The following is a 110,577-nucleotide window of genomic DNA, read 5'->3' on the forward strand; positions in this document are numbered from 1 at the left end:
ATGAGGCCGAGATTGGTGCCGACTTCGCGCCGTGCGGCCATGAAGCCGGCAACAAGCCGGTCGCGCTTGACCACCGCGGCGAGCGCAATGAAGATCAGCGCTGCCGGAACGAGCTCAACCACGGTGGTGCGCAGGGCTTCGAGAACAGCGGCGATCATGCGCGCGGCATAGCGCCCAGGTCGCGAAGAAAGCGTTAAGCCTCAGCGGAAGCCAACGTCGAGGAAGGACGGGCGCGGGCCGTTCCATTCGCCGGCGGGCACCGGCTCGTCGTCCTCGGGATAACGGCGGGGCGACTTGCGATCGTCGCTCGCGGTCACACGGTCGGTCCGCGGGGTGGATTTGTCGCCGCGCGGACGCTCCTCGCGCGGCGCAGGCTCCTCGCTGTCCTTGCGCGCCCGGCGGGGCTTGCGCGCGGTCTCGCGCTCGGGCCGCTCCTCGCCTTGCTCGCGCGGGGCCTTTGCCTTGGCGGCTTGGGCACGGGCGATGACTTCGCCGAGATCGACGCGCACATCTTCCTTGCCGAACACCTTGATCACACTGCCGGTGAGCTTCTCGATATTGGCGATCGCCTCGGCGTCCTCTTCGGTGACGAAGGTGAAGGCGCGGCCCTTTGCCCCGGCGCGGCCCGTGCGGCCAATGCGGTGGACATAATCGTCCGGGTGCCACGGAGTGTCGAAGTTGAAAACGTGGCTTACGCCCTTGATATCGAGCCCGCGCGCAGCGACGTCGGAGGCCACGAGGATGTTGACCTCGCCCGCCTTGAACCGTTCGAGCTCCTTGAGACGCGAGGTCTGATCCATATCGCCGTGGATCTCGCCCGACTTGAAGCCGTGGCGCTTGAGGCTCTGGTTGAGCTCGCGCACCGTGGTCTTCCTGTTGGCGAAGATGATCGCGGTTTCAACCAGGTCGTTTTCGAGCAACCAGCGCAGTGTCTCGCGCTTGGAACGCGATGTCACCGGCACCTTAAAGGCGGTGATATCAGCATTGGTCGAAGCCGCACGGCTGACTTCGATGCGCTTGGGATTGTTCAGAAACTTCTTTGCCAGCTTTTCGATCGGCGCCGGCATCGTTGCCGAAAAGAGCATGGTCTGGCGGGTTTCGGGGAGCTTGGAGCAGATGAACTCGATGTCGGGGATGAACCCCATGTCGAGCATTCGGTCGGCCTCATCGATCACCAGCAGCTCGCAGCCGTTCAAAAGGATCTTGCCGCGTTCGAACAGGTCCATCAGCCGGCCCGGGGTGGCGATCAGCACGTCAACGCCATCGGATAGGGCCTTCAATTGATCGCCCATCTGCACGCCGCCGATCAGCAGCGCCATCTTGAGATCGTGGTTCTTCCCGTATTTCTCGAAGTTCTCGGCAACCTGTACGGCCAGTTCGCGGGTCGGCTCGAGGATCAGCGAGCGCGGCATCAGCGCACGGCGACGCCCGGCAGCCATCACGTCGATCATCGGCAAGACGAAGCTGGCCGTTTTGCCGGTGCCGGTCTGGGCGATGCCTATCAGATCCTTCATCATCAGCACGGCCGGGATTGCCTGTGCCTGGATCGCGGTCGGCGTGGTGTAGCCTGCGTCCTCCACGGCTTTGAGCAATTCGGGCGAAAGGCCGAGATCGGCGAAGGTCATGCGCTGTGTGGTGTCCGAGAATAGCGGGCAGGGTTGCTGCCGGGATTGCTGGCCGGCACACGTTGCAGACGCAGAGCAGGCCCCGCCGGCCTCTCTCTCAATCGGGGGCAAAAGTCAAGGAACCGCGGCGCTGGTGCGCTTGTTCAGTCACGCACCTCGACCAGCCGACGCATCGATTCCACCTCGCAGCGCACGCCGGTGCGCGACTGGAGCTTGTCGCGCTCGACACACAGCCGGCCATCCTCGTTGCGCTCGACATAGAAGCCCGAATAAAAGTCGCGGGCGCGGCACGATTTTTCGAGGTTCACCGAAAGCATCCGGCGATCCCGCAAGAACAGCACCAGCCGGTTGCCGCTGCCAGTCTGCACGCCGGCGATCCCTTCGAGCGGCACGCATTTCTCCTTGCGCGCTTCCTCGAAGCGCGGCGGCATCGCGCGCTGGGGCAGTTCGGCCATCAGGCTTTGCCGCGTCAGGGGCGAGGTCGGGACGATCCGCACCACCACGCGCTGTTCGATCCGCACTTGCTGCAAACTGAGCTGGCCTTGCAAGGCGGCAAGCGGGTTGATCTGCGCCAGATCATCAAGCGCGGCCAGATCGCCTTGCCGGGCCGCGGCCGAAGCCATGCTCGGCACCCTGTCGTCTGGCGCAGGCACGCCAGCCCCCGCCGCCATCGGCAGCAGCGCCGCGAACGGCACGGTCAGGGCGAAGAGGTGGCGCATGACGAAAGGGGCCTTCTCCTTGGCGAGGCGAGCGAACAAACAGCGCAGGGCGTGAATTATCATGCCTAAGGCCGGCAATTGAACCCCTGCTTAACTCGCGCAGGGATGGCGCAAAAGCACTGGCACATTCGATGCAGACTGTGGCATGGCCGCAACAATGATGTCTCACCCCTCGCCCGCCGCATTTCTCGATCAAGCCGCCGCGCTGCTCGGACCGCGCGGACTGACAACCGATCCGGAACGCATGGCCGCCTGGCTGACCGACTGGCGCGGACGTTATACCGGACGCGCGCTGGCGCTGGCCTCGCCGGCCTCGACCGATGAGGTCGCCGCGCTGGTCAAGCTGTGCGCCGCACACCGGGTTCCGATCGTGCCACAGGGTGGCAACAGCGGCATGGCGGGCGGCGCGACCCCGGACGATACCGGCACCGCGATCATCCTCTCATTGCGCCGGATGGACGCGATCCGCAGCCTCGATGCCACCGCCGGAATGGCGGTGTGCGAGGCAGGCGTGATCCTCCAGACCCTGCACGAGGCGGCGGAGGCTGCGGGCACACGCTTCCCGCTCACGCTCGGCGGCAAGGGCTCGGCCACCATCGGCGGGCTGGTGTCGACCAACGCCGGGGGCACACAGGTGCTGCGCCACGGCACGATGCGCGCGCAAGTGCTGGGGCTGGAGGCGGTGCTGGCCGACGGCTCGGTGTTCGATGCGCTCACCCCGCTCAAGAAGGACAATCGCGGGTTCGATCTCAAGCAGTTGCTGATCGGCTCGGAAGGCACGCTCGGGATCGTCACCGCGGCGACGCTGCGGCTGCTGCCCGCGCCGGTCGGACGGGTGACGGCATGGGTCGGGCTCGGCGGGATCGTGGACGCCCGCAGCCTGCTGCGCCGGGTCGAACGTGACATGGGCGAGGCGCTCGAAGGCTTCGAGGTGGTGCCGGCGCACTGTCTCGACGCCGTGCTCGCTCACCTGCCGGCGGCCCGCGCGCCGCTGCAAGCGGCGCACGCATGGAACGCACTGATCGAGTGCGTCTCGGCCAGCGCCGACAGCGCAGCCTTGCGCGACAGGCTCGAAACCAGCCTCGCCGCTGCGCTGGCGGAGGGGCTGATCGAGGATGCCGTGATCGCCGCCAATGACAGGCAGGCCGAGGCTTTCTGGACCTTGCGCGATTCCATCTCCGCAGCCGAACGCGCGATCGGCCCGGCGATGCAGCACGACATCTCGGTCCCGGTCGAGAAGATGCCCGAATTCATCCTTGCCGCCAGCCCGGCGATCGAATCCGCCTTCCCCGGCACGCAGGCAGTCGCCTTTGGGCACCTGGGCGATGGCAATGTGCATTTTCACGTTCTCGCTCCACCGGGCGCAGTGCGCGGCGAATGGGAGGAATCGCACGGCAAGGCGATCAGCGCGCAGGTTCATGATCTGGTCACGCAATGGGGCGGCTCGATCAGCGCGGAACACGGGATCGGACAGATGAAGGTGGCGGAGCTGGCCCGGCTGCACGATCCGGTGGCGCTGGGGCTGATGCACGCGGTGAAGCGCGCACTCGATCCGCTCGGCCTGCTCAACCCCGGCAAGCTGGTGACGGTGCCCCCTGCGGCTTGCACCTAGGGCCGCAAACGCCTACAGGCCGCCCGTCCGGCGGGCGAGCCCTGCCACAGGGATCGAACACAACCGCAAATTTTCGGAGACCAATTCATGGCCAGCGCGCCGCAACCGCAACTTCCGCTGTTCTACAAGGATCTGATGCCGCTCAACAGCCGCGACCATGGGGACTGGAAGGTGACGACGATGGAGGACGCCTCGTTCCTTGCCCAGACCCATGCCGTGCCGCTGACCAGCGACGAGTTCATCGATGCGCAGCGCCACTTCCCGATCGTTTTCACTGCCGGTGACAATCCCCTGCCGATCGCGCTGTTCGGCCTTAATGAAGGGGTCAACACTTTCATGGGTGACGACAACAAGCTGAACACGCTTGTCTATGTCCCGGCCTATGCGCGCCGCTATCCCTTCATGCTCGCGAAGCTGCGTCCGGACACGGATGAATTGTCGCTGTGCTTCGATCCGACCTGCGGCGTGATCGGCAAGTTCGACGAAGGCCAGGCGCTGTTCGATGGTGAAGCCAAGCCGACCGAATACACCCAGGGCGTGCTCGAATTTTGCCGCCGTTTTGAGGAGGCCGGCCAGCGCACCAAGCAGTTCATGGAAGAGCTCAAGAAGCTCGACATCCTGATGGATGGCGAGATCGCGATCACCCGCAACGATCAGCCGGACAAGCCCTTCATCTATCGCGGCTTCCAGATGGTCAACGAGGAAAAGCTGCGCAATCTGCCGATCGAAACGCTCGATACGCTGAACAAGAACGGAATGCTGATCCTGATCCACGCGCATCTGTTCTCGCTCAACCTGATGCGAACCCTGTTCGAGCGTCAGGTTATGCAAGGCAAGATGCCGGCGGTGCCTGCGGCGACCAACTGATCGTTTCGGCCCTTCGGCGGGACGCCTTGTCCAGCACAAAGCGACGGGCGGTCTCGCTTCATGGGGCCGCCCGTTTCCGGTTGTGCCGGGCGACTACTCGGCGGCTTGCAGGATCGGTTCGCCGCCGCTGCCCATCAGTGCGGTTTCGGCGCCCATCACCCGCACCAGACCGGCAAGAATCCCTGCCATGGCCGCCATCCCTTCGCCCGGCTCGGCGAGGCACCGGTCGAGATAGGCCGCGCGACACACCTCGACCTGCATCGCGTGGATACCCTTGTCCGGGGCGCCGTGGCGATCGAGCACGTAGCCGCCCGAATAGGGCCGGTTCTGCGTGGCGGCGCAGCCTTGCGCAGCAAGGTGCCGCAGCGCGGTGCCGACCAGGCCGTGGTGGCACGATACGCCGAACCGGTCGCCCAGCACGATCCGCGGGGCATCGTCCTCGCCCTCGGCCGGACGCAAGGGCGGCATCGAATGCAGATCGATCAGCAGCGCCGCGCCCCAGGCCTTGCGCATCCGCGCCAGTTCCTCGCCGAGAAAGGCATGATAGGCACGGTGGATACCGGCAATCCGCGCCCAGAGTTCGGCGCGCGGCAGACGCCCGCGCCAGATCTCGCCGGTGCCCGGCAAGCGGCGCGGCACCAGACCCAGCCCGCTGCGCGCACGCCGGTTGCTGCCCTGCCCGCCCGAGAGCCGCATCGGTGCGATGTCTTCCGGCCGCCCACCCTCGACCATGTCCCAATCGATGTCGTCTTCGGCGCGGTTGAGATCAAGCAGCGCGCGCGGCGCGTGGGCCACCAGCAGCCCCGCCCCGGTCGCCTGCGCGATCATCCGGCCGAGCCGGTCCACCAGCCGATCTTCCAGCCGCAATTGCGCCCCTCGCGGGTCGCGCATCCGCTCCAGCACCTCCGGCGGATAGGCACGGCCGGCGTGCGGCACCGCGATCAGCACCGGCAGGCGCGTCTGCCTGGGGGCAACGAAGGTGAAGGCAGACATGCCCTCCAGCCCCGGCACACGCCCGCCGTTGATACGCCTCAGACCGCCGTCTGAGGCGCTGGCAGGATTGCGGGAGCCGGAGGAAGCGGGAAACATCGGCTGCCTTGCTGCCGCCTTTGCAGCCCTCTGTCAAAGCCTGATCGTCAGCCGCAGGCGACTTACGCCGGCAAACGGCGCGCCGGAAAAAGATTTCTTAAACCGATAGTGCTAGAACCCTGCCCCATGACTTCGACCAAGACCCCGCACATCCTGCTCGCCGAAGACGAAGAGGCGATGCGCACCTATCTCGAACGCGCGCTGACCAATGCGGGTTACCGCGTGAGCGCGGTCGACCGCGGCACCGACGCAATCCCCCTGCTCGAGACCGGCGATTTCGATCTCCTGCTGTCGGACATCGTCATGCCGGAAATGGACGGTATCGAACTCGCGCAGCGTTGTGCCGAAATTTCCCCGCGCACCAAGGTGATGTTCATCACCGGCTTTGCCGCGGTCAGCTTGCGCGCCAGCCGCGAACAGCCGGCGGCCAGGGTGCTGTCCAAGCCCTTCCACCTGCGCGATCTGGTGCTGGAAGTGGAACGGGTGTTCGAGGAGGCGAGCTAGCCAAGCCGAATCGCTTGCACCTTGGCGAGTGCTGCGATAAATGGCCGCTCCGCGTTCGAGAGGACGCGGTGCGATGGTGCGGGCGTATAGCTCAGTGGTAGAGCACTATGTTGACATCGTAGGGGTCGCAAGTTCAATCCTTGCTACGCCCACCATCTCAGAAAAGCCTCGCAACTCCAAGGGGTTCGCGAGGTTTTTCTTTGTCTGCGACCGGGCGCGCCGGTTGCTCGCCACAACACTGGAAAACTCTGCCGCCCGCCTTTGCGGCGCGTGGCTGCCTGCCTAAGCCTGAAGGCGTGAGCGCACAAATCGACATCGGCCGCGATGCCAGCGGGCAGAGCATCTTCATCGATCTCGAGGAGCTGCTGGCCACGCGCCTGCTGGTGCAGGGCAATTCGGGCTCGGGCAAATCGCACCTGCTGCGTCGCCTGCTGGAGGAGTGCGCCGGGCTGGTGCAGCAGGTGGTGATCGACCCGGAGGGCGATTTCGTGACCCTTGCCGATCACTTCGGCCATGTCGTTATCGACGCCGCGGCCTATTCCCCACGTGAAGTCGAAACCCTCGCCGCGCGTGTGCGCCAGCACCGCGCGTCGGTCGTGCTGTCGCTGGAGGAGCTTGAGGTCGAAGCGCAGCTCCGCTGCGCCGCGCTGTTCCTCGCCGCGCTGTTCGATGCCCCGCGCGAGCACTGGTATCCTGCACTGGTGGTGGTCGATGAGGCACAGATGTTCGCGCCGGCGGCCGCGGGCGAGATCAATGACGAGACCCGCCGGCTGACGCTCGCGGCGATGACCAACTTGATGTGCCGCGGGCGCAAACGCGGGCTTGCCGGAATCGTCGCCACCCAACGCCTCGCCAAGCTGGCCAAGAATGTTGCCGCCGAAGCCTCGAACTTCCTGATGGGGCGCACCTTCCTCGATATCGACATGCAGCGCGCCGCCGACCTGCTGGGCATGGATCGGCGGCAGGCCGAGCGCATCCGCGATCTCCAGCGCGGTCAGTTTCTGGGACTCGGTCCGGCGATTTCCCGGCGGCCGGTCGCGGTCAATGTCGGTTCGGTGCAGACCGGCACCAAGGCGGCCGGGCAAGGCCTGATCCCGCTGCCCGACGCGCCGGGCGAGACGATGCAAGCCCTGCTGACCGACAGGCTTGCCGATGCCGCCCGCGAGCCCGCGCCGCGCGCCCCTGCTCCGCCTGCGCGCCCGGCCCGCGAGATCGAGCATGCGCTGTCATCAGCCCCGGCCCTGCCCCCGATGCCGCCCGCCCCACCCGTGCTGCGTGCGGTGGATCAGGATCCGCCCGTACCTGTCCCGCCCGGGCCGGCCAGCACGGCGATGCCGGCCCTAGCCGAAGACGGGATCGCCGCGGTGGTAGGCGAACTCGCCGCCAGCGAGGGCGCGACCTTCCGTTCCGCAACCGCCCTGTTCCGGGATTTCGCGATCCGCTGCCGTCAGCGCGGCATTCCCAGCGCCCATGTCGATCTCGCCGCCTTCCGCCGCCTGTTCGCCTTCGCGCTGGCCGGGGTCGAACGGCTGGAGCCACCTATGCGCAGTCTGGTGGTGGAACTGGCGGCGCAGGTCGAAGAGGATGTGCTTGCCCCCTATCTTGCGCTGGTGATCGCGGCAGCAACCGGCGATCCCATGCCGCACGAGGAGGATCTCGCGCGGCTCTATGGCAGCGCCAGCCCGAGCCGGGTTCGCCGCCTGTTGGACCACCTCGAACGGGTGGGCCTGATCGTGGTGCGCGAGGGCTTCGGCGGAGAGCGCAGCATCACCGTGCCGGGCGTCGAAAAATGGCGCGCCGAGCAGAGCCGCATCGTCCTTGCCTCCTGACTCGGCGCCGTTCGACCGCTTCGACCGGCTGTTGCAGTGTTTGCAAATCAATTGCGGTTCCTCCGGCAGGCCGCCCGCTTGCAACCACGCCCTCCTCTGCTAAAGCCCGCGCGGGATCTTTCACGACATCCTGTTCACTCACAGGCCGCCCGCGGACGGGCGATGAGAATGGGGCATTACAAGAATGCAGAAAATCAAGGTGGTAAACCCGGTCGTCGAGCTTGACGGCGACGAGATGACCCGGATCATCTGGCAGTGGATCCGCGAGCGTCTGATCCTGCCCTACCTCGACATCGACCTCAAATATTACGACCTCTCGATCGAGAACCGCGATGCGACCGACGATCAGGTGACGGTCGATTCCGCCAATGCGATCAAGCAGTACGGTGTCGGGGTGAAGTGCGCCACCATCACCCCCGACGAGCAGCGCGTCGAGGAATTCGGCCTGAAGAAGATGTGGAAGAGCCCCAACGGCACGATCCGCAACATTCTGGGCGGCGTGGTGTTCCGCGAGCCGATCGTGATCGACAATGTCCCGCGCCTGGTGCCAGGCTGGACCGATCCGATCGTGGTGGGCCGCCATGCCTTCGGCGACCAGTACCGCGCCACCGACACCCGCATCCCTGGCCCGGGCAAGCTGCGGCTGGTGTTCGACGGCGAGGACGGCACCAAGATCGATCTCGACGTCTTCGACTTCCCCAGCGCCGGTGTGGCGATGGCGATGTACAACCTCGACGATTCGATCCGCGACTTCGCCCGCGCCAGCTTCAACTACGGTCTCGCGCTGGGCTGGCCGGTCTATCTCTCCACCAAGAACACCATCATGAAGGCCTATGACGGGCGCTTCAAAGACCTGTACCAGGAAGTGTTCGACACCGAAGGCTTTGCCGAAAAGTTCAAGGAAAAGGGCATGGTCTACGAACATCGCCTGATCGACGACATGGTCGCCAGCGCCCTCAAGTGGAGCGGCAAATTCGTCTGGGCCTGCAAGAACTACGACGGCGACGTGCAGTCGGACACCGTGGCGCAGGGCTTCGGCTCGCTCGGCCTGATGACCTCGGTGCTGATGACCCCGGACGGCAAGACCGTCGAGGCCGAGGCGGCGCACGGCACTGTCACCCGCCATTACCGCCAGCACCAGCAGGGCAAGGCGACCTCGACCAATCCGATTGCCTCGATCTTCGCCTGGACCCGCGGGCTGATGTACCGCGGCAAGTTCGACGGCACCCCCGATGTGGTGCGTTTCGCCGAGACGCTAGAGAAGGTCTGCATCACCACGGTCGAGAGCGGCAACATGACCAAGGATCTCGCGCTGTTGATCGGCCCCAACCAGGCATGGCAGACCACCGAGCAGTTTTTCGAGACGATCGTCCACAACCTCGAACAGCAAATGGCTGGCTGGGCCTGATACCCCTGCCGCCAAAGGAAAGCCGGGCGGATGCAAGCCCGCCCGGCAGTTTAATGGCTCGGCGCTGGTGACAGCCCTGCCGCGCTCCGTTAAGCCTTGGGCATGGCTGGCGAACTGACCCTTTCTCCCGTCCTTTCGGACGCGCTCGTGATTCTCGGGGCGGCTGGCATTGTCATCCCGGTCTTCGCCCGCTTCCGCATCACCCCGATCATCGGTTTCATCCTCATCGGGGTGCTGGTCGGCCCCTATGGGCTAGGCTCGCTGGTCGAACGGATGGCGTGGCTCGAATACATCACAATTACCAGGCCGGATAGGCTGACGCCCTTTGCCGATTTCGGCATCGTCCTGCTTTTGTTCGCGATCGGACTGGAACTGTCGTTCAACCGCCTGTGGCAGCTGCGCAAGCTGGTGTTCGGTCTCGGCGCGCTGGAGCTGATCATCATAGGTTTCTCGCTTGCCGCCTTTCTCGGCCTGAGCGGCATGCTCGGCTGGAAAGCGGCACTGGCGCTGGGCTTTGCGCTCGCCTTTTCCTCGACCGCGATCGTGCTGCCGATCTCAGGCACCCGCACGCCGGTGGGGCGCGCGGCACTGTCGATGCTGCTGTTCGAGGACATCATGATCGTCCCGATCATCTTCATCCTTGGCGCGCTGGCCCCCAATGCCAGGAGCGAAGGCTGGGAAGGCCTGATCGACACGCTTTGGCAAGGCGGGCTGGTGATCGCGCTGCTGCTGGTCGCAGGGCGCTTTGTCCTGCCCCATTTGTTTGCGCAGGCCGCGCGCACCAAGAACCCGGAGCTGTTTCTCGCGGCCTCGCTGCTGGTGGTGATCGGCGCGAGCCTATCCACCGCGCTTGTCGGGCTCTCGCCGATCGTTGGCGCACTGATCGCGGGCCTGCTGATCGCCGAGACCGAATATCACACCGAAGTCGAACTGATCATGGAGCCATTCAAAGGCCTTGCGCTCGGGGTGTTCCTGATCACCGTCGGCATGAGCATCAATCTGGTCGAGATCGGAGCGCAGATCGGCGCGCTGACCCTGGCGGTGGTGGGGGTCCTGACCTTCAAGGCGCTGGTCACCGGCATCCTGCTGCGGCTGATGGGCGCGCGGCGCAGCACCGCGGCCGAAACCGGAATGATGATGGCATCTCCGAGCGAGACCAGCCTGATCGTGCTTTCGGCGGCCACGGCGGCGCTGGTGATCGACGGTGAGACGGCACAATTCTGGCAGACCGTCACTGCCATCGGCCTTACCATCACCCCGCTGCTGGCCAAGCTGGGCCAGGTGATCGCCCGCAGGGTCGAGCCGGTCGCGGCGACACCTGCCGACGAGGACAACACCGAGGGGCGCACCATCATCGTCGGCGGCGGACGGGTCGGGCGGCTGGTCGCGGACATGATGCAGACCCACGGCCAGCCCTATGTGATGATCGATTCGAACCCCGATCTGATCGACCGGGCCAAGCGCGATGGCTATCGTGCGGTCTTTGGCGACGCCGGGCGGCGCGGCACGCTGACCCGCATGGGCGCTGCGAACGCGCCAGCGGTGGTGCTGACGATGGATGAACCGGTGCTGGCCCAGCGGCTGGTGGCCAAGCTGCGCCAGGCCTATCCCGACCTGCTGATCGTCGCTCGTGCGCGCGATACGGATCATGCCGCTGCGCTCTACCGCGCCGGCGCCAGCCATGCCGTGCCGGAAACGCTCGAAAGCTCGCTTCAGCTGTCAGAGGCGGTGCTGGTCGACATCGGCATCCCGATGGGCCCGGTGATCGCCTCGATCCACGCCAAGCGCGATGAATTTCGCGAACAGCTCGAACGCGAGGGGGGACTGAGCGAGAGGCCCAAGCTCAAAAGCGCGGGCCTGCACGAGCGGACGAGCTAGGCGGCCATCGCCGCCTTGACCGCCGCCAGCGCCTCGTCTGCCTTGTCGCCATTGGGCCCACCGCCCTGCGCCATGTCGGGCCGACCGCCGCCGCCCTTGCCGCCCAGTGCCTCAACCCCGGCGCGCACCAGATCGACCGCACTGAAACGCCCGGTCAGATCGTCGGTCACCGCCGCGGCGATGCTCGCCTTGCCATCATTGACCGCGATCACTGCCGCGACCCCGCTGCCCAAGCGCCGCTTGGCCGCATCGAGCAGAGGGCGAAGTTCCTTGGGATCGAGTCCTTCGAGCACCTGCCCGCTGAAGGTCACACCCGCGATTGTCTCGTCAGCGCTCGCAGCGCCTCCGCCCCGATTCCCGCCGCTCAGCGCCAGCGCCTTCTTGGCCTCGGCCAGCTCCTTTTCCAGCCGCTTGCGCTCGTCCATCAGCGCGGCGAGGCGGCTCGGGACTTCCTCAGGGGTCGAACGGATCACCCCAGCCGCCGCCTTCAAGGCCTCCTCACGAGCGACCAGCCACTGCCGCGCGACCTCGCCGGTCAGAGCCTCGATCCGGCGCACGCCCGAGGCAACGGCACTTTCCGACACGATGCGGAAGATGCCGATATCGCCGGTGGCGCGGACATGCGTGCCGCCGCACAGCTCGACCGAGTAGCTGCGGCCATCCTTGCCGACGCGGCCCATCGCCAGCACGCGCACTTCATCGCCATACTTCTCGCCGAACAGGGCCAGCGCACCCGCCGCGACGGCATCTTCGGGAGTCATCAGGCGGGTCGACACGGTCACGTTTGCTCGGATTTCCGCGTTCACTTCGGCCTCAATCGCGGCAATGTCCTCAGGCGTGAGCGCAACCGGGTGCGAGAAATCAAAGCGCAGGCGGTCTTCCGCGACCATGCTGCCCTTCTGGGTCACGTGTCCGCCGAGGCGGTTACGCAGCGCCGCGTGAACGAGGTGGGTGGCCGAGTGGTTGGCGCGGATGCGATCGCGCCGGGCGACGTCGACGTCAAGCTGGACGCTGTCCCCCACCGCCACCGATCCGGCGTCGATGCGCACATGATGCGCGTGGAGCCGGCCGAGCGGCTTGGCAGTATCGGTGACAGTGGCCTTGAGACCTGCGAGGCTTGCCATGGTGCCGGCATCGCCGGTCTGGCCGCCGCTTTCCCCGTAAAACGGGGTCTGGTTGGTGAGAATGATGACCTCATCACCTGCCGATGCGCTGGCGACTTCAACTCCGCCCTTGACGATCGCGACCACCCGGCCCTCGCCGCTGGTGGCGGTGTACCCGGTGAACTCGGTCGCGCCCTCGCGCTCGGCGATGTCGAACCACACCTCTCCCGAAGCGGCCTCGCCCGATCCTTTCCAGGCGGCGCGGGCGGCGGCCTTCTGGCGCGCCATTGCGGCGTCGAATCCGGCCTTGTCCACACCGATCCCGCGATTGCGCAACGCGTCCTCGGTGAGATCGTAGGGAAAGCCGTAAGTGTCATAGAGGCGGAACGCCACTTCGCCATCCAGCTCGCCGCCCTCGCCCAGACCACTGGTCGCCTCGTCAAGCAGCCTCAGACCCTTGTCGAGCGTGCGGCGGAACTGGGTTTCCTCGCGTTCGAGCACTTCCTCGATCAGCGCCTGGCCGCGTGCGAGTTCGGGATAGGCCGAACCCATCTCGGCAATCAGCGCGGGAACGAGGCGATGCATGAGCGGCTCCGAGGCGCCAAGCAGGTGCGCATGGCGCATGGCGCGGCGCATGATCCGGCGCAGCACATAGCCGCGCCCCTCGTTCGAAGGCAGCACGCCGTCAGCCATCAGAAAGCTGGTGGATCGCAGGTGATCGGCAATCACGCGGTGCGAGGCGGCGGAATCGCCCTTTGCGGCCACGCCGGTGAGCTGTTCGCTCGCGGCGATCAGCGCCTTGAAGGTGTCGGAGTCATAATTGTCGTGCACGCCCTGCAGCACAGCGGCGATACGCTCGATGCCCATGCCGGTGTCGATCGAGGGCTTGGGCAGATCGATCCGCTTGCCGCCCGGCTGCTGCTCGTATTGCATGAACACGAGGTTCCAGATCTCGACGAAGCGGTCTCCGTCCTCGTCCGGGCTGCCCGGAGGGCCGCCGAAGATATGATCGCCGTGATCGTAGAAGATCTCCGAGCATGGACCGCACGGCCCGGTGTCACCCATCGACCAGAAATTGTCCGAGCTGGCGATGCGGATGATCCGCTCATCGGGCAGACCGGCGATGCGCTTCCACAGGCCGGCGGCTTCATCGTCGGTGTGAAAGACGGTGACGGTGAGCCTGTCCTTGGGCAGGCCCCATTCGCGCGTCAGCAGCGTCCAGGCATGCTCAATCGCCTGCTCCTTGAAGTAATCCCCGAAAGAGAAGTTGCCGAGCATCTCGAAGAAGGTGTGATGCCGCGCCGTGTAGCCGACATTGTCGAGATCATTATGCTTGCCCCCGGCGCGCACGCATTTCTGCGCGGAAGCCGCGCGCGGGCTCGCCGCGGTCTCAAGGCCGGTGAACACGTTCTTGAAGGGCACCATTCCGGCGTTGACGAACATCAACGTCGGATCATTGTACGGCACGAGCGGTGCGCTCGGGGTGACGGTGTGACCGGCCTTGCCGAAATAATCGAGGAAGGAACGGCGGATTTCGTTGGTCGAGCTCATGGGCGTGCAGTTAGGCAATGCGGAAGGCGATGGCAATGGAGCGCGCACAGGCCACGCTTCACCGCAGGCTTCGGGTGTGGCGCGTGCTCCACAAGCGCAGGTGCATCCGGCTCGCAATCGGCGCCAAACGATCTGCCAGGCTTGATCGAAAAGCCGGCGCGAGGCTCTGACAAGAGGCCTTGCGCCGGCTTTCCGGTTCTCCGGGCGCCCTTGGGACGGGCGGGGAGCAGGACGATCCCCGGCAATGCGCCCGTTTGGGGATCAGTCTTCGAGGTCCGCGTCCGGCCCTGTCATCATCTCCCCGGCAACCGCATCGGTCCGGCTGCGGATTGCAGCTTCCAGGCGATCGCAAACTTCCGGGTTCTCCTTGAGATAGGTCTTGGCGTTCTCGCGGCCCTGGCCGATGCGGATCGAATCGTAGGAGAACCAGCTCCCCGACTTCTCGATCAGACCGGCCTTCACGCCGAGATCGAGGATTTCGCCGATCTTGGAAATGCCCTCGCCATACATGATGTCGAATTCGACCTGCTTGAACGGCGGAGCGACCTTGTTCTTCACCACCTTCACGCGGGTGGTGTTGCCGATGATCTCGTCACGGTCCTTGATCTGGCCGGTGCGGCGGATGTCGAGACGCACGCTGGCGTAGAACTTCAGCGCGTTGCCGCCGGTGGTGGTTTCCGGATTGCCGTACATCACCCCAATCTTCATGCGCAGCTGGTTGATGAAGATCACCATGCATTTAGAGCGATTGATCGAGCCGGTCAGCTTGCGCAGCGACTGGCTCATCAGGCGGGCCTGAAGGCCCACGTGCGAATCGCCCATCTCGCCCTCGATTTCGGCGCGCGGAACCAATGCTGCGACCGAATCAACCACCAGCACGTCGATCGCGTTCGAGCGCACCAGCGTGTCGGTTATCTCCAATGCCTGTTCGCCGGTATCGGGCTGCGAGACGATCAGTTCATCGATATTGACGCCAAGCTTCTTGGCATAGACCGGATCGAGCGCGTGTTCGGCATCGACAAAGGCCGCGGTGCCGCCCGCCTTCTGCGCTTCGGCGATCACGTGCAGCGCCAGCGTCGTCTTGCCTGAACTTTCCGGGCCGAAGACTTCGATCACACGCCCCTTGGGCAAGCCGCCGACGCCGAGCGCAATGTCGAGCCCGAGCGAGCCGGTCGAGATCGCTTCGACCTGCATGGTTTCCTTCTGGCCCAGCCTCATCGCCGAACCCTTGCCGAAGGCACGATCAATCTGAGCGAGTGCGGCCTCGAGAGCCTTCTGACGATCCACGGCTTTCCTGTCCTCTTCAACCAGCTTCAATTGGGTAGCCATCGCACGCGCTCCTTCGCTTGCCTAGAGACGATCGCCAGTTTTCGACGACCGATCGCGAACGCCGATGTATCGCATTTGTTCTCTTGGAACAAGAGGGGAACGGAAAATAATTTCCTACCGGCACAGCAAAGGCTTGCCCGAGGTCACGTCCGCATCGCGTCGGCCTCGGCCTGCTCGGCGCGCGACTGCCGCAGAACGGCTGCGACCTTGTCCCCGATTGCGGCTACGCTGAACGGCTTGGCAATGAAGTGCATGTCGGGAATGTCGATGTCGCGGCGCAGCTGCTCCTCGGCATAGCCGGACATGAACAGCACCGGGATTTTCGGACAACTGGCGCGGATCGCGCGAACCATCGTGGGGCCGTCCATACCCGGCATCATAACATCGCTGACGACGATGTCGAAAGCTGCGCCCGCGTCGGCGATGGCGGCGAGACCCTCTTCGCCGCCTGCGCAGGCCTTCACCTCGTAGCCGGCGCGCACCAGCGCCCGTTCGGCGACCGCGCGGACCATGTCCTCGTCTTCCACCAGCAACACCTTGCCGCCAGTCGACCATTCCGACGAGACAAGCGGCGCCTTCAGCTCGCGTTTTTTCGGCACCTCGCCGCGGTGCACGGGGAGATAGACGGTGAAACGGGCACCCATGGGCTGACCGTTCTTGTCGGTGATGTTGTCGGCAAAGATGAAGCCGCCCGACTGCTTGACGATCCCGTAGGCGGTCGAAAGGCCAAGGCCCGTGCCCTTGCCTTGTTCCTTGGTGGTGAAGAACGGCTCGAACAGCTTGGGCAGGACATGCGGCGGGATGCCCCCGCCATTGTCCTGCACGATCAGCACGGTGTAATCAGCTGCGGGCAGCACTTCGGATCCCAGTTGCACCACCTCGGTCGCATGCAGGCTGCGGGTGAACAGCGAGATCCGGCCGCGCCCGTCCCCGCGCGACTGGATCGCGTCGCGGGCGTTGACCGCGAGGTTCATGATCACCTGTTCGAGCTGCTGCGGATCGGCCCGCACCGCGCCGAGGTTGCGATCATGCTGCACGTAAAAGGTAATCTTATCGCCGAGCAGGCGCTTGATCAGCGGGCTTACCTCACTCACGACGTCCGGCAGCTGGATTATCTCGGGCCGCAAGGTCTGCTGGCGCGAGAAGGCGAGCAGCTGGCGGGTCAGCGCCGCCGCGCGGCTGGAATTGGCGCGGATCTGCTGGATGTCGTCATAGTCGCTGTCGCCGGGCATATGGCGCAGCAGCATCAGATCGCAGGTGCCTATGATCGCGGTCAGTACGTTATTGAAGTCGTGCGCGACCCCGCCGGCGAGCTGGCCCACGGCCTGCATCTTGGTTGCCTGCGCAACCTGGCGGCGCAACTGGTTCTCCTGGCTGGAATCCGCAAGGCTGAGCAGCACCGCCGCCTCGCCCAGCCCGCGCACGCCGGCCAGCCCGAGCGAAACCGGCTCTTCCGGGCTGGCGACGAGCCGCACCGCGACATCGCCGCTGGTGGCAGGCCCGCGCCCGTGGCGACGCACGGCATCCGACAAGGCCGCCTTGTCCTCGCGCACCACCAGATCGGTCGGGAAGGCGGGCAGCCCCCGTCCCTCGCGGCCGACCGCGCGCAGGAAGGCGTCGTTGCCGAACAGGAAGCGCCCGTCACGGTCGGTCATGGCGAGGCCGAGCGGCAACTGGCCAAGCAGCGCGTCGAGCTGCGCCAAGCCGGCCTGCGCCGCGCCATCAAAGCCCGAACCTATGCCGACACCGCTATCGATCAGCAACATCAGCGAGGTCGCCTCGTCCGGCCCGACCGGCTGGTTCTGCATCTCGGGGTCAATCAGCGGCACATCGACCAGCGTCTGCGGAGTGCCGCCGCGCCCCTCGCGGGCGAAGAATATCCGGTCACGCTCGTCGATCCGCAGGTAGCTGACAAAGTCCTGCCCGGTCAGCGTGGCGCGCTGGTCGCCTGCGGCACGTTCGGCAAAGCCGGCGCTGACCGCGCGGATCACGCCGTCGGCGGTGGTGATTGCTGTCTCGATCCCGGCGCGGCTCAGCATCTTGCCGAAAGGCCCGGCCAAATCGAGTGCGCCAAGGCCGGTGGTCACGGTCCGCACCAGCGGACGCAGCCGCCAGACCAGATGATCATCGCCGCGACCAGCTCGTCTTGCGGAAATCTGCCAGTCGGTCTCACCGTCAGGCGCGGCCAGCGAATCCAGCGACCCCGCTCCGTCGCGCCAGGCATCGCGTGCGAGCCGGGCGAGCGCCTCCACCCCCTCACGCCCGAACGGCAGGGCGGGCGGCGCAGCAGCGGCCCCGAAGCGTTCGAGGAACAGGCTGTTGGCGCACACCAGGCGGTTGGCGCGATCGGTGATGGCGATCGCCTCGCCGCTGTGCTCGATCGCCGCGACCGTTACGGTCCAGTCCGGCGAAGCGGGTTCGTCATGCGCGGGCGGCGCGCCGAGCCGATCCAGCAGCAGGCCAGCCCCGAGCAACACCGCGACGCCGAGGACAAAGGCGAGCGCCACCAACCAGCTCGACGTGGCAAAGAACAGCACCGCCGCGCTCGCCGCCAGCCCGCCGCCCAGCACCAGCAGCAGGCTCGAAGAAGGGGCCGGAGCGCGTACGGCCGACGGCTCGTCGACGATCGCGGCAACGCGGTTCAGACCTCGGCGGATGGGCTCGGACAAGCGGCGTGTTCCCGTCGTGTGATCAAAGCGCCGGACTCCCTGCGAGCCGGTGCGAGGGGCCCTCCTAATCCGAGCCGAGGCGCTGGTCGAGACGCGCTTCCATTACCCTCAACCGCCGGGCGCGTTTACGCGCCACCACGGCGCGCCACACCCATCCGGAAATGACCCAGCCGAGCAGCGGTGCGACCAAGGCCAGCACCGCGCCGCCCAGCAAAGTCGCCGCGCCCAGCTCGTAGATGGTGGTCAGCATGTCCCACGAGCCATCTGTGGCAGAGGTAGCCGGAAGACTGACGCCCGCCACGTTGAATTGCAACAGGAATTCGCCGATACGATTGGCCACCACCAGCCAGAAGGGCAGCGTGAAGGGATTTGTGACGAAGGTCAGCAAGGCGGCCAGCGGCACATTGGCACGCATCGGCAGGGCAAGAAAAGCCGAGAGAAAAATCTGCCCAACCGGAATGATGAAAGCGGCAAACAGGCCGAGCGCGACCCCGCGCGGAACCGAACGGCGGGTAAACCGCCACAATTCCGGGGAGAGGAAGCGATGCGCGATCGGTGCGAGATACTTGTTATTCGCCATTTCCTCGCGCGTGGGCGTGTTCTTGCGGATGATGTCCATCGCCCAGGTCTTCGAGCGTTTCGAGAGACTTGGGCGTGACGAGGCAGGCCAGATCATGGACGAACTCCGACACCGCGCACCAGCGCCGGATCAAGCAGGGAAGGGAAACGTGGAATCATCGCAGCCACCATGCGTTTCATATGGGTAGCATCCGGTTTCTGACCAGTAGGTGAATCGGTCGCAATCCGGGTCTTTTGCGCTCCCCTATCCCCTTTCGCGCATCAACCGCGCCTTGTCGCGCTTCCAGTCGCGTTCCTTGATGCTGGCACGCTTGTCATGGGTCTGCTTGCCCTTGGCAAGCGCGAGTTCGACTTTGGCGCGCCCCGTACGGTTGAAGTAGATCGACAGCGGCACCAGCGTCATGCCCTTGCGTTCGACCGCGCCGAGCAGCTTGTTGATCTCGCGTTCGTGCAGCAGCAGCTTGCGCGGGCGGCGCGGTTCATGGTTGAGCCGGTTGCCGTGGCTGTATTCGGGGATATTGGCATTGATCAGCCATACCTGCCCGTCCTTCACCTCGGCATAGCTTTCGGCGATGCTCGCCTCGCCTGCACGCAGCGCCTTCACCTCGGTGCCCTGCAAGACAAGGCCAGCCTCGAAGGTGTCCTCGATCGTGTAATCGAACCGCGCACGGCGGTTCTCGGCGACGATTTTCAGCTTGTCGAAGGTTACGGGTTTGGGGCGTGCCATAAGGCGGCGCGATGTAGGCCCGCGGGGACGAAAAAGCGAGGGGGGAAAACGGCCCGCCTTCTTTGCGCTTTGCCTGCGCCCGGCCTAGGGTTGGGCGTGGGGCATCAGGGAAAGCGGGCGCATGCAGCAGGCCGAACCATTCACCATCGCAGGCGAGCTGCTGGCACCCGGCACGATGCGCGACGTTGCCTTCACCATCACCACCATGGCGACCGGCACCGCCTCCTCGCTGACGGTGCGGGTGCTGCATGGCGCGAAGCCGGGCCCCGCGGTCTTCGTCAGCGCCGCGATCCACGGCGACGAGATTGTCGGCACTGCAGTGGTTCAGCGGCTCGCGCAGAGCATCGATCCGATCGCGCTCGCCGGCACGCTGCTGCTGGTGCCGGTGGCCAATATCTTCGGCTTCATGAACCACTCGCGCTACCTGCCCGACCGGCGCGATCTCAATCGGTCTTTCCCGGGCAGCGCGGGCGGCTCGCTCGCGGGCCAGCTGGCGCATGTCTTCTACCGCGAAGTGGTGGAGCGCTGCACGCTTGGCATCGACATCCACTCTGCCGCGCTCCATCGTTACAACCTGCCGCAAATCCGCATCGCATCAGGCAACAAGCGGCTAGTCGAGCTGGCGATGGCCTTCGGCGCGCCGGTGATCATCGAAAGCCCGCTGCGCGACGGCAGCTTGCGCGATCTCGCCCAGAAGAACGGGATCGACATGCTGCTGATGGAGGGGGGTGAAGCGCTGCGGTTCGACCGGCTGTCGATCGAGACCGGGGTGGCAGGCGTGAGCCGCGTGCTCGCGCATCTCGGGATGATCGAGGCCGATGATGGCCTGACCGAAGTCGGCATTCCCGCGCGCGCGAACAAATCCTTGTGGGTAAGGGCACCCCGCGGGGGCCTGACCCACCGCGTGCGCAAGAGCGGGGATCCGGTGCGCAAGGGCGATCTGCTCGCCCGCGTGGCCGGCCTGTTCGGCGAGGATCCGCTCGATCTGGTCAGCCCGATCGACGGAATCATCATCGGCCATGCCACCCTGCCGGTGGTGCACCAGGGCGACGCGCTTTTCCACATCGCCGCGATTGCCAACCCCGAACGGGTCGGTGCGCGGATCGACAGCATCACTGATGCGATTCTGGCAAGCGAACCCGAAGGCCCGGCCGAACGCCTGCTCGACGAAGACGAGGTGGTCTAGGCCGGCAGCACCCCTGCCAGCACCAGCGCCTCGTCCACCGCTTTCTTCGCTTCGGGCGAACATTCGACCAGCGGCAGGCGCACTTCCGGCTCGATCCAGTCGTGAACGCGGCTCAAGGCATACTTCACCGGTGCGGGCGAAGCGTCGGAGAACATCGCGTAGTGCAGTGGGAACAGCCGGTCGTTCAGCTGGCGCGCCTTCTCCAGATCGTTCGCCGCGATCGCCTCGTGGAATTCGGCGCACAGCTTGGGGGCGACATTCGCCGTCACCGAGATGCACCCGCGCCCGCCGGCCGCAGCGTGTGGCAACCACAGCTCGTCATTGCCCGAAAGCTGGCAGAATTCACGCCCGATACCCATGCGGTGATCGGCCACGCGCGACAGGTCTCCCGAAGCATCCTTGATGGCGATGATCCGGTCGGGATACTTGTTGACCAGCGCCACCACCGTCTCGTCTTCCAGATCGGTCACGGTGCGGCTGGGGACATTGTATAGCACGATGGGCAGGTCGCTATTCTCGGCCAGAAAGCTGAAATGGGCGATCAGCCCGCGCTGGCTCGGGCGGTTGTAATAGGGCGCAACGCACAGGCCCGCCGCCGCCCCTGCCTTGCGCGAGAAATTCATGTGGAGAAGCGCATTGCGCGTGTCGTTCGAGCCGCAGCCCGCAATCACCGGCACGCGCCCTGCCGCCTGCTCGATGCACACCTCGATCACACGATGATGTTCGGCATTGGAGAGCGTCGAGGCCTCGCCGGTCGTGCCGCAGGGCACCAGCGCAGCACTGCCGTTTTCGATTTGCCAATCGACCAGGCGCCGAAAGGCCGCCTCGTCAAACGTCCCGCCGCGAAAAGGAGTCACCAGAGCGGGTATCGAACCGCTGAACATTGCTTTCGTCCTGCCTTCATCGTTAAGCTGCCTGCGGGAAAGGCGCTTGCCCCGCTTGCTTGTTCAGCGCCTACTAAGGAGCCGATCGGCACAATGTCCAGCATGGTCGACACGCTGTTGCCAAAGACCCGCCGTTTCGCGCTGACCGCGGCGATGCTGGCGTTGGCGGCAAGCGCCGGGACCTTGGCCGCGCAGAGCTGGGGACAGGGGGCCGATACGGGCAATCTTGTCGCTCGCCAGCCGGGCGCAATGGGCGCCGCGCTGGCGCGCTGGGAAACCTTGCAGGCAAGCCGCGAGATGCGCTTTGTCGACTATGCCAGCTTCGTGCTCGCCTATCCCGATTTCCCGCGCACGGACATCCTGCGCCTGCGGGCGGAGAAGGCGCTTGAGCGCGATGCGCCTTCGCAGACCGAAGTGCTCGCCTATTTCGACAGCCAGCCGCCGCTGACCAATCCGGCACGGGCGCGCTATGCGCTCGCGCTGGCTGCGGCGCAGCGGCCCGAGGCCTTCGAGCAAGCCCGCAAGGCCTGGCGCGGCGGGTCGATGGAAGATGCGGTCGAGCTTTATCTCTCGGAGCTTTACCGCGCTCGGTTCACGCCCGCCGATCACGCCGCGCGGATCGATGCGCTGCTGTGGCAGGAGCAGGCCGACGCCGCCTCGCGCCAGCTGATCAATCTGGCCGAGGCTGATCGCCCGCTTGCTCTGGCCCGCCTCGCGCTGCTGCGCGGCAGCCACCCGACCGCCGCCGGGATCACCCCGCCGGCCAGCGCGATGTCCGATCCAGGCTTCGTGTTCAATCTCGTCAATTACCTGCGCGCCACCGGCCAGTCCGGCGAGGCGATCAGGGTGCTGACCACCGGCCCCCGGTTCGATCGTCCGGCGCTCGACCCCGAAGAATTCATCGGCGATATGCTGGCCCTCGCCAAGGCAGGCAGTGCCCGCGATGCGGTGCAGATCGCCAGCCGGGTCGATGACCTGTTCGCGCCGGGCAGCGATATCTCCCAGGGCAGTTTCGCCCTGCGCGACCGTTACACCGATCTGATGTGGATCGGCGGCACCAACGCGCTGTGGCGACTGCGCGACGGCGCTCTGGCCGCTCCGCTGTTCCAGCGTTATGGCGATGCCGCGCGGACCCCGCTGACCAAGGCCAAGGGCTATTACTGGGCCGGTCGCGCGATGCGGCAGGCCGGGAACGAAGCGGCCGCGCGAGCCTATTTCGAGAGCGCAGCGGCCTATCCGCACTACTATTACGGTCAGCTGGCGATTGCTGCGCTGGGGCGTGACATGCCAGCCTTCGAGCCGCTGCCCGAGGTCTCCATCAGCGCCGCTGAGCGCGCCGCCTTCGAGGGCAGCGCGCTGGTGCAGGCGATCCGCGCCATCGCGCGCGAACGGCGCGACTGGCGCACCGAGCGACGCTTCTTCGAGGCGCTGGGCGATCAGGCCGACACACCGCAGGAGCTTACCATGGCCGCCCAGCTCGCTGCCGAAACCGGGCTCGACGAGATGGCGGTGGTGATCGGGATGAAGGCGGGCGAGCACGGGCTTACCCGCTTCGAGCGGATCGGTTTTCCGACGATCGCCACGCCGGTGGTCAACGACTGGACGATGGTGCATGCGATCAGCCGGCAGGAAAGCGAGTTCGATCGCACCCGCGTCAGCCACGCCGGCGCGCGCGGCGTGATGCAGCTGATGCCGGGCACCGCGCGCGAGCAGGCCGGCAAGCTCGGGATGCAGTATCTCTCGGCAGATCTCACGGGTTCGCCAAGCTACAACATTCGGCTGGGCGATGCCTATTTCGCGCGCATGATGAACTACTACGGCGGCGCCTATCCCCTCGCCGTGGGCGCCTACAACGCCGGGCCTGGCCGCGTGAACGAGTGGTTGCGGCTGAACGGCGATCCGCGCAAGGGCGAAATCGACTGGGTGACCTGGGTCGAGAAGATCCCGTCCAATTTCGAGACGCGCTATTACATCATGCGGGTAATCGGCAACGCCGTGACCTATTCCCACCTCTATCCTCAGCAAGCCGGATTACCGCGCCCGATCAACACCTTCCTGCGGTGATTTCCCAGCCATGACGACCAAGTCCGGTCCGCCGATCACGCCTGCGGGCTATGCTGCGCTCAAGGCGCGCTATGATCACCTGCTGTCGACCGAACGCCCGGCGATCGTCGAGATCGTCAGCTGGGCGGCCGGCAATGGCGACCGTTCGGAGAACGGCGACTACCTTTATGGCCGCAAGAAGATGCGCGAAATTGACCGCGAACTGGCCCATCTTGCGCGCCGCATGAAGGTGCTGCGCGTGATCGATCCGGCCACTCAGGTGGACCGCAGCCGCGTGTTCTTCGGTGCGCGGGTGACCATCGCCGACGAGAATGACAATCGCCAGACCATCCAGTTGGTCGGCGACGATGAACAGGATGCCGCCAAAGGACGCATCGGCTGGAGCGCCCCCTTGGCGCGCGCGCTGCGCGGTGCGAGCGTGGGCGATGTCAGAATTGTGAGCCTTCCCTCAGGCTCGCGCGCGTGGGAAGTCATGGCGATCGACTATGACTAGGTTTCTCCCCCTCGCCCTGCTGCTCGCTGCCGCGCCGCTCGCCGCGCGCGAGAGCCTTGGCGTCTATGATAATTGGGCGGCGTTCAAGGATGCTTCGCCCGCACGCTGCTATGCGATCGCCAAGGCGCAGGGGAAGCTGCGTGCGCCAGCCTATGCCACGGTTTCCACCTGGCCCGGCAAGGGCGTGCGCGGGGCGGTGCATATCGTCCTCAGCCGCGAGGTTCCGGCCAAGGCCGCCGTCCGCCTCGCGGTAGGCGACAGGCGCTTCACCCTCGTCACCAAGGGCCGCAACGCCTGGGCCGCCGACGCGCGGGAAGATGCCGCAATCATCGCCGCGATCCGCTCGGCCGCCCGCATGAGCGTATCGGGCGGCGGCTTCACCGACCGCTACACCCTAGCCGGAGCCGCAACCGCCATCGATGCGGCCCTGGTGGGGTGCGCCCGGCGCAGCTGACTGGTCAAATGTCCAAAGCGCGACTATACGCCCCCCACCCATGGCCGATACCGCACTCATGACCATTCCGGGCCTCGTCGACCCGGTTCCCACTGCGCGCGAGATCACGCCGCGCGCGGATGGCCGCATCGACCTCGTCGGCCTGCCGCGCCAGCGCATCCGTGAGCTGTTCGAGCAAGCCGGGCTCGAGACGAGAGCCGCCAAGCTGCGCGCCAAGCAGGTGTTCCACTGGATCTACCATCGCGGCCTGACCGATTTCGCGGCGATGACCGACATCGCCAAGCCGATGCGCCCGTGGCTGGCGGAGCGTTTCGTGATCGGGCGACCGGAGGTGGTTGAGGCCCAGCACTCGGTCGACGGCACCCGCAAGTGGCTGCTGCGCACCGCCGACGGGCACGATTTCGAGATGGTCTTCATTCCTGACGAGACGCGCGGCACGCTGTGCGTATCCTCGCAGGTCGGCTGCACCCTCACCTGTTCCTTCTGCCACACCGGCACGATGAAACTGGTCCGCAACCTAACACCCGGCGAGATTGTCGGTCAGGTGATGCTCGCGCGCGATGCGCTGGGCGAATGGCCGCGCGGCAGCATGGCGAGTGACGCCGACCTGATCGACGAGGATGACGAGGCGGGCCACTACACCGCCGATGGCCGCCTGCTCACCAACATCGTGATGATGGGCATGGGCGAGCCGCTTTATAACTTCGAACACGTGCGCGATGCGCTGAAGCTGGTGATGGACGGCGATGGTCTCGCCCTCTCCAAGCGCCGCATCACGCTTTCCACCAGCGGCGTTATCCCGATGATGCAGCGTTGCGGCGAGGAGATCGGGGTCAACCTTGCGGTATCGCTCCATGGCGTGCGCAAGGAGGTGCGCGACGAGCTTGTCCCGCTCAACAAGAAGTATGGCATCGAGCAGCTGCTTGAGGCCTGTGCCGAATATCCCGGTGCAAGCAACGCCCGGCGCATCACCTTCGAATATGTGATGATCAAGGACAAGAACGACAGCGACGACGACGCGCGCGAGCTGGTCCGCCTGCTCAGGGCATACAAGCTGCCGGCCAAGGTCAACCTCATCCCCTTCAACCCCTGGCCAGGCACAGCCTACGAGACCTCGACACCCGAACGTATCCGCCGCTTTTCGGAAATCGTGTTCGAAGGCGGCTTTTCCGCCCCGGTTCGCACCCCGCGCGGGCGTGATATCGACGCTGCCTGCGGCCAACTGAAAACGGCCGCCGAAAGGAAGTCGCGTGCCCAGCGCGACCGCGAGGCAGCGGCAGCGGCTGCGGCGCTCGATTGACGCATTTGCGCGCCGGGCGTAACCTGCCTCCACCTGCAATCGGAGGAAGAGCGTGGCCTTTTCGGTGTCCAGGGCAGCCATGATCACCGGTGCGCTTGCCTTCGCAACCCTCTCGCTTCCGGCGCAGGCACAGCTTGGCGGCCTGTTCGACAGCACCCGGCGCGGCGCGGAAAAGGCCGACAATTGCGGCAAGGGCAAGAAGGGGGATCGCGGGCGCGGCGCGCTGGGTGGATTGCTCGGCGGCGCGGTTGGCGAATTGGCGCGCCGGGCGGGGATATCCTCGTGGGTGCCGGTTCCCGAGTTTTCCGACCAGCTGACCGAGAGCATTGCCTGCCGCCTCGATCCCGAAGAGCAGAGGCAGGCGGCCGAAGCCACGCTGGAGGCCACCCGCACCGATGGCGAGGGCGCCGTCCCCGCAGTCGGCGCAAGCGCGGCCTGGACTTCGCGCACGCGCGAGAATGTCAGCGGCACCTCGACTGTCACCTCGCGCGATGCCGCGCGCGGCGATCTCGACTGCATCACCGTCACCGATGTCATCATCATCGAGGGCGAGGAAACCCGCGCCGAGAAGCGCATGTGCCGTGCGCCGGGTTCGGCGCGTTATTCCATCATCGCGTGATGCGCGCGGTGCGCTCAATCGCGGTGCTGGCCGCGCTCGCCCTGCTAAGCGGGGCAACGAGGATGGACCCCGAAAACCCGACCTGTCCGGCCGAGCCCGATTTCGGCCCTGCCAGTGCGATGAGACTGACCCCGGCCGACAAGCACGGCAAGCGCGTGTTGCTGGCCGAGGGCAATATCGATGCCACCCTCCCCGCCCGGCTCAAGGCTGCCATCGAGGCGGATGATCGGATCGAGGAGATCTGGCTGCGATCGCGCGGGGGGAATGCCCGGGCCGGCAACGAGGCGGGCCGAATCATCCGCTCCTATCGCGGAATGCTCACCCGCATCCCTGCCGGCTGGGCGTGCTTTTCGGCCTGCAACTTCGTGTTCATGGGCGGCGACCGCCGGGTGGTGGAGGAGGGCGGGGTGTTCATGGTGCACATGTTCACCCACACCAACGACCGCGCCTTGATCGACGAGGTGGTGAGCGAAGGCAGCAAGGCCACGGCCGAACTGATCGGCAGCATCGAGCAGTCCTCGGCGCTGCTCGCGAGCGAGGACAATGATTTTCTGATCCGCATGGGGATCAGCCGCAAGCTGCTGACCGACATCATGTACAAGCAGCAGGCGGTCAAGAGCGAGGGCAATCCTTCCACCCGCTATTGCCTGAGCCAGGCCGAAGTGCGCGAATACAACGTCATGCCGGTCGAGAAGCCGGTGCGCTGAAAATGGTCAGCATCGATCCGCAGACGCTCGCCTTCTATCAGCAACGCGCGCCGCATTGGGTGTTCCATTCGGGCGAGCGGCACAGCCACCAGCTCGATGCCTTTCTCGATCGCTTGCCGCCCGGCGCGGCGGTGCTGGAACTGGGCTGCGGCGGCGGGCGCGATGCGGCCGAAATGCGCGCCCGCGGCTTTGTCGTCGATGCGACCGATGCCGTCCCTGCCCTCGTCGCGCGCGCCAACCAGGCCTTCGCGCTGGGGGCGCGGGTGATGGCGTTCCACGAGCTGGATGCCGAGGCCGCATATGTCGGCGTCTGGGCCCATGCCAGCCTGCTCCACTGCCCGCGCGCGGCCATGCCCGATGTCCTCGCGCGCATCCACCGCGCGCTGATGCCCGGCGGATGGCATTTCGCCAGCTTCAAGCTGGGCGAGGCGGAGGGCCGCGATTTGCTCGGGCGATGGCACAATTTCCCTTCGGCCGAATGGCTTGTCGCCGCCTACGAGGCGGCGGGATTCACCATTGCGAGACTGGCGACCTATCCCAGCAAGGGCAGCGATGGCACCGAGCGCGACTGGATCGATCTCACCGTGAGGAAAGCGTGAAGCACATCGTCACCGCCGTCTGCACCGGCACCGCCCGCCCGTTCAGGGGCGCCGAGCCGAGCGCCATCGCCAAGCGTCCGCGCGCGGGCGCGGTGCAGGTGCTGGCCGAGGGTCTTGCGTCCGACGAGCAGGCCGACCGCCGCGTGCATGGCGGGCCGGAAATGGCGCTGCACCTCTACCCGCTCGATCATCATGCCTGGTGGCGCCGCGAGATTGGCGACCACCCGGCGCTGGACGAACCCGGCGGCTTCGGCTCGAACCTTGCGGTCAGCGGATTGACCGAGGAAATGGTCCATATCGGCGACCGTTTCCGGCTCGGAACCGCGCTGATCGAGGTCAGTCGGCCGCGCCAGCCGTGCTGGAAGATCGAGCATCGCTTCGGCCACACAGGCATGATCGAAAGGATCATCGCAAGCGGGCGGTGCGGCTGGTACTTCCGGGTGATCGAGACCGGCACGGTGCAGGCGGGCGATTCGCTCGAGAAGATCGCTACCGGGGCCGAAGACTGGAGCGTTGCGCGCGTATTCCGGGCTTTGGTCGCCGGAAAAGCGACCCACCGGGAATTGGTCGAGCTAGCCGCTCTTGCCACGCTTTCCCCAAAACTGCGCGCAAGAGCTTCGGCTCGCCTCTGAAAGGCAACGGCCTGTCCCGCCGAGAGAAAAACGGCCAACCTTAACAGTTTCCTGTCGACTTCGTTCATGCAGCGTTCGCGATAGATGAACGAAAAGACTCGTGCTCCATCGGGAGCCGCCACAAGGAAACGAGCCATGAAACATCTTGCCCTGATCGCTGCCGCCGGGTCGCTGGCGGCTATTGCAGCCCCCGCCCAGGCCGCCGAGTTGCCCGCCGCGCCTTCGTCCGTCTTCGCGGGCTTTCACGAGAGCGCCGCGCCCTTCACCTCGGCTGCGGCCTACCACGACGATTGGCGCGACCGGCGTGACCGCCGTCGCTGGCGTGAGCGCGAGCGCGATTGGTACGATGACCGCCACTTCCGTGGCCGCGACCGCTATTGGCAGGGCCGCGATGGCCGCTGGCGCTGCCGCAGGGACGACGGAACCGTGGGCCTGCTGGTGGGCGCAGGGGTCGGCGCGCTGCTCGGCCGCGAGATCGACCGCCGCGGTGATCGCGCGCTGGGCACAGTGCTCGGTGCGGTCGGTGGGGGTCTGCTCGGCCGCGAGATCGACCGCGGCAGTGTCCGCTGCCGCTGATCCGCGGCATTGAAATGCCCGCAAATGTCGCCGGCCACGCTGCCGGCGGCGTTTTCGCTTTGGCTTGCCCGAGCCTGTGTGCGGCCTCGCTTCCAGCGCTATCCCCGATTGACGCGCATGGCTGCGGCTGGTAACCCCTTTGTCATGCACGACCGGATACCGTTCACCGCATGACCCGCCCCGCCGTTCTCGTGACCGGCGGGGCGACCCGAATCGGCGGTGCGATCACCCGCGCCTTTGCCGCGGCCGGCTGGCACGTGGTGATCCATTACAAGTCCTCCGCGGCGCAGGCCGAGGCGCTTGCCTCCGCGATCCCGTCTGCCGAGACGGTCGGCTTCGATCTGGCGGATGATGACGCGGCGGTGGCCGCCATCCTCGCGCTGGCCAACCGCCTGGCCGACTGGCGCTGCTTGGTGAATTCGGCCTCGGTCTTTCAATACGACGCGGCAATAGCGCTCGATCCGGCCACGTTCAGGCAAGCAATGCAGGTCAACGCGCTCGCCCCGGCCCGGATCAGCCAGACCTACCTTGCCCATGCGACGAGCGCGGCGACGCGCACGGTGATCCAGATTACCGACATGAAGATCGCCAACACCAACCCCGATTTCTTCAGCTACACCATGTCCAAGCACGCGCTCGCCGCAAGCATCGGGATGCTGGCCAAGGGCGCGCGCCAAGCGCAAGACCGCATCTACGGCATCGCCCCCGGCGCAATCCTTGCCAGCCACGATCAGAGCGAGGAGGAAACCGAACTCTCGCACCGCATGAACCTGCTTTGCCGCAAGACCGGTGCGGACGAGATCGCCGATGCCGCGCTGTTCTTGGCGAGCGGCGTTCTGGCGAGCGGGCAGACCCTGTTCATCGACAGCGGCCAGCACCTGCTCGATCAGCCGCGCGACGTGATCTGGCTGGCGCGCGAGCTTGCCGCGGCCGAACGGGCCGCCTGACGCGCATGGCAAAGCACGCCCTCTCCACGCGCCTGTGGCACTGGATCAATGCGGCGGCGATCATCGTGCTGTTCATGTCGGGACTGAACATTTCCAATGCCCACCGCCATCTTTACTGGGGTGACTATGGTTTCGACCCCAAGGAAGCATGGCTGAGCGTGATCCGCTTCCCCGGCTGGGCAACCCTGCCGCAGCACTACAACCTTGCCTTAGCGCGCGACTGGCACATCCTTGCGGCATGGCCTTTCGGCGTGGGGCTGGCGTTCATCTGGATCGCCATGCTGGCCAACGGCCATTTCCGCCGCGATCTCGCCACCCGGCCCTCCGACTGGACTCCGGCAGGCGTGATCGCCTCGCTGCGCGCCCATTCGGCGGGGGGAGCGGATGCCGCGCATGGCTACAATTCGGTGCAGAAGATCCTTTACGGCATGGTGCTGGGCGGGCTGCTGCCGCTGATGCTGTTCACCGGCCTTGCGATCAGTCCGGGTTTTCAGGCCGCCGCGCCATGGCTGCTCGAGTTGCTCGGCGGCCGGCAGAGCGCCCGCTCGCTGCATTTCCTTGCCGCCTGGGGCATTTTCGGCTTCTTCGTGATCCACCTCGTGCTGGCGCTGGCCAACTGGCGGCTCATCCTCGAAATGATCACCGGCGGACGGCGCGCGGCGCAAGCATCCCCCGCGATCGCAACCGCCCTGCCAGCCGAAGGAGCGCGGGAGCATGGTTGAGATCCCCCGCCGTTCTCTGCTTGCCGCAATCGCCGCTCTGGGGGCCGGGGCCTGTTCGAAGATCGCCGAAAGCGACACCGGGCAAAGCCTGTTCGAGGCCGCGCAAGGGGGGCATCGCGCGCTCCACCGCGCGCTGGCGGGACGACAGGGGCTGGCTCCGGAATACGCCCCCGAAGACCGCTCGCCCAGCTTCAGGGGCAATGGCTCGGTCACGGTCGAGACCCCGTTCTACAAAGATCAACTGGCCAAGGGCTTTCCCGACTGGCGGCTGACCGTGCGCGGACTGGTGGAACGCCCGCTGAGCCTCACCCTCGCCGAAATCCGTGCCTTGCCCCAGCGCACCCAGATCACCCGGCACGATTGTGTCGAGGGCTGGAGCGCGATCGGCGAATGGACCGGGCCGCAGCTCGCGGTGCTGCTCGACGCGGCCAGGGTGCGCGAGGAGGCGAATTTCATCGTCTTGCGCTGTGCCGATACGCTCTACGGCTCCGCCTATTACGAGAGCATCGACATGGTCGAGGCCTATCATCCGCAGACGATCATCGCCCATGCTCTCAATGGCGCACCTCTGCCCGAGAAGAACGGGGCGCCTTTGCGCGCCCGGATCGAACGGCAGCTGGGCTACAAGCACGCCAAATATCTCACCGCCATCGAGGCGGTTGCCAGCCTCGATGGCATCGGCAAGGGCAAGGGCGGGTTCTGGGAAGATCATGCCGGCTACCAGTGGTATGCCGGGATCTAGTCCGGATCGTACCGGCGCATTGCTCCCGGCCAGGGCGGATCATCTCCGCCTGTCAGGCCGGGCGAGAGCTTCGCCTTGCCAGACCCTACGAATCGGCTAACCTGCCGGATCAAAAGCATGATTGGTAAACGATGAGCAAAGCCCTTCTCGATCGCTTTCTTTCGCGGGCTGTCCGGCAGGGGCGGCTGGGCGTGGTCTATGCCGACGGCAGCGCCAGCACTTTCGGCACCCCTGCCCCCGGGTTTCCCGAGATCGTCCTGCGGCTGACCGACAAGCACGTGCCGCGCGACATCCTGCTCGATCCGCGACTCGGCGCGGCAGAGGCCATCATGGACGGCCGCCTGCTGATCGAGGAAGGCGACGTGATGGGTCTCGTCAGCCTGCTGCGCGCCAATGCGCCATGGGACAAGGGCGGCAATCTCGGCCGGCCAAGCGTGCTGAAGCGGTTGCTGGGCCGCGCGGGTTTCGCCATCGAGCAGATCAACAACCGCGTCCTCGCCAAGCACAACGTCGCGCATCATTATGACATCGGCAACGATCTTTACGCGCTGATGCTGGATCAAGAGCACTGGCAATATTCCTGCGCCTATTGGGGTAACGGCGTCACCACGCTGGCCGAAGCGCAGGCGGCCAAACTGGCGCATATCGCCAGGAAGCTGGCGCTCGCGCCCGGTCAGGAGGTACTCGACATCGGTTGCGGCTGGGGCGGGATGGCGATCCATTTGGCCAAGCATCACCACGCGCGGGTCACCGGAATCACCCTTTCGGAAGAACAGGCTGCGCTCGCCCGCGAGCGGGTCGCCGCGGCCGGGGTGGCCGACAAGGTCACCATCCTGATCGAGGACTACCGCGACACTGCTGCCTCAGGCCGCCGCTTCGATCGGATCGTCTCGGTCGGGATGTTCGAGCATGTCGGCCGCGCCCAGTTCGAGACCTTCTTCGAGGCCGCTGCGCGGATGCTCGCCGATGACGGGGTGATGCTGCTGCACACCATCGGGCGCATGGGCCGGCCCGGCACCACCGATGCCTTCACCCGCAAATATATCTTCCCCGGCGGTTACATCCCGGCCCTTTCCGAGACGCTGGCCGCGAGCGAGAAATTCCGCCTGATCGCCGCGGATATCGAGACGCTGCGCCTGCATTACGCCAAGACGATCCGCTGTTGGTATGCCAACTGCGTCGCCAACCGCGAAGCGATCATCGCCCTGCACGACGAGCGCTTCTTCAGGATGTGGACCTTCTATCTTGCCGGCGCGGCGACGGTGTTCGAGCATGGGGGCATGTGCAATTACCAAATCCAGTATATCCGCAGCCGCCATGCCTTGCCGATCACGCGCGACTATCTGATCGGCAGTTGAGGCGCACCTGCTTGACAAGCGGCGGGCTGACTGCAACCGCGCCCGCGCCTTCTCACCTTCAGGAACCGAGCCATGGCCCAGCCCCAGAAAGTCGTCCTCGCCTATTCGGGCGGTCTCGATACCAGCGTCATCGCCAAGTGGCTGAGCGTCGAGCGCGGTCTGGAGGTCGTCACCTTCACCGCCGATCTTGGGCAAGGCGAGGAAATCGAACCCGCGCGCGCCAAGGCACGCGCCATGGGCATCCCCGACGATCACATCTTCATCGAGGATCTGCGCGAGGAATTCGTGCGCGATTTCGTCTTCCCGATGATGCGCGCCAATGCCCGCTATGAAGGCGACTACCTGCTCGGCACCTCGATTGCACGGCCGCTGATCTCCAAGCGCCTCGTCGAGATCGCGCACCAGACCGGCGCCGATTTCATCGCCCACGGCGCGACCGGCAAGGGCAATGATCAGGTGCGTTTCGAGCTTTCGGCCTATGCGCTCGATCCCGACATCAAGGTGATCGCCCCGTGGCGCGAATGGGATCTCACCAGCCGCAGCGCGCTGATCGCCTGGGCCGAGGCGCACCAGATCCAGGTGCCCAAGGACAAGCGCGGCGAAAGCCCGTTCTCGACCGATGCGAACCTGCTGCACACCTCGTCGGAAGGCAAGGTGCTGGAGGATCCGTGGCAGGAGACCCCCGACTACGTCTATTCGCGCACGGTCAATCCCGAGGACGCGCCTGACGTGCCGGAATACATCACCATTGACTTCGAAAAGGGCGATGGCGTGGCCTTGAACGGCGAGGCGATGAGCCCGGCCACGCTGCTCGCAGCGCTCAATGATCTGGGCCGCAAGCACGGCATCGGCCGGCTCGATCTGGTCGAGAACCGCTTCGTCGGCATGAAGAGCCGCGGGATGTACGAAACCCCCGGCGGCGAGATCTACGCACGCGCGCATCGCGGGATCGAGCAGATCACCCTCGATCGCGGCGCGGCGCACCTCAAGGACGAGCTGATGCCACGCTATGCCGAGCTGATCTACAACGGCTTCTGGTTCAGCCCCGAGCGCGAGATGCTACAGGCTGCGATCGACCATTCGCAGGACAAGGTGACCGGCACGGTGCGCCTGAAGCTCTACAAGGGGTTGGCGAGCGTCGTCGGCCGCAAGTCGCCTTACTCGCTCTATTCCGAAGCCCACGTGACTTTCGAGGACGATGCCGGGGCCTATGACCAGAAGGACGCAGAGGGCTTCATCAGGCTCAATGGTCTGCGCCTGCGCTTGCTTGCCCGCCGCAACCGGGACGCCTGATTGGCGCATTTCGGCCGAGGAAAACCGAGTCGCGGCGCTCGCTGCGGCCGGATCGCGGCCTTAATGTGACGATCCCGCGGCGGTTTCGTTCCCACTGGCCCATCCGGTTTGCGACAAATGCGACGAAGCGTTGACTTATCCACTCGTGTCCACAAGCCAATCGGCCAGGAGTGGAAAAGTACCGCCAAGCGATGTTGCCAGAACGCCGGTTGAGGCGCACTTTCACACTGTCTTCGGGATCCGGAGCAGACGGAACTCCAAGCCGGAAGGCATTGAAGTTACGAATGTTTCGATCTCAAAGGACGCGGTGATATCTGTCCACGCGCCTGTCGAGAGAAGGCATGCAGGAGGCCTCGGCTAAATGCAAGTCGGCTCGTCCGAGACAGGAGCGACGCGGTGTCGCCGGACAGGCTGGGGATCCGGCCGGAACGGGTGAGGGGAACGGACGCGAGTCCGCAGCCTCGGCAAGCCCGGAACGGTTCAGGAACCTGGCCTCGGCCAAGCGCCTGCCCAATGCGGCGAACAGCGAAGGCTTCGGGCTTCGAGAGGGCGCCGCGAGGCAGGAGCGAAAGCCGGATGCCGGCGCGAGCGCCGGTGACAAATCTCTAGCAGGGTTGGCCGCAAGGCGCGCCCGGCAAGAGGCGAGACATCGGGCGCCAAGCATGCCCTGGCGCGGAAGATGCAGAAGGTTCGCCGGACGCATCACGAGCAAAGGGTGTCCACGCGCTGGTGAGAGTGGGGTCGGCAGCAATGCCGGCCCCATTTGCATTTCCTCTCGTCACGGCTGTCTCCCGCCGGGTGCCGGCGAGTCCGAGTCGCCGCGTGCGACTCCTTCCTCGCGGCATAGTCATCGCTGGCGCTTTGCCGCAAACCGCCGTCGTTTCAGCGCCGAGATGCCCTTAGCCTAAGACAGAGCGTTGCGGCGATTTGCCTAATGCAGGCTTTGCAACCTAGATGCCGCGCCCATGCGAACGGCAAAGCGCACTTTAGCCTTCAAGGCCCGTGGCCTGCGCGCCGGGCTGATCGCTGCGGCGATTGGCCTTGCGCCACTGGCCGCTTCGACCGCGGCCACGCCGGCCGATGGCGCGCTGCCGCTCGAAGCGAGCGCGGTGTCGGTCGAAGTCGTCCCGCGTGTGCCCGCCCCGCTGCCCGAGGAAACCGCCTCGGCGCCCACCGCGCTTCCCCGCGCAACCAGCCTCGGTCGCGGCTCCGCTTCCTATTACGCCAGCAAGTTCCACGGTCGCCGCACCGCCAGCGGCGAGGCCTTCGATAACACCGCGATGACCGCCGCTCACCGCACGCTTCCTTTCGGCAGCCTCGTGCGGGTCACCAATCCGGCGACCGGCGCGAGCGTCATCGTGCGCATCAATGATCGCGGCCCCTTCAGTCGCGGCCGCCTGATCGACGTCAGCCGCGCTGCAGCCGAGGAACTCGGCATGATCGCGCGCGGCCATGCAACGGTCGAACTCGAGCTGATCGAAGGCTAATCCGGCCTCCACCACCGGCACCTGATGATAGGGCAGCCGGGCCAGCACAAGCAATGGACTGCCCCGCCCACGCGTCAGGGCTTGCGCGCTGCGGCGGCGTGGCTAGGACTGCTCCCCGCCCGAATCCGCAGCGGGGGCGCTGCGGCGGGCGGCACAGGGGACCTTTCGCCATCACGCTCGTGCTGATCCTGATCTATGTCTTCGCGCAGGTGCTGCTGGCCGCCTGGGCCGGCCGCGGGGCGAAGTCGGATGCCGATTATCTGGTCGCCGGCCGCAGCCTTGGCCCCTTCGCCGTGGCGATGAGCCTGTTCGCCACCTGGTTTGCCTCGGAAAGCCTCATCGCCACCTCGTCCGAGGTTGCCTCCGACGGACTGGCGGGCGCGCGCACCGAGCCTTTCGCCTATGCCATCGGGATCCTCGCCATCGCGCTGTTCTTCGCCCACCGCCTGCGCAGCGGCGGCTATATCACCATTGCCGACTTCCTGCGCGCCCGCTTCGGCGAGGGCACCGAACTGCTCGCCGCCGGGGTTATCGCGCTCTCTGCCACCACCTGGTCAGCAGCGCAGCTCTATGCCTTCGCGACCGTCATCGACACCGCATCCGCGCTCGACTTTCCTGCCGCACTTGCCGGAGCAACCTTGCTGGTGGTGACCTACACCCTGTTCGGCGGCCTTGCCGGGGACGTTGTGACCGACATCCTCCAGGGCGCGATCATCGTCACCGCGATGCTGGTGCTAGCCTTCCTGATGTTCGATGCCCACGGCGGCATCGCACCAGCGCTGGCCAGCGTTCCGCCGCAGGCCTGGTCCTTCGCGAAGCCGGACGAGAGCTGGATGGCATGGGCCGAGCTGTGGCTGATCCCAATCGCCGGCACAATGGTGAGTCAGGAGGCGCTCGCCCGCACGCTGGGTGCGCGCTCGCCCGAGGTTGCGCGGCGTGGGGCGCTGGCGGGTGCGGCGATCTACCTCATGGTCGGCCTCGTTCCCGTCAGTTTCGGCCTGTTCGGCCCGCCGCTGGCACCTGTGCTGGGGGTGGAACTGGCCAACGACGAGACCTTCCTGCCCAGTCTTGCGCAGGCGCTCTTTCCGTCCTGGCTGCACATCGTCTTTACCGGCGCGCTGCTCTCGGCGATTCTGTCCTCGGTCGATTCCGCGCTGCTCGCGGTCTCGGCGGTGGCGGCGGAGAGCGGGTATCGCCGGTTCGACCCCAAAGCATCGCCGCGCACGATGCTGCGCGCGGCACGCGGGGCGACGGTGATCGCGGCCATCATCGCCGCGCTGGTGGCTGCTTCAGGGGAATCGCTGCGCAATCTGGTGCTCGATGCAGGCGCGATCGCGGCGGTGCTGGCGGTGCCGATCATCATGGGCCTGGCCGGAATCGGGCAAGGCACCCGCGCCGCGCTCGCCGCGATCATCGTCGAGATTGCGGTGCTCGGCATGCTTGACTGGGTGCTGGGGGTCGAGGGCGCCTTCCTGTGGATGATCGCAAGCGGGCTGGCGGTGTTCGCCGGCGTCACCCGGGCGGAGCGGCGGGCGCCGAGTGCGGTGCGGGCCGAAGCAGGGTGAAGCGGCAACAAGGCGGCAATGAAGCGACAATGAGACCGCAATGACTGGGGTCAAAAGGGGGTATGAGAGGGCTCGAAAGCGACCAAAACTGCCCTTGCGAGGGGGTTGGCGGGGAATGTTTCACGCTTAGGGCGTTGAATTTGCTTCCTTTAAAATGTTTCACGCCGCAATGAGTGCCGTGTGTGGTGCCGGAGTGGCCTTCTTTTGCAGTGCCGCCGCAAGGCCCGTCAGGGCCGGGGACAGCCCAGCGGACGGAGGCCCGCGCCGGAGTCTGCGGCGAGCCAACGCGCGCGGGAGGGTATTCTGGGGGTGGGGGTGTAGGAAAGGGAGACGAAGGGGTTGAAATTGAAACGAAGCTCGACAAAAAAGGACGACGACAAGCAGAGCACGCTTACGTGAAGGATCGCGAAATGCCTACCGTCCCCGGTTTGCATAAAAATTTCGATCTCCTAAAATATCCCCCGACCATTCGAAATGCCCTTCGGCGAATATCCGATACTTTCTACGTTACACGCTCCTTCGATCCTGTTCGCGTAGACAATAGTTCATACTACGGCGCACTGATTCGACCAACAGACCATTCTTCTGTTGTCCTCAATACTCAAAGAGAACTTCTTGTTGTATTCGCTGATTACAATACGTTCGAAATTCGAACACTCGAAGCTTATAATGAATTTTTTTCTTTAGTCGAATCTGCAAGAGTTGATCATAGCCTAAGGTTTCTAATAAGCTCTGATGTTAACATCGACCGACATATAAAGTTGTACTTAGACCAGCACCCCGAATACCCTGTTATTGTTCCACTTACTTTTGAATTACTCGAACGCAGAACAGATCCGCTTATATCTGCAGTCCGGCAGAATCATCACATAAGAGATTTGTTCGGCTTCCAGTCTCCATTGCGTGAAGAGCATTTCTTTTTCGGTAGATCTGAAATTGTTTCAACTGTCATAGATTTAGGGAAATCGGGCCAACATTCAAGTATTTTTGGATTAAGAAAAAGTGGGAAGACCTCAACTATCTATGCCATAGAACGACGTTGCAAACCTAGCGAGTTGGCCGTCGTAACAATTGACTGTCAAGACTTACAAATTCATGGCAGGCGCTATGGTGACTTATTGTATTATATTGTCAATAGAGTTCGTGAGAAGAATAGGCTCAAGCAACTGCGTAAGCCCGAGAAATTGGAAGGCCCAGAAATTTCGGAATGGTTTTATGAAAAAATGGGATCGACCCTTGATGCTTTGCGCTCAAATTTGCTGTTAATCTTCGATGAAATAGAAAATATATCGCCAAACACTGCGGCATCAGACCACTGGCGCAATGGAAAAGATCCTGTATATTTTTGGCAGGTTGTGCGCTCTTTTTCACAAACTCGCAAAAATCGTTGCTTGGCTGTCTGTATTGTTGGCACTAGTCCTTACATACTTGAGCAGCAAAAGATCGAAGGTATTGATAACCCTGCCTACTTACTTGCGCAGAAGCGTTTTATTCCAAATCTAAGCTTTGATGAAACGAGAGAAATGGTGAACCGCTTAGGGTTCTTCATGGGGTTAGATTTTGACTCTGCAGCTGTGAATTTGCTTCACCATAGCTATGGTGGCCATCCATTTTTTATTCGTCAAGTCTGTAGTAAAATCCATCAGCTGACCAGCGGACAGCGACCAAAGAGCGTCCCAATGATACGCGTTATGCAAGCGCAGAAGGAATTTGCTGGTCAACTTGAGAGCTACTTATTGGGGATCATTTTGAACTTAAAAGAGTATTACCCTTCAGAATTTGCGGTTTTAAAGAGTATTGTAGCGGGTAACTCATCTGAAGCTAATGAGTACGCAACAGAAGCACCAGATCTAATTGATCATCTTATCGGTTACGGACTTATCAAAATCAACGATGACATCGCTGAACTTGCCTTTGAGGCAGTTAAAAGGGCTATACTTCAAGCAGAACCGAATGAGTCGCTCATTGACCTAGAAGGACGATGGGCGGAGTTGTGCATTCGCCGAAATAATATCGAAACCGCAATTCGCGCAACCCTCCTTTATTGGTCAAAAACTGTTTCTCCACAAAAATTTGAAGACGTTTTTTCGAAGAAAATATCAAAAAAACGTCAATATAACATACCAGATAATAATCCGCGGATTCTGTTTTCCGCTGACAAATCCCCACTTTTCCTAACCGACCTCATCGCGCTTTTGGGGGACGAAGAGGTACTGCCCCACATTCAAGATAAAAGGAACAAGGTCCGCGATTTCTTAAATCAAATAAACAGGTTCAGAGCGGATGCACATGCAAAAAATATAACAGACGAAGACTTTAATATTGCATGCAACTGCTTCGAGTTTCTTGAGGATGTGTTTTTGTAATTCAAGCCGAATCACTACATGCGGCTACAGACGTGCTTGTCAATCGGTCGAACAACAACGGCAGATGTCGCCCCCGACAACCCCGACCCTCCTTCACCACCTGCTCCACCACCCCCTCAGCCATCCATTGACAAGCTCAGGACAGGCGTGGCTGCCTTACCGCTCCAACAACCCCGCCAAATACCGCCCCGTAAACGACCGCTCCACCTTAACCACCTGCTCGGGCGTGCCCTCAGCCACAATCTCCCCGCCGCGCACCCCGCCCTCGGGGCCGAGGTCGATGACCCAGTCGGCAGTCTTGATCACGTCGAGGTTGTGCTCGATCACCACCACCGAATTGCCCTGCTCCACCAGCCGGTGCAGCACCTCCAAAAGCTTCCTCACATCCTCGAAATGCAGGCCGGTGGTCGGCTCGTCGAGGATATAGAGCGTCTGTCCGGTGCTGCGCCGGGCGAGTTCCTTTGCCAGCTTCACCCGCTGCGCCTCGCCGCCCGATAAAGTCGTCGCCTGCTGGCCGACCTTCACATAGCCGAGGCCCACCTCGTTGAGCATCCGCATCTTCTCGCGGATCGCAGGCACGGCCTTGAAGAAGGCCTCGGCGTCCTCGATCGTCATGTCGAGCACGTCGGCGATCGAGTGGCCCTTGAACTTCACCTCGAGCGTTTCGCGGTTGTAGCGCTTGCCGTGGCACTCCTCGCAGGTGACGTAGACATCGGGGAGGAAGTGCATCTCGATCTTGATGAGGCCGTCGCCCTGGCATTTCTCGCAGCGGCCACCCTTGACGTTGAAGGAGAAGCGCCCCGGCTTGTAACCGCGCGCTTGGGCTTCGGGCAGGCCCGCGAACCAGTCGCGGATCTGGGTGAAGGCGCCGGTGTAGGTCGCCGGGTTGGAGCGCGGGGTGCGGCCGATCGGCGACTGGTCGATCTCGATCACCTTGTCGCAATATTCGAGGCCGGTGATCGCATCATGCGCCCCAGCGATCACCCGCGCGCCGTTGAGCACCCGTGCGGCGCCCGCCTGCAAGGTGTCGATGATGAGCGAGGACTTGCCGCTTCCGGATACCCCGGTGATGCAGGTGAAGGTGCCGAGCGGAATGCGTGCGTCCACGCCCTTGAGATTGTTGGCGCGGGCGTTCTTGATCTCGATGAAGTGCCCGTTGCCTTTGCGACGCTGTTTGGGGATTTCGATCCGGCGCTTGCCGGTGAGGTAGTCCGCGGTGAGCGAGCCCTTGGCCTTGACAATCTCCTCGAGGCTTCCCTGCGCCACCACCTCGCCGCCGTGCACCCCTGCGCCTGGGCCGAGATCGACGATGTGATCCGCGGCGCGGATCGCATCCTCGTCGTGCTCGACCACGATCACCGTGTTACCGAGATCGCGCAGGCGCTTCAATGTCGCGAGCAACCGGTCGTTGTCGCGCTGGTGGAGGCCGATGCTGGGTTCATCGAGGACGTAGAGCACGCCTGAAAGCCCGCTGCCGATCTGGCTGGCGAGGCGGATGCGCTGGCTCTCCCCGCCACTGAGGGTGCCGGAGGTCCGGTCGAGGTTGAGGTAATCGAGCCCGACATTGTCGAGAAAGCCCAGCCGTTCGTTGATCTCTTTCAGGATCGCCTTGGCGATCTGCGACTGCTGCGGGGTGAGCTGCGCATCGAGCCCCAGGAACCACGCCTTGGCATCGGCGACGCTCATCCGCACCGGGGTGGCGATGTCGACGCCGGCAACCTTCACGCTCAGCGCCTTCTCGTTCAGCCGCTTGCCGCCGCAGGTCTCGCAGGGCTGCGCGGTCTGATATTTCGCCAGCTCCTCGCGCATCCACGCGCTTTCGGTCTGGAGCATCCGGCGGTTGAGATTGCCGATCACCCCTTCGAACGGCTTGTGGACGGTGTATTCGCGGCGCCCGTCCTTGAAGGTCAGCGGCACCGGCAAGCCGCCCGTGCCGTAGAGAATGATGTGCTTCTGGTCGGTTTCGAGGTCCTTCCAGGGGGTGGCGAGATCAAAGCCGTAGGCCTTGGCGAGGCTGGCGAGCACCTGCATGTAATAGGGCGAAGGCGGGTTGGACTTGGCCCAGGGCACCACCGCGCCCTGTTTCAGGGACAGCGCCTCGTTGGGCACCACCAGCTGCGGATCGAACAGCATCTTCTCGCCGATCCCGTCGCAGGCCGGGCAGGCACCTTGCGGGGCGTTGAAGGAAAACAGGCGCGGTTCGATCTCCTCGATGGTGAAGCCGCTGACCGGGCAGGCGAATTTCTCGGAAAAGACGATGCGGTTGGGGGGCAGGCCTGCCCCTTTCATCGCCCCGCCCTGCGCTTCGGCCTCGCGCCCCGGCACCACGCCGTCGGCGAGATCGACATAGGCCAGCCCCTCGGCGAGCTTCAGCGCGGTCTCGAAGCTTTCGGCAAGGCGGGTCTGGAGCCCGTCCTTCACCGCGAAACGATCGATCACCACCTCGATATCGTGCTTGAACTTCTTGTCGAGCGCCGGGGCCTCCTCGATGGGGTAGATCTCCCCGTCGATCCGCACCCGGGCAAAGCCCTGGCGCTGCCATTCGGCCAGCTCCTTCCTGTATTCGCCCTTGCGCCCGCGCACGACCGGCGCGAGCAGGTAGAGGCGCGTGCCCTCGGGCAGGGCCATCACCCGATCGACCATCTGGCTCACTGTCTGGGCGGTGATCGGCAGGCCCGTTGCGGGCGAATGCGGCACCCCTACCCGCGCCCAGAGCAGGCGCATGTAATCATAGATCTCGGTGACGGTGGCAACCGTCGAGCGCGGGTTGCGGCTGGTGGTCTTCTGCTCGATACTGATCGCCGGGGACAGCCCGTCGATATGCTCGACATCGGGCTTGTGCATCATCTCGAGAAACTGGCGCGCATAGGCCGAAAGGCTCTCGACATAGCGGCGCTGGCCCTCGGCATAGATGGTGTCGAAGGCAAGGCTCGACTTGCCGCTGCCCGAAAGCCCGGTGATGACGATCAGCTTGTCGCGCGGCAGATCGATGTCGATGCCCTTGAGATTGTGCTCGCGCGCACCGCGCACGGAAATGGTGGTGAGGCTCATGAGGGAGGTCTGTTCCGCAAATGTTCGCTGATGTAAAGGGCGACGCGCCAGGGTTATCCGCAGAGGGACGGGATGTGGAAGGGCAACGGACGAACCGCGCCGGGGTTTCCTGACTAAAGCGTCTGCGCCAGCGGGAGGCTCAGCCCTGCCTGCCGCGCGATCATGCCGACCCATTCGCCGACCTTGGCGATCTCGTCCTCGGTCACCCTGCTGCGGGTGGCCTCGGCATCGCGGGCGGCCTTGGCGGCGTAGTCCTCGCCGGTCTTGGCGTCGGCGGCGAATAGCGGCCCGCTGGCGATCGCGGCAATCCGTTCCGGGGCAATGGCCTGTCCGGCGAAGCGATAGACCGCCGCCAGCGTCGCGCCCGGATCGCGTCCGAAGGCATCGCCGTCGAGCACGCGCACCCGTTCCCCGAATTGCTCGACCAGCATGGCGAGGAAACGCTGGTTGAGGAACCATGCAAGAGCGGTCGCCTGAAGATCGGTCATCAGGAACTGCTCGCGGGCGTTCATGCCGAAATCCATGCCCGCATAGGCCATCAATTCGAGATAGAGTTCCCGACCCCAGCGCCGCCCCAACATCCCCTTGCGCACCACCGCCGCGAGAAAGGAGGGAAGCGGATTGCTCATCAGCACCGCGCGGGCCTGCGGCACAGCACGCAGCAACCCGGGCGCCAGCCTGTTGGCGTGGTTGGTGGGCTTGATGAACACCGCCTCGCCCGCGCTCCATGGCCGGGCGAGCAGGGCTGCGACCGACGCCAGAGCGCCCTGCCCCGCCGCTCCTGCCGCGGCAAGACTGGCGATGATCCCCGGCTCCGACAGGCCGGTGCTGATGCCCGGCTGTTCAAGCACGCGCACGAGCAAGGTGGAGCGGCAGAAGGCGGTGTGGAAGATGAACGTAACCGGAGCCGAAGGCGCAGGCACAGCGCTGGCCAGCGCAGCCAGCGGCGCCTCGGCGGTTTCATGGCTGCTCTCGCGCGCGATGTCGGCGAGGAAAGCCGTGGCGGCGAGCCGCGCGCGCGGCAGTTTCACGAAAGTCAGGCTCTGACGCGCGGGATCGAAGCCATGCGGCAGCCAGTGCGGATCGGCGGCAAGAACAGCGGGGGGCACCATGGCGCCGGCTGTAAAGCGCCCCGCGGCCTTTGCCTAGCGGCGGGTGACCGCGCAGGACGCGCAGCCGCCGCTTTCAAAGTCCCGGTCCAGCGTCCAGGGCGCGATGGATGGCAAAAGTATCATCTTTCCTTGTCATGGGCTTGAGCCGGATTTTTCGCTGCCCTACAGAAAATTCGAAGTCGTCAGAAGCGCAAACCTCTGGCACTTTTGCCTTCTTTCTCGTCCGTTTCGGCCGGGTCCCTCGAGGGTCGCAACCTGGCTTCATGACGGAAGAAGACGGATCGGGACGCGCCGTTCTTGCCGGCCGCACGCAAGGCCCCGCGGCGCGCCCCGGTCCACCCCTGCGGTTTTTTGCCGGGCCTATTCACCGAGCTCCAGCGCCCTTGCCCCCGCCTCGCCGAGCCAGCGCGCGCGCACGCCCCAGACCTTGGCGATCACCTCCGGCGCTAGCGCTTGGGCCGGCAGGCCATCGGCCACCAGCCTCCCGGAATCGAGCACGAGCACACGGTGCGCGTGGTTCATCGCGAGGGCAAGATTATGGAGCACCACGACCACCCCTTGCCCGCCTTGTGCGCAGGCCGTGAGATGGGCAATCAGGCCGAACTGGTGCGCCAGATCGAGCGCGGCCAGCGGCTCGTCGGCAAGGATCCAGCGCGGGGTTCCGGCCAGCACCCGGGCGAGCAGCACCCGCGCCCGCTCGCCGCCCGACAGCTGGCTGACGGGGCGGCCGCGCAGCGTTTCCAAATCGAGTGCGGCAAGCGCGGCCTCGACCTCGGCGGTGCCCCGGTCGCGCCAAGGCAGGCGACCGAGCGCGACGAGGCTCTCCACGCTCACGTCCCAGGCGATGTCGGGGCTTTGCGGGAGGTAGCCGATGGCTTGCGCGCGCGCTCGCGGGGTGAGTGCGGCGAGCGCCGCGCCGTCCAGCGTCACCGCGCCGCCCGCAGGCTCCAGCAGCCCCGCCAGCGCAAGCAGCAACGAGGACTTCCCCGCGCCGTTGGGGCCGACGATGGCGGTGATCCGCCCCGGTGCGAGCGCGACGGTGAAGTCATCCACCACCACCTGCCCGCCGCGCGTCACGGTGAGGTTCTCCGCCGCCAGCATTACAGCCGCCCCCGTCGCATCCGCACCAGCAGCCAGCCGAAGAACGGCGCGCCGATCAGCGCGAGCGCGATGCCGAGGCGCAGTTCGGTCACCAGCGGCAGGATCCGCACGATGGTGTCCGCCGCCAGCACCAAACACGCCCCCGCCAGCGCCGATGGCAGGATCAGGTGCGAAGGCAGGCGGTCGGTCAGCGGGCGCACCAGATGCGGGACGACAAGACCGACGAAGCCGATGATCCCGGCCACCGCCACCCCAGCGCCCACCGTCAGCCCGATGCCGATGATCAGCAGCACCAGCAGCCGTGCCGGATCGACCCCGAGCGAGCGCGCCGCCGTCTCGCCCAGCGTCAGCGCATCGAGGCTGCGCGCCGCCACCGCCAGCACCGCGATGCCCGCCGCCACCAGCGGCGCGGCGATCGTCACCTCGCGCCACGATCGATCGGTCAGCGCGCCATTGAGCCACAGCACGATCTCGCTGAGCGCGAAGGGACTGGGCGCGAGCGTGATCGCGAGCGCGGTGAGCGCGCCGGCAAGGCTCGCCAGCATCAGCCCGGCAAGAGTGAACAGGGCGATGCCCGCACCCGCACCGCCGCCCGCGTCGGATGATGTGCGCCCCGCGATCAGCGCCAGAAAAGCCATGCCCAGCCCCGCCCCGGCGAGCGCGGCGAGGGGCAGCGCCCAGCGCGCGCCCAGCCAGAAGCTGGCGACTGCGCCGAGGGCGGCCATCGGGGCGATGCCGAAGAGGCCGGGATCGGCCAGCGGATTGCGCAGATAGCCCTGCATCGCCGCGCCTGCCGCCCCCAGCCCCGCGCCGATCACCACCGCCAGCACCGCACGCGGAGCACGCAATTCGGCAAGGATCAGCGCGGCATTGGCCGGGCCATTGCTGGCAAAGGGATCGATCCACACTCGCCCGGCGAGCAGCGAGAGCGGGAACAGCACCACGAGCAAAGCGGCGAAGATCAGGCTGGCGCGGTTCACCGCCGCAGCTCCGCCCGCAACTGGTCGAGCCGCTTGCCCAGCGCGATCACGGTCGGCCCGCCGCAGAACAGGTAATTGGGCGCCAGCGGCACCACCTGCGTGCGCGCGAGCTGATGCAGCACCGGGTGGCGCTGACCGGCGCTGTCGCCGGCCACCAGCAGCAAGGCGGGCGGGCGGGCAAGCACGGTTTCGAGCGCGACATGATCGCCCTGGCCGAAACCCATGGCCGCCGCATGGCTGACAAAGCCCTTGGCGCGCAGCAGTTCGGCCACCAGCGTCGCCTCGCCGGCGACGATCTCGCCCGGCTGCCAGAGCAGGGTATCGACCGGATCGCCGGGCGCAACCGGCGCGGCGGCACGCGCCATCGCGGCCACCAGCGCCTCGCCCTCATCCACCGCACCCGCCAGCTGCGCCACCTCGCGCACCTGGGCGATGCTCTCGGCAAGGCTGGCAGGGCTGCCAAAGGCCTCAACCCTCAGTCCTGCGCGCTCGAGCGCGGTTCGGGTGGGCTGCGGCAGGAAGCTGGAGGCAAGGACAAGATCGGGCGCGAGGGCGATGATCTCCTCCGCTGTTCCCCCGGTAACGGGATAGCGCGCCGCGACAGCGGGTGGGATCGAACTGCTGCCCGGATCGCGGCTGTAATGCGACAGGGCAAGCACCTGATCGGGCGGTGTCACCGCGACGAGGATCGCATCGAGGCAAGGGTTGAGACTGACGATGCGCGGCCTGTGCGCCGCACCCTCCGATGCCACCGGAGCACAGCCGCCCGCAAGCAGGATGGCCGCCAGCAAGGCCAGCCCGCGACCCATTGCCCCAAGCCTGTTCCGATCGCGCACCATGTCCAGCGCCCGCGATAGGGCCGGCTCTGCCCTCACGCAAGGCAGTCACGCCCGGACTGGTCTGTGTCCCCAATCGGGACGCACGGGCCGGGGGCGCTCGCCGCGGGCGTGCAGGCGCGCTAGGACAATTGCGAGCTCATGTCGCCGTCCCGTCGCCCGCACGCGCTGATCGCCTCGTTCGCCGCCATCTTGCCGGCCCGCTTGGGCTGGTGGCGGCCGCTCGCGGTGCTGGCTGGCGCGCTGGCCGTGCCCGCGCTGGCCGCGCCGGGCAACCTGCTGGCCCTGCCCGGCCCTGCTGCTGAAAGCACCGCCGCGCTCGCCACACGCAAGGCCGCCGAAGCCGCGCTGCCGTTCGAGCGGCCGGGGATGAGCTTTCCCGGTTCGGCCTATTTCTACATGGCAGACCCTGCCGGCACTGCGCTGGTTGCCCTGCCCGAGGCCGATCCGCTCAGCGTGAGCGCGGAGGACGGGCGCGAGCTTGGCGCGTTGATCGATGTCGGCGCACCGGCGCGGCCGTTCTTTTCCGCCAGGGTCGGCCTTGCCCACGCCCGCGCGGCGGAGTGCCTCGCACAGGCAATCTGGTATGAGGCCGCGAGCGAGAGCGAAGCCGGCCAACGCGCGGTGGCGCAGGTGGTGCTCAATCGTGTGACCCACCCCGCGTGGCCCAATTCCGTGTGCGGCGTGGTCTATCAGGGGTCCGAGCGGCGCACCGGCTGCCAGTTCACCTTCACCTGCGACGGCAGCCTTGCGCGGCGGCCAGGCGGCGCCAGCTGGGCGCGGGCGCAGCGGATCGCCAACGAGGCGCTGTCGGGGAGCGTCTATGCCCCCGTCGGCCATGCGACCCATTACCACGCGCTGTGGGTCAATCCCCCCTGGGCGGGCACGCTCGATCACATCGGCACGATCGGTGCGCACCGCTTCTACCGTCTGCGCGGCAGGGCGGGCGATAAGAGCGCCTTTGCCATGGCCTATGCCGGGCTGGAGAAGGGCCCTGCGCTCCCGGTGGTGGCGGCGCCTGCGCTACCGCGCGCCGATGCCGCGGCCCCGCGCCCGCTGATTGCCCATGATCTCGATCCGGCTCCGGCCCTTCCCCGCAACGAGGCCAAGCCCGCTGCGGCCCCGGCTCTACCGGCCGTCCTTGCCAACGAGGCCTATGGCGGCGCAGGCAGGGTAAGGGCCGAATATGCCCGCGCCGGGCAATGGAAGGTCCGCCCCGACACGGCTGCGGCTCCGGGTGAATAGGCCGCTGCGCAACCACCCGAAATCACGGTTAAGCGGCCCGAAACCTTGTTTCGGCACCAAGAGTTCAGGCGCATTCGGCTAACTGGCTGCATCAGCCATAAGCATGCGCCGCCCATTGGCGGACAGCCCGTACCAGCAGGAATGCACCTTCATGTCGATCCGTCTCGCCCCTGCCCATGACCCTGCCCGCATTGCCGGACGGCACGCAGGCGGACGGGGGCTGATGACGCGGGTCAAGGTGATGGCGGCCAACGACAATGCTGGGGCCGGGACTGCCGAGCCAGCAGGTGTCTTCGATCCGGTGCTGATCGCGGCTCTGCAGCACTTCGCGCGCCACGGACTCGATTCGGCACGGATCGCCCATGCCGAAGCGGCGCGCGCAGGGCGCGAGGGCAATGCGCCGCGCGCCGCCGAGTGGATTGCGATCACCGCGATGTTCGACCGCCGCCTTGCCGCTACGGCACGCCGCGAACTGAGCCCGGCCTGATCGCCCGCGCTTGCGCCGGGGCGTGGCCCTGATGCGTTGGCCTGCACGGCTTAATGCAATTGCGAACTGTTTGCAAAGATAGTTGACCAATCCATCCTTTTGGCGGTTGCAAACCCTTGGCGAGAAGCCTACCGCCACGCTTGTAACGGGTGCCCAGCCGCATGGGACGGGAGGCAGGCACCAGCGCCACCTGCCTTTGGGCGCGCCCTCGCAACTTCGTCCCGACGGATCAAGGGAAGGAAGTCCTACAATATGGCCCGCAAGAAGATCGCCCTCGTCGGCGCCGGCAATATCGGCGGCACGCTCGCCCACCTCGCCGCCACCAAGGGTCTTGGCGACATCGTGCTGTTCGACGTGGTCGAAGGCGTGCCGCAGGGCAAGGCGCTGGATCTCAGCCAGTGCGGCCCGATCGAAGGCTTCGATGCTTCGATCTCCGGCTCGAACGACTATGCCGATATCGCCGGCAGCGACGTGGTGATCGTCACCGCGGGCGTGGCGCGCAAGCCCGGCATGAGCCGCGATGACCTGCTCGGCATCAACCTCAAGGTGATGAAGGCGGTCGGCGAAGGCATCAAGAACAACTGCCCCGATGCCTTCGTGATCTGCATCACCAACCCGCTCGACGCGATGGTCTGGGCGCTGCGCGAATTTTCGGGCCTGCCCGCGAACAAGGTCGTCGGGATGGCTGGCGTCTTGGACTCGGCGCGCTTTGCCACCTTCCTCGCTTGGGAGTTCGGCGTTTCGGTGAAGGACGTGAACGCCTTCGTGCTGGGCGGCCACGGCGACACCATGGTGCCGGTGCTGTCTTACTCGACCATCAACGGCATCCCCGTGAAGGATATGGCCAAGATCAAGGGCATTTCCGAAGAGCGCCTTGACGCCATCGTCAAGCGCACCCGTTCGGGCGGTGGCGAGATTGTAGCGCTGCTCGGCACCGGCTCGGCCTATTATGCCCCCGCCACCAGCGCGATCGCGATGGCCGAAGCCTACCTCTACGACCAGAAGCGCATCCTGCCCTGCGCGGTGCAGGTTTCCGGCCAGTACGGCGTCGACGGGCTTTACGTGGGCGTGCCGGTGGTGATCGGCGCGGGCGGCGCGGAAGAGGTGATCGAGATCGACCTTACCGAGGAGGAAAAGGCCAACTTCCAGGTCAGCGTCGATGCGGTCAAGGAACTGCTCGAGGCGTGCAAGGCGCTGGATGGCTCGCTCGCGTGATGCAAGTTCTGGCCTTCGGGCTGCTTGGAGCCTTCTGCCTCTGCCAGATTTTGCCTCTGGTTTTGGCGTTCAAAGGCCATGCAGCCTGGTGGCTTGTCGGGCAGGTCGGGTTCGGCCTGTCGAAGCTGGCGCTGGCGTCGATCGCGTATGACGGACGCGGCAGCTGGGTTTTGTTGGTCGCAACCGGCTTCTCGCTTATGGCGGCCACGGCTTTATCGGTGTTGCTGGCCTTGGCTGGCTTTCATCTTCCTCTGCGCAAGGCGCGTCAGGTTCAATAAAGGGAAAGCTGAATGAGCATCCTCGTAAACAAAGACACCAAGGTCATCACCCAAGGCATGACCGGCAACACCGGCACCTTCCACACCCAGGCCGCGCTCGATTACGGGACGCAGATGGTCGCGGGCGTGACGCCGGGCAAGGGCGGCACCACCCATATCGGCGTCCCCCAGTTCGACACCGTGCGCGAGGCCAAGGCCGCGACCGGCGCGACCGCCTCGTGCATCTACGTTCCCCCGCCCTTCGCTGCCGATGCGATCTGCGAGGCGATCGATGCCGAGATCGAGCTGATCATCTGCATCACCGAGGGCATCCCGGTGCTCGACATGGTCCGCGTCAAGCGTGCGCTTTCGGGTTCCAAGTCGCGCCTCATTGGCCCCAACTGCCCCGGCGTGCTGACACCCAATGAATGCAAGATCGGCATCATGCCGGCCAACATCTTCAAGAAGGGCAGCGTCGGTATCGTCAGCCGCTCGGGCACGCTCACCTATGAAGCCGTGCACCAGACCACCATGGCGGGCCTCGGCCAGTCGACCGCGGTCGGCATCGGCGGCGATCCGGTCAACGGCACCAACTTCATCGACGTGCTCGACCTGTTCCTCGACGATCCGGAAACCGAGTCCATCATCATGATCGGCGAAATCGGGGGCAGTGCGGAAGAAGAAGCCGCCGCCTTCATCAAGGCCGAACGCGCCAAGGGCCGCAGCAAGCCGATGGTCGGCTTCATCGCCGGACGCACCGCCCCTCCGGGCCGCCGCATGGGCCACGCCGGCGCGATCGTCTCGGGCGGTCAGGGCGGCGCGGAAGACAAGATCGCGGCGATGGAAGATGCGGGCATCCGCGTCAGCCCCTCGCCTTCGCTGCTCGGCGAGACGCTGGCCGCGATGCTGAAAGAAGACGCCTGAGTTGACCACGAGCGCCCCGGCGTTCCGAGCGCCGGGGGGTTCATCCTTCCCCCAATTGCTTCCTCCTCCCCAGGAGTTCCCCGATGGGCAACGAACCGACCAACTTCCTCCCCGCCTTCACCGATCAGGAAGGTCCGCAGCCCGGCCCCTCATGGGCCAGGCGCGGCTGGCTCGACACGCTGGCAGACAGCGCCTCCGATCTCGTCGCGGCGATGGATCCCACCGAGATGAAGCTGGCGGTGACCAAGGCGGCCAAGGATGCCGGCAAGGCGGCCGATCCCCAGACGATTGAACGGGCCGCCAGGCTCTCGATCGCGGCGATGACGCTGGTGCGCCTCTACCGCGTCCGCGGACACATGGCGGCCGATCTCGATCCGCTCGGCCTGTCCAACCGCGAAGGCCCGGCAGACCTGACGCTTGAATGGCACGGTCTTGCGGGCAAGGAGAACGAGGAGGTCTATGTCGGCGGCGTGCTCGGCATGGAGTGGACCACGGTGGGCAAGCTCCACCAGCGCCTGCGCGAAGTTTACTGCGGCAAGGTCGGCCTCGAATACATGCACATCGCCGACACGGAGGAACGCCGCTTCCTCCAGGACAAGTTCGAAAAGCCCGGCGAAACGATCCAGTTCACCCCGGAAGGCAAGAAGGCGATCCTCGCCGCAGTGCTGCGCGGCGAGCAATACGAGGAATTTCTCGCCAAGAAATATGTCGGCACCAAGCGTTTCGGCCTGGATGGCGGGGAATCGATGATCCCCGCGCTCGAAGCCGTGATCAAGCACGGCGGCAGCGCGGGTGTGCGTGAAATCATCTACGGCATGGCCCATCGCGGGCGCCTTAATGTGCTCGCCAACGTGATGGGCAAGCCCTACCGCGTGATCTTCCACGAATTCTCTGGCGGCTCGGCCAACCCCGATGATGTCGGCGGATCGGGCGACGTGAAGTATCACCTCGGCACCTCCACCGACCGCGAATTCGACGGCATCTCGGTCCACATGAGCCTCGTGCCCAATCCCTCGCATCTGGAGGCGGTCAACCCCGTGGTGCTCGGCAAGACCCGCGCGCAGCAGGCGATCCGCGACGATCTGAAGACCAAGACGCAGGTGCTTCCCGTGCTGATCCACGGCGACGCCGCCTTCGCCGGCCAAGGCGTGGTGTGGGAAAGCCTCTCGCTTTCGGGCGTGCCGGGCTACGATACCGGCGGCTGCGTCCATTTCATCATCAACAACCAGATCGGCTTTACCACCTCGCCCAAGTTCGCCCGCTCCTCGCCCTATCCATCGGATGTGGCCAAGGGCGTGATGGCCCCGATCCTCCACGTCAACGGGGACGATCCCGAAGCGGTGACCTTCGCCTGCAAGCTCGCGGTCGAATATCGCCAGACCTTCCACCGCGATGTCGTGATCGACATGTGGTGCTACCGCCGCTTCGGCCACAACGAGGGTGACGAGCCGAAGTTCACCCAGCCGCTGATGTATGACAAGATCCGCGAGCACCCCAAGGTCAGCGTCTCTTACGAAGCGCGGCTGGTGCGTGAAGGCGTGGTCGAACCCGGCACCCGCGAGAAGATCGCCGCCGAATTCACCGCCCTGCTCGAAGAGGAATTCGAGGCGGGCAAGAGCTACAAGCCCAACGAGGCCGACTGGTTCGGCGGACGCTGGGCCGGGCTCAACAAGCCCGCCGATCCGGAGACCGCGCGCCGCTCGGTCGAGACAGAGATCGAGCCGAAGATGTTCGACTCGCTGGGTCGGGTGTTGACCGAAGTCCCCGCCGATCTCGAGATCCACAAGACGCTCGAGCGCGTGCTCGCGGCCAAGCGCGAAATGTTCGCCACCGGCGAAGGCTTCGACTGGGCGACCGCCGAGGCGCTCGCTTTCGGCAGCCTGGTGATGCAAGGCTATGGGGTGCGTCTCTCAGGGCAGGACTCCGGACGCGGCACCTTCAGCCAGCGCCATGCGGTGTGGGTCGACCAGAAGACGGAACGCAAATACGTGCCGCTCTCCACCCTGCCCCACGGCAAGTTCGAGGTCCACGATTCCACCCTGTCCGAATATGGCGTGCTCGGCTTCGAATATGGTTTTGCCATGGCCGATCCCAAATGCCTGGTGCTGTGGGAAGGCCAGTTCGGCGACTTCGCCAACGGCGCACAGATCATGATCGACCAGTTCGTCGCCTCGGGCGAGAGCAAGTGGCTGCGCGCCAACGGCCTCGTGATGCTGCTGCCGCACGGCTACGAGGGCCAGGGGCCGGAGCATTCCTCAGCGCGTCTGGAGCGGTTCCTGCAACTGTGCGCCGACGACAACATGTGCGTTTGCAACGTCACCGTGCCGGCCAACTATTTCCACCTGCTGCGCCGCCAGATGCTTCGCAGCTTCCGCAAGCCGCTCATCATCATGAGCCCCAAGTCGCTGCTGCGCCACCCGCTCGCCAAAAGCAGCAAGGCCGATTTCCTCGGTGACCGGCAGTTCCGCCGCATCATGTCCGACACCAAGGACATAGCCGACGAGAAGATCCGCAGTCTCGTGCTGTGCTCGGGCAAGGTTGCTTATGATCTGATCGAGGCGCGCGATGCGGCGGGCATCGAGGACGTATCGATCGTGCGGATCGAGCAGCTCTTCCCCTTTCCCGGCGATCCGCTGACGGTGCGGCTCAAGCGCATGACCGGTCTCAAGGAAGTGGTGTGGTGCCAGGAAGAGCCGCGCAACAATGGTGCATGGTTCTTCGTCAACGAGCGGATCGAGCAGGCGCTTGCTGCCGCCGGACATGCGGGGATGCGTCCGCGCTATGCCGGTCGCGATGCGGCCGCCTCGCCGGCGACCGGTCTGGTCAGCCGCCACAAGGCCCAGCAGGAAGCGCTCATCGCCGAGGCGCTGGGGCTGTAACCTCGCGCCATCCATCACACAGATCCACAGAATTACGCAGGAACCCATTCCCATGGCTACCGAAATCAAAGTTCCCGTCCTCGGCGAGTCCGTCACCGAAGGCACCATCGCCGAATGGTTCAAGCAGCCCGGCGATGCGGTTGCCGCCGACGAGCCGATCTGCAGTCTCGAGACTGACAAGGTCGCGGTTGATGTCCCCTCGCCGGTGGCAGGCGTGATGTCGCAGCACCGCGCTGCGGTGGGCGATACGGTCGAGGTCGGCGCGGTGATCGCGATCATCGAGGCCGGAGCCAGCGCCACCGCCGCGCCCGCGGCTGCGGCTGCGGCTGCGGCTGCCCCTGCGGCCGCCAAGGCCGAAACGTCTGCGGCATTGGCTGCGGAAGAACTGCTCACCCCGGCCCAGACCATGTCGCCGGCGGTGCGCCGCGCGGTGCTCGAACACGGGGTCGATCCCTCGACCATCAAGGGCACCGGCAAGGACGGTCGCCTGACCAAGGAAGACGTGCTGGCAGCGGCCGAAGGCAAGGCCAAGGGGGGCGCGAGTCCGGCGCCTGCTCCCACGGCGTCCGCCCCTGCTGCCCCGGCGGCCGCCGGCGGCGGGCGCGGCACCGAGCGGGTCAAGATGACCCGGATGCGCCAGACCATCGCCAAGCGCCTCAAGGCGGCGCAGGACAATGCGGCGATGCTGACCACCTTCAACGACTGCGACATGAGCGCCGTCATCGCCGCGCGCGACAAGTACAAGGATCTGTTCGCCAAGAAGCACGAAATCCGCCTCGGCTTCATGGGCTTCTTCGTCAAGGCCGCCTGTCTTGCGCTGAAGGATGTCCCCGCGGTCAACGCCTATATCGATGGCGACGAGATCATCTACCACGACTATGTCGACATCTCGGTCGCTGTCTCGGCCCCCAACGGCCTCGTCGTCCCCGTAATCCGCGATGCCGACAAGAAGGGCTTTGCCCAAATCGAGCAGGACATCGCCGATTTCGGCGCGCGCGCGAAGGCGGGCACGCTGACGATGGAGGACATGACCGGCGGCACCTTCACCATCTCGAACGGAGGCGTGTTCGGAAGCCTGATGTCGACCCCGATCATCAACCCGCCGCAGTCGGCGGTGCTTGGCCTCCACCGCATCGAAGAGCGTCCGGTGGTCCGCAACGGCGAAATCGTGATCCGTCCGATGATGTATCTCGCCCTTTCGTATGACCACCGCCTGATCGACGGGCGCGAGGCGGTGACCGCGCTCAAGATCATCAAGGAAGCGATCGAGGATCCCACCCGGATGCTGATCGATCTTTGATCGTTTTTCCGTTCGGGCTTGGCGTGTCACAGCCCTGCCCTTTCTTTTGAGGCAACGGACCCCCGGTTGAGTGCAATCCCCAAGCAAGCCAAGCTGTTGCACGGCAACACGAATGCAGGCTGAACGGAGTTTTTGGAAATGGCTGACCATTCCTACGATTACGACGTTATCTTCATCGGTGCCGGCCCCGGCGGCTATGTCGGCGCAATCCGCGCGGCGCAGCTGGGGCTGAAGACCGCCTGCGTCGAAAGCCGCGAAACGCTTGGCGGCACCTGCCTCAACGTTGGCTGCATCCCTTCCAAGGCGCTGCTGCACGGGTCGGAAAAGTTTGCCGAGGCCGTCAACGGCACGCTCGCGCGCTACGGCGTGAAGCTTGGCAAGGTCGAACTCGATCTCGCCGCACTGCAGGCCGACAAGGCCGATGCGGTCAAGGGTCTGACCGGCGGTATCGAATTCCTGTTCAAGAAAAACAAGGTCACCTGGCTCAAGGGCCATGGCAGCTTCAAGGACGCGCACACCGTCACCGTTGGCGGCCAGGACTACACCGCGAAGGAAGTGGTGATCGCCACGGGATCGCGCGTCACCCCCCTGCCCGGTGTCGAGATCGACAACGACAAGGGCATCATCGTCGACAGCACCGGCGCGCTGGCGCTTGACCGGGTGCCGAAGCATCTCGTGGTGATCGGCGGCGGGGTGATCGGCCTTGAAATGGGCTCGGTCTGGCGGCGCCTGGGGGCCAAGGTCACCGTGGTCGAATTCCTTGACCAGCTGCTACCCGGCATGGACGGCGATGTGCGCAAGGAAGCCGGCCGGATCTTCAAGAAGCAGGGCCTGGAAATCAGGCTCTCCACCAAGGTCACCGGTGCGGTGGTCAAGGGCAAGACGGCCACCCTCACCATCGAACCCGCCCAGGGCGGCGATCCGGAAACGATCGAGGCCGATTGTGTCCTGGTTGCCATTGGTCGTCGGCCCAACACCGAGGGTCTGGGCCTTGAAAATATCGGGCTTGAACTCAACGCGCGCGGGCAGATCGAGACCGGGCCCGACTTTCGCACCAGCGTCGATGGCGTCCGCGCGATCGGTGACGTGATCCCCGGCCCCATGCTCGCCCACAAGGCCGAGGACGAAGGCATCGCCGTGGCGGAATACATTGCCACCGGCACCGGCATTGTGAACCACGAGGTGATCCCCAGCGTGGTCTACACCATGCCCGAATTCGCCGGCGTCGGCCTGACGGAAGAGCAGGCACGCGAACGGGCAGCGGCTTCGGGCAGCGAGATCAAGGTCGGCAAGTTCGCGATGCTGGCCAACAGCCGGGCCAAAACCAATCACGAGCCCGAAGGCTTCGTCAAGGTGATCGCTGACGCCGAAACCGACAGGGTGCTGGGGGTCTGGGCGATTGCCTCGGTGGCCGGCACGATGATTGCCGAGGCCGCGCTGGCGATGGAATTCGGCGCGACCAGCGAAGATATCGCCTATACCTGCCATGCTCACCCGACCCACGCCGAAGCCATGAAGGAAGCGGCGATGGCGGTGCAGGGCAAGCCGATCCATATGTGAATTGCCCCTCGCTTTCGCTTTGCCTAGACCGCAAGGCCGAGGGGAGAATTCACGCATGGCCTATCCGCAACTGACCCGGCAGCCCGGCGCACTCGCCACCAGCACTGCCATCCGCGCCGGCAAGATGAGCGTCGCCGAGGCGGTCGATGCCGCTATCGTGCGGATCGAGCAGCTCGACAGCAGCATCGACGCGCTCGCGGTGCCCAATTTCGAGGCCGCCTATGCCGAGGCCCGCGCGCTCGATGCCGCTGGCCCGCGCCCCGATCAGCCGCTTTTCGGGGTGCCGATGACGATCAAGGAGAGCTTCGATGTTGCCGGGCTGCCCACCACCTGGGGCCACCCGCAATACAAGGACAAGCCCGCCCCAAAGGACGCGCTTTTGGTGCAGCGGCTGAAGGCGGCGGGCGCGGTGATCATCGGCAAAACCAACGTGCCGGTAGACCTCACCGATTGGCAGAGCTTCAACCCGGTCTACGGCCGCACCAACAATCCGCACAACCTCGAACGCTCGCCGGGCGGATCGTCGGGCGGGAGCGCGGCTGGGGTCGCCAGCGGCATGGTGCCCTGCGACTTCGGCACCGACATCGGCGGGTCGGTCCGGGTGCCGGCACATTTCTGCGGTGTGTGGGGGCACAAGACCACCTGGGGCCTGATTCCCAAGCATGGCCATGATTACCCCGCCATGAGCCGCCGCGAGGGCTTTGTCGCGGCCGCCGATGGCCCACTCTCGATCGCCGGGCCGCTCGCGCGCAACGCCGCTGACCTTGCCGCACTGGTCGAAGTGGGCGCGGAATTCCCGCTGCGCCGCCGCGCGAAACCGCTCAAGGACTGCCGCGTGCTGGCGATCACCGAACTGCCCGGCGTATCGCTCGATGCATCGGTGCTGGCGCCGACCGAGGCCGCACTCGAAGCCATCGCCCGCGCCGGCGTCAGGATCGACCGGGCGAGCGAGCTGCTGCCCGACCAGACGCTGCATTACCGCAGCTACCTGAAGATGATGAACATCACCATGTCGGGCGGCGCGCCTGCCCCCGACGGCACCCGCGCGACCGCGTCCGACTGGTTCGCGCTGATGAACGCGCAGGCCACCTGCATCGCGCAATGGGAAGCGTTTTTTGCCGAATACGACTTTGTGCTTGCCCCGCCCGCCCCGGTATTGGCCGTGCCGCACAGCGACAAGGCGGTGTTTCGCGGGACGATCACGATTGACGGCAATGACGAACCGGGCAGCAGCGGGCTGATCTGGTCGGGCATGGCGACCTTCCCCGGCCTGCCCTCCACCATCGTGCCGATCGGCAGCGGCATCTATCTCGGGGCCGAACTGCCCTGCGGAATGCAGGTAATCGGCCCGCGCTGGAGCGATCTCGACTGCATCGCCGCCGCCGAGGCGATCGGACAGGTGTTGCACTCCTAGGCCTTCCTCGCCATGGCCAAGGCATGGCACAACTGACGATGCGCACCCTCGCCAAGTGGCACATCTGGCTCGGCTGGCTGGTCGGGGTGCCGATCGCCATGTGGCTGGCGACCGGGCTGTTCATGGTCGCGCGCCCGATCGAGGAAGTGCGCGGCGAGCATCTGCGACGCGAGGTGCCGCCGCAGGCCCTCGCCATCCCCGGCAGCGCGCTGGCAGGGGCGGAGGCGAACCTCGCCGAAATGCGCGTCACCATGCAGGATGGGCGCGCGGTCGCCATCCTGACGGCGCTGGACGGCAGCGTGCGGCGGGTCGATTTCGCCACCGGGGCGCCTCTGCCCGCGCTCGATGCCGCCGCCGCCCGCGCGCTGGTGGGCGCACGCATCATCGGCGGTGACGAGGTGGAGCGGGTGACGCTGTTCCCCGCCGACAAGACGCCGTTCGATTTCCGCCGCCCGCTGGCGGTGTGGCAGGTCGCGCTCGCAGACGGCACCAATGTCTATGTCGGGCGCGACACCGGCCAGATCGAGGCGGTGCGCACCCGCTGGTGGCGCGCCTTCGATTTCGCCTGGGGCCTGCACATCATGGATCTTGCCGAGAGGGAGGACACCAGCCACCCCGTGCTGATCATCTTCGCCGCGCTGGCGCTCACTGGAGCCTTGATCGGCTGCGTGCTGATGTTCCGCCACCGCAAGGCGCGGGTGGCTGCGCCATCGCCATGACTCCGGCTCTCCTCACCCCGATTCTCGATTGGCTCGATCTTGCCGGCATCGCGCTATTCGCGCTTTCGGGCGCGGTGCTGGCGGCGCGGTTGCGGCAAACCTTCGTCACCATGGCCTTCTTTGCCCTGGTAACGGGTGTGGGGGGCGGGACCTTGCGCGATCTGCTTATCGGCGCACCGGTGTTCTGGATCACCGACGCATGGGTCGCTGCGGTGTGCCTCGGCACGGCGTTGATCGCGTGGTTCACGCCGGTGCGGTGGTGGGAGGGCAAGGGCTTTGCCTATGCCGATGGCGCAGGGCTTGCGGCCTATGCCGTGCTCGGCAGCGCCAAGGCGCTCGCTTACGGCGTACCGCCGGTCCCAGCCGCGCTGATGGGGGTGATCACGGGCTGTGTCGGCGGGATCATCCGCGACGTGCTGGCCGGCCGCCCCTCGATCATCATGAGCCCGGAACTCTACGTGACACCGGCCGCGCTCACCTCGGCCCTGTGCGTCGGCGGGATGCCGACTGCCCGGGCACTGGAGTTACCGGTCGAGGCGGCGTGGGCGCTTGCCTTCGCCTGCGGTTTCTTGCTTCGGGCAGCGGCGATCCGCTGGGAATGGGCCCTGCCGAGCTATGGCGGCCCTAACCCATCGGGTCACTAGCCGCCGATATCGTCGTCGATCCTTTCGGGAATTACCTCGCCGGGAATCGGCCCTCCGGGATAGGCGGGCATCGCCGCGCCGGTCGCAGCGACGGGCGGCACGCGCGCCGCGCTCACCGCCATATCGGGCCGAACCGCGCCGCCCACCGCTGCGCGCGCCGAGGCATAGCGATCGTCGCTCCACTGGCCGTCGGCACGGTCAGCCGCACCGGCAGCTGCGCCCCAGCCACCGCCGAAGCTCCCCTCGAAATCGACGCTTTCGATCCGCCCGTCATTGCCGATCCGGCACTGGAACGGCGCACCGTTGAACAGCGCCCCGCTGACCCGCCAGCCGGCAGCGGTCCGCTCGACATTGTCGACCGTGTCGACCCGCACATCGCGCTCGATCCGGCTCAGGCACTGGTCAACCGCGTTGTCGAGACCCGAAGCCCCATTGCCGCGCCGTTCGCGGCGGCGATCATCGAAGCGGCGGGTGTCATCGCGCCAGCGGCGGTCGCGCTCGACGATAACGACATCGCGCTCGCGCACGCGGCGGTTGTTGGCACTGGCGATCGCGGCAATCCCGCCGATGATCGCCGCACCGATCAGCACATCGCCGGCATCCACGCGGCTGCGCCGCCAGCCATGGTGGCCCCAGCCCCGGCATCGCCATCCCCAGCAGCGCCAGTCCGTGCTTGTGCTGGCGGGATCGAACCGGCTGTGATCGAAGGCCGAGACGGGCGGTCCGAACCCGGCCAGCGCAGCAGGCTCGATCGCCGCCGCAGCCGGGGCCGCAGAAATAGTGGTGCCAGCAAGCGCACCGGCAAGCGCCAGCGCACGGAACGTCAGAGCCATGGATGCTCCCCTCTGATTGCGTTGCAAGCGCCCACCAAACGCCCTGATGCGAGGAAGGCTAAGCCTATCACGCTTGCACGGAGCTGAACGCATCCCCCGATGCGCCGCACCGCCGGCCACCGGCGCGCGGGCATTGCGAGTGCCCGGCAGGCCGAGCAGAGCGGCGCGAACGGGAAGGCAGTCAGCGCAGGCCGCGGATGCCGTCGAAGTCGATCAGCGGCGCCCCGCGTCCATCGAGCCGGCAGGTAAAGCGACCGCGATCATAGCCGCGCCCGCGTCCGCCCCAGCGTCCGCCATCGCTCACTTCGATCCGGCCCTCGATCCGGAAGCCGAAGCGACGGCGATCAACGTCGCGCACGTCGATCACGTCGGCATAGCGGTAGCCGCCGAAGCGCCGGGCCTGGTTCTCGGCCGCCCGAACGCAGCGTTCCACGGCCCCGCGCGCGCCGCCGCCGAAGCCCCAGTGGTCGCCGCGATCCCAGCGGTCGCCGTAGTAGTCGCGGCGGTCCCAGCGGTCGCCATCGAAGGCGCCGGCAAGCGCGGCAATGCCACCAATCACCACCGCCCCGGCGATGATCTCGCCCGCACTGATCCCGTCGCGGTCGCCGTGATCACGCGCCGTTGCAGGGCTGACGGAAGCGGCGGCCAGCGCGCTTGCGGCGACCGCACCGAGCGCGAGCCGGGCCACGTTGCCGGAGGCCAACCGGTTGGTCTTGGTGGTCATCGAAACATTCCTCTTTGCCGGCCCGCTGGCGGAATTGCCGGGGCGTCGCAGTCGTTTTGTGCGATTCGGCGTGAGGCTTGCCTGAATTGTCGCGAAAGGATGCGTTAATCTAGTGCCACGGTTTACTGAACGGGGAGGCGTCGAAGCCTACCCGGGCAGTGCCGCGAGCACGTCGCGGATGAAACCGGCGATATCAAAGCCAGCGCCCGGCGGATCCTCGCCGCGCCGCACGATAACCACCTGCCGCGAGGGGATGATCACCACATATTGCCCGCGGTTGCCGATCGCCGCGAAGGTGTCGGGCGGCACGCCTTCCTCCTTGTTGAGCAGCCAGAACCCTGCCCCGTAGCCGAAGGTGCCAGTAAGAGGCTGCGGGCCGGAAGGCGTGGTGACGTATTTCACCCAGCCTTCGGGCAGCACCCGCTCGCCCGAGCGGAGCTTGCCGTCGTCGAGATAGAGCTGGCCGAACTTCGCCAGATCGCCCGCGGTGGTCCAGATCTGCGAGGACAGGACATATTCGCCGCGAATGTCGGTTTCTGCGACGGTATGCATCATTCCCAGCTTGGCGAAGAATTCGTGCGGCGGGTAATAGGCGAGCCATCCGCCGATCGCCTTCACCGCCAGCAAGGTGTCATTGTTGGCATAGCGAAACACCGTCCCCGGCTTATGGATCAGCGGCCAGGCCAAGGCCGTCTCGTCGACCGTCGAGCCACCGAAATAGAGCGGATCCGTGCGGTTGCCCGGCGTGTCGGAATAGCGTCCTGTCGCCATGCGCAGCGCGTGATCGAGGGTGATGGCATTGCGCGGATCGCTCGCTCCCCCGGCGCGCCAGAAATTGATGCCGATTGGTTCATCGACGCTGGTTTCGCCCTCCAGCACCGCCGCGCCCACCAATGTGGCCGCGATCGACTTGGCGACCGACCAGCTGCGCTGCGGGGTGCTGGCATCGAAACCGGGCGCGTAAGCCTCGGCCACCCTTGTCCCATCAGACTGGATGATGATCGCGCTCGTGCGCGCGCCGGCGCCATAGGCAGACCCGTCGAGCGCCCTTTGCACCGTGAGGGTGAGAGCATCTCCGGCCTTCCCCGCGGGCAAAACGCCCTCGACCTGCTGCGCCAATTGCGGTTCAGCAGCGGGCACCGGCGCTTGCGGATTGCCCGAATCCTCGGGCGCACCAATCGGGAAAGTGGAACAGCCGCTGTCCGGGCCGAAATAGGCGGCGATCCGTGCCGGCATATCCTCGGCCCATTCGACCGCCACGTGCGCGATCTGGCCGCTGGGCCGGCGCACGATTTCAAAAGGCAGTTCGGCCAGGAGCGCATTGTGCGGCGCCTGGATCCCGGTCAGCTCCCACGCCACGACGCTTTCGGGGGTGCGGGTGGTGCCGTTGCGTTCGGCAATCGCGATTGCGCTGCACAGCATCAGCGCCTTGTAGCCCGCGGCCACCGCGCGCGCGTAGCGGGCGTCGAGCGCCTCCTGCGGGTTCTGGGCGATGACAGGGGCAGCAACGAGGAGCAGCGCGGCTCCGGCCAGGGGGGTGCGGATCATGACGGGCACCCTAACCCGCCCCTGGCAAAAGAAAAGGGCCGCCGGATTGCTCCCGTGCGGCCCTGTCCGTGCTTTGGTCGACGCGCAGCTTAGGCGTCTTCGTATTCGTCTTCCGATTGCACCGGGCCGGAATCCTGGCCCTTGGCCGCCTCGTCGCGGTCGACCAACTCGATCACTGCCATCTGCACCGCGTCCGAGGCACGGATTCCGGCGCGCAGCACGCGGGTGTAGCCGCCCTCACGATCCGCGTAACGGGTGGCCAGAACGTCGAAAAGCTTTTTGAGCTGGGCTTCGTCTCCAAGCCGGCTCATCGCCAGACGACGGTTCGACAACCCGCCACGCTTCGCGAGCGTGATCAGCTTTTCGACATAGGGGCGCAGTTCCTTGGCCTTGGGCAAGGTGGTGGTGATCTGCTCGTGCTTGATCAGAGCCGCCGCAAGGTTGCGCAGCAGCGCGTTGCGGTGTCCCGTCTTGCGGCCCAGCTTGCGGCCCGACATACCATGACGCATTTGACTTCATCCTTCGTTCGAAAAGGGGCCGTTTCAGGTACCCCAGTGCTGGTGGCTATCAGGGCCGCCACCTTCGCCCGTCTCTTTGGCCAGCCGTCACGCGAGTAAATCCCGTGGCGTCAGACGAGCTTCGCTCGCTGGCCGGGCAAGCCGCCGTCCTTCGGCAACCTGCGGTTGCCTCAGGCGGCGGCTGCTTGGCTTAACCCAGCAGCTCCTGCTCGAGCTTCTTGGCCATTTCCTCGATGTTCTCCGGCGGCCAGCCGGGGATGTCCATGCCGAGGCGCAGGCCCATGCTCGAAAGCACTTCCTTGATCTCGTTCAAGGACTTGCGGCCGAAGTTCGGCGTGCGCAGCATCTCGGCTTCGGTCTTCTGGACCAGATCGCCGATGTAGATGATGTTGTCGTTCTTGAGGCAGTTGGCCGAACGCACCGACAGTTCCAGTTCGTCGACCTTCTTGAGGAGGTAGCGATTGAGCTGGTTGGCGTCGCTTTCCTCCGGCTGCACGGCATGGCCGATCATCGCGCTCTGCGGCTGCGGAATGCCGTCCTCGAAGTGGACGAACAGAGTGAGCTGGTCCTGCAGGATGCGCGCGGCATAGGCCACAGCGTCTTCGGGGGTGACGGTGCCATCGGTTTCGACAGTGAGCGAGAGCTTGTCGTAATCGAGCTCCTGCCCGACGCGGGCGTTCTCGACCTTGTAGCTCACCTGGCGCACCGGCGAATAGAGCGAGTCGACCGGAATGAGGCCGATCGGCGCGTCCACCGGACGGTTCGCCACAGCCGGCGCATAGCCCTTCCCGGTATCCGCGGTCAGCTCCATGTTGAGCGTTGCACCTTCGTCGAGATGGCAGATCACCAGATCCTTGTTCATCACCTCGATATCGCCGGTGACGGCAATGTCACCCGCGCGCACTTCGCCCGGGCCGGTGGCCGAAAGCTGGAGCCGCTTGGGGCCTTCGCCTTCCATCTTCAGCGCGATCTGCTTCACGTTGAGCACGATATCGGTCACGTCCTCGCGCACCCCGGCAAGCGAGGAGAATTCATGCAGCACGTTCTCGATCCTGATCGAGGTGATCGCGGCGCCCTGAAGGCTGGAGAGCAGCACCCGGCGCAGCGCGTTGCCGAGCGTGAGGCCGAAGCCGCGCTCAAGCGGTTCGGCAACGAAGGTCGCCTTGCGCTGACGATCGCCGCCATCCTTGATTTCGAGGGTGTTGGGTTTCTTGAGTTCCTGCCAGTTCTTCGTATTGACGGACATGGATTTCCCCTAATTCGCCCATGGCGGGCGGTTCAAATTCTGGGCGGGCCGGAAGCTCTGCGAGGCGGCGCAGCGTCTGGCCCCTTCGAGCGGCGGCGGCACGGATTGCCGCCGCCATCTCGGCGGATCAGACGCGGCGACGCTTCGAGGGACGGACCCCGTTGTGCGGGATCGGGGTCACGTCGCGGATCGAGGTGATGTTGAAGCCCACCGCGGCGAGACCGCGCAGCGCGCTTTCCCGACCAGAACCCGGGCCTTTCACCTCCACTTCGAGCGTACGCACTCCGTGCTCGGCCGCCTTCTTGCCGGCATCGTCGGCGGCAACCTGCGCGGCGTAGGGAGTCGATTTGCGGCTGCCCTTGAAGCCCATCATGCCCGCGCTGGACCAGCTGATCGCATTGCCCTGCGCATCGGTGATGGTGATCATGGTGTTGTTGAAACTGGCGTTGATGTGCGCAACGCCGCTGGTGATGTTCTTCTTGTCACGGCGCCGGATACGGCCTGGTTCGCGTGCCATTTTCAATATTCCTCTAGCTCGTCAGAAGGAAAAAGCGTGAGCGGCTTGCGCTGCGCTTACTTCTTCTTGCCTGCGATCGGCTTGGCCTTGCCCTTGCGGGTGCGGGCGTTGGTGTGGGTGCGCTGGCCGCGGACGGGCAGACCACTGCGGTGACGCAGGCCACGATAGGCACGAAGGTCCATCAGCCGCTTGATGTTCATCGCGGTCTGGCGACGCAGATCGCCCTCGACAGTGAATTCGGCGTCAATCGTCTCGCGGATACGCAGGATTTCCTCATCCGAAAGATCCTGCACCCGCGTGCTGTGCGCGATACCCAGCTTGTCGGCGATCTGGACAGCCGTGGTGCGACCGATCCCGTGAATATAGGTGAGTGCGATGATCACGCGCTTGTTGGTGGGGATATTGACCCCGGCAATACGAGCCACTTATTTCTCCATGCTCCACAGGGGTTTGTGGACCTTGATGGCCCGCCCCTATCTCAACGCTCATCCATCCGTCTGCCCTTTTTGCCGGAATCCCTGCCCGGTGGCAGGAACGCAAACGGCAAAAAGTCCGGTTGGCACACGCGGGCGCTGTGCCTGCCGAACTTCTTTCGAGCATGTCGAATGAGCCGCGCGCATAGGCTGATTCGGTCAACCCGTCAACCGCTTGCGATCCCGTGGTGCTGCCGTGCCCGATTCAGGGCTTGTCCTCGTCCGCCAAGTCGCCAAACACGTCGTCTACCTTCGGGATCTTCGGCTTGGGCACGGGTGTCTGATCGGGGGCCGGCTTGGACGGCTTGGCGCCCACCTTGGCCGCCCGCCCACCGGCAGCGCCGGGCGCAGCGGCGCTGGCAGAGGGTGCCTTGGCCGGGGCCGCCCCGGCCTTCTCGTCGGCGGGCACACTTTGGGTTTCGGGCGCAGGCGCGGGTTCCGCCGGCGGCATCTCGACCGGGCCGAGCCCCTTGGCGAGCGACGCGATCTGTACGCCGATCACCCCGTCAACCGCCCGGGCGATTACCGGCACGTCATAGCGCATCGGACCGCCGACATTGTATTCCCACACGATCCGGGTGCCCTGCTCGACCTGACTGATGGCGATGGTGAGAATGGCGTTGACCGGCTCGCTCTGGAGCGGCCCGAGCGCGCCCTGCATCCGCAGCGCGCGTTCGGGATAGGCCTGGATCACGCGCATGTGCTCGACGCTGCCTTCGAGCGTGAAGCGCCCCGGTTCGTCAACTTCGGGAATCTTCTCGCAGAAACACCCACCGGCCTGCGGAGTCAGGGTGAGATTGGCGGCATCGCCCGACCAGGTGTGCTCCCGCGTCCACCAGCCCGCCGGCGAGATCAGCGCCAGCCAAACCTCCTTGGGGCTGGCCTTGACCACCACCTCGTGGCGCGAAACGAAGCTGTCCGTCCCGCGACTGATGACCTCGGCCGCCCCCGGCGCGGGGTAAAGCAGCCAAAGCGCCGCGAGCGCGCAGAACCTTCGGATCTTCGCCATGGCGACAACCTCCCTCATCCCGGCAGATAATTAGGCCAAACCGCCCAGGCGCGAAAGCGCCTGCACACAGTCAGCCGCGCAGAATGGCGTCGATCTGTTCGGCGACCGTGTCAATCGGAGCCATGCCGTCAATCCGCGAGACGATCCCGCGTGCTTCGTAGATGGGCAGGATCGGTGCAGTCTTGGCGCGGTATTCCTGCATCCGAGTGCGCACGGTTTTCTCGTTGTCGTCGGGGCGGCGCTTGAACTCGGTGCCGCCGCAACTGTCGCACACGCCAGGGGTGGCAGGCGGATTGGCGGTATCGTGATAGAGCGCACCGCAATTGGCACAGGAAAAACGACCGGTGATGCGCTCGACCAGCGCGTCTTCGTCAACCTCAAGCTCGATCACGTGATCGAGCACGCGGCCGTTGCGCGCCAGAATCGCGTCGAGCATTTCGGCCTGCGCGGCAGTGCGCGGATAACCATCGAAGATCACCCCCGTTTCCTGACCCATCGCGGCCAGCTCGGCGTCGATCAGGTCCGAGACGATCTCGTCCGAAACCAGCTCGCCCCGATCCATCACTTCCTTGGCCTTAAGCCCGACCGGGGTGCCAGCCTTGACGGCGGCGCGCAACATATCGCCGGTAGAGAGCTGGCGCATCCCGTGCCGTTCGACCAAGCCGGCGCTCTGCGTGCCCTTGCCAGCTCCGGGAGGACCAAGAAGAATGATGTTCACAAACCGTCCCCCGTTATGCTGCCGGTTCAGACCGGCGGCTTGCTTTCCAAATCGCGGGTTCAACTATCATCGGCTTAGCGTCAAGTAGACTTCGGTCTGGCGTCAGCGCATCCGACCCTTGAGCCTGGCCTTCTTGATGAGATCGCCATACTGATGCGCCAGCAAGTGCGACTGGACCTGAGTGATCGTGTCGACGGTGACATTGACGACGATCAGCAGGCTGGTGCCGCCAAGAAACAGCGGAATGCCGGTCTGGGCGATCATATATTCCGGCAGCACGCAAACCAGCGTCAGATAGATCGCGCCGATCACGGTGATGCGGGTCAGGACATATTCGAGATAGTCCGCGGTGCGCTTGCCCGGACGGATGCCGGGGATGAAACCGCCGTTCTTCTTGAGATTGTCCGCCGTCTCCTCAGGATTGAAGACCACCGCGGTGTAGAAGAAACAGAAGAAGATGATGCCGATCGCGTAGAGCGCCATGTAGAGCGGCTGGCCGTGGGCGAGATATTGGTTGAGCGACTGGATGACGGTGTAGAAACCGCTCTCGCTGTCAACCGACTGGCCAGCGAACTGCGAGATTGTCAGCGGCAAGAGCAACAGCGAGCTGGCGAAAATCGGCGGGATCACGCCAGCGGTATTGATCTTCAGCGGCAGGTGCGAACGATCAGCCTGCATCATCCCGTTTTGCGTCGCACGCTTGGGATATTGGATCAGCAGCCGGCGCTGGGCGCGCTCCATGAAGGAAATGAGGAGAATGAGGCCCACCACCATGGCGATGAAGGCAATGATGATGGCCGGCGCGATCGCGCCCGTGCGGCCGCCTTCGAAGAGGTTGGAACCAAAGGTCGGGAACTGGGCAACGATGCCCGCCATGATGATCAGAGAAACGCCGTTGCCAATGCCGCGGCTCGTGATCTGCTCGCCCAGCCAGAGCAGGAACATGGTGCCCCCGACCAGGTTGATGACGGCGACGATGCGGAACAGGTAGCCGGGATCGACCACCGCCTGCAGGCCGCTCTGCGCGCCGAAGCTTTCAAGGCCGACGGCGAGGAAATAGCCCTGGATCGCGCACAGCACCACCGCGCCGTAGCGGGTGTACTGGTTGAGCTTCTGGCGCCCCGCCGCACCTTCCTTCTTGAGCGCAGCCAGCGTCGGGTGCAGCGCCGAAGCCATCTGCACCACGATGGAAGCGGTGATGTAGGGCATCACGCCGAGCGCGATCAGGCTCATGCGCTCAAGGCTGCCACCCGAGAAGGTATTGAACAGATCGAGGATGCCGCCGCGGGTCTGGTCATACAGCTCGCTGAGGATCAGCGGGTTGACGCCGGGCAACGGCACGAAGCTGAGGAAACGGAAGACGATCAGCGCCCCGATCGTGAACCAGATACGCTGGCGAAGCTCGGTGGCCTTGGCGAAATTGCCGAGGTTGAGGTTGCTCGCGATATTGTCGGCGCGTGATGCCATGGGATGAGGTCGATCCTAGCTCTTGATCCGGACCCGCCAGGTCAGCGAAATCACCCTTGGTGGAGGGCCGCTGCGGCGTGCGGGAGCGTAAATAGGGAGCGCGGGGGCCAATGTCGAACCCCCGCGCGCACCATTTCGTCGATTACTTCGCCTTCGCCGCCTTGTTGGCTTCGCGGCGGGCGAGCTTCTTCTCGTGCTCGGGGGTCGGGGTCGGGGCGACTTCGACGCTGCCGCCAGCCTTTTCAACCGCAGCAATCGCGCCCTTGGACGCGCCGGTCACGGCAAAGCTCGCCTTGGTGGTGATTTCGCCCTTGCCGAGCAGACGCACGCCGTCCTTGCCGCCGCGCACGAGGCCCGCAGCACGCAGCGCGTCCTCGGTGATAGTGGCCTTGGAATCGAGCTTGCCCGCGTCGATGAATTTCTGGACCATGCCGACATTCACCTCAGCATAATCCTTGCCGAAAGGGTTGTTGAAGCCGCGCTTCGGCAGGCGCATGTGAAGCGGCATCTGGCCGCCTTCGAAGCCCTTGATCGCAACGCCCGAACGGGCCTTCTGGCCCTTCTGGCCGCGTGCGGCGGTCTTGCCCTTGCCCGAGCCGATACCACGGCCGACACGGACGCGGCCCTTGCGGGCACCGGCATTGTCGCGGATGTCATTCAGTTTCATTTTCTGCACTCGCTTTCGCTTTTGTCGCGCGGGGAGGAAGCAAGGCCCCGACAAGCGGGGCCTTGCCTGATGTTAGTCGACCACCTGCACCAGATGGGGGATCTTGGCGATCGCGCCGCGCACCTCGGGGGTGTCCTGACGCTCGACCACCTTGTGCATCTTGTTGAGGCCCAGACCGATGAGGATCTGGCGCTGGATGGCGGGGCGACGGATGGGCGAACCCACTTGCTTGATCTTGATGGTAGCCATCTGGAATTACTCCACAATCGCAGCAGCTTCGGCCTCGGCCTCGGCTGCACTCACCCCGCCCCGACCCAGCAGGTCGGCAACCTTCTTGCCGCGACGCTGGGCAACCGACTTCGGCGAAGTCTGCTCGGACAGCGCGGCGAAGGTGGCGCGGATCATGTTGTAGGGATTCGAGGTGCCGACCGACTTGGTCACCACGTCGGCAACGCCGAGGCTCTCGAACACGGCGCGCATCGGACCGCCGGCAATGATACCGGTCCCCGGAGGCGCCGAACGGACGGTCACCTTGCCGGCGCCGAAACGTCCGTTGCCGTCGTGGTGCAGCGTGCGGCCTTCCTTGAGCGGCACGCGGATCATCTTCTTGCGGGCCGCAGCGGTCGCCTTGGTGATGGCTTCGGGCACCTCACGGGCCTTGCCGTGGCCAAAACCAACCCGGCCCTGACCGTCACCGACCACGACCAGCGCAGCAAAGCCGAAGCGCTTGCCGCCTTTCACGGTCTTCGAGACGCGGTTGATGTGCACCAGCTTCTCGATGATGCCGTCGTCTTCTTCCTGCTTGCCGCGCCGATCGTCGCGGTTGCCGCGGCCACGACCGCGGCCCTCGCCGCCATCGCGGTTGCCGCCACGCCCACGACCGCGACGGCCCTGGGTCTCGCCCGCTTCGCCGGCGATGTCGCCCGCCACGTCGGCGGCTTCAATGGTGTTTTCATCAGCCATGATCAGAACTCCAGCCCGCCTTCACGGGCGGCATCGGCCAGCGCCTTGACGCGGCCATGGAACAAGAATCCGCCGCGATCGAACACGACACTGGTCACGCCCGCCTTCTTGGCAGCCTCGGCAATCTGCTTGCCGACCTCGGCCGCAGCCGCGACGTTGGCGCCGCTCCCCGTGGTGCTCAGCGACGAGGCGGCGGCAAGCGTCTTGCCGGCAGCATCGTCGATGATCTGCGCATAGATGTGGCGACCAGTCCGGTGCACGGAAAGACGCGGCTTGCCACCGGCCCGCGCACGCAGCGCGGAGCGGACCCGGCGACGGCGACGTTCGAAAAGGGAAAGCTTTGCCATCTTACTTCTTCTTCCCTTCCTTGCGGAAGATGTACTCGCCGCGATAGGCAATGCCCTTGCCCTTGTACGGCTCGGGCTTGCGCCAGCGGCGGATTTCGGCAGCAAACTGGCCCACGGCCTGCTTGTCGATGCCCGAGATTTCGATCGTGGTCTGATCCGGGGTCTTCACTTCGAGACCTTCGGGCACCGGAAGATCGACATCGTGGCTGTAGCCGAGCTGCAACTTGAGGTTGCGGCCCTGCGCGCTGGCACGATAGCCGACCCCCTTGATGTCGAGGATCTTGGTGAAGCCGACGGTGACGCCTTCGACCAGATTCGATACAAGCGTGCGCTGCATGCCCCAGAAGGCACGCGCCTGCTTGCTGTCATTGGCCGGCTTGACCACGATCTCGCCCGCTTCGACTTTGTAGTCGATGAGATCGGACAGACCCATGGTGAGGGTGCCCTTGGGGCCCTTCACGCTCAGCGTGCTGTTTTCGATGGTGGCCGTCACCCCGTCAGGGATCGCCACCGGCTTCTTGCCGATGCGGCTCATCAGAACACCTCCGCCAGCACTTCGCCACCGACGTTATGGGCGCGCGCCTCGGCATCCGAGAGCACGCCCTTGGGCGTCGAGACGATGGTGATGCCAAGGCCGTTGCGGACGCTCGGAAGCTCCTTCGAGCCCGAATAGATCCGGCGGCCGGGCTTCGAGACGCGGGCCACGTGCTTGATCGCGGGCTCGCCTTCGAAATACTTAAGCTCAATCCGCAGCGCCGGGTGCTTGCCCGAATTATCCTCGGAGTAGCCACGGATGTAGCCCTCACGCCGGAGCACTTCGAGAACATTGGCGCGCAGCTTGCTGGCAGGGGTGAGGACCGAGTCCTTCTTCGCCTGCTGGCCGTTGCGGATGCGGGTGAGCATGTCACCCAGGGGATCGGTCATAGCCATGTACTTGGTCCTCACCAGCTCGACTTGGTCAGGCCCGGAATGAGGCCCTTGTTGCCGAGTTCGCGCAGTTCGATACGGTTGATGCCGAACTTGCGGTAATAGCCGCGGGGGCGGCCGGTGGTGGCGCAGCGGTTGCGCACCCGCGTCGGGTTCGCATTGCGCGGGATTTCCGCCATCTTGAGCCGAGCGAGCAGACGCTCGGTCTCGTCAAGCGAGGTGTCGTTTGCGATCGCCTTCAGCTTCTCGTACTTCGCGGCATAGCGCTTGACGAGCTTCTTGCGGCGTTCGTTCTTGTTGATCGAACTCAGTTTCGCCATGGACTTAAGCTCTCTTCTTTCGTGTCTCTACGAGAAAGCGGCTCACGCCGCCTCCTTCTGTTCGCCCTTGGCTTCACCCTGAAAGGGGAAACCGAACAGACGCAGCAGCTCGCGCGCCTCTTCGTCGGTCTTGGCGGTGGTGGTGACGATAATGTCCATCCCGCGCACCTTCTCGATCTTGTCGTAGCTGATCTCGGGGAAGACGATCTGCTCCTTGAGCCCCATCGCATAGTTGCCACGGCCGTCGAACGACCTGGCGTTCAGCCCACGGAAGTCACGGATGCGCGGCATGGCTACGGTCACCAGACGATCGAGAAATTCGTACATCCGGTCACGGCGCAGCGTCACCTTGCAGCCAATCGGCATGCCCTCACGCAGCTTGAACTGCGCGATCGACTTCTTGGCGAGCGTAATCACCGGCTTCTGGCCGGCGATCAGCGCCATTTCCTCGGCAGCGGTCTGAACCTTCTTCTTGTCCTGGCTCGCTTCGCCCACGCCCATGTTGAGCGTGATCTTCTCGATCTTGGGGACCTCGAGCCGGTTCTTGTAACCGAACTTCGCGATCATCGCCTTGACGATCTCGGCGTCGTACTTCGCCTTCATCCGCGGCGTGTAGGTTTTCTCACCCATTGATGGTCTCCCCGCTCTTCACGGCAACGCGCACCTTCTTGCCATCGCGCACCTCGAAACGGACGCGGGTGGGCTTGCCCGTCTTGGGATCAGCCACAGCAACCTTCGAGATGTGCATCGGGGCCGGGAACCGGTCGATGCCACCCTGCGGGTTCTGCTGGCTGGGCTTGCGGTGACGGGCGACGATGTTGACGCCCTCGACAACAACCTTGCCCTCTTTCGGGAGAACCTGGGTAACCGTACCGGTGCGGCCCTTGTCCTTGCCCGAAAGCACGACGACGCTGTCACCCTTCTTGATCTTGGCGGCTGCCATCACAGCACCTCCGGAGCGAGCGAAATGATCTTCATGAAGCCGCGCGACCGCAGCTCGCGCACCACCGGGCCGAAGATACGGGTGCCGATCGGCTCCTCGTTCTTGTTGACCAGCACGGCAGCGTTGCTGTCGAAGCGGATGACGGTACCATCCGGACGGCGCACGTCCTTGCGGGTGCGCACGATCACCGCGCGGTGAACGTCGCCCTTCTTTACCTTCGCGCGCGGCTGCGCCTCCTTGACGGAGACGACGATCACGTCGCCGACGCCCGCGGTCCGGCGCTTCGAGCCGCCCAGCACCTTGATGCACTGGACGCGCTTGGCGCCGCTGTTGTCCGCGACGTCGAGATTGGATTGCATCTGGATCATTGATCCGTTTTCCTTCTCAGTGGCTTACCGGGACGCCCGATCCGACCGGGGCCCGGCAGTTCCGTTTACGCCAATTCAGTTGCCCGCTTCCGCGACATCGAGATCAGCCTCGATCGCCTGGGGGCCGCCCGCGACGACCCGATCCTTGACGATCCAGGTCTTGGTTTTCGAAATCGGACGGGTCTCTTCGATCCGCACGACATCGCCCACGGTGTATTCGTTGTTCTCGTCGTGCGCGTGATACTTCTTCGAACGACGGATGATCTTCCCGTAAAGCGGATGCTTCACCTTGCGTTCGACCTTCACGGTGACGGTCTTGTCGGTCTTGTCGGAGGTCACAGTCCCGACGAGAATGCGCTTGGGCATTGTGCTTACTCCTTACGCCTTGGCGGCGGCGGCCTTGGCCGCACGCTCGTTTTGGAGCGTCTTGATCTGCGCGATGGTCCGGCGCACCTCACGGATGCGCGAGGGAGCCTCGAGCTGGTTGGTCGCAGCCTGGAACCGGAGATTGAACTGCTCGCGCTTGAGCTCGATGAGCTCGGCGTTCAGCTGATCATCGGTCTTGGTGCGAAGGTCCGCGATATCGGCCATTATTCGCCTCCCAGGTGGCTGGTGTCGCCAAGGCGGGCGACGACCTTGGTCTTGATCGGCAGCTTCATCGCTGCGCGCTCGAAAGCTTCGGCGGCCAGCGGGCCGGCGACGCCGTCGAGTTCGAACAGGATGCGGCCCGGCTTCACCTTGGCCGCCCAGTATTCGACCGAACCCTTGCCCTTGCCCTGACGGACTTCGGCAGGCTTCTTCGACACCGGCACATCGGGGAACACGCGGATCCACAGCCGGCCCTGACGCTTGATGTGACGGGTGATCGCACGACGCGCCGCTTCGATCTGACGGGCGGTGACACGCTCCGGCTCAAGCGCCTTGAGCCCATAGGAGCCGAAGTTGAGGGTGGTGCCACCCTTGGCTTCGCCCTTGATCCGGCCCTTGAACTGCTTGCGAAACTTGGTTTTCTTCGGTTGCAACATTGTCTGTTACCTCTAGCGGGCCGGACGGACGCCGGAAGTCTGGGCTTCCATCATCAGGCGGTCCTGCGCGGTCGGATCGTGCGCGAGGATCTCGCCCTTGAAGATCCACACCTTGATGCCGATGATGCCGTAAGCGGTGAGCGCCTCGGCTTCAGCATAGTCGATGTTAGCACGCAGGGTGTGGAGCGGAACGCGGCCTTCGCGATACCATTCGACGCGGGCGATCTCCGCCCCGCCGAGACGGCCGCCGCACACAATCTTGATGCCCTCCGCGCCCAGGCGAAGCGCGGACTGCACCGCACGCTTCATCGCCCGGCGGAACGCCACGCGGCGCACCAGCTGGTCGGCAATGCCCTGCGCCACGAGCTTGGCATCGATCTCCGGCTTGCGGATCTCGACGATGTTCAGCTTGACCTCGCTCGCGGTCATCGTGGCGAGCTTCGCGCGCAGCTTCTCGATGTCTGCACCCTTCTTACCGATGATGACACCGGGGCGCGCAGCGAAGATCGAAACGCGGCAAAGCTTGGCCGGACGCTCGATCACGACCTTGGAAATCGCCGCCTGCGGCAGGTTTTCCATGATGTACTTGCGGATCGCGAGATCTTCCTTGAGCAGGCCCGCATAGTCACGTCCTTCGGCGTACCAGCGGCTGTCCCAGGTGCGGTTGATCTGCAAGCGCAGACCGATCGGATTGCTCTTCTGACCCATCTCAGGCCTCCTCTGCTTCGCGAACCACGATCCGCAGACGCGAGAACGGCTTCAAAATCCGGGTCGACTTACCGCGGCCACGGGTGTGGAAGCGCTTCATCGTCACCGACTTGCCCACGCTCGCTTCGGCGACGATCAGCGCGTCGACATCGAGGTTGTGGTTGTTTTCCGCATTGGCGATCGCCGAGGCGAGCACCTTGCTCGCATCGCGCGCCATCGCCCGCTTCGAAAAGGCGAGGATGTTCATCGCCTCTTCAGCCTTCTTGCCGCGGATCAGGGCGGCCACGAGGTTGAGCTTCTGCGCCGAACCACGGATGGTGGTGCCGACGGCCAGCGCCTCGTTATCGCCCACGCGGCGGGGTGCCTTTGCCTTACCCATTAGCGCTTGCCCTTCTTGTCGGCGGCGTGACCGGGGAAGGTGCGCGTGGGCGCAAATTCACCGAGCTTGTGGCCGACCATTTCTTCCGAAACCGAAACGGGAATGAACTTGTGCCCGTTGTACACGTTGAAGGTGAGCCCGACGAACTGCGGCAGGATCGTCGAACGCCGCGACCAGGTCTTGATCGGCTTGGTGTTCATGGTTTCCTGCGCGCTTTCAGCCTTCTTGAGCAGGCTCAGCTCGACAAACGGACCTTTCCAGACGGAACGTGCCATTGTCTCTTACCTCTTCTTCTTCGCGTGACGCGAACGGATGATCATCTTGTCCGTCTGCTTGTTGTGGCGCGTGCGGGCCCCCTTGGTCGGCTTGCCCCACGGGGTCACCGGATGACGACCGCCCGAGGTGCGCCCTTCACCACCACCGTGCGGGTGATCGACCGGGTTCTTCGCCACGCCACGGGTCAGCGGACGCCTGCCCATCCAGCGCGAGCGGCCGGCCTTGGCAAAGTTCTGGTTGGCGTTGTCGGGGTTCGATACCGCCCCCACCGTGCCCATGCAGTCGGCGCGCAGGTAACGCTGCTCGCCCGAGTTGAGCCGGACGATGACCATCGCGCGGTCACGGCCAACGACCTGCACATAGGCGCCAGCCGAACGGGCGATCTGGCCACCCTTGCCCGGCTTCATCTCGACATTATGGCAGATCGTGCCAACGGGCATCTGACCCAGCAGCATCGCATTGCCCGGCTTGGTGTCGGTCTTCTCGCCCGCCACCACCGTGTCGCCGACCGCCAGACGCTGCGGCGCGATGATGTAGGCCTGCTCGCCGTCTTCGTACCGCACCAGCGCGATGAACGCCGTGCGGTTCGGGTCGTACTCGATCCGCTCGACGGTGGCCGGCATGTCCCACTTGCGACGCTTGAAGTCGATAAAGCGATACTTCTGCTTGTGACCACCGGCAATGCCACGCGAGGTGACATGGCCCTTGTTGTTGCGGCCACCGGTCTTGCGCTTGCCTTCGGTAAGCGCCTTGACCGGCTTGCCCTTCCACAGGGCCGACTTGTCGACCAGAATCAGACCGCGGCGCGCGGGACTGGTCGGCTTGTAGTTCTTGAGTGCCATTGTTCGTGCCTCTGTCCCTTGGCCTCAGATTCCGCTGGTGATGTCGATCATTTCGCCCTCGGCGAGGGTGACGATCGCCTTCTTCACGTTGCTGCGCTGATAGGCCTTGCCCTTCCAGCGCTTGGTCTTGCCCTTCATCACTAGGGTGTTCACCGCGACGACCTTCTTGTCGTAGATCGCTTCGATGGCTTCCTTGATCTGGGGCTTGGTCGCATCCTTGGCCACCTTGAAGACGACCGCGTTCTGTTCGGACGCGAGGGTCGATTTCTCGGTGATGTGGGGGGCGAGGATCACGTCGTAATGACGCGCATCGACGGTCTGCTTCTTAGCCATTGAAGCGCGCCTCCAGCTTTTCGACCGCGGCCTTGGTGAGAACCAGCGTGTCATGGTTGAGGATATCGTAAACATTGGCGCCGATCGCCGGGAGCACGTTGACGCCCGGCAGGTTGCCAGCCGCCTTCTTGAAGCCCGCGTCGACCTGTTCGCCGTCGATCACCAGCACCTTGCCCGAAAGACCGGCCTTCACGAGGTGACCCTTGAGCGCCTTGGTCTTGGCTTCGGCCAGCGCGAGGCTGTCCACCACGATAAGGCCGTCCCTGGCCTTGCTCGATAGCGCCATCTTCAGGCCGAGCGCGCGGATCTTCTTGTTGAGCGACTGCCCGAAATCACGCTTGCGCGCACCATGAGCCTTGCCGCCGCCGATGAAGGTCGGAGCCGCACGGTCGCCGTGACGGGCCGATCCGCCACCCTTCTGGCGGCCAAACTTCTTGCCGGTGCGGGCCACGTCCGAACGCTCGCGCGTCGGGCGGGCGGTGCCGCGGCGGTTTTCGAGCTGCCAGGTCACGACGCGGTGCAGGATGTCGGCACGCGGCTCGAGGCCGAACACGTCATCCGACAGCTCGATCTCGCCTGCGGCGTTTCCGCCGTCGATTTTCTGAACCTTGATCTTCATGGCTCAGCCTTCCTTGTTTTCTTCGGTGGCCTCGGTGCCGGGCTCGGCACCTTCCGTCACGATGGCTTGTTCGGCGGCCGCCTCGACCACCGAGAGCGTCTCATCAGCGACCGGAGCGCCCTTCTCGAGCACCGCGCCAGGGAACGGCACGCCCTCAGGCAGCGGCAGCTTGACCGCGTCGCGCACGAGCAGCCAGCCGTTCTTCGAGCCCGGAACCGAACCCTTCACGAACAGCAGGCCGCGGGTCGCATCGGTGCGGACGATTTCGAGGTTCTGCTGGGTGCGCTGACGGTCGCCCATGTGGCCGGCCATCTTCTTTCCCTTGAACACCCGGCCCGGATCCTGACGGTTACCGGTCGAACCATGCGCACGGTGCGAGATCGACACGCCGTGGGTGGCGCGCATACCGCCAAAGCCCCAACGCTTCATCGCGCCCGCAAAGCCCTTGCCTTGGGTATGGCCGGTAATGTCGACCTTCTGGCCGGGCACGAAGTGATCGGCCGAGATGGTCGCACCGACGGGCACGAGCGCATCTTCGCTATCCACGCGAAATTCGGCGACCTGCTTCTTGAGGCCGACGCCAGCCTTGGCGAAGTGCTCGCGCTGCGGCTTGGCGACATTCTTTTGCTTGGCTTCACCCGCACCCAGCTGCAGCGCGAAATAGCCATCGCGTTCTGCGGTGCGGTGCGAAACCACCTGACAATCTTCCAGCGACAGAACGGTCACGGGCACGTGCCGTCCGTCCTCCTGGAAGAGGCGGGTCATCCCGACTTTCTTTGCGATCACGCCGGTGCGCATCGTCTTGTTACTCCTCATCAGAGGCACCCCACGGACCATCCGCAAGGTGCATGGCAGGCCGCGCCGCAAGTGCCGCAGCCCAGTTCAGCCCGAGTTTTCAAGCATCGCCCCGTCCGGGCTGAATGCTTCCGCTGGCCAGATGGCCGCAGGAAGCGAGACGGGGGACGCAGCCCGGAGCACGGCTCCGGCGGTATCCACCCTATCGTCAGGCGGAGCGTCAACCGCTCCCACGATAGAGGCCCTCACCCGTGAGGCGAGGGCATGTCGGCCAGCTTACGCCAGCTTGATCTCAACGTTCACGCCGGCCGCCAGATCGAGCTTCATCAGCGCATCGACGGTCTGAGCGTTGGGCTGCACGATGTCGAGCAGCCGCTTGTAGGTGCGCACCTCGAACTGCTCACGCGACTTCTTGTCGATGTGCGGCCCGCGGTTCACGGTGAACTTCTCGATCCGCGTCGGCAGAGGAATGGGGCCACGAATGAGCGCGCCGGTCCGACGGGCGGTGTCGGCGATCTCGCCCGTCGCCTGGTCGAGAACGCGATGATCGAACGCCTTGAGGCGAATGCGGATATTCTGAGCTTCCATGTCCTACTACCGATGCGAAAGAGCCAAGGAGCCACCGGTTGCCCGGCAATTCCCAAAAACAAAGACCGCCCCGCATGGCTCGGTTTCCCGTGAGCGGGCGGCCTTCTTCAAAACTCGTGTCAGACGAGCGCGAATCTCGTCTGCGGATGCGCGCCTATACGGGGCGCACCCTTTCAAGGCAAGGGGGATTGGCAAGGAAATTGCGTGACCATCCAACGCGTGCCCCTGCCACGCCCGAACGCCCTGCCCTTCGATGCCAAGAGGCCCGATCGCTCATGCAAGCGACCGGGCCTCCGAATCTGAGGTCACGCTCCCCGCGGGAGCCGAACCTTACTTGGTGATCTTGGACACGACGCCCGAACCCACGGTCCGGCCGCCCTCGCGGATCGCGAAGCGCAGACCTTCGTCCATGGCGATCGGCGCGATCAGCTTGACGCCGATCGAGACGTTGTCGCCCGGCATCACCATTTCGGTGCCTTCGGGAAGGATCACTTCGCCGGTCACGTCGGTGGTGCGGAAGTAGAACTGCGGGCGGTAGTTGGCGAAGAACGGGGTGTGACGGCCGCCTTCGTCCTTCGACAGCACATAGACCTCGGCTTCGAACTCGGTGTGCGGCTTGACCGAGCCGGGCTTGCACAGCACCTGACCACGCTCGACCTCATCGCGCGCAACGCCGCGGATCAGCGCGCCGATATTGTCACCCGCCTCGCCGCGATCGAGCAGCTTGCGGAACATTTCGACGCCGGTGACGGTGGTCTTGCGGGTGTCCCTGAGACCGACGATTTCGACTTCGTCGCCCACGTTCACCACGCCGGTCTCGACACGGCCGGTCACAACGGTGCCGCGACCCGAGATCGAGAACACGTCCTCGATCGGCATCAGGAAGTCCTTGTCGATCGGACGGTCGGGCTGCGGGATGTATTCGTCAACCGCCTTGATCAGGGCAATGATCGAATCCTTGCCGATGTGATCATCGCGGCCTTCGAGCGCGGCGAGCGCCGAACCCTTGATGATCGGAATATTGTCGCCGTCAAAGTCATACGAGCTGAGCAGCTCGCGCACTTCAAGCTCGACCAGCTCGAGGATTTCCTCGTCGTCGACCTGGTCGACCTTGTTCATGTACACCACCAGCGCCGGCACACCGACCTGACGGGCAAGCAGGATGTGCTCACGCGTCTGGGGCATCGGGCCGTCGGCGGCGTTCACGACGAGGATCGCACCGTCCATCTGCGCGGCACCGGTGATCATGTTCTTCACGTAGTCGGCGTGACCCGGGCAGTCGACGTGGGCGTAGTGGCGCTTTTCGCTTTCATATTCGACGTGCGCGGTCGAGATGGTGATGCCGCGCTCCCGTTCTTCGGGAGCCTTGTCGATGTTGGCGAAATCAACCGCTTCGCCACCGTAGGTTTCAGCCATCACCTTGGTGATCGCCGCCGTCAGCGTGGTCTTGCCGTGGTCGACGTGACCGATCGTGCCGATATTGCAGTGCGGCTTGTTCCGCTGGAATTTTTCCTTGGCCATTTCTCTGGTGTACCTTCTTGGATGAAAAGATGAGTTCGCGGGAGAATGTGGCGGCACCCGCAGAATCAGGCGCCGCCCCTAGACTGCCGAAGCAGCTTAGGCAAGTTTCTCCTTGACCTCGGCTGCGACGTTGGCCGGAACCTCGTCATAGTGCGAGAACTGCATGGTGTACTGCGCGCGCCCTTGCGTGAACGAGCGCAGTTCGTTGACGTAGCCGAACATGTTGGCGAGCGGGACAAACGCCTCGACCGCCTGGGCATTGCCGCGGGTATCGGTGCCCTGGATCTGACCGCGCCGGCTGTTGAGGTCGCCGATCACGTCACCCAGATATTCGTCCGGAGTGACAACTTCGACCTTCATGATCGGCTCGAGCAGCTTGATGCCGGCCTTTTGCGCGACTTCACGCATCGCCCCGCGCGCGGCAATTTCGAACGCGATCGCGCTCGAGTCGACATCATGATAGGCGCCGTCGATCAGCTTGATGGTGAAGTCGATGATCGGGAAGCCGACGAGGTGGCCGCTTTCGGCCTGTTCGCGGAAGCCCTTCTCGACCGCCGGGATGTATTCGCGCGGGATGTTCCCGCCCTTGATGTGGTCCTCGAAGATCACGCCCTGGCCGCGTTCACCTGGGGTGACGACAACCTTCACGCGGCCGAACTGGCCCGAGCCGCCCGACTGCTTCTTGTGGGTGTAATCGACCTCGACTTCACGCGCGAGGTATTCGCGGTAGGCCACCTGCGGCGCACCGACATTGGCCTCGACCTTGAATTCGCGACGCATGCGATCGACGATGATGTCAAGATGCAGTTCGCCCATCCCCTTGATAATCGTCTGGCCGCTCTCGTGATCAGTCGAAACGCGGAAGGACGGATCCTCCTGCGCGAGACGATTGAGCGCGATGCCCATCTTTTCCTGGTCGGCCTTGGTCTTGGGCTCGACCGACAACTCGATGACGGGCTCGGGAAATTCCATGCGCTCGAGAATGATCGGCTTGGAAGGGTCACACAGGGTGTCCCCGGTGGTGGTGTCCTTCATACCGGCCAACGCGACGATGTCACCCGCGAATGCCTCATCGATGTCTTCGCGGTTGTTCGAGTGCATCAGCAGCATGCGCCCGATCTTTTCCTTCTTGTCCTTCACCGAGTTCAGGACCTGGCCCTTGGTGAGCTTGCCCGAGTAGATGCGGGTGAAGGTCAGCGATCCGACGAACGGGTCGTTCATGATCTTGAACGCCAGCGCGGCGAACGGAGCATCATCGCTTGACGGACGCTCGTCTTCCTCGTCAGTGCCGGGCAGCACGCCCTTGATCGGCGGAATATCCAGCGGCGAAGGCATGTAGTCCACCACTGCGTCGAGCAGCGGCTGGACGCCTTTGTTCTTGAACGCCGAGCCGCAAGTGATCGGCACGAAAGCGCGCGCGATGGTGCCCTTGCGGATCAGGCGCTTGAGGGTCGCAACGTCCGGCTCCTTCCCTTCGAGATAGGCTTCCATGACCTCGTCGTCCTGTTCGACTGCGGTCTCGATCAGCTTCTCGCGATATTCCGCCGCCTTGTCGGCCAGATCATCGGGAATGGGGATAAATTCGTACTTCGCGCCCAGCGTCTCGTCCTTCCAGACGATGCCGCGGTTGTTCACGAGGTCGACCACACCCTGCAGCTGGTTCTCCGCACCGATCGGGAGATAGAGCACCAGCGGGGTCGCGCCGAGACGGTCGATGATCGACTGGACGCAGTAGTAAAAATCGGCGCCAGTGCGATCCAACTTATTGATGAAGCACATGCGGGGGACGCCGTACTTGTCGGCCTGGCGCCAGACGGTTTCCGACTGAGGTTCCACGCCGGCCACCCCGTCGAACACCGCTACCGCGCCGTCCAGGACGCGCAGGGAGCGTTCGACTTCGATGGTGAAGTCCACGTGGCCGGGGGTATCGATGATGTTGATGCGGTGCTTGGGCATCTTGGCGCGCAGCGCCTCGGGATCGCTCATCGGATCCATGGTCGGATCCTCGGCGGTCCAGAAGGTCGTGGTCGCGGCCGAGGTGATGGTGATCCCGCGTTCCTGCTCCTGCTCCATCCAGTCCATCGTCGCGGCGCCATCGTGCACCTCGCCGATCTTGTAGGACTTGCCGGTGTAGTAGAGAATACGCTCGGTCGTCGTGGTCTTGCCGGCATCGATGTGCGCCATGATGCCGATATTGCGATAGCGCTCCAGCGGATATTCGCGGGCCATATCAGGTTCCTTACGAGTGAGGGGGCCGCCGGTCTGCGGTCAGCGCCCCATATAGGGATGATTGTGACAGCCGAAAGACCAAGCCCCGCGGCTGCCCACAATCAACGGAGTTACCAGCGGTAATGCGAGAAGGCCCGGTTGGCGTCGGCCATGCGATGGGTGTCTTCGCGCTTCTTGACCGCGTTGCCGCGGTTGTTGGCCGCATCCATCAGCTCGGCCGACAGCCGCGCGGCCATCGTGGTTTCCGGACGACCGCGCGCAGCGCTGATCAGCCAGCGGATCGCCAGGGCCTGAGCGCGCTCGGGACGCACTTCCACCGGCACCTGGTAGGTCGCACCGCCCACGCGGCGGCTACGAACCTCGACCTGCGGCTTCACGTTGTTCAGCGCATCGTGGAACAGCTGGATCGGATCGGTCTTGGCCTTGCTCTCGACCGCGGCGAGCGCGCCATAGACGATCTTTTCGGCAACGGCCTTCTTCCCGTCGAGCATGAGGTTGTTCATGAACTTCGACAGAACCCGATCACCATACTGCGGATCGGGCAGGATTTCCCGCTTCTCGGGACGACGACGACGTGACATCTTCTTAATTCCTTCGGAATGCGGCGAACCCGTCCGGGTCTGCCTTGCGGCTCCGGCCCGCTCCCCCTCCCGGCCACCCAGATGCTACCTCGACGGGGTAGCTGGGAGGGGGAGCGGTCCGCAGCCGGGTCCGCGCCTGAACCTTACTTCGGACGCTTGGCGCCGTACTTCGAACGCGACTGCTTGCGGTCCTTCACGCCCTGCGTGTCGAGCACGCCGCGCAGCACGTGATAGCGCACGCCCGGAAGGTCGCGCACGCGCCCGCCGCGGATCAGCACGACCGAGTGCTCCTGGAGGTTGTGGCCTTCGCCCGGGATGTAGCTGATGACTTCGCGCTGGTTCGTGAGGCGGATCTTGGCCACCTTGCGCAGCGCCGAGTTCGGCTTCTTCGGGGTCGTCGTATAGACGCGGGTGCAGACACCGCGCTTCTGCGGGTTCTGCTCCATCGCAGGGACCTTGCTCTTGGCCTTCTGCGGCTTGCGGCCCTTGCGGACCAGCTGGTTGATCGTCGGCATTAAGTTCTCACTTCACCAGGTTGATGGTGAGCACGGGTGCCGGACGATGTGGGGAGAGAGAGGATTGAACCCGAGCCGTCACCCCAGCGAAAGCTGGGGCCTAGGGCCGCAAGCACAGCTAGCGGCAAAAGCGCTGGCCGAAACCAGCATGACGACGAGGCCGAAACGCTCCACCCACAAGGCGCGGCCCTTCGGCCACCGGGTTACTTTGACGGCTGCCTTCCCGAGGGAGACGCACCGCCAATGTTCAGCTCGCTCCGAGGCAGACCCCGGAAAGATGCGCGCCCATAGGCGGGTTTGGGGTGGGGGTCAAGGGTGAGCGTAGGAGCGACCCGAGGCATCCAACACCCGCGCGTGAGGCGGTGAACCGGCGCGCAGCGCCGCAAGGCCGACCGGCCGCCGCGCCTTATGGCGCGAAAGCCAAGCGGCCCGGACGGGCCGCGCCCGGCGCTTGAGGGGCCAAACAAACAGACTCGGGGAGCCACTACGTTTGCGATTGTGTCATTGAGTTATGCGTACCCCCGAGCAAGTGCTAATCAACGGCCCCTCAATCGACGCTGAAGTAGCTCTTGCCTGATATCCCGGCACGATCAAAAAACGCCTGATTTCGCGCCCGCGCATCGTCCAACAGCGCATCCCATCCAATCAGTTCTATCGAACCTTGGAAACCGTTTCGCGGTTGATAGAGCCGCCCCCGGCCATCCGCCGTGCGCTGCCAAGTGTATGTCCAATCGTCGAGCTTCCCGACTATATCAGCGACCACGAAGCAATGGAAAACCGTGTGGCTGTCCAACTTGATTGGCCGCCCCTTGACATCATTCAATCCCCCTGCCTGCAATTGCCGGACATAGCGTTCGACCTGCGTTTGGGGGTTTTCATTGTCTGCATAGTTTGTGCGGCCAGGGCGCTTGAACTCCACCAAAAGGACTTTGGATGGCTCCTCTGTCTGGCGCAGACCATGAACGTAATCGAATATCAAAACGTCGGGCCGGTCGTCGCTTTCGATTGCTTGCGACAATGCCGAAAATTCCACATCTGAGCTGAAATACTGTGCGAATGTAAGCCGCTCGTCGATGATCCATAGATCGTGGGATGCTGCCGATTCCACTTTCTTGGAGCCATCGGCAATCGTGCTCACCCGCAAAGGGCAGATGAAAGAATGGAGGATATCTTCCCGCTGATAGGAGCTGTCCCGCGTGTCGTCGCGAACCTTTTCCAGCAGAATTTCGATGAAATCGAGAACGACTTTTCGGCGCACAATGTATTCGGCAAGGCTGCGTTGCTCAGCATCCTCAATCGCTTTCCCGGCTTCAACAATGGCGGCGGCGAATGTCGCCGCGTCCGCCTCGCCACCCCTTAACCGGCTTAGGACAGACCTAATCTTTTCGGCTTGCCGTTGGTCCCGGCGGAACCGCTCACGCGCCAAGTGGCCGTATATCGCATCCTCTTTCAGCTCGCCGGACGGAATCTTGGCCTGAAGTTCATCGGTGTTGCCGAACGCCACTGAAGGGTAGCTTTCAGTGATTTGCTCGATTTTCTCGCGCTGCTCCCCGCCAAGTTTTTCCAGCGGGGCCTTCAGAAACTCTTCGATATGCGAGGTGCATACATCGTTGATGATGCGGTCCAGAACCACATCCTCAAACATGAAGGCGGTGCGTTCCTGATTCACATTTTTGTCCAGGAACTCGCCCGTCAGAATGGCATGGAACACCCTGTCCCCATCATCGCCGAAGTATTTCAGGCCAAGTTTGCCGTCGATGCTTTGAGATTGAACGGTGCGGTCATGGGCGATGAAGTGGACGAAATGATGCCCTTTCAGATCGGCGCTGGCTACCTTGTCGCATTCCATCAAAGTCAGGAGCAACAGGCCGTAATCTTCGGTTTCCAGCCGTATATCGGCCTGCTTACGATGAACGATGTTATCGATTTCGGCGGGATAATGCCGGGTCTCATCTCCGACATAGACCGAGATTTGCGGGCACTTTTTGCCGATGAAGGTTGGCAGGAAGTGCGACGTTAAATGCTGGAAAACAAAGCTATCTCTGCCGGGAAAATTGGAAAGGTATCCGTTGTCCCGCAAGCCGTCGAACCGGACAAAAAATGACGGGGATTCGGTAGCCGCTACGGCTTCGACCTTTTCGTTCTGAATCTGATCGTCCTGCTTCAGCACGAAATCGAAGGAGCGCCGCTCCATGCCGCTGTCCGTCTTGTATGTGCTGACAACGCTAACCTTCTGAAAACAATCCAGCCAAAGGAGCCTGCCAACCCCTTTGCCGCCAATTGAAATCTTGTTCCCCGTGTCCGTTTCGGTGAAGGCCTCCCAATTGGTTTCATCCAATCCAAGGCCGTTGTCTTCAACCGTGGCCCAAACATTATCCTTGTTCCGATTGGTGCTGACGGTGATGTGGATTCTGCCGTTCGTGCTGACGGTTTCCTGAAACCGGCCCTGCACGGAATGTATCGCGTTGCTAATTGCCTCAAACAGCGGTTGCATGGCCGCCGCCACGTTCTTGGGCTTGGGCAGGCGGTCAATGCGTTTTACCAGATTTGGCCGAAGTGAAGTCATGCCTGCACCGATCCCAAATCCTAATATTCGCTCTCGAAAACCTGATGTGAAACAACAGTAAGCTTTGCCCCGGGTCAAGCCCGGGTGACGAAAAAGGGGGGAACGGACGCTAGCGTAGTGGCTCCCCGAGTCTTTTGTTTGCGCCCTCAGGCGCCGGGCGCAGCGCCTCCGCGCTGCTTGGCTTTCGCGCCATAAGGCGCGGCGGCCGGTCGGCCTTGCGGCGCTGTGCGCCGGTTCACCGCCAAACGCGCCGTTGGTTCTTTTCCATTTTCCTACTCCCCCGCCCTCTGCCACCCCTCCCCTCATGCCAGCCGACGACTCCCCCGCCCCGCCCAAGCGCAACAAGCGCAAGATCGCGCGGCAGGCGACCTCCGAGGTCGCTTGGGCGTTCGAGCCGGCGGTCATCACCGACGGGGATCCGCTGCTCGACTTCGCGCCCTATCGCCACAAGCAGCCGCGCCGCAACGCGATCACGCCCGATCTTCAACGCGCTTTTGTCGCGCATCTGGCGCTCACCGGCATAGTCTCATCCGCCGCGCGGCATATCGGGCGCAGCCTCGAGGCGCTCTACAAGCTGCGCGCCAAGCCGGGGGCAGAGGGGTTTGCCGCCGCGTGGGACGAGGCGCTCGGCTGGGGGGTGCTCAGGCTCGAGGATTGCGCAATGGAGCGCGCGCTGGCGGAGGGGCTTTCCAACCCCCGCGCCAATTCGATGCTCGCCTTCGTGATCCGCCACCGTCACGCGCGCTACGTCGATGCGCGCTACGTCAAGCCCGGTCATTGGCTCTACGAACAAATCCGCGCCGAGGTGCTGGAGGAGCTGGGGATCGCGGAAGACGAGGAGGAGGAAAGCCACGACCTCCCCTGAACGCGCTGGATCGGGCCGTAGGCCCGCAAGCGCGACCGCGCGCCGCGCCTTATGGCGCAAAAGCCAAGTAGCGCGGACGCGCTGCGCCCGGCGCTTGAGGGCGCAACAAAAGACTCATGAACTCAGGAAACCCACCAGCGCGCGCACCTTTTTCGATCGCCATTGCGGAGGGGGGGCGAGCAGCCAGTAGGCGCGGGTGCTCGGCTCCGGCTCGCTCAGCGCGGTGAGGCGGCCGCTGGCGAGCGCCGCCTCGGCCAGCGCAAGGGGAAGGATTGTCCGGCCCATGCCCGCCAGCGCCGAGGCGAGTGCCTGTCCGGGCGAGCCGGCCTTGATGCAGGGGTTGAGCCCTTCGGGCAGCGGCATCCCCGGCCAGTCGATCCACGCGTCCCTGTGCTCCGGCGCGGCAACCGTCACCCGCAGCGCCGGGGCGAGCTGGACGCCTTCGAGGTCGCCCGGCCCGTCAACCAGCCGGACCGCGAGATCGAGATTGGCCTCGGTGAAGTCGGCGTGCTCGTCGGGGGCGAGGATGTACTGAATGCCGGGCATCCCCGTCTGGAAACGCGCGAGGCGAGGAGCGAGCCATTCGGCGTAGAATTCGCGTGGGGTCGCGATGGTGTAGCGGTCCGAGGCCTGGCCGGCCTGCATCGCCGCAACGCTTTCCTCGAACCTGAGGAAGCCTTCGCGCAGGGGATCAAGCCCCGCTGCGGCCTCGGGCGTGAGTTCGAGGCCCTTGGAGGTGCGGCGGAACAGGACGACGCCGAGCACGTCCTCGAGCGCGCGGATCTGCTGGCCCACGGCGGCGGGGGTGACGGCGAGCTCGTCCGCGGCGCGGGTGAACGACAGGTGCCGCGCCGCCGCATCGAACACGCGCAGGGCATTGAGGGGAAGATGGGTGCGCTTCACGCTGGCCGAATTAGGCCCGACAAGCGCCTATCGCAAGCCTGTCCCCAGTCAGTGCGAAGACCGCCCCTCGGCGGTCTCGGGCGCGGAGAGCGGGAAGAAGGGGATGCGCACCTCGAATGGCGAACCATCGGGGCGCTGGAAGGTGTAGAAACCTTCCATCGAACCGAAAGGCGTCGTCAGCGGGCAGCCCGAGACGTAGTCGTGGCTCTGCCCCGGGGCGAGCAGCGGCTGTTCGCCGACCACGCCCTCACCGTCGACATGGCTCACCATCCCGCGTCCGTCGGTAATGCGCCAATGGCGGGTGCGCAGGCGGAGCGGCTCGTGGCTGTCGTTCTCGATGCGGATGTGATAGACCCAGAACCACTTGCCCGCCTCCGGATGCGATTGCTCCGGCAGGTAGTTGACGGCGACCCGGACGGTCACCCCGTCGGTTGTGGCAGCGTGCTGGAAGAATTGCTTCATATCGTGCCTCAAGGTAGCGATTCTGCATCGCGCCACAAGCCCCGTAACGCAGGTAATCCCCGCTGTATCCCGTGGGCCGCGAGAATTGCTTCTGGCCGGGCCATTGTCGCTGGCCTATGTGTCCGTGCCATGAATGCCCCGCTGCCTGCCGCCACCGCCTTCGTCACCCGCCGCACGGTGTTGCGCGGCCTTGGGGCGGGCGTGCTGGCAGGGACGCTGGGCGGATGCGCGGCGCGCGGCGGCCCGCCGCTCGCCCTGCCGGTCGATCCGGCGGCAGACCTTGCCCCTGATCTGGTCGATCTCGCCCGCTTCGATCCGCGCTTCAGGTTCGACATCCGCTATGCCACGTCCGCCAACTTCATGGGCCGGGTGCTCTACCCTGTTGCCCGGGCGGTGGCGCAGCGCCCCGTGGCCGAGGCGCTCTCCCGCGTGCAGACCCGCGCCGAGGCGGCAGGCTTCGGCCTGCTGATCTTCGACGCCTACCGGCCCTGGCGCATCACCAAGGCGATGTGGGACGAGACCCCGCCCGACAAACGCGAATTCGTCGCCAACCCGGCGACCGGATCGCGCCACAACCGCGGTTGTTCGATCGACCTGTCATTGCACCGCGCGGGCGTCGAGGTCGAGATGCCCAGCCCCTATGACGACTTCACCCCCGCCGCCTACCGCAGCAACATCGCCGCGCCTGCGCAAGCACTGGCGCATTCAAGGATGCTGGAGGAATGGATGGTCGCCGATGGCTTCGTGCCGCTGCCCAACGAGTGGTGGCACTACGACTGGGCCGAATGGCGGCGCTATCCGGTGATGGATGTGCCGCTGGAGGATGTGACTACCGCATGAGCGCTCCGCCGCCCGCCCTTCACCCCTTCGCCAGCAGCTCCTCGATCTGGCCAAGGCGCTCCTTGCCGAAGAACATCTCCGTGCCGTCGACCCACATGGTCGGAATCCCGAAGGCCCCGCGCGCGACCGCCTTGTCGGTGTTGGCGGCAAGACCCTGTTTGACCGCGTCGCTCTGGGCACGGGCGAACAGGTCGGCGGCATCGAAGCCCGCCGCGCTGACCGCCGCGCCGATGGCCTCGGGCGAGGAAATGTCGAGCCCCTCTTCCCAGATCGGTCGCAGCAGCACCTCGGCGAACTGGACCCCGCGCCCGTCCTGATCGGCGGCGTAAAGCATCCGCTGAAGGAGAATCGAATTGAACGGGAATTGCGGGTGCAGGCGGTATCTCGTCAGGCCGTGCTTGGCGATGAAGCGCTGCATTTCCAGCATCGCATATTCGTTTTTGCCCTTCACGTCCTTGTCGCGAATCATCGGCGGGGCATTGCCGGTGAGCTTGTGCATCCCGGCAAGGAACACCGGCAAGACATCGAGGCCCGCCTCGTAGCGGTTCAGCATTTCGCGCAATGGCCACCAGATCAGATAGGCGTTGGGGCTGACGAAATCGAACACCAGTTCCACGCGGTGCGCCATGTTTTCTCCCCTTACTTGGCGGCTACGAACTCGGTGCGCAAAGCAGATCGGAATGGCCGTGCGCGAGGTCCATAAAGGTGACCGGGCGCGTTGTTGCACCAGGCTCGATCGGGCGCAAGCGATAGCCGAGGACCAGCGTGAGCAGATCGTAAAGCGCGCGGGCGGCTTCGGGGCGGCCGTCGAAGAAGGCGTTGTGCCATTCGACGATCAGTCTGCGGTGGAAACGGGCAAGCGTGTCGCGCGCCATGCCGCACCGTGCGCCAAATCACTGTGCCGTGAAACCGCAAAGTGTCTCCGAAATGGGGAGGGTGTCAGATTCCTGCCGCGGCGAGCGCCTGATCCAGATCTTCGACGAGATCGGCGATGTCCTCGAGCCCAACATTGATCCGCAGCAAGCCCTCGGTCACCCCCATCGCCGCACGCGCCTCGTCGGTGAGGCCGGCGTGAGTGGTCGAGGCCGGATGGCACATCAGACTGCGCGCGTCGCCGATATTGTTCGAGATGTCGATCAGCCTGAGCGCATCGAGAATGGCAAAGGCCCGCGCCCGCGTGCCGACGTCAAACGCGAAGATCGGCCCCGTCGCGTCCATCTGCGTGAGGGCAAGTTCGTGTCGCGGATGGCTTGGCAGACCGGGGTGGAGCAGACGTCCACCCGCCTTGGTCACGCGCGGTTCGAGGAATTCGCCCAGCGCCACGGCCTGTTCGGACTGCTTGAAGGCGCGCAGCGGCAGCGTTTCCAGTCCCTTGAGCACCACCCAGGCGTTGAACGCCGAGAGCGTCGGACCGGTGTTGCGCTGGAACGGAAGCAGCACCTCATCGATCCACTGCTGCGACGCGCAGATCGCGCCCGCCAGCACCCGGCCCTGCCCGTCCATCAGCTTGGTCGCCGAATAGGCGACCACATCCGCGCCGAACGCCATCGGGCGCTGGAGCGCGGGCGAGGCGAAGGCATTGTCGACCACGCTGGTGATCCCGTGCGCCTTGGCAAGGCCGCAGACATGGGCCAGATCGACGATATCGAGTGTCGGGTTGGCCGGGGTCTCGAAAAAGAATACCTTGGTATTGGGCCGGATCGCGGCTTCCCAAGCGGCATTGTCGGCGCTGTCGATAACCGTGGTTTCGATCCCGAACTTGGGCAGCAGCGTATCGACCAGCCAGCGGCAGCTGCCGAAGGCGGCGCGTGCGGCAACCACGTGATCACCGGCCGAAAGCTGGCACAGCAGCGCCGCCGTCATCGCCGCCATCCCGCTCGCCTGCGCCCGGCAGGCTTCGGCCCCTTCGATCAGGGCGATGCGTTCTTCGAGCATGGCGACAGTAGGATTCTGGAGCCGCGAATAGGTCATGCCCTGCGCCGTGCCGGCGAAGCGATCAGCAACGGTCTGGGCATCGTCGTAAGTATAGCCCGAGGTGAGGAACAGCGCCTCGCTCGTCTCGCCATGCTCCGATCGCCAGGTGCCGCCGCGCAGCGCGCGGGTTGCGGGGCGCCAGCGCGAAGTGGCCGCGCGATCCATTCCGGTGGTCTTCTTCATGGCGCGCGGCTTTAGGACGGCACGCGGCCGCCCGCAAGCAGGCCCGCATCAAGGCCGGCCCGCGCGCTCGCGCCATGGCCGATCGCCGCCAGCATCATCGCACCCTCGATCAGGGTGAGCAGATAGCGCGCCCCGCCCGCAGGATCGGGATCATCCGCCGGCATCTGCCCTTCGAGCCAGTCGAGCAGCTCGTCAATCATTGCCTGCGCGGCCGGAGCAAAGCCCGGTTTCCCGCGCGCGCAGCCGGCAACGATTTCCCACCACAGCGCCGTATAAGGCTGCATTTCGGGCACCTCGCCCTGTGCAAGGATGCGGGCAATCACCTCGGCACGGCTGCGCGCGCGCGCGCTGCCCAGCGCGGCGTCGAGCGCGGCGGCATAGGCCCGGGCGAGATAGGACAGCAGATCGGCAATCAGCGCATTCTTGCTGCCGAAATGGTAGATCAGCATCCGGTCGGAGGTGCCCGCCGCCCTAGCCAGCGGCCTGAGGCTCGCTTGTCCAAGGCCATGGGCAAGGACATGGCGCGCAAGCAGCGGCAACAGGCTGTCTTTCGACATCGGGGACTGTTTCTTCGCGCGCGCCATCTGTGACCTTGTAGTGCCCGTCATGGCGCGCTACAAGACGATGTAGCACTCGCTACATACTTGCGGAGAAATGGCGATGGAACTTGCGCTTACCCCCTTCATCGCGCTGGCCGGCGGCGGGCTGGTCTGCGCCGTGACGGCGATCATCGTCGCCTTCGCGCGTCCCGATGCACCGGGCAATGCGATGCTGGCGGCGATCCTCTCGGCAGGCTTTGCCGGATTCACCGCGATCACCATCGCCACCGAGGGCGTGTTTCCGGTGATCCTCAACCACACCGCCAACCTGTGGGGCGTGCAAGTGTGGTGGGACCTGCTGTTCTCGCTCGGCATCGCCTTCGTCCTGATCCTGCCGCGCGCGCGTGCCCAGGGCATGAACCTGCCCTTGTGGATGATGCTGGTGCTCGCCACCGCCAGCATCGGCCTGCTTGCGATGTGCGCGCGGCTGTTCTGGCTCGAAGCTGCGGCCAGAAAGCCATAATCCCGCTTGCCCTGACCCAGTCCCCTGCCTAAGCGCCTGAGGGCATGGCCGAGGCGCGCCCTTCCTCTCCCGCCCTCACCCCGCCCGCGCGTCCGCGCGATCCGCTGGCCACGTGTCTGGCGCTGACGGGGCTGTTCGCGCTGCTGGCTGGTTGGCGGCTGGCGATTCCCTCGGTGCCGGTGTTCGATGAAGTCCACTATCTTCCCGCCGCGCGTGAGCTGCTGGCGCTGTGGCGCGAAGGTCACGGCGAATATCTCAACCGCGAACATCCGCTTCTCGGCAAGGAGCTGATCGCGCTCGGCATCGCGCTTTTCGGCGACACGCCGCTGGGCTGGCGAATCATGTCGCTCGGCTTCGGCACGCTGGCCTATTTCGCATCGCTCCGAGCGATGTGGCACGCCAGCGCCGACCGCTTCGCTTGCTTGGCTTTCGGCATCCTGCTGGCGACCGGTTTCCACCTGCTGATCCAGTCGCGCATCGCCATGCTCGACATCTTCATGGCGGCTTTTCTTGCGGTGGCGGCATGGCAGTTCGCGGGCGCCTGCGCCGAGCCCGAGATGGGCCGCTGGCGACTGGCGCTGACGGGCACCGCGCTGGGGCTGGCGATGGGAGCGAAGTGGAACGCGATTCCGCTCACGGTGCTGCCGGGCCTTGCCTTTCTCGTCGCCCGCGCGCGCGCCGGTCGCCGCCGGTTGTTCCTCTCGCGCCGCGGGCCGCCGGTGCCGGGGGTAACGCTGCTGGAGGCTTTCGTCTGGCTCGGGATCGTGCCGCTGCTGGCCTATGCCGCGACCTTCCTGCCGGGCTACTGGCTGAGCGAATATCTGCGCCCCTCGCCGCTCGCCGAACAGGGGCTGATCGGATTTCACGGCGAGATCCTGAGCCTCCAGCAGCAGGTGCTAACTCCGCACACCTATCAGAGCCGCTGGCCGCAATGGCTGCTCAACACCCGCGCGGTGTGGTATTTCTACGCCCTTGCCGACGGGGCGCAGCGTGGGGTGCTGTTGATCGGCAACCCGCTCACCATGCTGCTGGGCCTTGCGGGGGTGCTGTGGTGTCTGGTGAACGGCATCATCCGCGAGAACTGGGCGAAACTCGCCGTGGTAATCGGCTATGCCGCCAGCCTCGGCCTGTGGATTGTCGCGCCCAAGCCGGTGCAGTTCTATTACCACTATTTCGTCCCGCATTTCTTCCTGCTGGCGGCGCTGGCGCTGGCCTTGGCAGACCTGCGGCGCGCTGGATGGGGCTGGTGCGCGTGGGGCACGCTGGCGGGTTCGGTCGGGGTGTTCGCGTGGTTCTACCCGATCCTCGCGGCGCTCCCCCTCAAGAACGCGGGAAGCTTTGTCACATGGATGTGGCTCGACGGGTGGAGGTAGGCCTGAAGCCTCGCGTCATCGCCCGCCGCATTGGCGCATAGCGCGCAAGGCCGAGAACTGCCTAGAACCTTCCCCACACGAAGCGGCTGGACAGGGCGTAATTCCACACCGAGCCGACCACGATCCCCGCCAGCGCGGCGAGCGCCCAGAGCACGCCCTTGTCCTCAAGCAAGGTCGCGATCCCGACATTGGCCAAGGCGCCGACCGCGCAGGTCGCGCAGAAGCCGAGCCAGCCGCGCATCAGAGCGCTCCAACCCTTCAGCCGCTTGTCGCGATAGGTCAGCCAGTTGTTGAGCCAGAAATTGAAGCTCATCGCCACCAGCACCGCCGCGGTTTGCGCCAGCGCGAAGCCCTCGCCGAATACGAACAGCAACACCGTCAGCACCGCGAAGTGGACGATCACGCCAAGCGCGCCGACCGTTCCGAACAGCGCAAAGCGGGTGGGGACCACCCGCCCGAGTGTCTTGTCGTAAAGCCCTGCGAGAAAGTCGAACACGACGGCGCGGTCCAGCTTGCTTTCGCCCTCGCGGCGGGCGGCGAATTGCAGCGGAAACTCCTTGACCCTGAGCGGCGTATCCGCGGTCGCCAGCAGGTCGAGCAGGATCTTGAAGCCGATCCCCGACAGGCGCGGCACCAGCGCGCGCGCAGTGGCGGCGGGGAGCAGGAAATAGCCGCTCATCGGATCGCTGAGTTCCACGCCGGTCAGGCGGCGGGCAAGACGGTTGGCCAAGGCGGAAAGCCGCTCGCGCTCGGGCGCGGCCCAGTCGTCCATGCTTGCCCCTTCGGCAAAGCGGGTGGCAACGGCGATATCGGCCTCGCTGGCCTTCACCGCGGCAAGCATCGCCGGGAGCAGCGCAGGATCGTGCTGGTGGTCGGCATCCATCACCGCGACAAAGGGCGCGGCGGTGGCGCAAAAGCCCTCGATCGCGGCGCTGGCGAGGCCGCGCCGACCGATGCGTTGGATCACCCGCACGCGCGGATCGGCCAGCGCCAGCGCCCGCGCCTCGTCCGCCGTCCCGTCACGGCTGTCGTCATCAACGATGATCACTTCCCAGCCGATCCCTGCGCCCAATGCCGCCTCGATCCGCGCGACCAGTGGGGCGAGATTGCCACGCTCGTTGAGGGTCGGCAGGATGATCGCCAGGTCGAGCATCGCTCTAGAGGCGCGCGCGCACCGCCTCGCCGATCGCCACGGTGCCGTAGCTGCCGCCAAGATCGCCGCCCAGGATGCCGTCGGCAAGCGTCGCCGCGACGGCATTCTCGATCCGCGCCGCCGCGGCCTCCAGTCCGAAGGAATGACGCAGCATCATCGCCGCCGAGAGAATCGTCGCCATCGGATTGGCCTTGCCCTGCCCGGCGATGTCGGGAGCAGAGCCATGGATCGGTTCATAGAGACCGAAAGTGCCGAAGGCTGTCTCGCGCTCGCCCAGAGAGGCGCTCGGCAAGAGGCCGATCGAGCCGACCGCAGCGCTGGCAAGGTCGGAGAGGATGTCGCCAAACAGATTGCCCGTCAGCACCACGCCGAAGCGCTCGGGGTGGCTCACCACCTGCATCGCCGCATTGTCGACATACATGTGATCGAGCGCCACCTCGGGATAATCGGCGGCGATTTCGATCACCACGTCGCGCCACAGCTGGCTGGTTTCCAGCACATTGGCCTTGTCGACGCTGGTCAGCCGCTGACCGCCCGCCGCCGCGGCGCGGAAGGCGACATGGGCGATGCGCCGCACCTCGTGCTCGGCATAGGACATCGCATCCCAGCCCTCGTGCTCGCCCGTGGCGGAGACGCGCCGGCCCTTGGCGCCGAAATAGACATCGCCGGTAAGCTCGCGCACGATCAGCATGTCGAGCCGGGCGGCGATGTCGGGGCGCAGCGGCGAAAGATGCTCCAGCCCCGCGAACACCCGTGCCGGGCGCAGGTTGGCGAAGAGGCCGAGATGTTTCCTCAGGCCGAGGATCGCCTGTTCGGGCCGCAGATGGCGTTCGAGCGCGTCGCACGACGGATCGCCCACCGCGCCGAACAGGATCGCATCGGCCATACCGGCCAGATCGAGCGTCTCCTGCGGCAGCGGATGGCCGTGGCGCTTGTAGGCGATGCCGCCAACGTCGGCCTCAAACAGGGTAAGGCCCGGAAGCGAAAGGGCTTCGAGCACGCGCACCGCTTCGGCGGTGACTTCCGGGCCGATCCCGTCGCCGGGCAGAATTGCAATCTTCATCGGTTGCGAGGTCTTTCAGATCATGCGCTTGAGCCGCGCGGTGAGCAGCTGCCTCGCGGCCATAACATCGCTCTTGCGGCCTGCAAGCAACGAGTTTGCGAGCGGGCCTTCAAGGCGGGCGAGCGCGGCAAGGAGCGCGGGCAGATCGGTGCCCGGATCGGGCCGCGGCACGCCTTCGCCCATCTCGGCCAGCAGCATTGTCTCGTAGGCGATAAGCCCCGACACCCAGCCGCGCGCCGAAGGGGCAAAGGCGATCGCGCCGAGCAGCGCATCGAGCGCCTGATACAGCGCCGGACAGGGATAACGTTCGGGCAAGGCGGCGGCGGTAAGCGCGCAGACCCAGCCGATCCCGGCCGCCGGCAGCGGCTCGGTCATCAGCGCAGCGCGCGAATGTTCAAGCTCGAGGCGGGCGAAGGGAAGCTGGGTGGCCGAGCGCGCGGCCAGATCGGCGGCAACCCGGTTGCCCGGCAGCATCACCGCGCGCAAGGCCCGACTGCGTCCACCTGCGACATAGGCTGCAACAAGGCCGTGCCCAGGCGTGAGCAACCGGGCAATTGCCCCGGTCTCGCCATGGGCGCGCGATGCGAGGACTATGGCGGGGCTGCGCAGGTTCATGGCCAGCCCTGCCTGCCTTGCCGGCCCTTACTTCTTGTTCGATTTGGCTTCCAGCGCAGCGAGGCGCGCTTCGAGCGCATCGGCCTGTTCACGGGCCTTGCGGGCCATTGCCTTGACCGTCTCGAACTCCTCGCGGCTGACGAAGTCGATGCCGCCCAGCGCCTCGCGCAGCCGCTCGCGCGCGTTCTCGCGGGCTTCGCGGGTCATGCCCGCCATCGTCCCGGCGGCGCTGTTGGCGAGTTTGACAAGGTCGGCGATGATCGGGTTGCGGCTCTGCATGGCGGCTATTTGGAGATTGGCCGCGCCCTTGTCCAGTGCTTCACGCCTTACAATCGCACCCGGGTCTGCGCGCCGCTGGCGTCGCGCGGGCCGCCGTCGGGATTGGCTTGGATGAAGGCGTAGTTGAGCGTGCCGGCGAAGCCCACCCAGGCCAGATAGGGCAGCAGCAGCAGCGCCGCGACGCGCCGGATCCGCCAGAACAGCGCGATCGCCACCAGCAGCAACACCGCCGCCGTGCCGATCACGATCAGCCCGCCCTGCATATCCTGCATCCCGAAAAAGACCGCACTCCAGCTTTGGGTGATCAGGAACTGGACCGCGAAAACCCCCAGCGCGAGCGCGCGTCGGGCCGCACCCCAGGCGCTCGCCACCAGTGCAAGGGCAAGGCCGATCAGCACGAACAGAATGCTCCAAACGATCCCGAACACCGCTGGCGGTGGATAGATTGCAGGCTTCGCCAGGCTCGCAAACCAGGGCGTGTTCGGCCCGCCGAACTGGCCCGCAGTGAAGCCGATCAGCAGCACCAGCGGCACCATGAACAGCGCCCAGCGCAAGAAGCTCGCCCGCAATTGTGCTTTGGAAGCAAGGACGTTCATGCGTTCTCCCGATCCCGGCGCCGATGCGATTCTCGCACCCGATGGCCGTCGCCAGTGTGGATAACAGAGCCGCGCAGTAGCGCCAAACCTCGCGCGGGATCTGACCCGCAATGGTGCAGCGTCCCCGTGCAGCACCGCGGCAATCGGCGATGGCCTGCGCGAGATGCAAGGAAAGGCTTGGGTGAAGGAAAGGCTTGGGTGATTGCCAATCTGTCTGCTATTGGCTGCCACATTCCTGCCGCGATTCGGAAGCGCGTGCGCGGCAGGATCGCATTACGCGCTTCCGTTTTTCAATGCCCGGCCATCTGGCCTTTCAGGGGAAACAACATGAAGAAGATCGCACTCGTCGCCGTCGCTGGCCTCGCCCTCGCTACCGCCGCTTGCTCGAAGCCGGCTGAAGAAGCTGCTCCGGAAACCGCCGCTGACGAAACCGCTGTTGCTGAAGATGCCATGGCTCCGGAGGCTGCGGCCAGCGAAGCTGCTCCGGCCGACGCCGCTGCCGCTCCGGCTGATGCCGCTGCCGCGCCGGCTGACGCGGCTGCTGCTCCGGCCGACGCTGCTGCCTCGGCCGAAAAGGCTCCGGCTGCCCAGTAAGCTTTGCGGCTTGCCGGTCCCGGCATAATGCTGGGTGACGGACAGAAAGGGCCGGTAGCAACCTTCGGGTTGCCGCCGGTCTTTTCTTTTGTGGCTAGCCCCGGCGCGCGGCGATCAGGAACTCGACATTGCCCTGCGGCCCGGTGATCGGACTGGTGGCGATGCCCTGCACTTGCCAGCCCAGACCCACGAGCCATTGGCGCACCTCGTCGCACACGCGCTGGTGCAGGCCCGGATCGCGCACCACCCCGCCTTTTCCGACCTCATCCCGCCCCACTTCGAATTGCGGCTTGATCAGCGCGACCAGTTGGCACGGCGTGCCCGCCAGTTGCAATGGCACCTCCAACACCTTGGCGAGGCTGATGAAGCTCGCATCGCACACCACCCAGTTGCAGGAGCGATCAATATGCTCGCGGGTCAGCAGCCGGGCGGAAAGCTGTTCGAGCACGGTGACACGCGGGTCTTCGCGCAGTTTCCAGGCGAGCTGGTTGGTGCCGCTGTCGACACAGAACACGTGCTCCGCGCCATGGCTCAGCAGCACGTCGGTAAAGCCGCCGGTCGAGGATCCGATGTCCATCGCCACGGCTCCGGATGGATCGAGCCCGAAATGCTCGAGAGCGTGGGCCAGCTTAATCCCTCCGCGGCTGACCCAGGGATGGTCGCGCCCGCGCACCTCGAGCAGCGCGTCTTCGGGCAGCTGCTGCCCGGGCTTGGCGATCCTCGCGCTCCCCGCGAACACCAGCCCCGCCATCACCAGCGCCTGCGCGCGCGCGCGGCTTTCGGCCAGCCCGCGCGCGACCAGCAGCTGATCGACGCGGCGCTTGGGCGCTTTCGGCGGACGAGGGGAATGGTCAGGCATGGACAAGAGCGGCTCCTAGCGCGCAAAGTACGGGCATGAAAGCTGCTCTGCCCCTCCTCGCCGCGGCGCTCGCCCTGACAGCCTGCGCCTCCGCGGTTCCGCCGCCCGCTCCGGCGCCTGCGCCGATCGCGCGCCCGGCCCCCGCCTCGCGCCCGGCTCCGGTGGCGCAGGCCCCGGTCACCAACAACTGGATGGACAATCCGGCAACCCCCGGCGACTGGCGCTATGCCCCGCGCGGACAAGGCTCCGAGGCGAGCTTCTGGAGCCCCGCGGGTACGCCGGTGGCGCGGCTGCGCTGCTTGGCTGATACCCGCAGCGTTGTGCTCTCGCTGCCGGCGACCGGCGCGCGCGCGCCGCTGGTGACGATCCGCACCGAAACCGCGACCCGCACCCTCGAGGCAACCCCCGCCGATCGCGAGATGACGGTAAGCATCGCCGCCGGCGATCCGCTGCTCGATGCCATGGCCCTATCGAAGGGGCGGTTTGCGGTGGAAAGCGAGGGCCTGCCAGCGCTCTACTTGCCGAGCTGGGCCGAAGTCACGCGGGTGATCGAGGATTGCAGATAGGGGAGAATGGCCCAGGCTTCACTGACGGCGATGGCTTACGGACCCGCAGGGATCGCAACGCGCCGAGGATCTGCCCGCGCCGGCGGACATGCAAACAAAGGCCCCCTCACCCGATTCCATAGATTAATTTCCACAGGCTCGTGCACAGGTAATCCCCGGTCGGCCCACAGATCGGCGCACAAACGCAAAACGCCCGAGGAAAACCCCGGGCGCGCCAGCCGCATTTCTCCACGGCGAAGCGACATTATGACGCGGGAAAAGTTTAAAACAAGTCTTGTCGACGCCCCTGCCTTGATTCACATTAAGCCCTGAGGCCAGCGGCGAACGCGGTCCTCGGCCCCCGGTGAAACGGCTGGGTCTTGGCACACTAGCGCGAAAGGAGGTGATCCGATGTCTCATGGTTCAGCAGAGAGGTCGGCAAGTTTCCGCGCGAGGCACTACCGGTAATTCATTACCCCTAGAGGCTTCGTGAGCGGCACTTCCTGGCCGCTGACCATGAAAGGGCGTTTCCACCGACGGGCTGGAAGCGCCCTTTTCATTTCTTGTATTGCTTCCCCACCTGCGCGCGAAGGCCCTCGGCGCGGGTTGTCCGCTTCGCTCCGCAGCGCCGGCGGACGGGCGATTGCCTGGCCAGTCGGTTCAATGCTTGAAGCCGGCTGCGCGTGAGTTCGGTGCACGACCGATATCCCGCCCTTCAGGGCAGACAGACCCTGCGCAGGATGGCAGAGCGGCGCGCAAGAACGCGCCAACAGCAATCTTGCTCTAATCGGCGCGCAGGATTAGGCGCACCGCATGCACGTCACCCGCCTCCCCCATCCCTCGCCCACACCCGATCACCTCCGCGCGCAGCTGATCGCCGATCCCGGCTTCGGGACGGTGTTCACCGATCACATGGTGGTTGTCGACTATGACGAGGCGCAGGGCGGCTGGCAGACGCCGGTGCTCGGGCCGCGCGAGCCGATCAGCCTCGATCCCGCCGCCAGCGTGCTGCACTACGCGCAGGAAATCTTCGAAGGGCTCAAGGCCTATCGTCACCCTGATGGCAAGCTCGGCCTGTTCCGCCCCGAGGCCAACGCCGCGCGCTTCAACGCCTCGGCCGAGCGGCTCGCCATGCCCGCGCTGCCGGAAGAGACTTTCATCGGCGCGATCCGCGCCCTGCTGGAGGTCGACGGCAACTGGTATCCCGCGATCGAGGGCGGCGCGCTCTACCTCAGGCCTTTCATGATCGCCACCGAGGCCTTCCTCGGCGTGCGTCCGGCGAAGCAGTACAAGTTCATCGTCATCGCAAGTCCGGCTGGCAACTATTTCAAATCGGGCGCAAAGGCGGTGAGCATCTGGATCTCCGACTACACCCGCGCAGCCCCCGGCGGCACCGGCGCGGCCAAGTGCGGCGGCAACTATGCCGCCAGCCTCGTCCCCACCGGACAGGCCTTCGCCATGGGGCATGACCAGGTGCTGTTCCTCGATGCGGTCGAACGCAAGTGGGTCGAGGAACTGGGCGGGATGAACCTGTTCTTCGTCTTTGCCGATGGCACGGTGATCACTCCGCCGCTGACCGGAACGATCCTCCCGGGCATCACCCGCGACAGCCTGATCGCGCTTATCAGGGAGCAGGGAATGAGGGTGTCCGAAGCCCCCTATTCGATCGACCAGTGGCGCGCCGATGCCGCCAGCGGCCACCTTGTCGAGGTGATGGCCTGCGGCACGGCGGCGGTCGTCACCGCGGTCGGCAAGGTCGCAGGGCCGGATGGCGAGTTTACCATCGGCGCCGGCGGCATCGGCCAGACCACCGCGAAACTGCGCGAGTTGCTGGTTGGCATCCAGACCGGCAGGATCGCCGATACCCACGGCTGGGTGATGCGGATGTGATTGCCGTCGCGGCGCTCTACCAGTTCACGCCCTTTCCCGATCCTGAAGCCCTGCGCGAGCGCCTGTTGACGCTTTGCGAAGAGACGGGGATCAAAGGCACGCTGGTGCTCGCGCGCGAGGGCATCAACGGGACGATCGCGGGCACTGACAATGCGCTCGCGGTGGTGCTCGATCGCATCCGCGCGCTGCCGGGCTGCGACAAGCTCGACGTGAAGTTCTCCGCTGCCTGCGCCATGCCCTTCGGCCGGATGAAGGTGCGGGTCAAGCGCGAGATCGTCACCATGGGCGAGCCCGACATCGACCCGCGCCTCAGCGTCGGCACCTATGTCGATCCGCATGACTGGAACGCGCTGATCGCCGATCCCGACACGCTCGTTATCGACACCCGCAACGATTATGAAGTCGCGATCGGCACCTTTGTCGGGGCAATCGATCCCGCCACGGCTTGCTTCCGCGACTTCCCGGCCTGGTTCCGCGCCAACCGCGAGGAACTGCTGGCGGACAAGAAAAGGGTCGCGATGTTCTGCACCGGCGGCATCCGCTGCGAGAAGTCGACCAGCTTCCTGCGCGCAGAAGGCGTTGCGGAGGTCTATCATCTGCGCGGAGGCATTCTCAAATATCTCGAACAAGTGCCCGAAAAACAAAGCCTGTGGCAGGGGGAATGCTTTGTTTTCGACGAGCGCGTGAGCCTCGGCCATGGGTTGGCGCAGGGCACCCATATGCTTTGCCAGCCTTGCGGGCGGCCCTATCCGGCGGGCGCGGCCTGCCCGCTGTGCCGGCCCTAGGCCAGACCCTCCCGGAAGGCATCCACCAGCCAGCGCGCGGCCGGGCCGAGCCGCGTATCGCGCCGCCATAGCGCCGAGAGGCGATAAAGCGCGCCGGGCTTCTCCGGCAGATCGAGTTCGACCAGCGCGCCGCTCGCCAGATCGCCCGCCACCATCGCGCGCGGCATGTTGCCCCAGCCCAGCCCCTCTTTGAGCAGTGCGTGTTTCGCGCCCAGATCCCCCAGACGCCAGGTCAGCGGGGAGAGCACCGAGAATTCGCGTCCCTCGGTCAGGGGCGAGCGGTCGGTCAGCACCAGTTGCAGGTGGCGGCGGCTCTCCCCCGGCGCGATCCCGGGCCGCGCCAGCGGGTGCGAGGGCGCGGCAACCGGGATCAGCTCGATGGCGCCGACCGCCTGCCGCTCCAGCGCAGGCTGATCGCCGATCACCGGGCCGCCGATGGCGAGATCCGAACCGCCGTCGATCACGCAGGCGGCCACCGCGCCCAGGCCTTCGATCCGGAGCGTCAGCGCGCAGGTCGGGAACGTGTGGCGAAACGCGCCCAGCACCTGCGCGGTGACCTCGCCCGGCACCATCACGTCGACCACCAGCGTCAGCGACGGCTCCTGCCCCGCATGGAGCGAGCGCGCCTTGGCAAGCAGCGCATCGACCCCGTCGGCAATCCCGCGCGCCTCCGCCAGCAGCCCCGCGCCCGCCGCCGTCAACACCGGGCGGCGCGATCCTTCGCGCGCGTACAACGCAAGGCCGAGCTGCGCCTCCAATTGCGCGATGCCATAGGAAATCGCCGAGACCGCCCGCCCCATGGCCTTGGCAGCGCCGCCAAAGCTGCCGTGTTCAGCCACGGCGAGGAAGATGCGCAGCTGATCGATTGTGGGTTCGCCGAGTTTCATCGCCAGCATGTTCGGATTTTCCGAACATCTTGACAAGTTTTATCGCACTTATCCGTTCATCATTGCAGGCCTATCTCAGCCGCAACACGAACAAGGAGACAGGCCATGATCGAATTGCGTCCATTCAACACCCTCGGCGCCGCCAGCCACGGCTGGCTCGATGCGCGCCACCACTTCTCCTTCGCGAATTACCACGATCCGACCCGCGTCCAGTGGGGTGCCCTGAGGGTCTGGAACGACGATCGCATCGCACCCGGCACCGGCTTTCCCACCCATCCGCACAGCGACATGGAGATCATCACCTATGTCCGCAGCGGCGCGATCACCCACCGCGATTCAATGGGCAACGTCGGCCGCACCGAAGCGGGTGACGTGCAGGTGATGAGCGCCGGGCGCGGCGTGCGCCATTCGGAATACAACCTCGAAGCCAGCGACACGACGCTGTTCCAGATCTGGATCATCCCCGACGAGCGCGGCGGCGAGCCGAGCTGGGGCGCGCGCCAGTTCCCCAAGGGCGAGCGCGCCGGCGCGTTCGTGCCGCTCGCCAGCGGGGTGGCGGACGACAATGACGCCCTCAAGATCCGCGCCGATGCCCGGGTGCTGGGCGCAACGATCAAGGCCGGCGAGAGCGTGACCTACACGCCCCGCTCGGCTGATCGCCACCTCTATCTGGTGCCTGCCACCGGCAAGGTGCGGATCGAGACGGTGGAAGCCAATGCCCGTGACGGCGTTGCGATCACCAACCTCGCCGAAGTGACCATCACCGCGCTCGAAGACAGCGAAGTGGTGCTGGTCGACGCGGCCTGAGCCTTCCCCCGGAGCCGGCCGGTTCCCCCATCCCCTCTGCACCGGCCGGCTCCTCCCCTCTCCATTCCTCAAGGAAAGCACCTACGATGAGCAACATCCTCTACATCACCGCCAGCATCCGTTCGGACGCCGAGAGTGTCTCGCGCGGGCTCGGCCAGCGGATCGTCGAGCGCCTCGCCGCCAAGACCGGCGCAAGCCTCACCACCCGCGATCTGGCCGCCAATGATCTGCCTTTCGTGAGCGCCGAGCGCTTCGGCGCGAACCTCACGCCCGCTGCCGAGCGCACTCCGGAGCAGGCTGACCTCGCCGCCATCGCCGACACGCTGATCGCCGAATTGCAGGCCGCCGATATCATCGTGATCGCCGCGCCGATCTATAATTTCGGCCCTCCGGCAAGCCTCAAGGCCTGGGCTGACCTCGTCGCCCGCGCCGGCACGACCTTCCGCTATACCGCCAATGGCCCGGAAGGCCTCCTCAAGGGCAAGACAGCCTATCTCGCCATCGCCAGCGGCGGCACAGCGGTGGGCAGCGACATCGATTTCATGAGCCGCTGGCTGACCTTCTTCCTCGGCTTTATCGGCATCACCGATGTCGAGATCATCGCCGCCGACGGCGTCATGGGCGCCGATGGCGAAGCGAAGATCGCTGCCGCGCAGGAAGCGGCGCTCAGGCTCTCGGCCTGAGCATCGGCCACTAGGGGCGCGCCGCAAGACGGCCGCCCCCTTACGACGTTACAGCTTGGGGCGCATCAGCTGCCATTTGAAAATGGTACGGCTTGGGCGGATGACGATGATCGCCACCCCGGCCAGCGCCATCGTTCCACCCACAAGCAGCGGCCAGCCGATCGCATCGCCGGTCAGCCAGGTGCCAAAGGCGATGGTGAGCAGCGGGGTGAGCAGCGTCAGCGGCACTATCAGGTTGGCGTCGTGGGCCTGAAACAGGTGAAAATAGGCGGAGTGCGCACCGACCGAGACCACCACCCCGGCAAACAACACGCAGCCCGCCACCGCCAGTGGCGCGGCCATGAGCGCAGCCCATTGCCCGGTCTCCAGCGCCAATGTGGCAGGCAGCATCACCAGCAGCGAGGCGACCGCCGCCCAGGCCTGCAAGGCCACCGCGCTCACCTCCAACCGCTTGACGAAGACCGAGGCCAAGGCCCCGATGAATACGCCTGCGAAAGCAAAGCCCAGCCCCACCGGATCGCCCGCCTGCGACGGGGCGCCGATCGCAAGGCCGACTCCGCCCAGCGCCAGCGCCATGCCCAAACCGCGCCGCCAGCGCACCTGCTCGCCCAGAAAGATGATCGCGAACAGCACGGTGAGCGGCGCGCCCGAGAGGTTGACGATGCCGACCGCCGATGGGCTGGCCGTCTGCAGGCCGATGAATTGCAACCCGAAACTTCCGCCGGTGATCGCAAAGCCGAGCAGCAGCACCAGTCCCAGGCGTTCGGGCCGCCCGCGCAACAGCAGCGGGAACAGCACCGCCAGCACCGTGGCCGAGCGCAACACGGTGTAGAACAGCGGCGGCAGGCCGAGCGTCGTCACCGCGATCTTGGAGACCACGACATTCAACGCCCAGGCGACATTGCAAAACAGCATGATGCCCAGCGCCGAGAGAGGAAGGCCTTTGGGCATCAGGCGGGAAGGTTTCGCGCCACCGCATCAGGCAGGCGCTCGCGCAGCTCCTCGCGCCACACACCGGCCACCGCATCGGACGGCGCGCGCCATTCGCCGCGCGGGGAGAGCGCGCCGGCCGAGGAGACCTTCGGCCCGTTGGGCAGCGCGGATCGCTTGAACTGCGAAAAACCGAAGAAGCGCGCACAGAACCGGTCGAGCCAGTGCGCGATGACGGCCAGATCATAGGCGTTCCGGCGGCTTTCCGGGAAGCCCGCAGGCCACACTCCGGCCGCGGCATCCTTCCACGCATGCCACGCAAGAAAGGCGACCTTGGAGGGCCGCTGGCCATAGCGGATCACGTGGTGGAGGAAGAAATCGTTAAGCTCGTAAGGCCCCACGAGTGCCTCGGTCGATTGCATCGCCCCGTCCGCGCCGGGCGGCACCAGCTCGGGCGAAATCTCGGTATCGAGGATCGCGGCGAGCACCTCGGCGCAAGCCTCATCGAACTGGTGCGTGGCGATCGCCCAGCGGATCAGATATTGAATCAGCGTCTTGGGCACGCCCGCATTGACCCCGTAATGGCTCATGTGATCGCCCACGCCATAGGTGCACCAGCCGAGCGCGAGCTCGGAAAGGTCGCCCGTGCCGAGGACAAAGCCGCCGTGCTGTCCGGCAAGGCGGAACAGGTAATCGGTTCTGAGGCCCGCCTGCACATTTTCGAAGGTCACGTCATGCACGGGTTCGCCCCGGGCAAAGGCGTGACCAATATCCTCGAGCATCTTGCGCGCGGCGGGACGGATGTCGATCTCTTCCGCGGTGATGCCCATCGCCGCCATCAGCTTGTGAGCGTTCGATCTGGTGCCCTGCGAGGTGGCGAAGCCGGGCATGGTATAGCCGCGGATGGTGGTGCGCGGCAGGCCCAGCCGGTCGCAGGCCTTGGCCGCGACGATCAGCGCGTGGGTGGAGTCCAATCCGCCCGAAATCCCGATCACGAGGCTCCTCGCCCCGGTCGATTCGATCCGTCGCATCAGCGCATCGACCTGGATGTTGAACGCCTCGTAGCAGTCCTCGTCGAGCTTTTCGGGTCGGTCAGGCACGAAGGGGAAGCGCGCCACCGGCCGGTGGAGCCCGATGTCGCCTGCCGCATAGCGATGCTCGAAGTCGATCCGGCGATAGCTGTCCGCCGGGTTGCCCGCCCAATCCGCCGCATCGGCAAAGGTCTGGTTGCGCAGCCGCTCGGCAGCCAGGCGCTCGGTGTCGATATCGACCACGCACAGCTCGCCCGTGCGATCAAAGCGCGCCGATTGGGCAAGAAGATCGCCCATCTCGTAGATCACACCCTGCCCGTCCCACGCGAGATCGGTGGTGCTCTCGCCGTGGCCGCTCGCCGAATAGACATAGGCCGCGATCGCGCGCGAGGCCGAAGAACGGCAGTGCAGGTGGCGATCATCGGCCCGTCCGATGGTGACGGGCGAGGCCGAAAGATTGCACAGGATCAGCGCACCGGCGAGCGCCGCCGTCATCCCCGGCGGGATCGGGGCCCAGAAATCCTCGCAGATTTCCACCCCGAAGCGGAAACCGGGTAGGTTGGCTGCGGCGAAGACCAGATCGGTGCCAAACGGCACCTCCTCGCCCGCCAGAGCGATCCACAGATCGGTGCAGCCGCGCCCGTGGGCGAAGTGGCGTTTTTCGTAGAACTCACGGTAATTCGGCAGAAAGCTCTTGGGCACCACGCCCAGAATCTGCCCGCCCGCGATCACCACCGCACAGTTGTAGAGCTTGTCGGCGCGGCGGAGCGGTGCGCCCAACACCAGCACCGGGCGAAGGTCTGCCGAAGCCGCGACCACCTCGGCCAGCGCCTGCTCGACCCGCTCGATCAGCGCCTGCTGGAGCAGCAGATCGTCGATCGCATAAGCGGACAGTGTCAGTTCCGGAAACACCACCAGATCGACATTGGCCTCATCCGCCTTCCTCGCCTCGGCCAGCACGCCCGCGGTGTTGAAGGCGACATCGGCCGGGCGGATCGCTGGGGTGGCGGTCGCCACGCGCACGAAGCCGTGTTGGTGACAGTCGAAGAAGGGGTGCGAGGTTGCGCTCATGATGCTTCACGCGTTCCGGATGGGCCTGACACAGCCTCTAGCGGCTAATCCTTGCCGTTCCTAGCAGCCGCGCCAAAAGTCCGGCCTAGGCCCGGCCCGGCCGATTTGCGCACACTGGCGCTTGCAGAGCGGCGAACGAGGCTCCAAGTCTTGCCCCATATCATCGAGGAGCCGCAATCATGGCCGACGCACCTTACACCCCGCCCGCTGTGTGGGATCCCAACACCGTCTCGGGCGGGCGCTTTGCCGGGATCAACCGCCCGACCGCCGGGCCTCGCGAGGAGCGCGAATTGCCGGTGGGCGAACATCCCTTCCAGCTCTATTCGCTCGCCACGCCCAATGGGGTGAAGGTGACGATCATGCTCGAGGAACTGCTCGAGGCCGGGCACAGGGGCGCGGAATATGATGCCTGGACGGTGAACATCAGCGCGGGCGAGCAGTTCGGCAGCGGCTTCGTCGCAGTGAACCCCAATTCCAAGATCCCTGCCCTGCTCGATCGCAGCACTCCCGACGCCCCCTTCCGTGTGTTCGAGAGCGGGGCGATCCTTGTCCACCTGGCGGAAAAGTTCGGAATGTTCCTCCCCGCCGATCCGGCCAAGCGCGCCGAGGTACTGAGCTGGTTGTTCTGGCAGGTCGCCAGCGCGCCCTTCATCGGCGGCGGTTTCGGCCATTTCTACGCCTATGCGCCCGAAAAATACGAATATCCCATCAACCGCTATGCGATGGAGACCAAGCGCATCTTCGACGTCGCGGACAAGCGCCTGGCGCAAAGCCGCTTTCTGGCGGGCGACGAATATTCGATCGCTGACATCGCCAACTTCCCCTGGCTCGCCCCCTTCACCGAAGGGACGATCTACAACGATGCCAAGACCTTTCTCAGCATCGACGAATACACCCACGTCGCGCGCTGGGTGGCTGAAATCAAGGCCCGCCCCGCCGTCCGGCGCGGGAGAATCGTCAACAAGGTGTGGGGCGATGAGGACACGCAGTTGAAGGAGCGCCACTCGGCGGCCGATTTCGCCGGCAAGCGGCTCGACTGAGGCACGAAAAAGGTGGCAGGAAGCTGACCTCGCCCCTTCACAAGCCCGATTGAGGCGCTATAGAGCGCGGCTCTTGCTGGGGCGTAGCCAAGCGGTAAGGCAGCGGTTTTTGGTACCGCCATGCGAAGGTTCGAATCCTTCCGCCCCAGCCACGAATATCTTCAGATCCAAACATCTGAAAGATAACGGGTTTCTCTTCGAGTCAAAACCCCGTGGCACCCTGCCGTGGCACCCTCTCGTGGTCCTGATTTCGACATCATGATTCGACTGGATTCCGGGCGCAAGACGGCCATCCGATTTCCGCAGCTTTTCCACCGGCGTGTGCACACGTTTTGCACCGCACTTCAGTGCGGTGCCTGCTGGTCCGCTGGATTCAGATGAGGCTACCGATCAGCTCAATGACTGCGTTTGGGACATTCCTGCCGTCCGACGAAAGCTGCTGAAGGGCAGGTCCCGTCAGGTGCTGCCATGCGAGGTAGCTCGCCTAGTTTGCCCTTCGAGCTCCTCTCGAAGGGAGCTGGCGCAAGGATCGACGCTTGAGCTGACTATCTCTTGAGCACTGACAGGGCGGCCAAACAGGAATCCTTGCGCCACCTTGCAGCCACAATCGCGCAAGAACTTGACCTGCTCCTCGGTCTCGACGCCCTCAGCAACAAGGTCAATCATTAGGGCATCAGCAAGCCCGACCAAGGCTCGCACGATCGATGCGTCACTTTCGTCCTCCAGCATGTCGCTGACAAAGCTCTTGTCGATCTTTATCCCACTAATCGGAAGGCACTTGAGATGGGTCAGGGATGCATAGCCGGTGCCAAAGTCATCCAAGACGATCTTCACTCCAGCATCGCGTAGCTGGCGGATGGCGCCCGCTACTCGCTCGGCGCCACGACCGATCAGGACGCCCTCAGTCACCTCAATCTCCAGCGCGCTGGGCGGAACGTTGGCGCGCGTCAGCGCCTCGAGCACGCGTTGGGGATAGCCAGAGCGGAGCAACTCGGCGCCCGACACATTAACCGCAATCGAACCAAACTCGAAATTCTCTAGGCGCCATTGTCGGATTTGCTCCAGCACGCGGCGCAACATCTCGTCGCCAAGCCTCGTTGCAAGTTCGACGTTCTCGAATGCATGTTCGACGGCGGAAGGAGGCAGAATGCGATCACCGACCTTGAGGCGCAACAAAGCCTCAAACCCAATAAGCGCGCCTGTCTCGAGCGAGACCTTCGGCTGGAAATGCGGGACAACCAGTTTGCTGCCCACCGCTAGCCTTGCAAGATCGAGATGGGCAACCTTACGCTCGACACTGGCCTGAAGATCTGAAGAAAAGAATGCGAATGCCCCGCGCCCAATCTCCTTTGCGCGATACATCGCAAGGTCTGCATTGCGAAGAAGGCTATCCAGCGAAGGCTCGAACTCGCAAGTCACGACCACTCCCACACTGCCGCTGCAATCGAGTTGCCTACCGTGATACTCGAACGGCTGCTTCAGGAGGCTGACAAGGTCATGCAAACGCTGCTCAAGCGCGCTCTGGTCATCCTTGGTTCTCTCAATGAATACGAACTCATCGCCGCCAAGCCGGGCAACACATGAACCTTCGCCGAAAAACCCCTGGAGCCTTCGTGACACTTCGACGATGAGGGCGTCTCCGACAGCGTGCCCGAGCGTATCATTGACCAGTTTCAGATGATCGAGATCTACCAGCCCCACTATCGCCGCGTCCCGCTGGGATCGTGCGCGGCCCAGGATCCCTGCCGCCTGCGTGCGCAGACCTTCTATGTTGAACAGGCCGGTAAGGCCGTCATGGGTCGCATTCCACAGCAAGGCATGTTCGATACTGCGGCGCTCTGAAATGTCTTGGCAAAGGCCGCGCGCCGCGATGATGTTACCTTCACGGTCCCGCTCGGGACGGCCTTCGACCCAGATGGTCCGAAAGGAGAGACCGTCACGCAAGAGTTGAAGCTCGAAACTGGCGGTTTCCCCGAGCAGCATGATGCGATCCAGTGCGTTGCGCGCCGCGCTCAAGGATCGAGCTTCCATCGACTGACGAAGCTGGCCAGCGTGTATCGAGGTAACCTCGCGCGAAATGCCAATCATCGCGCAAACTTCGGCTGAAAAAGAAACTCGTGTCGACCGGACCGGCAATCTCCAGGTTCCTAGCTTTGCGAGGCGCTGTGCCTCTTCGAGATCCCTTGCGTGCTGGGCTAGAGCATCCATGGCCTGGCGGCGCGCAGTGACGTCGCGTTGCACTGAAACCCAGTGAGTATACCAGCCTGTATCGTCGGCAAGAGGACGAACGTTGAGCTCGACCCAGAACGGTGTCC

113 protein-coding genes and 2 tRNA genes (2 of these 115 cut by a window edge) are annotated in these 110,577 nt (G+C 65.1%); 48 read left to right on the forward strand and 67 right to left on the reverse strand.

Annotated features, from left to right (window positions below):
- The 3 genes from BZF61_RS03845 to BZF61_RS03855 form a co-directional block, all read right to left on the reverse strand.
- On the reverse strand, positions 1 to 158 hold the beginning of the coding sequence (locus BZF61_RS03845) for a sterol desaturase family protein (protein WP_086617326.1). Its footprint begins 664 nt before the window's first position; the window shows 158 of its 822 coding nt (coding positions 1-158); the start codon lies at positions 156 to 158; its stop codon lies beyond the left edge, outside the window.
- Positions 159 to 200: 42 nt separating this feature from the next.
- Positions 201 to 1,625 (reverse strand): DEAD/DEAH box helicase, encoded by a 1,425-nt coding sequence (locus tag BZF61_RS03850; protein ID WP_086617327.1) that lies wholly within the window; start codon positions 1,623 to 1,625, stop codon positions 201 to 203.
- A 143-nt stretch (positions 1,626 to 1,768) separates the two neighbouring features.
- Complete coding sequence (locus BZF61_RS03855; protein ID WP_245804497.1) at positions 1,769 to 2,407, reverse strand: hypothetical protein; 639 nt, start codon at positions 2,405 to 2,407, stop codon at positions 1,769 to 1,771.
- 94 nt (positions 2,408 to 2,501) lie between these two features.
- Between BZF61_RS03855 and BZF61_RS03860 the strand changes: the two genes are divergently transcribed.
- Complete coding sequence (locus BZF61_RS03860; protein ID WP_086617328.1) at positions 2,502 to 3,956, forward strand: FAD-binding oxidoreductase; 1,455 nt, start codon at positions 2,502 to 2,504, stop codon at positions 3,954 to 3,956.
- Between the two features lie 87 nt (positions 3,957 to 4,043).
- The gene (locus BZF61_RS03865) at positions 4,044 to 4,823 is read left to right on the forward strand and encodes a SapC family protein (protein WP_086617329.1); all 780 of its coding nucleotides are present in this window, start codon (positions 4,044 to 4,046) and stop codon (positions 4,821 to 4,823) included.
- A gap of 93 nt (positions 4,824 to 4,916) precedes the next feature.
- Here the strand turns inward: BZF61_RS03865 and BZF61_RS03870 are convergent, their stop codons facing one another.
- Positions 4,917 to 5,912: an N-formylglutamate amidohydrolase gene (locus tag BZF61_RS03870; protein ID WP_086617330.1), complete on the reverse strand. Its 996-nt coding sequence runs from the start codon at positions 5,910 to 5,912 to the stop codon at positions 4,917 to 4,919.
- Between the two features lie 126 nt (positions 5,913 to 6,038).
- Between BZF61_RS03870 and cpdR the strand changes: the two genes are divergently transcribed.
- The 5 genes from cpdR to BZF61_RS03895 all read left to right on the forward strand — a co-directional run bounded on the left by cpdR (position 6,039) and on the right by BZF61_RS03895 (position 11,531).
- A complete protein-coding gene (gene cpdR, locus BZF61_RS03875; protein ID WP_086617331.1) occupies positions 6,039 to 6,416 on the forward strand; it encodes a cell cycle two-component system response regulator CpdR in 378 nt (125 codons plus the stop codon).
- An 80-nt stretch (positions 6,417 to 6,496) separates the two neighbouring features.
- Positions 6,497 to 6,571: transfer RNA gene (locus tag BZF61_RS03880), tRNA-Val, on the forward strand.
- Between the two features lie 141 nt (positions 6,572 to 6,712).
- The gene (locus tag BZF61_RS03885) at positions 6,713 to 8,245 is read left to right on the forward strand and encodes a helicase HerA domain-containing protein (protein ID WP_086617332.1); all 1,533 of its coding nucleotides are present in this window, start codon (positions 6,713 to 6,715) and stop codon (positions 8,243 to 8,245) included.
- 184 nt (positions 8,246 to 8,429) lie between these two features.
- Positions 8,430 to 9,653, forward strand: a complete 1,224-nt coding sequence (locus BZF61_RS03890) for an NADP-dependent isocitrate dehydrogenase (RefSeq protein WP_086617333.1) — start codon at positions 8,430 to 8,432, stop codon at positions 9,651 to 9,653.
- Between the two features lie 102 nt (positions 9,654 to 9,755).
- The gene (locus BZF61_RS03895; RefSeq protein WP_086617334.1) at positions 9,756 to 11,531 is read left to right on the forward strand and encodes a cation:proton antiporter domain-containing protein; all 1,776 of its coding nucleotides are present in this window, start codon (positions 9,756 to 9,758) and stop codon (positions 11,529 to 11,531) included.
- Here the strand turns inward: BZF61_RS03895 and alaS are convergent.
- The 5 genes from alaS to smpB form a co-directional block, all read right to left on the reverse strand.
- Positions 11,528 to 14,185 carry an alanine--tRNA ligase gene (gene alaS / locus BZF61_RS03900; RefSeq protein ID WP_086617335.1) on the reverse strand — a complete coding sequence of 886 codons (2,658 nt, stop codon included), beginning with the start codon at positions 14,183 to 14,185 and terminating at the stop codon, positions 11,528 to 11,530. The genes BZF61_RS03895 and alaS overlap by 4 nt on opposite strands.
- Positions 14,186 to 14,446: 261 nt before the next feature.
- Positions 14,447 to 15,514, reverse strand: a complete 1,068-nt coding sequence (gene recA, locus BZF61_RS03905; RefSeq protein WP_086617336.1) for a recombinase RecA — start codon at positions 15,512 to 15,514, stop codon at positions 14,447 to 14,449.
- A gap of 143 nt (positions 15,515 to 15,657) precedes the next feature.
- The gene (locus BZF61_RS03910; RefSeq protein ID WP_425429599.1) at positions 15,658 to 18,141 is read right to left on the reverse strand and encodes a hybrid sensor histidine kinase/response regulator; all 2,484 of its coding nucleotides are present in this window, start codon (positions 18,139 to 18,141) and stop codon (positions 15,658 to 15,660) included.
- Positions 18,142 to 18,247: 106 nt separating this feature from the next.
- Positions 18,248 to 18,802 (reverse strand): DUF2062 domain-containing protein, encoded by a 555-nt coding sequence (locus BZF61_RS03915; protein WP_086617337.1) that lies wholly within the window; start codon positions 18,800 to 18,802, stop codon positions 18,248 to 18,250.
- A 204-nt stretch (positions 18,803 to 19,006) separates the two neighbouring features.
- Positions 19,007 to 19,489, reverse strand: a complete 483-nt coding sequence (smpB, locus tag BZF61_RS03920; RefSeq protein WP_086617338.1) for an SsrA-binding protein SmpB — start codon at positions 19,487 to 19,489, stop codon at positions 19,007 to 19,009.
- Positions 19,490 to 19,610: 121 nt separating this feature from the next.
- Here smpB and BZF61_RS03925 point away from each other — a divergent pair, with 121 nt between their 5' ends.
- Positions 19,611 to 20,675, forward strand: a complete 1,065-nt coding sequence (locus BZF61_RS03925) for a succinylglutamate desuccinylase/aspartoacylase family protein (protein ID WP_086617339.1) — start codon at positions 19,611 to 19,613, stop codon at positions 20,673 to 20,675.
- On the opposite strand, the gene dapA is transcribed toward BZF61_RS03925, so the two are convergent.
- Positions 20,672 to 21,559, reverse strand: a complete 888-nt coding sequence (gene dapA / locus BZF61_RS03930) for a 4-hydroxy-tetrahydrodipicolinate synthase (protein WP_086617340.1) — start codon at positions 21,557 to 21,559, stop codon at positions 20,672 to 20,674. The genes BZF61_RS03925 and dapA overlap by 4 nt on opposite strands.
- Before the next feature lie 93 nt (positions 21,560 to 21,652).
- On the opposite strand from dapA, the gene BZF61_RS03935 reads away from it, so the two are divergent.
- The 17 genes from BZF61_RS03935 to BZF61_RS15530 all read left to right on the forward strand — a co-directional run bounded on the left by BZF61_RS03935 (position 21,653) and on the right by BZF61_RS15530 (position 39,483).
- Entirely contained in the window at positions 21,653 to 23,623 is a 1,971-nt protein-coding gene (locus BZF61_RS03935; RefSeq protein ID WP_086617341.1) for a lytic transglycosylase domain-containing protein, read from the forward strand.
- A 10-nt stretch (positions 23,624 to 23,633) separates the two neighbouring features.
- Positions 23,634 to 24,116, forward strand: a complete 483-nt coding sequence (locus BZF61_RS03940) for a GreA/GreB family elongation factor (protein WP_086617342.1) — start codon at positions 23,634 to 23,636, stop codon at positions 24,114 to 24,116.
- Complete coding sequence (locus BZF61_RS03945; RefSeq protein WP_086617343.1) at positions 24,109 to 24,570, forward strand: hypothetical protein; 462 nt, start codon at positions 24,109 to 24,111, stop codon at positions 24,568 to 24,570. Before BZF61_RS03940 ends, BZF61_RS03945 begins: the two co-directional genes overlap by 8 nt.
- Before the next feature lie 40 nt (positions 24,571 to 24,610).
- Positions 24,611 to 25,870 (forward strand): dual-specificity RNA methyltransferase RlmN, encoded by a 1,260-nt coding sequence (gene rlmN, locus BZF61_RS03950; RefSeq protein WP_086617344.1) that lies wholly within the window; start codon positions 24,611 to 24,613, stop codon positions 25,868 to 25,870.
- Positions 25,871 to 25,949: 79 nt separating this feature from the next.
- Positions 25,950 to 26,489: a hypothetical protein gene (locus tag BZF61_RS03955; protein WP_086617345.1), complete on the forward strand. Its 540-nt coding sequence runs from the start codon at positions 25,950 to 25,952 to the stop codon at positions 26,487 to 26,489.
- Positions 26,489 to 27,196, forward strand: coding sequence for a COG3904 family protein (locus BZF61_RS03960; RefSeq protein WP_086617346.1), 708 nt, complete (start codon positions 26,489 to 26,491; stop codon positions 27,194 to 27,196). Before BZF61_RS03955 ends, BZF61_RS03960 begins: the two co-directional genes overlap by 1 nt.
- A 2-nt stretch (positions 27,197 to 27,198) precedes the next feature.
- Entirely contained in the window at positions 27,199 to 27,795 is a 597-nt protein-coding gene (locus BZF61_RS03965) for a class I SAM-dependent methyltransferase (RefSeq protein WP_086617347.1), read from the forward strand.
- Positions 27,792 to 28,427 carry an MOSC domain-containing protein gene (locus tag BZF61_RS03970; RefSeq protein ID WP_086617348.1) on the forward strand — a complete coding sequence of 212 codons (636 nt, stop codon included), beginning with the start codon at positions 27,792 to 27,794 and terminating at the stop codon, positions 28,425 to 28,427. The genes BZF61_RS03965 and BZF61_RS03970 overlap by 4 nt, the downstream gene beginning before the upstream one ends.
- Before the next feature lie 135 nt (positions 28,428 to 28,562).
- The gene (locus BZF61_RS03975) at positions 28,563 to 29,003 is read left to right on the forward strand and encodes a glycine zipper 2TM domain-containing protein (RefSeq protein ID WP_086617349.1); all 441 of its coding nucleotides are present in this window, start codon (positions 28,563 to 28,565) and stop codon (positions 29,001 to 29,003) included.
- Between the two features lie 170 nt (positions 29,004 to 29,173).
- The gene (locus tag BZF61_RS03980; protein WP_086617350.1) at positions 29,174 to 29,950 is read left to right on the forward strand and encodes an SDR family oxidoreductase; all 777 of its coding nucleotides are present in this window, start codon (positions 29,174 to 29,176) and stop codon (positions 29,948 to 29,950) included.
- Between the two features lie 5 nt (positions 29,951 to 29,955).
- A complete protein-coding gene (locus BZF61_RS03985) occupies positions 29,956 to 30,672 on the forward strand; it encodes a cytochrome b/b6 domain-containing protein (RefSeq protein WP_086617351.1) in 717 nt (238 codons plus the stop codon).
- On the forward strand, positions 30,665 to 31,414 hold the full coding sequence (locus BZF61_RS03990) for a molybdopterin-dependent oxidoreductase (RefSeq protein ID WP_086617352.1): 750 nt from the start codon (positions 30,665 to 30,667) through the stop codon (positions 31,412 to 31,414). Before BZF61_RS03985 ends, BZF61_RS03990 begins: the two co-directional genes overlap by 8 nt.
- A gap of 131 nt (positions 31,415 to 31,545) precedes the next feature.
- Positions 31,546 to 32,772 (forward strand): SAM-dependent methyltransferase, encoded by a 1,227-nt coding sequence (locus tag BZF61_RS03995; RefSeq protein WP_086617353.1) that lies wholly within the window; start codon positions 31,546 to 31,548, stop codon positions 32,770 to 32,772.
- A 72-nt stretch (positions 32,773 to 32,844) separates the two neighbouring features.
- Positions 32,845 to 34,065, forward strand: a complete 1,221-nt coding sequence (locus BZF61_RS04000; RefSeq protein WP_086617354.1) for an argininosuccinate synthase — start codon at positions 32,845 to 32,847, stop codon at positions 34,063 to 34,065.
- 965 nt (positions 34,066 to 35,030) lie between these two features.
- A complete protein-coding gene (locus BZF61_RS04005) occupies positions 35,031 to 35,552 on the forward strand; it encodes a septal ring lytic transglycosylase RlpA family protein (protein ID WP_086617355.1) in 522 nt (173 codons plus the stop codon).
- Between the two features lie 179 nt (positions 35,553 to 35,731).
- Positions 35,732 to 37,117: a sodium:solute symporter family transporter gene (locus BZF61_RS04010; RefSeq protein ID WP_158094051.1), complete on the forward strand. Its 1,386-nt coding sequence runs from the start codon at positions 35,732 to 35,734 to the stop codon at positions 37,115 to 37,117.
- A gap of 185 nt (positions 37,118 to 37,302) precedes the next feature.
- Positions 37,303 to 39,483, forward strand: coding sequence for a hypothetical protein (locus tag BZF61_RS15530; RefSeq protein ID WP_143736895.1), 2,181 nt, complete (start codon positions 37,303 to 37,305; stop codon positions 39,481 to 39,483).
- Between the two features lie 156 nt (positions 39,484 to 39,639).
- Here BZF61_RS15530 and uvrA read toward each other — a convergent pair whose 3' ends face one another.
- From uvrA to BZF61_RS04035, 5 genes are all read right to left on the reverse strand, one after another.
- A complete protein-coding gene (gene uvrA, locus BZF61_RS04015) occupies positions 39,640 to 42,534 on the reverse strand; it encodes an excinuclease ABC subunit UvrA (protein ID WP_086617357.1) in 2,895 nt (964 codons plus the stop codon).
- A 113-nt stretch (positions 42,535 to 42,647) separates the two neighbouring features.
- On the reverse strand, positions 42,648 to 43,646 hold the full coding sequence (locus BZF61_RS04020) for a hypothetical protein (RefSeq protein WP_086617358.1): 999 nt from the start codon (positions 43,644 to 43,646) through the stop codon (positions 42,648 to 42,650).
- A gap of 360 nt (positions 43,647 to 44,006) precedes the next feature.
- The gene (locus tag BZF61_RS04025) at positions 44,007 to 44,747 is read right to left on the reverse strand and encodes an ABC transporter ATP-binding protein (protein WP_086617359.1); all 741 of its coding nucleotides are present in this window, start codon (positions 44,745 to 44,747) and stop codon (positions 44,007 to 44,009) included.
- Positions 44,747 to 45,727 carry a FecCD family ABC transporter permease gene (locus BZF61_RS04030; RefSeq protein WP_086617360.1) on the reverse strand — a complete coding sequence of 327 codons (981 nt, stop codon included), beginning with the start codon at positions 45,725 to 45,727 and terminating at the stop codon, positions 44,747 to 44,749. Before BZF61_RS04030 ends, BZF61_RS04025 begins: the two co-directional genes overlap by 1 nt.
- Positions 45,724 to 46,536, reverse strand: a complete 813-nt coding sequence (locus tag BZF61_RS04035; RefSeq protein ID WP_086617361.1) for an ABC transporter substrate-binding protein — start codon at positions 46,534 to 46,536, stop codon at positions 45,724 to 45,726. The genes BZF61_RS04030 and BZF61_RS04035 overlap by 4 nt, the downstream gene beginning before the upstream one ends.
- A 168-nt stretch (positions 46,537 to 46,704) precedes the next feature.
- Between BZF61_RS04035 and BZF61_RS04040 the strand changes: the two genes are divergently transcribed.
- From BZF61_RS04040 to BZF61_RS04090, 11 genes are all read left to right on the forward strand, one after another.
- Positions 46,705 to 47,808, forward strand: a complete 1,104-nt coding sequence (locus tag BZF61_RS04040) for a cell wall hydrolase (protein WP_086617362.1) — start codon at positions 46,705 to 46,707, stop codon at positions 47,806 to 47,808.
- A gap of 151 nt (positions 47,809 to 47,959) precedes the next feature.
- Complete coding sequence (locus BZF61_RS04045; RefSeq protein ID WP_143736897.1) at positions 47,960 to 48,295, forward strand: hypothetical protein; 336 nt, start codon at positions 47,960 to 47,962, stop codon at positions 48,293 to 48,295.
- A 252-nt stretch (positions 48,296 to 48,547) separates the two neighbouring features.
- The gene (gene mdh, locus BZF61_RS04050) at positions 48,548 to 49,510 is read left to right on the forward strand and encodes a malate dehydrogenase (protein ID WP_086617364.1); all 963 of its coding nucleotides are present in this window, start codon (positions 48,548 to 48,550) and stop codon (positions 49,508 to 49,510) included.
- The gene (locus BZF61_RS04055) at positions 49,507 to 49,788 is read left to right on the forward strand and encodes a hypothetical protein (RefSeq protein WP_143736899.1); all 282 of its coding nucleotides are present in this window, start codon (positions 49,507 to 49,509) and stop codon (positions 49,786 to 49,788) included. The genes mdh and BZF61_RS04055 overlap by 4 nt, the downstream gene beginning before the upstream one ends.
- Positions 49,789 to 49,800: 12 nt before the next feature.
- Positions 49,801 to 50,691 carry a succinate--CoA ligase subunit alpha gene (gene sucD / locus BZF61_RS04060; protein WP_086617366.1) on the forward strand — a complete coding sequence of 297 codons (891 nt, stop codon included), beginning with the start codon at positions 49,801 to 49,803 and terminating at the stop codon, positions 50,689 to 50,691.
- 83 nt (positions 50,692 to 50,774) lie between these two features.
- A complete protein-coding gene (locus BZF61_RS04065) occupies positions 50,775 to 53,570 on the forward strand; it encodes a 2-oxoglutarate dehydrogenase E1 component (RefSeq protein WP_086617367.1) in 2,796 nt (931 codons plus the stop codon).
- Positions 53,571 to 53,622: 52 nt separating this feature from the next.
- Positions 53,623 to 54,870, forward strand: a complete 1,248-nt coding sequence (gene odhB, locus BZF61_RS04070) for a 2-oxoglutarate dehydrogenase complex dihydrolipoyllysine-residue succinyltransferase (protein ID WP_086617368.1) — start codon at positions 53,623 to 53,625, stop codon at positions 54,868 to 54,870.
- 138 nt (positions 54,871 to 55,008) lie between these two features.
- Entirely contained in the window at positions 55,009 to 56,430 is a 1,422-nt protein-coding gene (lpdA, locus tag BZF61_RS04075; RefSeq protein WP_086617369.1) for a dihydrolipoyl dehydrogenase, read from the forward strand.
- Positions 56,431 to 56,485: 55 nt separating this feature from the next.
- Positions 56,486 to 57,844, forward strand: a complete 1,359-nt coding sequence (locus BZF61_RS04080) for an amidase family protein (protein WP_086617370.1) — start codon at positions 56,486 to 56,488, stop codon at positions 57,842 to 57,844.
- A gap of 23 nt (positions 57,845 to 57,867) precedes the next feature.
- Positions 57,868 to 58,563: a PepSY domain-containing protein gene (locus BZF61_RS04085; protein WP_086617371.1), complete on the forward strand. Its 696-nt coding sequence runs from the start codon at positions 57,868 to 57,870 to the stop codon at positions 58,561 to 58,563.
- Entirely contained in the window at positions 58,560 to 59,207 is a 648-nt protein-coding gene (locus tag BZF61_RS04090) for a trimeric intracellular cation channel family protein (RefSeq protein ID WP_086617372.1), read from the forward strand. Before BZF61_RS04085 ends, BZF61_RS04090 begins: the two co-directional genes overlap by 4 nt.
- On the opposite strand, the gene BZF61_RS04095 is transcribed toward BZF61_RS04090, so the two are convergent.
- The 36 genes from BZF61_RS04095 to BZF61_RS04270 all read right to left on the reverse strand — a co-directional run bounded on the left by BZF61_RS04095 (position 59,204) and on the right by BZF61_RS04270 (position 85,772).
- On the reverse strand, positions 59,204 to 60,040 hold the full coding sequence (locus BZF61_RS04095; RefSeq protein ID WP_086617373.1) for a hypothetical protein: 837 nt from the start codon (positions 60,038 to 60,040) through the stop codon (positions 59,204 to 59,206). The two genes, BZF61_RS04090 and BZF61_RS04095, sit on opposite strands and share 4 nt — an antisense overlap.
- 181 nt (positions 60,041 to 60,221) lie before the next feature.
- Positions 60,222 to 60,764 carry a hypothetical protein gene (locus tag BZF61_RS04100; RefSeq protein WP_086617374.1) on the reverse strand — a complete coding sequence of 181 codons (543 nt, stop codon included), beginning with the start codon at positions 60,762 to 60,764 and terminating at the stop codon, positions 60,222 to 60,224.
- 147 nt (positions 60,765 to 60,911) lie between these two features.
- Positions 60,912 to 62,312, reverse strand: coding sequence for a serine hydrolase domain-containing protein (locus tag BZF61_RS04105; RefSeq protein ID WP_086617375.1), 1,401 nt, complete (start codon positions 62,310 to 62,312; stop codon positions 60,912 to 60,914).
- Positions 62,313 to 62,401: 89 nt separating this feature from the next.
- Positions 62,402 to 62,821, reverse strand: a complete 420-nt coding sequence (rplQ, locus tag BZF61_RS04110; RefSeq protein ID WP_086617376.1) for a 50S ribosomal protein L17 — start codon at positions 62,819 to 62,821, stop codon at positions 62,402 to 62,404.
- Between the two features lie 199 nt (positions 62,822 to 63,020).
- The gene (locus tag BZF61_RS04115; RefSeq protein WP_086617377.1) at positions 63,021 to 64,076 is read right to left on the reverse strand and encodes a DNA-directed RNA polymerase subunit alpha; all 1,056 of its coding nucleotides are present in this window, start codon (positions 64,074 to 64,076) and stop codon (positions 63,021 to 63,023) included.
- 127 nt (positions 64,077 to 64,203) lie between these two features.
- A complete protein-coding gene (rpsK, locus tag BZF61_RS04120; RefSeq protein ID WP_017666383.1) occupies positions 64,204 to 64,593 on the reverse strand; it encodes a 30S ribosomal protein S11 in 390 nt (129 codons plus the stop codon).
- Between the two features lie 56 nt (positions 64,594 to 64,649).
- The gene (gene rpsM, locus BZF61_RS04125) at positions 64,650 to 65,018 is read right to left on the reverse strand and encodes a 30S ribosomal protein S13 (protein ID WP_086617378.1); all 369 of its coding nucleotides are present in this window, start codon (positions 65,016 to 65,018) and stop codon (positions 64,650 to 64,652) included.
- Positions 65,019 to 65,271: 253 nt separating this feature from the next.
- Positions 65,272 to 66,075, reverse strand: a complete 804-nt coding sequence (locus BZF61_RS04130; protein WP_211276710.1) for an SRPBCC family protein — start codon at positions 66,073 to 66,075, stop codon at positions 65,272 to 65,274.
- Positions 66,076 to 66,145: 70 nt separating this feature from the next.
- Positions 66,146 to 66,793 carry an adenylate kinase gene (locus tag BZF61_RS04135; RefSeq protein ID WP_086617379.1) on the reverse strand — a complete coding sequence of 216 codons (648 nt, stop codon included), beginning with the start codon at positions 66,791 to 66,793 and terminating at the stop codon, positions 66,146 to 66,148.
- Between the two features lie 102 nt (positions 66,794 to 66,895).
- Positions 66,896 to 68,260, reverse strand: a complete 1,365-nt coding sequence (gene secY / locus BZF61_RS04140) for a preprotein translocase subunit SecY (RefSeq protein WP_086617380.1) — start codon at positions 68,258 to 68,260, stop codon at positions 66,896 to 66,898.
- Positions 68,261 to 68,402: 142 nt separating this feature from the next.
- Positions 68,403 to 68,927 carry a 50S ribosomal protein L15 gene (gene rplO, locus BZF61_RS04145; protein WP_086617442.1) on the reverse strand — a complete coding sequence of 175 codons (525 nt, stop codon included), beginning with the start codon at positions 68,925 to 68,927 and terminating at the stop codon, positions 68,403 to 68,405.
- A 72-nt stretch (positions 68,928 to 68,999) separates the two neighbouring features.
- Complete coding sequence (gene rpmD, locus BZF61_RS04150; RefSeq protein ID WP_086617381.1) at positions 69,000 to 69,176, reverse strand: 50S ribosomal protein L30; 177 nt, start codon at positions 69,174 to 69,176, stop codon at positions 69,000 to 69,002.
- Between the two features lie 6 nt (positions 69,177 to 69,182).
- Positions 69,183 to 69,890: a 30S ribosomal protein S5 gene (rpsE, locus tag BZF61_RS04155; RefSeq protein WP_086617382.1), complete on the reverse strand. Its 708-nt coding sequence runs from the start codon at positions 69,888 to 69,890 to the stop codon at positions 69,183 to 69,185.
- A gap of 2 nt (positions 69,891 to 69,892) precedes the next feature.
- Entirely contained in the window at positions 69,893 to 70,237 is a 345-nt protein-coding gene (gene rplR, locus BZF61_RS04160) for a 50S ribosomal protein L18 (RefSeq protein WP_086617383.1), read from the reverse strand.
- 1 nt (position 70,238) lies between these two features.
- On the reverse strand, positions 70,239 to 70,772 hold the full coding sequence (gene rplF / locus BZF61_RS04165) for a 50S ribosomal protein L6 (protein WP_086617384.1): 534 nt from the start codon (positions 70,770 to 70,772) through the stop codon (positions 70,239 to 70,241).
- Positions 70,772 to 71,167 carry a 30S ribosomal protein S8 gene (rpsH, locus tag BZF61_RS04170; RefSeq protein WP_086617443.1) on the reverse strand — a complete coding sequence of 132 codons (396 nt, stop codon included), beginning with the start codon at positions 71,165 to 71,167 and terminating at the stop codon, positions 70,772 to 70,774. The genes rplF and rpsH overlap by 1 nt, the downstream gene beginning before the upstream one ends.
- An 11-nt stretch (positions 71,168 to 71,178) precedes the next feature.
- Positions 71,179 to 71,484 carry a 30S ribosomal protein S14 gene (rpsN, locus tag BZF61_RS04175; protein ID WP_086617385.1) on the reverse strand — a complete coding sequence of 102 codons (306 nt, stop codon included), beginning with the start codon at positions 71,482 to 71,484 and terminating at the stop codon, positions 71,179 to 71,181.
- A 42-nt stretch (positions 71,485 to 71,526) separates the two neighbouring features.
- The gene (gene rplE / locus BZF61_RS04180) at positions 71,527 to 72,114 is read right to left on the reverse strand and encodes a 50S ribosomal protein L5 (RefSeq protein WP_086617386.1); all 588 of its coding nucleotides are present in this window, start codon (positions 72,112 to 72,114) and stop codon (positions 71,527 to 71,529) included.
- Positions 72,107 to 72,427: a 50S ribosomal protein L24 gene (gene rplX, locus BZF61_RS04185; RefSeq protein ID WP_086617387.1), complete on the reverse strand. Its 321-nt coding sequence runs from the start codon at positions 72,425 to 72,427 to the stop codon at positions 72,107 to 72,109. Before rplX ends, rplE begins: the two co-directional genes overlap by 8 nt.
- Positions 72,427 to 72,795: a 50S ribosomal protein L14 gene (rplN, locus tag BZF61_RS04190; protein ID WP_086617388.1), complete on the reverse strand. Its 369-nt coding sequence runs from the start codon at positions 72,793 to 72,795 to the stop codon at positions 72,427 to 72,429. Before rplN ends, rplX begins: the two co-directional genes overlap by 1 nt.
- A 75-nt stretch (positions 72,796 to 72,870) precedes the next feature.
- A complete protein-coding gene (gene rpsQ / locus BZF61_RS04195; RefSeq protein WP_086617389.1) occupies positions 72,871 to 73,161 on the reverse strand; it encodes a 30S ribosomal protein S17 in 291 nt (96 codons plus the stop codon).
- A 12-nt stretch (positions 73,162 to 73,173) separates the two neighbouring features.
- Complete coding sequence (gene rpmC / locus BZF61_RS04200) at positions 73,174 to 73,386, reverse strand: 50S ribosomal protein L29 (protein WP_086617390.1); 213 nt, start codon at positions 73,384 to 73,386, stop codon at positions 73,174 to 73,176.
- Positions 73,386 to 73,820 carry a 50S ribosomal protein L16 gene (gene rplP, locus BZF61_RS04205; protein WP_086609101.1) on the reverse strand — a complete coding sequence of 145 codons (435 nt, stop codon included), beginning with the start codon at positions 73,818 to 73,820 and terminating at the stop codon, positions 73,386 to 73,388. The genes rpmC and rplP overlap by 1 nt, the downstream gene beginning before the upstream one ends.
- 12 nt (positions 73,821 to 73,832) lie before the next feature.
- Positions 73,833 to 74,528: a 30S ribosomal protein S3 gene (gene rpsC, locus BZF61_RS04210; protein WP_086617391.1), complete on the reverse strand. Its 696-nt coding sequence runs from the start codon at positions 74,526 to 74,528 to the stop codon at positions 73,833 to 73,835.
- 1 nt (position 74,529) lies between these two features.
- Positions 74,530 to 74,907: a 50S ribosomal protein L22 gene (rplV, locus tag BZF61_RS04215; RefSeq protein ID WP_069310550.1), complete on the reverse strand. Its 378-nt coding sequence runs from the start codon at positions 74,905 to 74,907 to the stop codon at positions 74,530 to 74,532.
- Positions 74,907 to 75,182, reverse strand: coding sequence for a 30S ribosomal protein S19 (gene rpsS / locus BZF61_RS04220; protein WP_086617392.1), 276 nt, complete (start codon positions 75,180 to 75,182; stop codon positions 74,907 to 74,909). The genes rplV and rpsS overlap by 1 nt, the downstream gene beginning before the upstream one ends.
- A 6-nt stretch (positions 75,183 to 75,188) precedes the next feature.
- Positions 75,189 to 76,025, reverse strand: coding sequence for a 50S ribosomal protein L2 (rplB, locus tag BZF61_RS04225; RefSeq protein WP_086617393.1), 837 nt, complete (start codon positions 76,023 to 76,025; stop codon positions 75,189 to 75,191).
- A gap of 24 nt (positions 76,026 to 76,049) precedes the next feature.
- Entirely contained in the window at positions 76,050 to 76,358 is a 309-nt protein-coding gene (locus BZF61_RS04230; RefSeq protein ID WP_086617394.1) for a 50S ribosomal protein L23, read from the reverse strand.
- Positions 76,351 to 76,977 (reverse strand): 50S ribosomal protein L4, encoded by a 627-nt coding sequence (rplD, locus tag BZF61_RS04235; RefSeq protein ID WP_086617395.1) that lies wholly within the window; start codon positions 76,975 to 76,977, stop codon positions 76,351 to 76,353. Before rplD ends, BZF61_RS04230 begins: the two co-directional genes overlap by 8 nt.
- A gap of 3 nt (positions 76,978 to 76,980) precedes the next feature.
- On the reverse strand, positions 76,981 to 77,775 hold the full coding sequence (rplC, locus tag BZF61_RS04240) for a 50S ribosomal protein L3 (protein WP_086617444.1): 795 nt from the start codon (positions 77,773 to 77,775) through the stop codon (positions 76,981 to 76,983).
- A gap of 273 nt (positions 77,776 to 78,048) precedes the next feature.
- Entirely contained in the window at positions 78,049 to 78,360 is a 312-nt protein-coding gene (gene rpsJ, locus BZF61_RS04245; RefSeq protein WP_034905023.1) for a 30S ribosomal protein S10, read from the reverse strand.
- 330 nt (positions 78,361 to 78,690) lie between these two features.
- Entirely contained in the window at positions 78,691 to 79,881 is a 1,191-nt protein-coding gene (tuf, locus tag BZF61_RS04250) for an elongation factor Tu (RefSeq protein ID WP_086617396.1), read from the reverse strand.
- A 96-nt stretch (positions 79,882 to 79,977) separates the two neighbouring features.
- Positions 79,978 to 82,110: an elongation factor G gene (gene fusA, locus BZF61_RS04255; protein WP_086617397.1), complete on the reverse strand. Its 2,133-nt coding sequence runs from the start codon at positions 82,108 to 82,110 to the stop codon at positions 79,978 to 79,980.
- Positions 82,111 to 82,220: 110 nt separating this feature from the next.
- Positions 82,221 to 82,691: a 30S ribosomal protein S7 gene (gene rpsG / locus BZF61_RS04260; RefSeq protein ID WP_086617398.1), complete on the reverse strand. Its 471-nt coding sequence runs from the start codon at positions 82,689 to 82,691 to the stop codon at positions 82,221 to 82,223.
- A gap of 143 nt (positions 82,692 to 82,834) precedes the next feature.
- Positions 82,835 to 83,206 carry a 30S ribosomal protein S12 gene (gene rpsL, locus BZF61_RS04265; RefSeq protein ID WP_086617399.1) on the reverse strand — a complete coding sequence of 124 codons (372 nt, stop codon included), beginning with the start codon at positions 83,204 to 83,206 and terminating at the stop codon, positions 82,835 to 82,837.
- A gap of 547 nt (positions 83,207 to 83,753) precedes the next feature.
- On the reverse strand, positions 83,754 to 85,772 hold the full coding sequence (locus BZF61_RS04270) for an ATP-binding protein (RefSeq protein WP_211276711.1): 2,019 nt from the start codon (positions 85,770 to 85,772) through the stop codon (positions 83,754 to 83,756).
- A 304-nt stretch (positions 85,773 to 86,076) separates the two neighbouring features.
- Here BZF61_RS04270 and BZF61_RS04275 point away from each other — a divergent pair, with 304 nt between their 5' ends.
- Positions 86,077 to 86,637, forward strand: coding sequence for a hypothetical protein (locus BZF61_RS04275; protein ID WP_086617400.1), 561 nt, complete (start codon positions 86,077 to 86,079; stop codon positions 86,635 to 86,637).
- A gap of 114 nt (positions 86,638 to 86,751) precedes the next feature.
- Here BZF61_RS04275 and BZF61_RS04280 read toward each other — a convergent pair whose 3' ends face one another.
- Both BZF61_RS04280 and apaG read right to left on the reverse strand, forming a co-directional pair.
- A complete protein-coding gene (locus BZF61_RS04280; RefSeq protein ID WP_086617401.1) occupies positions 86,752 to 87,540 on the reverse strand; it encodes a LysR family transcriptional regulator in 789 nt (262 codons plus the stop codon).
- Positions 87,541 to 87,588: 48 nt separating this feature from the next.
- Complete coding sequence (gene apaG, locus BZF61_RS04285) at positions 87,589 to 88,002, reverse strand: Co2+/Mg2+ efflux protein ApaG (RefSeq protein ID WP_086617402.1); 414 nt, start codon at positions 88,000 to 88,002, stop codon at positions 87,589 to 87,591.
- A gap of 129 nt (positions 88,003 to 88,131) precedes the next feature.
- On the opposite strand from apaG, the gene BZF61_RS04290 reads away from it, so the two are divergent.
- Positions 88,132 to 88,842, forward strand: coding sequence for a M15 family metallopeptidase (locus tag BZF61_RS04290; protein WP_158094052.1), 711 nt, complete (start codon positions 88,132 to 88,134; stop codon positions 88,840 to 88,842).
- A gap of 19 nt (positions 88,843 to 88,861) precedes the next feature.
- On the opposite strand, the gene BZF61_RS04295 is transcribed toward BZF61_RS04290, so the two are convergent.
- The 4 genes from BZF61_RS04295 to BZF61_RS04310 all read right to left on the reverse strand — a co-directional run bounded on the left by BZF61_RS04295 (position 88,862) and on the right by BZF61_RS04310 (position 91,556).
- Positions 88,862 to 89,470 carry a 2-hydroxychromene-2-carboxylate isomerase gene (locus tag BZF61_RS04295; RefSeq protein ID WP_086617404.1) on the reverse strand — a complete coding sequence of 203 codons (609 nt, stop codon included), beginning with the start codon at positions 89,468 to 89,470 and terminating at the stop codon, positions 88,862 to 88,864.
- A 22-nt stretch (positions 89,471 to 89,492) separates the two neighbouring features.
- Positions 89,493 to 89,717 (reverse strand): hypothetical protein, encoded by a 225-nt coding sequence (locus tag BZF61_RS04300; protein WP_086617405.1) that lies wholly within the window; start codon positions 89,715 to 89,717, stop codon positions 89,493 to 89,495.
- Between the two features lie 64 nt (positions 89,718 to 89,781).
- Complete coding sequence (locus BZF61_RS04305; protein ID WP_086617406.1) at positions 89,782 to 90,999, reverse strand: trans-sulfuration enzyme family protein; 1,218 nt, start codon at positions 90,997 to 90,999, stop codon at positions 89,782 to 89,784.
- An 11-nt stretch (positions 91,000 to 91,010) separates the two neighbouring features.
- A complete protein-coding gene (locus BZF61_RS04310; RefSeq protein WP_086617445.1) occupies positions 91,011 to 91,556 on the reverse strand; it encodes a TetR family transcriptional regulator in 546 nt (181 codons plus the stop codon).
- Between the two features lie 103 nt (positions 91,557 to 91,659).
- On the opposite strand from BZF61_RS04310, the gene BZF61_RS04315 reads away from it, so the two are divergent.
- Both BZF61_RS04315 and BZF61_RS04320 read left to right on the forward strand, forming a co-directional pair.
- Entirely contained in the window at positions 91,660 to 92,061 is a 402-nt protein-coding gene (locus tag BZF61_RS04315) for a hypothetical protein (RefSeq protein ID WP_245804498.1), read from the forward strand.
- Between the two features lie 44 nt (positions 92,062 to 92,105).
- Complete coding sequence (locus BZF61_RS04320; RefSeq protein WP_086617407.1) at positions 92,106 to 93,434, forward strand: phospholipid carrier-dependent glycosyltransferase; 1,329 nt, start codon at positions 92,106 to 92,108, stop codon at positions 93,432 to 93,434.
- 61 nt (positions 93,435 to 93,495) lie between these two features.
- On the opposite strand, the gene BZF61_RS04325 is transcribed toward BZF61_RS04320, so the two are convergent.
- The 5 genes from BZF61_RS04325 to BZF61_RS04345 are packed head-to-tail and all read right to left on the reverse strand — an operon-like array spanning position 93,496 to position 97,140.
- The gene (locus BZF61_RS04325) at positions 93,496 to 94,587 is read right to left on the reverse strand and encodes a glycosyltransferase family 2 protein (protein ID WP_086617408.1); all 1,092 of its coding nucleotides are present in this window, start codon (positions 94,585 to 94,587) and stop codon (positions 93,496 to 93,498) included.
- 4 nt (positions 94,588 to 94,591) lie between these two features.
- A complete protein-coding gene (gene leuB, locus BZF61_RS04330) occupies positions 94,592 to 95,650 on the reverse strand; it encodes a 3-isopropylmalate dehydrogenase (protein ID WP_086617409.1) in 1,059 nt (352 codons plus the stop codon).
- Between the two features lie 15 nt (positions 95,651 to 95,665).
- On the reverse strand, positions 95,666 to 96,265 hold the full coding sequence (recO, locus tag BZF61_RS04335) for a DNA repair protein RecO (protein ID WP_086617410.1): 600 nt from the start codon (positions 96,263 to 96,265) through the stop codon (positions 95,666 to 95,668).
- Positions 96,266 to 96,292: 27 nt separating this feature from the next.
- The gene (locus tag BZF61_RS04340) at positions 96,293 to 96,544 is read right to left on the reverse strand and encodes an accessory factor UbiK family protein (protein ID WP_086617411.1); all 252 of its coding nucleotides are present in this window, start codon (positions 96,542 to 96,544) and stop codon (positions 96,293 to 96,295) included.
- A 47-nt stretch (positions 96,545 to 96,591) separates the two neighbouring features.
- Complete coding sequence (locus BZF61_RS04345; RefSeq protein ID WP_086617412.1) at positions 96,592 to 97,140, reverse strand: TspO/MBR family protein; 549 nt, start codon at positions 97,138 to 97,140, stop codon at positions 96,592 to 96,594.
- A gap of 198 nt (positions 97,141 to 97,338) precedes the next feature.
- Here BZF61_RS04345 and BZF61_RS04350 point away from each other — a divergent pair, with 198 nt between their 5' ends.
- Positions 97,339 to 97,734: a hypothetical protein gene (locus tag BZF61_RS04350; protein ID WP_211276712.1), complete on the forward strand. Its 396-nt coding sequence runs from the start codon at positions 97,339 to 97,341 to the stop codon at positions 97,732 to 97,734.
- 94 nt (positions 97,735 to 97,828) lie between these two features.
- On the opposite strand, the gene BZF61_RS04355 is transcribed toward BZF61_RS04350, so the two are convergent.
- On the reverse strand, positions 97,829 to 98,593 hold the full coding sequence (locus BZF61_RS04355) for a TlyA family RNA methyltransferase (protein ID WP_086617414.1): 765 nt from the start codon (positions 98,591 to 98,593) through the stop codon (positions 97,829 to 97,831).
- A 35-nt stretch (positions 98,594 to 98,628) separates the two neighbouring features.
- Here BZF61_RS04355 and BZF61_RS04360 point away from each other — a divergent pair, with 35 nt between their 5' ends.
- The 3 genes from BZF61_RS04360 (at position 98,629) to trhO (ending at position 101,813) form a co-directional block, all read left to right on the forward strand.
- Positions 98,629 to 99,159, forward strand: coding sequence for a hypothetical protein (locus BZF61_RS04360; RefSeq protein WP_086617415.1), 531 nt, complete (start codon positions 98,629 to 98,631; stop codon positions 99,157 to 99,159).
- Between the two features lie 792 nt (positions 99,160 to 99,951).
- Entirely contained in the window at positions 99,952 to 101,028 is a 1,077-nt protein-coding gene (locus tag BZF61_RS04365) for a branched-chain amino acid aminotransferase (protein ID WP_086617416.1), read from the forward strand.
- Positions 101,025 to 101,813, forward strand: coding sequence for an oxygen-dependent tRNA uridine(34) hydroxylase TrhO (trhO, locus tag BZF61_RS04370; protein WP_086617417.1), 789 nt, complete (start codon positions 101,025 to 101,027; stop codon positions 101,811 to 101,813). The genes BZF61_RS04365 and trhO overlap by 4 nt, the downstream gene beginning before the upstream one ends.
- Here the strand turns inward: trhO and BZF61_RS04375 are convergent.
- Positions 101,810 to 102,700, reverse strand: a complete 891-nt coding sequence (locus BZF61_RS04375; RefSeq protein WP_086617447.1) for a LysR family transcriptional regulator — start codon at positions 102,698 to 102,700, stop codon at positions 101,810 to 101,812. The genes trhO and BZF61_RS04375 overlap by 4 nt on opposite strands.
- Before the next feature lie 105 nt (positions 102,701 to 102,805).
- Here BZF61_RS04375 and BZF61_RS04380 point away from each other — a divergent pair, with 105 nt between their 5' ends.
- Both BZF61_RS04380 and BZF61_RS04385 read left to right on the forward strand, forming a co-directional pair.
- Positions 102,806 to 103,507, forward strand: coding sequence for a pirin family protein (locus BZF61_RS04380; RefSeq protein ID WP_086617418.1), 702 nt, complete (start codon positions 102,806 to 102,808; stop codon positions 103,505 to 103,507).
- Positions 103,508 to 103,593: 86 nt separating this feature from the next.
- Positions 103,594 to 104,190, forward strand: a complete 597-nt coding sequence (locus BZF61_RS04385; protein ID WP_086617419.1) for an FMN-dependent NADH-azoreductase — start codon at positions 103,594 to 103,596, stop codon at positions 104,188 to 104,190.
- A 48-nt stretch (positions 104,191 to 104,238) separates the two neighbouring features.
- On the opposite strand, the gene BZF61_RS04390 is transcribed toward BZF61_RS04385, so the two are convergent.
- Both BZF61_RS04390 and BZF61_RS04395 read right to left on the reverse strand, forming a co-directional pair.
- Entirely contained in the window at positions 104,239 to 105,141 is a 903-nt protein-coding gene (locus BZF61_RS04390) for a DMT family transporter (protein WP_086617420.1), read from the reverse strand.
- Positions 105,141 to 107,222: an NAD(+) synthase gene (locus tag BZF61_RS04395; RefSeq protein WP_086617421.1), complete on the reverse strand. Its 2,082-nt coding sequence runs from the start codon at positions 107,220 to 107,222 to the stop codon at positions 105,141 to 105,143. The genes BZF61_RS04390 and BZF61_RS04395 overlap by 1 nt, the downstream gene beginning before the upstream one ends.
- Before the next feature lie 179 nt (positions 107,223 to 107,401).
- Here BZF61_RS04395 and yghU point away from each other — a divergent pair, with 179 nt between their 5' ends.
- Positions 107,402 to 108,262, forward strand: a complete 861-nt coding sequence (gene yghU, locus BZF61_RS04400; protein WP_086617422.1) for a glutathione-dependent disulfide-bond oxidoreductase — start codon at positions 107,402 to 107,404, stop codon at positions 108,260 to 108,262.
- 77 nt (positions 108,263 to 108,339) lie between these two features.
- Positions 108,340 to 108,414: transfer RNA gene (locus tag BZF61_RS04405), tRNA-Gln, on the forward strand.
- 304 nt (positions 108,415 to 108,718) lie between these two features.
- Here BZF61_RS04405 and BZF61_RS04410 read toward each other — a convergent pair.
- On the reverse strand, positions 108,719 to 110,577 hold the 3' portion of the coding sequence (locus tag BZF61_RS04410; protein WP_086617423.1) for a sensor domain-containing protein. It continues 250 nt past the right edge of the window; only the last 1,859 of its 2,109 coding nucleotides appear in the window; its start codon lies off the right edge, out of view — the gene reads right to left on this strand; the stop codon is at positions 108,719 to 108,721.

It is taken from the genome of Erythrobacter tepidarius, from assembly GCF_002155695.1.
Taxonomy (GTDB): domain Bacteria; phylum Pseudomonadota; class Alphaproteobacteria; order Sphingomonadales; family Sphingomonadaceae; genus Erythrobacter; species Erythrobacter tepidarius.

What these genes read in the sequence shown, in the direction of transcription:
- uvrA (WP_086617357.1), bottom strand. Translation starts at nt 42,534, where the DNA reads ATGAGCCTCACCACCATTTCCGTGCGCGGTGCGCGCGAGCACAATCTC.
- BZF61_RS03865 (WP_086617329.1), top strand. Translation starts at nt 4,044, where the DNA reads ATGGCCAGCGCGCCGCAACCGCAACTTCCGCTGTTCTACAAGGATCTG.
- rlmN (WP_086617344.1), top strand. Translation starts at nt 24,611, where the DNA reads ATGGCCGATACCGCACTCATGACCATTCCGGGCCTCGTCGACCCGGTT.
- yghU (WP_086617422.1), top strand. Translation starts at nt 107,402, where the DNA reads ATGGCCGACGCACCTTACACCCCGCCCGCTGTGTGGGATCCCAACACC.
- BZF61_RS04355 (WP_086617414.1), bottom strand. Translation starts at nt 98,593, where the DNA reads ATGCCTGACCATTCCCCTCGTCCGCCGAAAGCGCCCAAGCGCCGCGTC.
- BZF61_RS04310 (WP_086617445.1), bottom strand. Translation starts at nt 91,556, where the DNA reads ATGTCGAAAGACAGCCTGTTGCCGCTGCTTGCGCGCCATGTCCTTGCC.
- BZF61_RS04380 (WP_086617418.1), top strand. Translation starts at nt 102,806, where the DNA reads ATGATCGAATTGCGTCCATTCAACACCCTCGGCGCCGCCAGCCACGGC.
- BZF61_RS03945 (WP_086617343.1), top strand. Translation starts at nt 24,109, where the DNA reads ATGACTAGGTTTCTCCCCCTCGCCCTGCTGCTCGCTGCCGCGCCGCTC.
- BZF61_RS03890 (WP_086617333.1), top strand. Translation starts at nt 8,430, where the DNA reads ATGCAGAAAATCAAGGTGGTAAACCCGGTCGTCGAGCTTGACGGCGAC.
- smpB (WP_086617338.1), bottom strand. Translation starts at nt 19,489, where the DNA reads ATGGCACGCCCCAAACCCGTAACCTTCGACAAGCTGAAAATCGTCGCC.
- BZF61_RS03975 (WP_086617349.1), top strand. Translation starts at nt 28,563, where the DNA reads ATGAAACATCTTGCCCTGATCGCTGCCGCCGGGTCGCTGGCGGCTATT.
- BZF61_RS04305 (WP_086617406.1), bottom strand. Translation starts at nt 90,999, where the DNA reads ATGAAGAAGACCACCGGAATGGATCGCGCGGCCACTTCGCGCTGGCGC.
- BZF61_RS04065 (WP_086617367.1), top strand. Translation starts at nt 50,775, where the DNA reads ATGGGCAACGAACCGACCAACTTCCTCCCCGCCTTCACCGATCAGGAA.
- secY (WP_086617380.1), bottom strand. Translation starts at nt 68,260, where the DNA reads ATGGCATCACGCGCCGACAATATCGCGAGCAACCTCAACCTCGGCAAT.
- BZF61_RS04375 (WP_086617447.1), bottom strand. Translation starts at nt 102,700, where the DNA reads ATGAAACTCGGCGAACCCACAATCGATCAGCTGCGCATCTTCCTCGCC.
- alaS (WP_086617335.1), bottom strand. Translation starts at nt 14,185, where the DNA reads ATGAGCTCGACCAACGAAATCCGCCGTTCCTTCCTCGATTATTTCGGC.
- BZF61_RS04270 (WP_211276711.1), bottom strand. Translation starts at nt 85,772, where the DNA reads ATGACTTCACTTCGGCCAAATCTGGTAAAACGCATTGACCGCCTGCCC.
- BZF61_RS04230 (WP_086617394.1), bottom strand. Translation starts at nt 76,358, where the DNA reads ATGGCTAAGAAGCAGACCGTCGATGCGCGTCATTACGACGTGATCCTC.
- rpsQ (WP_086617389.1), bottom strand. Translation starts at nt 73,161, where the DNA reads ATGCCCAAGCGCATTCTCGTCGGGACTGTGACCTCCGACAAGACCGAC.
- BZF61_RS04105 (WP_086617375.1), bottom strand. Translation starts at nt 62,312, where the DNA reads ATGATCCGCACCCCCCTGGCCGGAGCCGCGCTGCTCCTCGTTGCTGCC.
- BZF61_RS03980 (WP_086617350.1), top strand. Translation starts at nt 29,174, where the DNA reads ATGACCCGCCCCGCCGTTCTCGTGACCGGCGGGGCGACCCGAATCGGC.
- rpsL (WP_086617399.1), bottom strand. Translation starts at nt 83,206, where the DNA reads ATGCCGACGATCAACCAGCTGGTCCGCAAGGGCCGCAAGCCGCAGAAG.
- recA (WP_086617336.1), bottom strand. Translation starts at nt 15,514, where the DNA reads ATGGCTACCCAATTGAAGCTGGTTGAAGAGGACAGGAAAGCCGTGGAT.
- rpsH (WP_086617443.1), bottom strand. Translation starts at nt 71,167, where the DNA reads ATGGCTATGACCGATCCCCTGGGTGACATGCTCACCCGCATCCGCAAC.
- BZF61_RS04000 (WP_086617354.1), top strand. Translation starts at nt 32,845, where the DNA reads ATGGCCCAGCCCCAGAAAGTCGTCCTCGCCTATTCGGGCGGTCTCGAT.
- rpsN (WP_086617385.1), bottom strand. Translation starts at nt 71,484, where the DNA reads ATGGCGAAACTGAGTTCGATCAACAAGAACGAACGCCGCAAGAAGCTC.
- BZF61_RS03860 (WP_086617328.1), top strand. Translation starts at nt 2,502, where the DNA reads ATGATGTCTCACCCCTCGCCCGCCGCATTTCTCGATCAAGCCGCCGCG.
- rplF (WP_086617384.1), bottom strand. Translation starts at nt 70,772, where the DNA reads ATGAGCCGCATCGGCAAGAAGCCGGTGGCGATCCCTGACGGGGTGACG.
- BZF61_RS04360 (WP_086617415.1), top strand. Translation starts at nt 98,629, where the DNA reads ATGAAAGCTGCTCTGCCCCTCCTCGCCGCGGCGCTCGCCCTGACAGCC.
- BZF61_RS03990 (WP_086617352.1), top strand. Translation starts at nt 30,665, where the DNA reads ATGGTTGAGATCCCCCGCCGTTCTCTGCTTGCCGCAATCGCCGCTCTG.
- rpmC (WP_086617390.1), bottom strand. Translation starts at nt 73,386, where the DNA reads ATGGCCGATATCGCGGACCTTCGCACCAAGACCGATGATCAGCTGAAC.
- BZF61_RS04090 (WP_086617372.1), top strand. Translation starts at nt 58,560, where the DNA reads ATGACTCCGGCTCTCCTCACCCCGATTCTCGATTGGCTCGATCTTGCC.
- BZF61_RS04300 (WP_086617405.1), bottom strand. Translation starts at nt 89,717, where the DNA reads ATGGCGCGCGACACGCTTGCCCGTTTCCACCGCAGACTGATCGTCGAA.
- BZF61_RS03955 (WP_086617345.1), top strand. Translation starts at nt 25,950, where the DNA reads ATGATCACCGGTGCGCTTGCCTTCGCAACCCTCTCGCTTCCGGCGCAG.
- BZF61_RS04040 (WP_086617362.1), top strand. Translation starts at nt 46,705, where the DNA reads ATGTCGCCGTCCCGTCGCCCGCACGCGCTGATCGCCTCGTTCGCCGCC.
- BZF61_RS04025 (WP_086617359.1), bottom strand. Translation starts at nt 44,747, where the DNA reads ATGCTGGCGGCGGAGAACCTCACCGTGACGCGCGGCGGGCAGGTGGTG.
- BZF61_RS04005 (WP_086617355.1), top strand. Translation starts at nt 35,031, where the DNA reads ATGCGAACGGCAAAGCGCACTTTAGCCTTCAAGGCCCGTGGCCTGCGC.
- BZF61_RS04385 (WP_086617419.1), top strand. Translation starts at nt 103,594, where the DNA reads ATGAGCAACATCCTCTACATCACCGCCAGCATCCGTTCGGACGCCGAG.
- rplQ (WP_086617376.1), bottom strand. Translation starts at nt 62,821, where the DNA reads ATGCGTCATGGTATGTCGGGCCGCAAGCTGGGCCGCAAGACGGGACAC.
- rplX (WP_086617387.1), bottom strand. Translation starts at nt 72,427, where the DNA reads ATGGCAGCCGCCAAGATCAAGAAGGGTGACAGCGTCGTCGTGCTTTCG.
- BZF61_RS04035 (WP_086617361.1), bottom strand. Translation starts at nt 46,536, where the DNA reads ATGGGTCGCGGGCTGGCCTTGCTGGCGGCCATCCTGCTTGCGGGCGGC.
- rplP (WP_086609101.1), bottom strand. Translation starts at nt 73,820, where the DNA reads ATGTTGCAACCGAAGAAAACCAAGTTTCGCAAGCAGTTCAAGGGCCGG.
- BZF61_RS04130 (WP_211276710.1), bottom strand. Translation starts at nt 66,075, where the DNA reads ATGGCGAAGATCCGAAGGTTCTGCGCGCTCGCGGCGCTTTGGCTGCTT.
- rplO (WP_086617442.1), bottom strand. Translation starts at nt 68,927, where the DNA reads ATGAAACTGAATGACATCCGCGACAATGCCGGTGCCCGCAAGGGCCGC.
- rpsJ (WP_034905023.1), bottom strand. Translation starts at nt 78,360, where the DNA reads ATGGAAGCTCAGAATATCCGCATTCGCCTCAAGGCGTTCGATCATCGC.
- dapA (WP_086617340.1), bottom strand. Translation starts at nt 21,559, where the DNA reads ATGTTCAGCGGTTCGATACCCGCTCTGGTGACTCCTTTTCGCGGCGGG.
- BZF61_RS04320 (WP_086617407.1), top strand. Translation starts at nt 92,106, where the DNA reads ATGGCCGAGGCGCGCCCTTCCTCTCCCGCCCTCACCCCGCCCGCGCGT.
- sucD (WP_086617366.1), top strand. Translation starts at nt 49,801, where the DNA reads ATGAGCATCCTCGTAAACAAAGACACCAAGGTCATCACCCAAGGCATG.
- BZF61_RS04325 (WP_086617408.1), bottom strand. Translation starts at nt 94,587, where the DNA reads ATGCTCGACCTGGCGATCATCCTGCCGACCCTCAACGAGCGTGGCAAT.
- BZF61_RS04315 (WP_245804498.1), top strand. Translation starts at nt 91,660, where the DNA reads ATGGAACTTGCGCTTACCCCCTTCATCGCGCTGGCCGGCGGCGGGCTG.
- odhB (WP_086617368.1), top strand. Translation starts at nt 53,623, where the DNA reads ATGGCTACCGAAATCAAAGTTCCCGTCCTCGGCGAGTCCGTCACCGAA.
- BZF61_RS04080 (WP_086617370.1), top strand. Translation starts at nt 56,486, where the DNA reads ATGGCCTATCCGCAACTGACCCGGCAGCCCGGCGCACTCGCCACCAGC.
- BZF61_RS04395 (WP_086617421.1), bottom strand. Translation starts at nt 107,222, where the DNA reads ATGAGCGCAACCTCGCACCCCTTCTTCGACTGTCACCAACACGGCTTC.
- rplN (WP_086617388.1), bottom strand. Translation starts at nt 72,795, where the DNA reads ATGATCCAGATGCAATCCAATCTCGACGTCGCGGACAACAGCGGCGCC.
- BZF61_RS04365 (WP_086617416.1), top strand. Translation starts at nt 99,952, where the DNA reads ATGCACGTCACCCGCCTCCCCCATCCCTCGCCCACACCCGATCACCTC.
- BZF61_RS04020 (WP_086617358.1), bottom strand. Translation starts at nt 43,646, where the DNA reads ATGGTGCCCCCCGCTGTTCTTGCCGCCGATCCGCACTGGCTGCCGCAT.
- BZF61_RS04095 (WP_086617373.1), bottom strand. Translation starts at nt 60,040, where the DNA reads ATGGCTCTGACGTTCCGTGCGCTGGCGCTTGCCGGTGCGCTTGCTGGC.
- cpdR (WP_086617331.1), top strand. Translation starts at nt 6,039, where the DNA reads ATGACTTCGACCAAGACCCCGCACATCCTGCTCGCCGAAGACGAAGAG.
- BZF61_RS03895 (WP_086617334.1), top strand. Translation starts at nt 9,756, where the DNA reads ATGGCTGGCGAACTGACCCTTTCTCCCGTCCTTTCGGACGCGCTCGTG.
- rplC (WP_086617444.1), bottom strand. Translation starts at nt 77,775, where the DNA reads ATGCGCACCGGCGTGATCGCAAAGAAAGTCGGGATGACCCGCCTCTTC.
- rplD (WP_086617395.1), bottom strand. Translation starts at nt 76,977, where the DNA reads ATGAAGATCAAGGTTCAGAAAATCGACGGCGGAAACGCCGCAGGCGAG.
- recO (WP_086617410.1), bottom strand. Translation starts at nt 96,265, where the DNA reads ATGAACCTGCGCAGCCCCGCCATAGTCCTCGCATCGCGCGCCCATGGC.
- BZF61_RS04085 (WP_086617371.1), top strand. Translation starts at nt 57,868, where the DNA reads ATGGCACAACTGACGATGCGCACCCTCGCCAAGTGGCACATCTGGCTC.
- BZF61_RS03985 (WP_086617351.1), top strand. Translation starts at nt 29,956, where the DNA reads ATGGCAAAGCACGCCCTCTCCACGCGCCTGTGGCACTGGATCAATGCG.
- BZF61_RS03960 (WP_086617346.1), top strand. Translation starts at nt 26,489, where the DNA reads ATGCGCGCGGTGCGCTCAATCGCGGTGCTGGCCGCGCTCGCCCTGCTA.
- rpmD (WP_086617381.1), bottom strand. Translation starts at nt 69,176, where the DNA reads ATGGCTACCATCAAGATCAAGCAAGTGGGTTCGCCCATCCGTCGCCCC.
- BZF61_RS04115 (WP_086617377.1), bottom strand. Translation starts at nt 64,076, where the DNA reads ATGTCCGTCAATACGAAGAACTGGCAGGAACTCAAGAAACCCAACACC.
- BZF61_RS03935 (WP_086617341.1), top strand. Translation starts at nt 21,653, where the DNA reads ATGTCCAGCATGGTCGACACGCTGTTGCCAAAGACCCGCCGTTTCGCG.
- lpdA (WP_086617369.1), top strand. Translation starts at nt 55,009, where the DNA reads ATGGCTGACCATTCCTACGATTACGACGTTATCTTCATCGGTGCCGGC.
- rpsE (WP_086617382.1), bottom strand. Translation starts at nt 69,890, where the DNA reads ATGGCTGATGAAAACACCATTGAAGCCGCCGACGTGGCGGGCGACATC.
- leuB (WP_086617409.1), bottom strand. Translation starts at nt 95,650, where the DNA reads ATGAAGATTGCAATTCTGCCCGGCGACGGGATCGGCCCGGAAGTCACC.
- BZF61_RS03965 (WP_086617347.1), top strand. Translation starts at nt 27,199, where the DNA reads ATGGTCAGCATCGATCCGCAGACGCTCGCCTTCTATCAGCAACGCGCG.
- BZF61_RS03850 (WP_086617327.1), bottom strand. Translation starts at nt 1,625, where the DNA reads ATGACCTTCGCCGATCTCGGCCTTTCGCCCGAATTGCTCAAAGCCGTG.
- BZF61_RS04340 (WP_086617411.1), bottom strand. Translation starts at nt 96,544, where the DNA reads ATGCAGAGCCGCAACCCGATCATCGCCGACCTTGTCAAACTCGCCAAC.
- rplR (WP_086617383.1), bottom strand. Translation starts at nt 70,237, where the DNA reads ATGGCAAAGCTTTCCCTTTTCGAACGTCGCCGTCGCCGGGTCCGCTCC.
- BZF61_RS03870 (WP_086617330.1), bottom strand. Translation starts at nt 5,912, where the DNA reads ATGTTTCCCGCTTCCTCCGGCTCCCGCAATCCTGCCAGCGCCTCAGAC.
- BZF61_RS03995 (WP_086617353.1), top strand. Translation starts at nt 31,546, where the DNA reads ATGAGCAAAGCCCTTCTCGATCGCTTTCTTTCGCGGGCTGTCCGGCAG.
- BZF61_RS04100 (WP_086617374.1), bottom strand. Translation starts at nt 60,764, where the DNA reads ATGACCACCAAGACCAACCGGTTGGCCTCCGGCAACGTGGCCCGGCTC.
- BZF61_RS03925 (WP_086617339.1), top strand. Translation starts at nt 19,611, where the DNA reads ATGCAGCAGGCCGAACCATTCACCATCGCAGGCGAGCTGCTGGCACCC.
- rpsK (WP_017666383.1), bottom strand. Translation starts at nt 64,593, where the DNA reads ATGGCACGCGAACCAGGCCGTATCCGGCGCCGTGACAAGAAGAACATC.
- rpsC (WP_086617391.1), bottom strand. Translation starts at nt 74,528, where the DNA reads ATGGGTCAGAAGAGCAATCCGATCGGTCTGCGCTTGCAGATCAACCGC.
- BZF61_RS04390 (WP_086617420.1), bottom strand. Translation starts at nt 105,141, where the DNA reads ATGCCCAAAGGCCTTCCTCTCTCGGCGCTGGGCATCATGCTGTTTTGC.
- rplV (WP_069310550.1), bottom strand. Translation starts at nt 74,907, where the DNA reads ATGGGTAAGGCAAAGGCACCCCGCCGCGTGGGCGATAACGAGGCGCTG.
- apaG (WP_086617402.1), bottom strand. Translation starts at nt 88,002, where the DNA reads ATGAAGCAATTCTTCCAGCACGCTGCCACAACCGACGGGGTGACCGTC.
- BZF61_RS04275 (WP_086617400.1), top strand. Translation starts at nt 86,077, where the DNA reads ATGCCAGCCGACGACTCCCCCGCCCCGCCCAAGCGCAACAAGCGCAAG.
- BZF61_RS03915 (WP_086617337.1), bottom strand. Translation starts at nt 18,802, where the DNA reads ATGGACATCATCCGCAAGAACACGCCCACGCGCGAGGAAATGGCGAAT.
- rplE (WP_086617386.1), bottom strand. Translation starts at nt 72,114, where the DNA reads ATGGGTGAGAAAACCTACACGCCGCGGATGAAGGCGAAGTACGACGCC.
- rpsS (WP_086617392.1), bottom strand. Translation starts at nt 75,182, where the DNA reads ATGGCACGTTCCGTCTGGAAAGGTCCGTTTGTCGAGCTGAGCCTGCTC.
- BZF61_RS03855 (WP_245804497.1), bottom strand. Translation starts at nt 2,407, where the DNA reads ATGATAATTCACGCCCTGCGCTGTTTGTTCGCTCGCCTCGCCAAGGAG.
- BZF61_RS04295 (WP_086617404.1), bottom strand. Translation starts at nt 89,470, where the DNA reads ATGGCGCACCGCGTGGAACTGGTGTTCGATTTCGTCAGCCCCAACGCC.
- BZF61_RS04345 (WP_086617412.1), bottom strand. Translation starts at nt 97,140, where the DNA reads ATGAACGTCCTTGCTTCCAAAGCACAATTGCGGGCGAGCTTCTTGCGC.
- tuf (WP_086617396.1), bottom strand. Translation starts at nt 79,881, where the DNA reads ATGGCCAAGGAAAAATTCCAGCGGAACAAGCCGCACTGCAATATCGGC.
- BZF61_RS04290 (WP_158094052.1), top strand. Translation starts at nt 88,132, where the DNA reads ATGAATGCCCCGCTGCCTGCCGCCACCGCCTTCGTCACCCGCCGCACG.
- BZF61_RS03940 (WP_086617342.1), top strand. Translation starts at nt 23,634, where the DNA reads ATGACGACCAAGTCCGGTCCGCCGATCACGCCTGCGGGCTATGCTGCG.
- rplB (WP_086617393.1), bottom strand. Translation starts at nt 76,025, where the DNA reads ATGGCACTCAAGAACTACAAGCCGACCAGTCCCGCGCGCCGCGGTCTG.
- BZF61_RS04045 (WP_143736897.1), top strand. Translation starts at nt 47,960, where the DNA reads ATGTCGATCCGTCTCGCCCCTGCCCATGACCCTGCCCGCATTGCCGGA.
- mdh (WP_086617364.1), top strand. Translation starts at nt 48,548, where the DNA reads ATGGCCCGCAAGAAGATCGCCCTCGTCGGCGCCGGCAATATCGGCGGC.
- fusA (WP_086617397.1), bottom strand. Translation starts at nt 82,110, where the DNA reads ATGGCCCGCGAATATCCGCTGGAGCGCTATCGCAATATCGGCATCATG.
- rpsG (WP_086617398.1), bottom strand. Translation starts at nt 82,691, where the DNA reads ATGTCACGTCGTCGTCGTCCCGAGAAGCGGGAAATCCTGCCCGATCCG.